The following is a 115343-nucleotide window of genomic DNA, read 5'->3' as shown; positions in this document are numbered from 1 at the left end:
CTTTGATCGGGATCTACTGTGTAGAAAGACCAGTCAAGGTAACTATCGCCCGCTACATCTGCATCGTCTTTGTAAGAACGACCGAGAGCTGACCACTCTTCCCAGTTCATCTGGTTTTCAAGGTGAATGTCGATAATCCAGCTTTTATTACCGTTAGCAACATCGTAGACCTGACCGGTGATATGGGCTGTTCCGGTTTGCGGATCACGCTCGAGCAAACCACCTTCTTCAGCAAACACAAAGTATTCGCTCATTCCTTCAACGCCAGGCAGAAGCAGTGCAACTTCGTTAGAAAGCGTTACCGCATTTCCAAGTTCACAGTTATCACTTTCTGTATCTCCACTAATAGTTTCTTCAAGCTGGATATCAACGTTTTCATTTCCGCATCCTTCATCGACTATTAATTCTGGTACCTCGGGTACATTGTGACAATCTGCGATTGTATCTTCAGGTAAATTTGTGATTACAGGAGCAGTGTTGTCCACTACAGAAATTTCCTGGGCAACACTAGCCTGATTTCCACAGTTGTCGGTAGCCGTCCATATTCTGAAAAGTTCATACTCTGAAGAGCATTCGGTTTCAGTCACCAGTTCTTCCAGCGTAATCGTCACATTTCCGCAATCGTCCCATACAGGTATGGAATCAAAAGCCGGAACTTCTGAGCACTCCACCGTTAGCGGTTGAGGCTGGTATTCAAACTGAGGGCTGGCATTGTCTTCCAAGGTGATTACCTGAGTGTGCATTGTTGAATTGTCGCAATCATCTGACGCTGTCCAGGTTCTGATTAATGTTTTGCCGCAATCTTCAATCACGGTCTCTTCTGAGAAAATAATTTCAACTACAGAGCAATTGTCTACTGCCGTCACCTCGGCAGGACCTGGCACTTCACCACAATTTACGGTAGTGTCTTGCGGAAGCTCTGAAGTAAACTCAGGTGCCTGAGTGTCGTGAACAAAAATGCTTTGAACTGCCATACTCATATTTCCGCATTCATCAAAGGCGCGGAAAATTCGCTGAACTTCGTACGGACATTCCCCGGGAATAACTTCCTGAATCACGGTAATTTCAACCTGATCAGTACAGTTGTCAGTAGCATCAGGATACTCAATTGCAGGAAGACTTCCACATTCGGCAATGGTGTTTGACGGTACGTTTGTCATCACCGGAGCCGTAGTGTCAGTTCTGTTTACTACCTGAGTGAATGTACTTGTGTTTCCACAATCATCCGTGGCAGTCCAGATTCTGGTTATGATCTCACCTCCACATTCTACTGATTCAGAGAATGTCATGTAATTGACTGTTGGGTTTTCAGTGCAGTTGTCTGTAACAGTTGGCTCGCCTAATTCTGGCATTACTTCGTCACAGTCAACGTTTACCTCGGGTTCCAAACCAGAGAAGACCGGAGCCGACTCGTCACTTACGTGAACGAGTGTGGTAATCGAAATTCCGTTTCCGCAATCGTCTTCTGCGTAATATGTTCTGCTGATCACGTATTCGCAACCTTCACCAAAGGTTTCCTCTGTGAGAGTTACCTCCAAATCTTGTGAGCAGGCATCAACTGCAGTCACCTCTGCAGGTTCTGGAATGTTGTTGCAGTCCACATAAGCATTCGCGGGGATACCCTGTAAAAATGGTGCTGAATTGTCGACTACCGTGATGATCTGATCTTCAGTAGCGGTGTTTCCACAATCGTCCATGGCAGTAAACGTCCTTAGAATTTGGTACTCACATCCCGATCCAAGTACTTCATCCTCGTGAGTTACCTGAATGTTTCCGGCACAGTCATCAACCACCTCTGGGTAAGTCGGTGCGAGGTCGCTACTACACTCTACAGTAATGTCTTCTGGAGACTCTGCAAAAACAGGTGCTTCAGTGTCGTTTACAGTTACCGACTGACTGCGAACAGTTGAGTTTCCGCAAGCATCTGATGCAATCCATGTGCGGATGATGGTGTATTGACAACCGCTTCCAATAATGCTTTGAGTGGCGGTCACAACTACATTCTCATCGCAATTATCGACAGCATCCGGATCTGGCATTTCTGGTAAGCTGTTACAGTCTACTTCGATGTCATCCGGGAAGTCCACAAAAGTAGGAGCTTCAGTATCGGTAATAAATACATTTTGAATTACTGAAGTAGCATTTCCACAAGCGTCAGTAGCCGTCCAGATTCGTTGAATATTCGGGCATCCTCCAGTAGGCGATTCTGTGTCGAATTCGATGGTCACTTCTCCCCCACAGTTGTCTGTGGCATTGAGAGTTGAAACTTCTGGAATTGATCCACAAGCTACTTCCACATCTTCAGGGACAAACTCAAAAACCGGAGCTACATCGTCAATCACTTCGATCGTCTGCGATTCCACTGAACTGTTACCGCAGTCGTCAGTGGCTGTCCATGTTCTTTCAATGGTGTAAGTGCTACCGCACAGCTGGGTCATTTCCTCAAAGAAAACCACCTCCACTACACCTGAACAATTATCAGTAGCTGTCAAATCAACAGCTGCTGGCACTTCTTCTTCACAAGAAAGTTCGAGGTCGCTTACTGAAGCTGAGAAAGTCGGTCCTTGATTGTCGATAAAATTGATCACCTGAGTAGCCTCTGAAGAGTTACCACAGGCATCAGTTGCAATCCAGGTGCGAATCATTTGCTGATTGCATCCTTCACCAGTGATTTCTTCAGAGAATTCAATTTCAATATCCGAGCAGTTGTCTACAACTTCAGGCGACTCCAAAAGTGGTGAAACACCACAAGGTACAGACTTGGTTATTGGTACGTACACAAATTCAGGTGCAGATTCATCAACTACATTAATCGTCTGTTCGAAAACCGCTGTGTTTCCACATACGTCTATTGCTGTCCATGTTCTCACAAAGGAGTAACTGCAAACTCCATCAATCACAGAATCGCTGTAGCTGACATCAAGTTGTTCCGCACAATCGTCTGAAACGTTGATATTTGCTTCTGTCGGGATAGAGTTGCACTCCACAGAAATCTCTGAAGGTGCATCAAAAACAGGCTCTTCGTTATCAGTTTGTGTAATCGTTTGCGTTGCCACGGCAGTGTTACCACAACCATCTGTGGCTATCCACGTTCTGGTAGTAATCACTGCACAATCCGCAGCTGTAGATTCTTCTTCATAAACCACTTCAAGTGAAGTCGGGCAATTATCTGTAGCTGTGGGCTCTAAAAACTCTACTGGATCACCACAAGCCGCAGTGATATCTTCTGGAACATCGGTAAAAACCGGTGCTTCATTATCAATCTGAACTATTGTTTGAGTAGCGAAAGAGCTGTTTCCACAAGCATCAGTAGCTGTCCAGGTGCGAACAATTTCGTTGCAATTTTCTGTTTCGGGATAGCTAACCGTAAGCGAAATTTCCACTTCACTGCAGTTGTCAATTACGATTGGATCATTGATCTGGGGAACTGCACCACAGAGGGTCTCGACATCAGCAGGAACTGAAATGAACTGTGGAGGAGCCTGATCGATTACCTCAATAATTTGGGTAACGACAGTCGTATTTCCGCAATTATCCGTTGCGGTGTAAACTCTTGAGATTAATTGTGCGCATCCATCTTCCTCCACTTCATCTTCAAAAGTAACAGACGCAATTTCGCTGCAGTCGTCACTGAATGACAGCTCTGGAGCTTCCTCCAGACTACCGCACTCTACAGTCAATTCTTCCACTCCAGCCTCGGCTACAGGGCCTGTGGTATCAACCACAATTATCTGACGCGAAACTGAGCTGGTGTTTGAACAATTGTCAATAGCGGTCCATGTTTGAGTGATGACTTGCTGGCAATTAGAAGTCTGAATCTCCTCAGAAAACTCGACAGGCAAGTCTTCCAAACAGTTGTCTGTTACAGTTGGCTCAAAAGATGGGATTTCCTCGCCACACAGAATGGTCAGGTTTTCAGGTTCATTCTGAAAAACAGGAGCTTCCTCATCAATTTGCTGGATGTACTGCACATGAGTGGTTACGTTTCCACAAGCATCCGTGGCAGTGAATGTCCTTTGAATGGTGTTCAGACAAGCGCCAGACACTAGCTCATCGGCAACTTCAACAACCACTTCTGCAGAGGAACAGTTATCCTCTATCTCGTAAATCGGCTCTGGGATCTCTCCACACGGAACTGAAATGTCATCTGGAGCGGAAACAAACACAGGGGCCTCGTCATCTGAAATAGTCAGTTGAAAAATTTCGTCAAGCGTGTTCCCGCATTCGTCAGTGGCATAAACCTGGACGTTCACGAGCTGAACACACTCTCCCTCGAGATCGCAATCGAGGTAACCATTACTTTGGGTACCATCCACAAAGTTTTCGTTTATTGAAGTGATTGCCGTGTTAAGTTGAGTAATTGAGTATTCAGATTCACATCCTCCAAGAACGTTGTTCGCCTCCTGAAGCAATTCTGAAACCGAAACACCAGCAAGATCTCCACTGGCAACTTCAAGGTCGAGAATTGTGATTGGAGCATCCCCAAAATCTTCAATAGCCTGATCAAAACCAGCGCTAATTGAAAGAGCAAGCACCTGGCCGGCAAACACATTGTTGTAGCTACCACCAGGGTTGGTCATGTTGCCCTCTGGTAGTGGAGACGGAGAAGACCCACTCGGCAAGAAATCTCGAATTGCCTGAGCCGAAGTAAAGGTGATCGTGTTTTCACACCCAATTGTAATCCCGTTGGGGAAAGCCGCGTCAAAGTTATTTTCAAGATAAACACCGGGGTTATTTCCATTTGGGTTCGCTCCCCATCCGCCCATAGTTTGGGTTCTAAACATTCCAGGATCGCAAAAGTCTCCGCTGGTTGATTCACTTTCCAGAACCTGCACTTCCACGGTCGGGTTTTCGTCACAATTATCTACTACGGCAGCAGCAATAGCTTCCGAATTTATAGAACATCCTGAGGCATTGAGCAAACTCATATCGACAACTGGAGCCTCTGTGTCTTCTACAGTGATGTGCTGTTCGCAAACAACCTCTTCAGAGCTGACAACGTGTGTAGCTGTCCAAACTCGAATGATGGTATAGCCACAATCTGTTTCAACGATTTGATCCTCGTAAGTCAAAGTGTAGCTCTCGGGACAGTTGAGCTCCGGTTCACCGGTGAAGTCAGGAGCGGTGTCCTGGTCGCACTCGATAGAAACATCATCTACACAATCCAAAACAGGTAGATTTTCGCAACCTCCTTCGAGGTTTGCATCCCCGTGGCCAATGATATATTCGCCATCTACCTGACCTGAGTAATCAAACCAAACCGACATTCCAGGTTCGGCATTTTTGTCGTTGGCTGCTTCGCCAATTTGAAGACCGTAGTGGTAATTTGAAGGTCTGTGCGTGAGGCTGATGTAAGAACCATCCAAAGCATTAATCCCGATCAACTCATTGGCTGAATCAGGATCCATGATGAAATAATCCCAGGTTTGGTAAAGGTTACCGACAATGTCTGGATTACCTTTCCAGCCTCGACCGAGGTCAGACCATTCTTCCCAGTTCATTCGGTTCTTAAACCAAACGCTCATTTCGAAAGCATAGTCCGGATCTTCCATGTTCACCACGGTACCAGAGAGATGGGCTGTCCCGTTCGGGAAGGTCTCGAAGCTACCGCCATTTTCATCGAACATGAAATCTTCGTGAATCCCATTGGGTAAATCGGTTAGCCAAATAGCTCGTTCAGACTCACCATAACCGGAAACATAACAATCTTCGTTATCGCATAACTGATCGTCAAACCCGAAAAGAGGAGGTGCAGTTCCAAGAGCCTTGTTGGCATAGAAACCTGAAAGTAAAAGAATGGATACAAAAAGAGTAGAAATGTTCTTCATCACACAGGTTTTTTGGTTTAATCAAATCGCGAAGTAATCCGCGGTTATCAGTAAAGTTCCGGGTGAAGAACAAAATCTGGCCTTGCAGGGATTCAAAGGGTAATGTGCGTTTTTTACGATATCCCTTCCTGTGAGGTTACGATTGGTTGGTGCACTCAATCGGTTTATTGGCGCATAAAAAAGGCCTAGAAACCACTTTCACAGCGGTTTAGGCCATTTTAAATTTTGTGAGTTTTTTCTTACAAACCCTCTTCTACCTCACAACTCGGAGAACTTCAAAAGTGCTTCCTGTATGTAGCTGAATGATGTACATTCCGTTGTCAAGGTCAAGCTGATTCACGGAGTTTCCAGACACAGTCTTTTTCATTACGAGCTGACCAGTAGTTGAGTAGACAAAGAGCTCGGCTCTGGCAACGTTGTCGGAGAAATGGACTGTTCCTTCACTCCACCACATGTCGAAGTCATTGTCAGCAGCTTCCTCCACTCCAATCGGCTCGCCCCAAATCAAATCGACAAACTCAGGGTCATCGATAAACGGGTTGCGGTTATTCTGAATGTCGTAAACTGCATTATTGCGGTCGATCTCTTTTTGTGAAACAGGATCCTCTTCGTGCCACTCCATCAGCATTGTGAGCGCCCAGGCAGAAAAATCGTCATCCTGCAACATGAAGCTGCTCCATCCGTCAACCTGATCCATATACCTCGTGAGCATGTAAAAATACGTGCGGGCAAAATCTCCTTTGTATTCATCAATCGGCTCAAAGACAGTTCCGACAAAGCCGGTCACACTGCTCGTGCCTCTCTTGCTGCCATTTTCAGAAGTATAAGTGGGGGAATCAGTTTCTCCATATGGATGGTTGCTGCGTATTCCATTAGTGTAACCATCAGTTGGGTAGAGATGAAAGAGATCTGTGTTCATCGGACTTTGATCACCAAACCAGCTCTTGGGAAATGAATGCTCACGGTTGTAGCAGTCGCCTTCACCACCGTAGTTTCCACACTGGTCGCTTCCAAACTGAAAAACGAATGGTTCCGGTCCGTCTGGATTGTCAGAATACATGTCCCACACCTCACCGTTTGGCTTTTGGTCAGTCGACTGAAAATGTGTCCACAAACTGCTGTAGGATTGAGAGCTGTGATCTTCGATAATTTCCTGCAGCGCGCTGCGAAGAGCATCTCCATTGAGACCTTCAGCATCATCGTAGTATCCAGATGGGATTTGAGAAAAGCCCTGAAAAGCTGTAAATAAAATTGAGAGGAGTATGAATTTCTTCATTGAATGTTTTTAAAAAAATTAGGGTGCAAAGATAGAAGTCCATTATAGAACTGACCCGACAGAAACATTCTTAAATTGAAATCCAGTCTAGATTAGTCGATACAACTTTGACCGACAACCTAAGAAACTACTCAACCACGAACTTCAGCTCCTTTGTTTCATCTTGGTTTGTCAATCGAAGGATATAAGTACCCTTTGAAAGCGTGCCTCTTTCGAGTGTCAAGTTTCCTGATTCAATGGTTATGAATTCAGAGCGCTGCAGTTTTCCCATGACATCAAAGACCTCCAAATGGATCTCACCATTTAGTTTACCCAGGTCTACCATCGCGGAGGTTGTCATAGGGTTTGGGAAGAGGGTGATTTCATTTTCCTCCCATTCCTCGATAGAGTTTACAACGAAGGTAGAGCTACTGATACCTGAACAAGGGAAGTCGATATCCACTTGCACAGAGTAGTCTCCGTTCACCAGAGCGGTGTATTCCTGCTCTGTTTCACCTTCGATGGGTTCTCCGTCCAGGAACCACTGGTAGTGGTCGCCTTCGCTGGCTGTGAGCAATGCGCCATCATCGGTAAAGCTCACATCGAAGAGCGAGCAATCGTAGATCGTGCTCCAGGTGGTGTTGGTGATGATGGGCGGGTTGTTGTCAAAAAAGATTGCCGCAGTGTTATTCAGCTCGGTTAAAAGTGGCAATTCAGGTTCAGGACGAACGGTGAAAGAGACAAACCCGTGGCTCTCCGGTTCGTTATTGACCGAATCGGGCAGCATGATGTCCTGAAAGTAAAACTCCACTTCACGAGTAGAAGGATCGACAGTCGTGTAAACAGGATGCGAATTAGCCACGAGTTGAAAAGACGAGAGATTCAGATTCTCATCTAGAGTGTCACGCACAATCACATCGATGGCCGGGGCATTACCGGTATTCTGGAATCGAACCAGGTATTCTAAAATCGTATCGTTGGCGATGTAGTGCTCCTCGCTGTAGCCCTCCGGAAAAACCTGCTTGTCATTGGGATCATAGGCACAGGTTAATTCTTCTGCAAGCGAATCTACTCCAAATGCAACTTCTACACCATCGAAAAATGCCTGAACTTCAATTGAAGTTTCTAAAAACTCACCGATGAAATCCACAGTAGGGCTGAGTAATTCAACCTGTGTGCAAACCTGTTCAAATGGAGCTACGTCTGTGAAATTTAGATAAGCTACATTTTCTCCCAATGAATCGATTAGTGGATTTTGAGTGATGTCCTGGAAGAGACTATCATAGTGGAATTCAAGTTGGACATCGATTAAAACATTACTGGTATTACGAAAGCAAAGAATGTATGCTCTCTCATCATCACAGGGGAAACCGTTTATCGCTGAATACATATGAGCTTCCAGGTCGAAGGCCGGTAATTCATTACTTACACCAAAGAAGAGTGTGTCTTGATTCCAATTTTCTTGAGTGGCATCAAAAGTGAAGGACTCTGGCGTAGTGAAGAATGGGAAATCAGAGTTGCCAGTCAGGGTGAACGTATATTCTTCTGAACCAAAAATATTTACAAAGAATTGACCTTCGCCATTGGTGATTAAAGTCAGATCATTAGGTAGAAGTTCCATTTCCTGAAGTGACAGGCCATTTTCTTCCTCATCCATCACGCCATTTTCGTTCTCATCAAAGAAAACAATCCCGAGGACCTGGAAATCACAAGATCCGTCATCAAAACAAGCAAGTGGGTCATAGTTCTCAGCACCAGGCACCGTACATCCGCATTCATAGCAGCAGCTGTTGTTTTCTATCCAAGCATCAGGGTCGTAGTTACAGGCACTGGGATCTGTACAAGCTTCACCGGTGAGATTCTCATACCACGCAATCTTTTGATCCCCCGTGGAAGCCGAGAGCACATCCATATCGCCATCGTCATCCATGTCGGCTGAGAAGACATATCTAGGTAGTATAACTTGAGTAGAGATAATCTGCTCATCACCGAAGAGGCCTCCACCTTCATTTTCATACCAGGCGATTTTAAGGCCTAATTCAGAAGCAGAGAGAATATCATTGTCGCCATCACCATCCAGATCGGCTACGTAGAAGAAGATTTCACCATCAAATTGATCAGATATAACCTGCTTCTCACCGAAAGATCCTCCGCCTTGATTCTCATACCAATCGATCGTGTAATCATACCAGGAAGCAGAAAGAACATCTAGGTCACCATCCCCATCAAGGTCGGCTGTATGTACGCAAGAGGGAGTTTCCGTTTGTATAGAGATGATTTGCTGATCATCGAAGAGGCCATTTCCTAGGTTTTCATACCAGGCGACCTTATTATCAAACTGAGAAGCGGAGAGAACATCCATGTCGCCATCACTATCCAGATCAGCAGAATGTACAGAGTAGGCTAAATCAGCTTGCACAGAAATAATCTGCTGAGCACTGAAAAGGCCTCCGCCTTGATTCTCATACCAGGCGATCTTGTCGTCATATTGAGAAGCAGAGAGGACATCCCAGTCACCATCGCCATCCAGATCGGCTGTATAAACGGAAGATGGAGCATTGGTTTGCGTAGAGATGATTTGCTGTTCACCGAAAAGGCCTCCGCCTTGATTCTCATACCAGGCTATGTTATCGATAAATTGAGAAGCAGTGATGATATCCAAGTCACCATCGTCATCCAGGTCGGCCACATGAAAGGTGGTTGTACCATCAAATTGAGCAGATATAACCTGCTGCTCACCGTAGAGGCCTCCTCCTTGATTCTCATGCCAGGCAAGTAGGTCGCCCCAATAGGTAATATAGAGTATGTCATTGTCGCCATCACCATCCAGATCGGTAGAATAGATAGATTTGGCCGCATCAGTTGGAGTAGAAATGATCTGCTGTTCACCGAAAAGCTGGGCAAAAGCGCTTTGAGAAATAAGAAGTGTAAAAATGAAAAAGACAAATCGATAAGTCATGTTAAGGATGTTTTGGTTTGTGGTTAAATGTTCTCAAAAAAGTTGATCAATATCTTGATGCAAGACAAAGTAGTTTCGTTGTCCCGTTGTAAAGCATTATTGATCAAAAAGAAAACTACTCAACCACAAACTTCAACTCCCTGGTCTCATTTTCACTTGTCAGTCTTAGGATGTAGGTCCCTCGTGAAAGGTCGCCCCTGTCAATAGTTAGATTTCCTGAATCAAGATTAATGAACTCAGAGCGCTGTAGTTTACCCATAACATCATAGATCTCTAGTTGGATTGGTCCGTTGAGGTCTCCCAGGTCCAACATGGCGGAGGTTGTCATGGGATTTGGAAAGAGAGTGATTTTGCTTTCCTCCCATTCTTCGATAGAAGTTACTATGAAAGTAGAGCCACTGTTATCCGAACAAGGAAAGTCGATATCGACCTGCACTGAGTAATCACCATTCTCCAAGGCTGTGTATTCCTGCTCGGTTGCATCTTCTATGGGTTCTCCATCCAGGAACCACTGGTAGTGGTCTCCTTCGCTAGCAGTGAGTAGCGCTCCATCATCGGTAAAGCTCACATCGAATAGCGAGCAATCGTAGATCGTGCTCCAGGTGGTGTTAGTAATGATGGGTGGGTTGTTGTCGAAATAGATTGCCGCAGTATTGTTTAGTTCGGTCAGGAGTGGCAGCTCAGATTCAGGGCGGACTGTGAAAGAGACAAATCCATGGCTCTCTGGCTCGTTGTTGACCGAGTCGGGCAGCATGATATTCTGAAAGTAGAATTCCACCTCGCGCGTTGCCGGATCGACAGTCGTGTAGACTGGATGCGAATTAGCTACTAGTTGGAAGGATGAGAGATTGAGATTCTCGTCTAGAGTATCGCGCACAACCACATCGGTGGCTGGGGCATTTCCGGTGTTTTGGAATCGAACGAGATATTCCAATAATGTGTCATTGGCGATGTAGTGCTCTTCGCTATAGCCTTCCGGGAAGACTTGTTTGTCGTTTGGATCATAGGCACAGGTTAGTTCTTCTGAGAGTGAGTCGATTCCGAAGGCAACTTCCTCTCCATCGTAAAAAGCCTGTACTTCAAAGGACGTCTCTAAATATTCTCCGATGAATTCCACGGTAGGACTGAGTAACTCCACCTCTGTACAAACCAGCTCGTATGGAGCCACATCATTGAAACTCAAGTAAGCGATATTCTCTCCAATTGAGTCTATGTTAGAGCTTTCTATTATGCTCTGAAAGAGGCTATCGTATTGAAATTCGAGTTGGACATCGATTGAAACATTGCTGGTGTTGCGAAAGCAAAGGTAATATCCTCTTTCGTCATTGCAGGGGAAGCCGTTTATCACTGAATACATGTTAGCTTCAAGATCAAAGGATGGTAATTCGTTGCTTACTCCAAAAAATAGTGTGTCTTGATTCCAGTTTTCTTGAGTGGCATCGAAGGTCAGGGTCTGAGGCGTAGTAAAAAAGGGAAAGAGCGGGTTCTCTTCCACTTGGAATGTAAACTCATCACTACCCCCAGAAGTATTGACAAAGAAATTGCCCTGGTCGTTGGTGGTGAGCGCTAAATTATTAGGGAAAAGACCGACTTCCTGAAAAGGAAGCCTATATTCAGATTCATCCAAGAGGCCATTTTCATTTTCATCGAAGAATACGGTACCGATGACCTGAAACCGGCAAGAGCCATTATCACAGGTGGCAGTGGGGGCAAAGTTCACTGCTCCAGGTGTTGTACACCCGCAATCAGAAAAGCAGCATGAACCATCTTCTATCCACATATCGGGCTCATAATTACATGCATTCGAATCTGTACAACCCTCACCTATAACATTCTCATACCAGGCAATCTTGTCATCCCAATGGGAGGCAGAAAGTACATCCATATCGCCATCGCCATCCAGGTCGGCTGTATAGACAGCCCTGGCACTAAGGACTTCTGTAGTGATGATCTGCTGATCACCAAAAGCACCTCCACCCTGATTTTCATACCACGCAATCTTGCTTTCACTCTGCGATGCAGAGAGTACATCCATATCGCCATCGCCATCTAGGTCTGCGGAATCTACAGACCGGGCACCCTCAGCTTGAGTGGAAATGATCTGTTGACCACCAAAGGTCCCTGCGCCTTGATTCTCGTACCACGCAACTTTGTTGTCAGACATGGAAGAGGAGAGCACATCAAAATCGCCATCACCATCCAGATCGGACGTTCGAACAGAGCTAGCACCCTCAGCTTCAATAGAGATGATTTGCTGATCACCGAAGGTCCCTCCGCCTTGATTCTCATACCAGGCTATCTTGTTATCAATGCCAGAAGCCGATAGTACATCTATATCGCCATCACCATCCATATCTGCCGAATAGACAGACCAAGCAGCGTTTGCCTCAGTAGAGATGATTTGCTGATCACCGAAGGTCCCTCCACCTTGATTCTCATACCAGGCGATTTTGTCGTCTAGACTAGAAGCCGAGAGTACATCCATGTCACCATCGTCATCCAGGTCGGCTGCATGAACAGACCATGGACTATCATTTTGTATAGAGATGATCAGCTGATCACCGAAGATGCCTGCACCTTGATTCTCATACCACGCAATCTTTCCATCCTCCGCAGAAGCCGAGAGCACATCCAGATCGCCATCACCATCCAGGTCGGCTGTATAAACTGAGATGGGGAGATCAACTTGAGTAGAAATGATCTGCTGATAACCGAAAAGTCCACCACCTTGATTCTCATACCAGGCAATCTTGTCGTAATCATTAGTAGCAGAAAGCACATCCATGTCACCATCGCCATCCAGGTCGGCTGAATAGACAAATGCGGCTTCAAAAGCAGAAGTAGAGATAATCTGTTGATCTCCGAAAAGCTGGGCAGTGGCCGACTGAGTAATGAGAATAGCAGCAATAAAAAAGGCAAATCGAAAGTGCATGTTAAGAGAGTTTTGGTTTGGAGCTAAAATAGTGAAGATTTTTGAAGCTTTTATTTTAACAAGTTCAGTGTGAGGTGCTCTTGGCCATGAACTTCGGAGTACGCTTGGTCAAAAAGTTGACAACCTCTTTGAAACTCACTCTGGTCTAATAACTACAGCTTTGCCCAAAATTCGAGAGGAAAATCAAAACATCATTCGTGTTGACATTGCCGTTGAGGTCGAGATCTGCACCTCCGCAGTTTTGCTGGCAGCTGGTGAATGAGATTAGAATCAGAAGATCACTCGTGTCGATCATCTCATCTCCGTTGATGTCGGGTGCACACGGACAATAGAGCGTCACCACACAACTACCATCATCTAGTTGAGCTTCCGGCTCGTAATTGCAGGCATTAGGGTTCGTGCATCCTTCTATCACTCCGCACTCGCAGTTTTCGTCAAGCACTGAAGTCTCTCCAGTTCCCGTTTGGCAAGTATCGCCAGGATAAAAACAAGAGTCGTCATTGAGTTCGGCTTCTGAATCGTAATTACAGGCATTTTCATCTATACAACCATAACAAGAGTAGTCGCACTCGTCAGTCGCAATGTCGGCTGTTGAATTGTAGTTACAGGCTGTTTCGTCTAGGCATCCACAATCGTAAAAAAGGCAAGCTGGTTCTCCCCAGATAAGCTCAATAAAATCGGGATTATCGATGAACGGGTTTCGGTTTTCCTGAATAGCAAAAACCGCGTTGTTTCTGTCAATTTCCTTCTGGCTAACAGGGTCAAAAGCTGCCCACTCAAGCAGAAGGTCTACTGCCCAGTCGCTAAAGCCATCGCCATTGAGCATAGGTGAATTCCAGTTGTCAACCTGATCGAAATACCTCGTGACCATGTAAAAATAACTGCGGGCAAAATCTCCTTTGTACTCGTCTATCGGCTCGAAAACAATTCCGTTGTAACCGGGATAAATGCAAGTTCCGCGGAGCGAGCCGTTTTCAGAAACGTAGTTGGCGCTTCCTACTTCTCCAAATGGATAGTTTCCGCGAATCCCATTCACGTAGCCGTCTGTGGGGTAAAGGTGAAAAAGATCGGAATTCATCGGGCTCTGATCGCCAAACCAGCTCTTTGGAAACGAGTGCTCCCGGTTGTAGCAATCCCCTTCCCCACCGTAGTTTCCGCATTGGTCGTCTCCAAACTCAAAAACGAACGGCTCCGGACCTTGAGGATTATCGGAGTACATGTCCCACACTTCTCCGTTTGGCTTTTGATCTGTCGACTGAAAATGGATCCATAAACTTCCGTAAGACTGCACATCGTGATTGTCGATGATCGATTGGAGTTCCGCTCTCAACGCTTCTCCAGATAAGCCATTGGCAGAGCTGTAATACCCATCAGGAGCCTGAGCAAAAACGCTGATCGAAAAACAAAGAAGTGTGAGAGTTGAGAAGAACTTCATGATTTGATAGTGGTGATACGTAAAATGCTACACGAAAATAGAGAAATCCTCTGAAGCTCTCATTGCGGTAGAAGAAAAGCCATAAGCAAAAATGACCGATAAATCATAAAAAAAGCAGTACTTTTGCAGCCTCAAAAAAAAACAGTAAGTCTTTGATTTCAACAAACAACATATCGCTACAGTACGGAAAGCGAGTGCTTTTCGATGAAGTAAATATTTCCTTTTCAGGCAACAATTGCTACGGTGTAATTGGAGCCAATGGAGCGGGTAAATCTACCTTCCTGAAAATTCTTTCGGGCGACATCGATCCCAACTCTGGGTCTGTTCACATCGAGCCGGGCAAAAGAATGGCCGTACTCAAGCAGAACCACTTTGAATTTGACGAAAGTCGCGTAATCGATACAGTCATTATGGGCCACAAAAAACTGTGGGAAATAATGACAAAAAAAGACGCTCTTTATACCAAGCCTGATTTTAGCGAAGAAGACGGAATAAAAGCATCTGAGCTTGAAGCCGAATTTGCAGAAATGGACGGTTGGAATGCTGAGTCTGATGCGGCTTCGATGCTAAGCGGATTGGGGATTGACGAGAGCAAGCATGGCATTCTGATGAAAGAGCTTAACGGAACTGAGAAAGTTCGTGTGCTTTTGGCTCAGGCGCTTTTCGGAAATCCAGACATACTGATTCTCGATGAGCCTACCAATGATTTGGATCTAAAAACCATTATGTGGCTCGAGGATTTTTTGTTGAATTTTAAAAATACGGTGATCGTTGTTTCTCACGACCGTCACTTCCTCGATACGGTTTGTACTCACATTGCCGATATCGACTACAGCAAGATTCAGCTCTTTACCGGTAATTACACTTTCTGGTACGAATCGAGCCAACTGGCTTCTCGCCAAAGAGCTTCAGCCAATAAGAAAGCCGAAGAAAAGAAAAAGGAACTTCAGGAGTTCATCGCTCGATTCTCAGCGAACGCATCCAAATCGAAGCAAGCTACAAGCCGTAAGAAATTGTTAGAGAAGATTAATGTTGACGATATCAAGCCGTCTTCGAGACGCTATCCAGCAATTATCTTCGATCAAAATCGCGAAGCCGGAGATCAGATTCTCAACATCGAGAATATGAGCAAGTCCTCTGATGGTAAAACGCTGTTTAAAGGACTCGATCTAAATGTTCGCAAAGGAGATAAAATTGCTTTCCTGAGTGAAGACGGCATGGCAACCACTTCTCTATTTAAGATTTTGATGGGTGAAGAGAAAGCAGACACGGGTGAGTTCCAGTTTGGTCAAACGATTACTCCAGCTTATTTGCCAAACGAAAACGACCACTACTTCACCGGAGAAAACAATCTCATCGACTGGTTACGTCAATATTCTGAGGAAAAAGATGAAGTCTACATTCGTGGATTCCTCGGGAAAATGCTCTTTTCGGGTGAGGAAACATTCAAAATGTCGAATGTGCTTTCAGGAGGTGAAAAGGTGCGCTGCATGATTTCCCGAATGATGCTTAAAGGCGGTAATGTTCTCATCCTTGATGAACCAACTAACCACCTCGACCTCGAATCGATTACCGCTTTCAACAACGCGCTGAAGGATTTCCCTGGAACTGTACTTTTCACTTCGCATGACCACGCTTTCACTCAGTCTGTGGCCAATAGAATTGTAGAGCTTACGCCAAATGGAATCATCGACAAACTGATGACTTTTGATGAATACATTGAGAGTGACCGCGTAGGTGAACAAAAACAAGAAATGCTAGCATCTGCCTAACTCTATTGAGTTAGCAATTTATTAGTTGACTTCTACAAAAGCCGGATAGATACTGAATCAAGTTCAGCATGACATCCGGCTTTTTGTATTCAGATCCTTCGACACCTCTATCCCATTATCAAATTTTGGATTGACTTAGATCAATCTTTTTCCTCTGCTCTGAATTTAGATTTGTGTCATAGTAAAACGCGAAACACAAAAAATTCAGAACAATGATCTTGATAGATAAAATAAACTCAATAATTGATAAGGAGCAGAGCAATTACTACGGAATAATGACCCTGGCCATCACAGCAGGCAGCTGTTTGGCAGGTGTTGCAGCTATGTTCATTCTTCAGAGCGGTGCACCGGTTTGGCAACTTGCAACAGTGGCTGCAACAGCGATGGGATCCAATGCAATGGCTATTGGTCAGGCTCCGTTCAAAACTTTTGCGTGGTCATTCATTGTAAGTGCTGTGGTAAGCGCAGTGTTTATCGCCATCAATGTTTTTTAAGACGTTGTCTAAAGTGATGGAGTAAGTACACTAAAACTACACTCCCTAAGAACGGTCGGCTTGTTGGTCCGGCCGTTTTTTTGTGCGCTCCACTATTAAATAGACAACAGAGATTACGAGCATCACCCAGGGTGCTCCATGCATAAAGGTATCCCACCAGTCAATGAGCTTCATCCCTTCTGCCCCACCGGCTATCCATTTTAATTTTCCCCAGAGATGAGGCTCTGGAGTAAAAGGTGCCAGACCAAGAGTCAAACTGGCCAGCAGCCAGAGCTTCCAGTCGAGAAGTGTCTTTTTCATTTTTCTTCTTTAATGTGGATGAGCTGACCTCCGAGCGTTTTAGGGAATTTCTCTTCACCTTCAAACCCGATCTCAATGTCTCTACCATCTGAAGGTATATGAGCGGTTCCAAATAGATAATCCCAAATGCTGAGGCTGATCCCAAAATTCACCCCGTATTTGTTGGGCATTTTTTTGGCGTGATGCCAAATGTGCATTTTAGGGTTGTTGAGAATGTAACGAAATGGGCCGTAATCGATGCCCAGGTTGGCATGGTTCAAGTGACCAATTAATAAAGCAATGATGTGTACGAAAAAGAAATCGAGCAGTCCGTAGCCAATCATCGCCAGTGGAATATATTGAATGGTGTTGTATACGATTTTCTCCATCCAGTGAAAGCGGAGGTGTGCAGCAAAACCCATTTCCTTTACCGAATGGTGAACCTTGTGAAATTCCCACAACCACGGCACACGGTGAAGCATGATATGCACGCTCCATTGGATAAAATCCGCCAGGACAAAAAGCAATAGAAGCTGCAGCCATTTGGGCCACGATGAGATCTCAATTGCGACCAGGTTTTCAAATCCCAGCCAGTTCAAAAAATCGTTGAAGAGCTCCACCCCTACATTAGAGATAGAATTGTAGGCAATGAGGGAGAAAAGAAAGAAATTGAAAAACATATAGAAAGCATCCATCCAGAAATCTTTCCTGAATACCTTCTGGTTTTTCCTCCAGGGGATGATGATCTCGAGCGACCAAACTACGAGTGAAACAAGAATGAGCCAGTAAAAGTAGTTCTCGTACCACGGCTTGTAGCTGTAACTAAAAAGCAACTCGTCTTTCAGATAATTCCAGTATTCACCGAAAGACTTCAGAAAAATGTCAATGTACTTTTCCATTGTTAGTTTCACTCATGTTTTACCCAGGCACCGTAACCGCCTTTTAGGTTGAGCACTTTTTCGAAGCCTTTGCTTTTCATCATGTTCATGGCTCTGGCACTTCTGCCACCAGAGGCGCAATAAACCAGAACAGGCTTGTCTTTATCGAGCTTCTCCAACTGCTGATCAAAATCAGAATCTCCAATGTTGATGTTTTCGGCACCTTCAATTACGCCATTGGCACATTCACCAGGAGTGCGCACGTCAACCAATTGCACTTCTCCTTCATTAAGAGCGGCCTCAAATGCCGCAACATCCACGGTTCTGTAAACGCCTTTTTGATCCTGAACAGACTCCGTAGTGGACTGGTTGCTGTTCTCCCCTGTTCCCTGAGAGCACCCACTGGCCACGAAAGCCAGGGAGCTCAAAAGCATGATCACTAATCTCATTTATTTTGAATTTTACTATTTACGCTTGTCCATGCGCCACCATTGATGCAGTCAAGGCCTTCTTTTTTCATTCTCGAAGTAGCCTGTCCACTTCTGTTTCCAGAGGCACAGCAAAAAATCACTGGCTTGTTCATAGACAAGATTTTATCTTTATTGGAACCTAACCGATCCAAAGGGATGTTTATTGCTCCTTTTGGGTGACCTTGCTTAAACTCCATTTCGGAGCGAACATCAATCACTTTGGCTCCTTTTTCCAAATATGCTGGTACTTCCTTTCCTACCGTGAATAAATCTTTTAAAAATGACATAGTTTCTTGTTTTTAATTATGACTAAATCAATTGGAACATCCAATGAATGAGTACAAAATTAACGAGGAACCGATGAAAAGAAGGTGACGTGAGTTACAGATGCGAGATCAGCGTTTTTCCCAAAATGAGTCTGCGAAATACTGTCGCTTGTCTGTGATGACGTCCGCTACAGTGAATCCGGTTTTCTCAGCGAGTTCATTCAGTTCGTTGTAACTGTATTTTTTGCTGATCTCTGTGTGAATCATTTCCCATTTATCAAAGTGAAAAGTCTCACCAATGACTCCTATAGTCACATCCTGCTCACGGGTGCTGATGATGTAGCTCCTGGCTTCGCCCGTTTCAGGGTCGTACATGGGATAATGCTCAAAGTGGTCCAGATCAAAATTGGCATCCAACTCCCGATTGATTCTCTTGAGCAAGTTCATGTTAAAAGCCCTTGTAATGCCTTGTTTATCATCGTATGCATCGATGATTATTCGCGGGTGCTTTCTTAGATCTGTTCCGAGCAAAAGCAGATCTCCCGGGTCGAGTCTGTCGTTGACAGCTTTTAGAAATGATGTTGCATTCTCTCTGGGAAAGTTACCGAGATTTGATCCCAAAAAGAGAATAACCTTTTTAGAGTTCGACATTCTGATCTGCTCCAGCCCATCGAAATACTCCGCAACAATCCCAGAAATTTTTAGCTCCGGAAGCTGCTCAAGTAGTGTCTTCGAAATTTGATTAATGGCCTCTTCCGAAATGTCAATTGGTAAGTAACTAAAAGGACTGCCGTGCTTGTCAATTTCTTTCAACAGCTCTATGGTTTTCAAGCCGTCACCTGCCCCTAGCTCAATAATCTCTACCGGTCGGTCTTCTTCGGAGAAAATGTTTTTGCACATCTCCTCAGCCTTTTCCTTGAATATCTCAAGTTCACAATCGAATAGATAGTATTCGGGCATGTGCATGATTTGCTGAAAAAGCCTGCTGCCTTCGTCATCGTAAAAATAGAGCGATGGAAAATGCTTTGGTTTATCTTGTAAGCCGTCTTTAACATCGGCTGCAAACTGACCGAGATGGTCGCCAGCCGGCTCAGGAGGATGATCTGTCATTTTTGGTGAACGATTTATTTCAGAAGGTTGAGTATGTGATTGAAATCAATTAGTTGGATCAGGTTCGAAAATGAACCAACCAGTATCTCGGGCAATATCTGAATTTTGAATTGAATTTGCCAGTTTCTCAAAGTGTTCTGGCCAGGCGGATTCCGGTGTACTGCCATCGCTTGTCGGTGTGCCAGAAGTTGCGATAGGTAGGCCTGGCGTGACCTTTTGCTGTGGCCACAGATCCACCACGAAGTACTTTCTGGTTAACCATGAACTTTCCATTGTACTCTCCAGTAGCACCTTCCGGAATCTCATAACGCGGATAAGGCAGGTAGGCGCTGCCAGTCCATTCCCAGAGTTGACCGTAATTGAGGTGGTTGTGCACAGACTCCCATTCAAACTCCGTTGGGAGTCGCCAGCCTTTCCATCTTGCAAAAGCATCCGCTTCAAAAAAACTGATGTGTTTTACCGGTTCGTTTGGGTCAACCTTTTTCACTCCAGATAGTGTGTAATGAAACCATTCTCCGTTTTCTTCAAACCAGTAAAGTGGTGCACTCAGAGATTTATTTTTTACAAACTCCCAGCCTTCGTCAAGCCAAAGTCTGAAATCCTTGTAGCCACCTGCTTTCATGAACTCCATGAATTCGCCATTGGTCACCAGATCTTTGGCAATCTCAAAAGGCTCAAGAAAAACACGATGTCTACCGTGCTCATTGTCATAGCTAAAGCCGGACCCCTCGAAACCGATTTCTACTACTCCACCCTCGCTATGGTGGGTCTCAAGATTTCGGTTGGAGAATCTAAAGGTGTCATCAATCGAATCACTTTTGTATGTCAACTTCAATGGATTATCACCAAGGATAAACTTTATATCGGTGATCAATAATTCCTGGTGTTGCTGCTCATGGTTGATTCCCAGCTCCAGAAGATCTATGATTTCATCTCTTTTTGGGTGTTGATCGATTCCTTCGAGAAGCCTGTCCATACCTTCATTGACATGTCTTCTGAAGTCGAAAATATCTTCGACAGATGGACGTGACAAGTTCCCTCTTTTAGTTTTTTCAACTCGCTCGCCAGCAGCTCTGTAGTAGCTATTAAAAACGTAGCTAAAATCTGCGTGATACTCCTTGTAGTCAGCTAAAAAACCATTGAGAATAAATGCCTCGAAAAACCAGGTGGTGTGAGCCAGATGCCACTTTGGTGGACTTACATCTCCTATGGGCTGCGGTACAAAATCCTCTGTCTTCAGCGGAGCACAAATCTCTTCAGTGTGCTGGCGGGTTGTAGTAAACAATTCCGATACTGCTGTTACTCTTTTATTTTTTTCAAGGGTAGCATCCATAAAACTGGTCATTGATTATTTAGTGATTCAAGCGATTGTCCATTGCTATGAAAATAACCATTCTTAGTCAAAATGGTTTATCCTAGAGTTTTTTAACGATTCACAGTAAGGCAACGCCAGTATGCCCGGAGGTTTCTAAACTACTGTTTATCACTTATAAAAAAGCCACTTCTGACTTGCAGAAGTGGCTCAATCTTTTGCGGCATCTGAGTTCAAAAACCATCGATGCCTCCTAAACGATCAAGTTTCTCAGGAGCTGACAACCTTTCCGTTTTTCACCTGACCGATATAAACTACATCTTTGGTTTTCTTGTAGCGCTCGATGGCGATATCGATCTCCTTTTTAGTATCTCTTCTTATTTTCACACCACTTTTTTCACCGGTATTTTTTAATTCAATGTAATACCCGTCTTTCAACTTGGTGGGTTTGGTCGATGGCCTTCCCATATTCAATTATATTTTATTCGGGACGAATCCCGATGAGTTAGACAAAAGTTCTTATTCTTTATCGAAAAGAACGTTGTTGAAATTGTTTTCCGTTACCTTCTCTGTTATGAGCTTCTTTCACAATGAGTCTGTTTCCATTGAGCTCATAACTATTTAATTTTTCAATGGCTACTCCTGCTTCTGTTTCGTCATCCATTTCTACAAAACCAAAACCTTTTGAGGTTCCTGTCTCCCGATCGTAGATAACTCTTGCTGAAGCCACTGTGCCGTGCTTTTCAAACAATTCTCTCAAATCATCGTCATTGACCAGAGAGTTAAGCTTTGCTACAAATATGTTCATTTAAATAAATTTAAGTAAAATCATTGGAATTGACTACCGGACCGAAGCTTCAGCCTTTCAGAACTAGAAAACTGGTTAAACAAATTTTTCGACATTCAGCCTGAGTTGGCAGACATGCAATTTTGAAAGTTATTCTGTGATTAACCATTAACCTGTGAAGTGTGTAATAAGTTCTGATGCAATTAATCAGAAATGATTTGCAGGAGTAACTGCTTCCAAATGTAAGATAACAAAGAAAGAATAATTTTTTAAAATCCCCTTGTTTTGGGGGTAAATAGTCGCTACTAATTTTTGTTAACCTTCGAATCCAATAATGTCATCCAATTTGTACGCACAAATGGAAATCATCTCGAGGCAAATTGAAATTAGTTTAGCTTCTTTGCGTTACCAATTAAGCATTTATGACGTTGTGGAGCTACAGGTCATTTTGATCTGCCACAATGGGTAAATTACTTCAACTAAGCCCTTCGATTTTTTCGAGGGGCTTTTCTTTTTTCCCTCTGAAATGATGAACTTTCGAAAAACGAAATGAGTTGACCATAATAAATACTATTCCTCATGAAACGGACTCAATTTGCTGTCATTCTTCTCTTGTTTATTATTCCTTTAAGCTGCGGCTCTGGAAAGAGCTCATCTGGTCAAAAGCCTGTTCAATTGCCTGAAAAATTCGGGGACTACTGGTTTCAGGGGAAAGCAGAGATTACAAGCTACAATCTAAAACAAGCTCGATATGGCGAAATGAGAGAAGGGTCGGCTACCCTGATTTTTGTCACAGAACCTTTTTCAAGATCGAAGCAAGTGAAGCTCGACAACCCGGATGCGACTGGTGACGACAGGGTTGATGTCATGAAGCTAAACTTCACAAAGAAATTCACCACTGGAATTTACCCCTATTCCATGATGACCTCTGTATTTGGTTCGCTCGAAGGAGATCATGAAGCTCTCAAGGTTACTACAACCTCTCAGGAATGGTGTGGACATACATTTTCGCAACTCAACCTTAAAGCCGGTCAATATTTTTTTCTTGAAAGATCTTATTTCGAAAGTGAGGGAGATTATCAAAAAAAGATTGACAATGTTTGGGTCGAAGATGAGTTGTGGACATTGATCCGACTCAACCCGGATAAACTACCCTCTGGCGAAATCTCTGTTATTCCTGGCCAAATGTATCACCGACTGTCTCACAATGACTACAAACCGATGAAGGCAACAGCCAGTATTGAGAAAGATGGCAACTACTCTACCTTCAATCTAAACTATGACGATGGAGAAAGAATTCTTGAGATAACTTTCGTCAACAAGTTTCCATATGAAATTGAATCATGGCAGGATACTCACAAATCGGGATTTGGCCCTAATGCCAAAATGATGACTACGACTGCCACAATGAAAAGAAGGCTTCTACTCGATTACTGGAACAAGAATAGCAACGAGGACAGTAAGTATCGTAAACAACTCGGGCTTCCCGAATAGTTTCAAGAAGCCCGAATCAAAGATATTTACAAAATCTTTTTTGCTAAGCCGCAGGTTTCATTCTACCCAGCTTGTAAAGCATTTTTCCATGCGACCATAGTGCATGTGCAAAAGTTTTTTTCTGGTGGTAAGGGAGACCATATTCATGGCTTGTTTCCTTTACAATTTTAGAGATTTTGCGGTAGTGTACGTGACAAATGTTGGGGAACAAGTGGTGCTCAATTTGGTGGTTGAGTCCTCCTACTAGCCAACCGAAAACACGGCTGTTGTTTGCAAAATTCGCAGTGGTTTGCAATTGGTGGATGGCAAAGTTACTTTCGATGTTACCTTCTCCGTCTGGAAGTGGATAACTGGTATCCTCAAGAACGTGAGCCGGCTGAAAGATGAGAGCGAGGCTAAGCCCGGCAATGTATTGCATCACCACAAAACCTAGCAGCCACTGCCAAAAGGTGATTTCCATAGTGAGCATCGGCACCACCAGAATGACACTGTAGTAAAGCACCTTAGAAACCAAAATAATCCTAAGCTCTTTCCAGAATGTAGTGTTTTGAGACTCGAGCAAACCTTTCTTCTTAAAGGTAATCAACTGAGTGAAGTCTTTGCTAATGCTCCACATAATTGTCATTAACCCGTAAAAGAACCACGCGTATAGCCATTGCAATTTGTGAACTTTCATTAGACGTGTATGAGGCGAAAACCTTAAGATCGGAACTGACTCAATGTCCTCGTCCATTCCCTGAATGTTTGTGAAAGTGTGGTGAAGCACGTTATGCTGAACTCGCCAATTGAATGTGTTGCCACCAAGACCATTGAGCGTATAGCTCATGATATTATTAACACGTCTGTTCTTGGAATAAGACCCGTGGTTGGCATCGTGCATTACTGTAAGGCCAACACCAGCCTCTCCGAGTCCCATGAGCACAGTCATTGAAAGCATGAGCCAGGGGCTGGAAATCACACCTGTAACCATAAGTAAGTATGGAACGGTGTATAAAGAGATCATGAAAACTGTCTTGAGATACATCTCGGTGTTGCCGAATTTTGAGATGTTGTTTTCTTTGAAGTAGTTGTTTACGCGTTTGCGCAGAGTGGAGTAAAATTCTTTCCCTTCTCTCGGGTTGAATTTGACACTTGGATGATTTGTCATCTATAAAAATTCTAAATGAGTTAGGTTATACAAATAAGCGTATTCTCATTTTGTTCGTGCAAAGGTAACCACAAAATGGAGAACTTAGTTCCCCGCACGGCCAAAAAATGTCAACACATACAGTTGTGAACAAAAAAAGAGACCGCACACAAGGTGCAGTCTCTTCCTACCAAATTTTCCTAAACTACTATAATTTCCATCTTTGTTTCTATCCAAAGACTTGGGTCAAATATCTGATGATTTAGCTACCCTGGTGTCAGAACATGGCGCAAGCTTCTTGTAGGCATATTCTTACTTTGCTTAGAATCTAAATCTGGCGAATCCCATGGCGAGTGAAAGAGTCGGCTGGTTGTCGGTGAAAAAGGTGATCATATCGCGGCTGGCCACTCCGGCTTCGTAAACTCCGCCAGGGGCTCTAAAGACAATCCCCGCAGGAATTTTAAAATCGTATCCACCACCGGTCATGAAGCCTGTAGATAGCTCTAGCCATTTGAGTGGGCGGATTCTGCCTCCCACAGAAAGGAGTGCCTCACGATAGTTTCCTGGAGATTCATTGGCAGGAATCAGCGCATCAACTCCAACGTCAATTTTTTCTCCAAGTTTCAATGATGCTCCAGCTCGAATATTTGTCGGAAGGTCGCGGGTAATTTTGCGCTCCCCCTCCCACTTCAAAATGCCATCTTCGCCTATAAAAGCATCGAGCTGGTCTACCAGCGACAAGTTTGTCACACCCGGACTACTCAACTCTGTTAGCTTCAGGTCTTCCACACTAAAAACATTTCCATCCCAGGTCACCGACCCAATGTCGTTCACAGCAGCAGATAGTGTGAGTTTATCTTTGATGATGATGCTCGCTCCGATGTCAATCCCGAAGCCTTCACCAGCTGGTTTGAGGGGATTGTTGGAAGATTGCAACGAACTGGGGTTTTGCCCGGAAACCGGTTCTGCTCCAAAATCAAAAACTGGTGCGTAGGAAACTACCCCCACTCCTTCTCCGTTTTCAAATTGCAGATCCATTAGGTACATCCCCATCATGTACTTCAGACCCACACCACCGTAAATGCCTATGTTTTCAGTCGTCAGGATTTTGCGACCATAAGAAACATTGATCTCCCTCAACCACTGACCATTCAACTCAGTGCCTTCCAACAACTCAGATAAGGGCAGCGCCTGGTTTTCGCTGGTAAAACCCTGCACCACGAGATCGTAGATCTCAGGATCAAGATCTGGGCTATTGGCAATAGTAGACCCATCATTAAGCAATAGCGAATCGAAATAAGTGCTTTGATACCCCAGAAAGAGTAATTCTGAAGCTAGCGGACCCAGCTCAGAATAATAACTAGCTCTTTCACTAATGTTCAATGCAATCCCTCCAAAATTTTCGGTGGCAAATGAAAAGCCAATTGACATGACGTCTGCATTGAGGGCAAGCGGAGAATTCACAAAATCCTGAGCGTAACTCAGCTTTTCGTCTCGTGATAAATCTCCAAAATCGTTTCCATAGACGTTTCCTCGAAGGTCTTCCCTCGATAAAATTTCGGAATAAATGCTGTACGCTCCTTCTGTAAAGCCAAGGCTAAATCGCTTTTCGCTTTCTTTGAAAGTCCAGCCGAGGTTAGCCGGGTTGATGCCAGCAGATTGATAATCCGTAGCGAACGGTGTGGCTACTCCACTTCCGGTGAGTGTAAATGCCGAGTTTTCATTTTGCGCTTGTGTAACTGACACTAAGACTGTCAATAAGGCTGCAAAAAACAGTTTCGGGGAATTCATATTTTCGGTTTTGATGTATTGAAGCCGAAGATAAATAATCCCACCGGTCTAAGCTGTAGGCATTTTCCTATTCCTCCATGGAAAGTTTTTCACTGTACAGAAATTTCTTCTGAATACTTCCAAAAGGTCGGTAGGTGTAGTATACTTTTCCCGATTGCACTTTAATGTTTTCCGGGTAGCGATGGTGGAGCTTAAATGAAGAAATTGTGCTACCTGAAACCTGATCAATCAACCTTAGATAGATGTAACCGTGTTTTTCGTAGACTGCATAAATCTTTTGTGAGGCCTTATCCTGAAGCAAATTTCGCTGCCAATTCTGTCCTCCCTTTTGGTGATGATCGATCTCAACAGAGTCAGCCAGAGAAAGCTGCTTATCGGCTTTGTAAAGCAAATTGGAGCAGTAATCAAAAATGAAAACCGTGTCTGCTGCCACAATCAACGGAGCGTAAGTTTCTTCATGATAAATTGACTGATGATGACCAGCCATAAACCCTCCGACTATCTCTTTATCGATGCCGGTTTCCAGTTCGGTCCTGAAGGCCTTTAGCTTGTCTCGGCCCTTTAAATCACGATAGCTCGCCCGATGCATTTTCATTTGCAGTTCGTCTTCTACATTGAGTAAATGGTGGTGAGTTGTGTCTCGCATATCCACAGCAAAGTAATCGAAGGAAGGGAAATCACTCGTCCAGTTTGAGTAGAACCAATACGGACCAAGAGAAGCCACTATAGGTTCTATAAATTCCTGATAATCTGATTCATCAACCGATAAAAGATCAATTTTTTCAGAGTTAGATATGGAGATTCTGTACATCTTATTTCTGCAGAAAAGATACGGCTCACTGTTAAAATCTGTCTTTAGCTCCAAAGTAAGACTCGAGATCCCATAGGAATCGAGAAGTTCGCCATCCTTGTCGATCAACAAAAGACGACAGCCTTCATAAATATCGAGATCCCTTTCACTACTACTTTTTAAATAGTGTTGTGAACTGTAGGTCAATAAAAGTAACTCTCCATCTGCTGTAAACTCGAAGTCTGCCACATGCAGACTGTCAGTCCCAAAGACAGTGTCGGGTTTCTGCTCTTGTACAACAGCTTCGGGAACCTGATAGCTCATGGAATTGAGCTTAACGGTGACTTCAACTTCATTCTTCTCTTCAAATGAAACTGTCAATGTAGTGTCACGATGCGAAACATGTGTGAAACGCAATTGCACACTCTCACCGAATTTGCCTGTAATCACAAATGCCCCGTTGAAGTCGGTTACATCCTGATTTTGTTCTCCAACAACAGATACAAGCACATTCTCAATCTCACTCCCGGAATTTGAGTCTACCGTCATACCAGAAACGGTTTGCAGCTCTTGCTGAGCAATTGCCAGCAGGGAGAAAAGTAATGCAGAAATAAAAAGCGTTGCCTTTTTCATATTTTGAAGATGCACTGATAAAGCACTTTCCATAAAAAATAAAAAGGCAAGCGATCCATCACTTGCCTTTCAATTCTTTAAGTTCGATTTATCTACTGATCAAAACTTCATATTCCAGTTGTGGATATCCTCTCCGTTTCCTCGTTTCAGAGCTTCCAACTCTTTGAATGCTCTTGGAGCAAACTCCCAGCTGTCGTAAGAACTCAATTCAAAATCCTTGTCGTCAAATCCAATGGTTTTGATTGGAGCAATCGTGGCAGCAGTTCCTGCACCAAATGCCTCGTCCAAATTATTGTTTTCAAGTAGCTCGCGAAGTTCATCGAGGCTCACTCTTCTTTCATTCACCTCGTAGCCCCAGTCTCTGGCAAGTTGCAAAACACTGTCGCGGGTAATTCCAGCAAGAATCGTTTCGCTCGGCTTGGGTGAAAAGATTTCATTTCCAGACCTGAAAACGATGTTCATCGTTCCGGATTCTTCTATGTATTTATGCTCAATGGCATCGGTCCAGATCAGTTGGTCGTAACCTTTGGCTTTGGCCTGTTGAGCTGGGTAAAGTGCACCGGCATAATTTCCAGCAGCCTTGGCAAAACCAGTTCCCCCAGGAGTAGATCTGGTGTAGTGTCTTTCTACTTTTACTTTCACAGCTCCTGAATAGTACGAACCAACCGGGCAGGTGAAAATCATGAAGCGATAAGATTCTGAAGGCTTAACTCCGATGTACTCGTCAGTGGCAAACATGAACGGGCGAATGTAAAGTGAAGCAGAATCACTTTTGGGAATCCAGCCTCTGTCCAGGTCGAGTAATTTTACGAGGGCTTCTTCAAAAACATTTTCGGGAATCTGCGGCATACACATTCTTTCGGCAGAGACATTAAATCGCTTGATGTTCATTTCCGGGCGAAAGAGATATACTTCGTCCTTTTCATTCCTGTATGCCTTCATCCCTTCAAAGATCGACTGCCCATAATGAATAACTGAAACTGCAGGATTCATTGTGAGATTTTGAAATGGTACTATTCGGGCGTCATTCCACTCACCGTCCTTGTAGTCCATTACAAACATGTGATCGGAGAATTCTCTTCCAAATTTGATGTTGTCAAAGTCTACCTGAGACACCCTTGACTGAGCAATTTTCTCAACTCTGATCTCTGTATCTTCTGCTATCATTTTCTTCATTTTTTTGGTCAATTAACTGGCGATCATAAATAAGGAACTTCTGCACTTCCAAATTCGTCAGCGCGCTCCTGAAACCGCTGGTAAAAATACCTTTTCAGAAGCCATTTTTCAAAACTAAATTGCCAAGAATAATTAATCTATAGACATTCCAGATGTGCCATCCGCCTTATAATCTACGAAAAAAAGCAATCGGTTTTAATTAACCGGTGAGAACAAAAACTTGTTCGGACTTACCAGCTCTGTCTTTACTGCGTACATAACAATTGCTGCAGTATTGTTTACACCTAACTTGTGCATCACATTCCTTCTGTGGGTGCTCACAGTGTGGCTGCTTAAAAAAAGCTTTTCGGCAATTTGGCCATTGGTATACCCTTCAGCTATCAATTTGATCACCTCAAGTTCTCTATCGGTGAGTAAAACAGGCTCACAAGAGTATTCAGCTAAATCGAGGCTATTAGTATCGATTGACTCTCTTCTGATGGTGTCGAGAATCTTTCCGCAGAAAAACTTACCTCCTCTGCCCGTTTCCCTGACAGCATCCACAATTTCATTTATATCGCAGTCTTTTTTGATGTAGCTCGTGATTCCCGCTCTCAGCGCATTAATAATGGTTAACCCGCTTTGCTCACCGGTAATTGCTACAAACTGAGCCCTGGAATTGATTTCCTGAATTGAAGGTATTGTGTCAATTGAAAATCCTGGAGCTGCAAAATCGATTGTTATGACATCGAATTCAGCCTCTCTGGCGAACCTTACCAGATCCGTCTCATTTTCTGCTTCACCAACAACTGAGAATGTTGAGTCATTTTGAAAAATTGACCTAAGCCCCTGACGGATGAGCTGGTTGCTGTCTGCTATAATTACTTTGATTGGCTCCAATGCGATAATCTAAAACGATTCTAAATAATGACAAATGTAAGGGCAAAGTGTTTCCCGAACAAGTAATTTTTCGAACACCTCACTGAGGGACGGTCACGGTTAGTCCATCACTGGCGAGAATTACGTTCTCAAATTCCTCTTTTGCCTCTTCTAAAAAACCATCGAGCTGTCTGTAGCGCGATGAAAAGTGGCCCAAAATTAATTGCTTAACCTTAGCTGACTGGGCAATTTTTCCTGCTTGCCTGGCAGTGGAATGGAACGTCTCCTTAGCTCTATCCTTTTTGTCGTCCAAAAAAGTAGATTCGTGGTAGAGCAAATTGCATTCTGAAATGAAGTCCACAACTCTCTCCCAATATTTAGTATCAGAGCAGTATCCGTATCCTCTTGGCTCTGGAGCGGGATTTGTCAACTCCTCAAACTTCAACCAGGTAGAGTCCTCGCGCTGGACGTCCTGGCCATTTTTTAAAGCGACAATTTCTTTCACGGACAAGTCAAAATCGGCTATAGTCTTCTTGTCAATCTTGGGCTTCCGCTTTTTTTCTCTAAACAAAAAGCCATTGCAAGTAATCCTGTGTTTGAGTGGAAAGGCAAAGACTTCCAGGGATTTATCGTCAAATAAAAAAGTTTTCTCTTTAAGATCGAGTTCAATGATTTCGCATTCGAAATTTAGAACTGTTTGAGAAAGCTTCAGGTTAACTTCTACAATCTCCCTAATTCCCGGAGGACCGTAAATGGTGAGCTTTCTATTGCGTCCCAATAAGTGCATTGAAGAGATCAAACCTACTAATCCCAGGTAGTGATCGCCATGAAGATGGCTGATAAAGATGTGGTTTATCTTTTGAAATTTGAGTTTGTTTTTGCGCATTGCCACCTGAGTTCCCTCTCCACAGTCAACAAGGAAGAACTTGTCGTGCAAGTTCACCAATTGCGCAGTTGGATTTCTTTTTAGAGTGGGTGTTGCCGCTCCACAACCGAGTATGTTTACTTCAAATTTCAAAACAAAAAAACCGTCCGATATTCGGACGGTTGTAAATTTTTTATGTGTGAAAAGTTGCTATTTACTTACAACCATTCTTCTGGTCGTGCTTTGTCCATTTGCTTCTACCGTATACATGTAGATACCAGGCTCCAATTGATCAGCTGTGAGTTTCACAGTGTTCACTCCTCTGCGGCCTTCAAGGCTGCGAGTCATCACTTTTTCACCGATAAGGTTCATCACCGAAACACTCACAGTAGAGGCGTTCTGCAACTCGACTCTAATTTCAGTTTGATCTCCAAAAGGGTTAGGGTAGTTTTGGCTCACTTCCATTTGGTCAAGCCTCGCTTCAGCTACGCTGTTAGACATTTCAATAACGATAGAGTAGCCATCGTAATTCAATGGAACCGCCTGAGCCATTTCTCCAACTGTCGTGTAAAAAATGAGACCAACGTTGATCATCAAAGTATCCGCCACATTGGGAGTTCCTTCTAAAGTTGCGCAACCTTGTTGTCCCCCCATAAATGTGCATGCATTCGGACTGACATTATCATTATTGCAGTTTATCGAAAACCCAAAGTTTGATGCAGCAACAAAAGAACCTCCATCTGACATTTCAAGAAAGTCAATTTTCACAGAATCCACCGGAAGCCCTGTAAACGCACTGTTTACTGCTCCAGCGTCTGAGGGAACTTTCAAATGAAAAACATCGGAATATGCTTCACCTTCTACTCCGTCTACAAAGCTTTCACCTTGTTGCGGATCGGGATATACCCCAAATTCTTCGCCTCCAAAATCATGATCTGCCACGCACTGGGCAGAGAGGGCAATAGAACTTAGTGCGCAAAAAAGAGTGAGTAGTTGTTTTTTCATATTAGCTGAAATTACTTGTTGTCAATATCGCGCTCTACCTCGTCCATGTAAACGAGATCTATCGCTTCGTTTAATGTCGGTGTAATTTTCAAAACTGAGTTCAATTGTGAGATATTAATCAGTTTTTCCACCGAGTCTTGTAGTCCACAAAGTACAAACGTACCGTTGTTTTCCCTACACAGACGATTGGCAACAAGCACGGCACTGAGGCCAGAGGAATCGCAGTAACGGGTTTCACTCATGTCAATGATCATATTCTTCGTCCCGTTTTTATTCATCATCACCATTTCAGACTTTAGTTCTGGTGCGTGAATAGCATCGAGCTTCTCGACTTTGGTCTTGACAATTACTACTTTATCCTTGTTTTCTATTTCAAATTTCATACGAGTATCGCGTTTCAACAAATATATAAACAAAAATCAATTTCTTTCTATGGCTGAGGCAAGTAGATAAAGTACGGCCATCCTAATAGCCACACCGTTTTCGACTTGCTCCAAAATAATGGAGTGTGACGAATCTGCCACCTCACTTGTGATTTCTACACCGCGATTAATTGGTCCTGGGTGCATGATCACAATTTCCTTCTTCAGCTGGTCTAACATAGGCAAAGTAAGACCGTATTGCAAGGTATATTCTCTGAGAGAAGGAAAGTATTTGACATTTTGCTTTCCACCCTGCCTTTCCAGTTGAATTCTGAGCATATTGGCCACATCACACCATTCGAGAGCTTTCTGAAGATCGTGTTCAACTCTCACATTCAATTTTTCAATATGCTTTGGAATGAGCGTTGTGGGACCGCAAACCATAACTTCTGCTCCCATCTTTTGCAGACAGTAGATGTTAGACAAGGCTACTCTTGAATGCTTGATATCCCCGACAATTACCACCTTCTTCCCTGCCACGTCTCCCAGCTTCTGTTGTAGCGAGAAAACATCGAGCAGCGCCTGAGTTGGATGCTCGTGAGTTCCATCTCCGGCATTTACAATTGTGGTGTCCACATTTCGGGAAAGGAAGGCTGCCGCTCCAGGATTTGGATGGCGCATGACCACAAGATCTACCTTCATCGACAAGATGTTATTCACAGTATCGATGAGTGTTTCGCCTTTACTTACAGAGGATGATCCAGAAGAGAAGTTCACCACATCTGCAGAAAGTCGTTTTTCAGCCAGCTCAAACGAAAGCTTTGTTCTGGTGGAGTTTTCGAAGAAAAGATTGGCGATGGTGATATCTCTCAAAGAAGGAACCTTCTTTATTGGCCGGTTGATCACTTCTTTGAAATTGAGTGCAGTTGAAAAGATCAGCCTGATGTCTTCTTCGGTCAGGTCTGCAATTCCCAAAAGGTGTTTTACACTCAAACTACTCATCTGCCAATTCTGTATTAAACAACAACACGCGGTCGTTGGATGTGTTTTTTGCAAATTCCACTTTCACTCTCTGAGAGTCTATGCTATCTACGCTCTTTCCAATGTAAGTAGGGTCTATCGGTAGCTCTCTGCTAAACCTGCGGTCTACCAGAACGAGCAGCTCTACAGCCGATGGTCTTCCGTAGGACAACATGGCGTCCAGTCCTGCTCTGATTGTTCTGCCGGTGTAAAGAACATCATCGATTAAAATAACCTTTTTGTCTTCGATGATGAAGTCAATTTGTGTGGAGTTGGCTTTGATTGGTTCTTCTCTCCTTCTGAAATCGTCCCGGAAGAAAGTGATATCAAGACTACCCAGATGAATTTGGGCCTGGGGCATAATTTCCTTAAGCCTGTCATGAATTCTCTCTGCAAGTTGCACTCCTCTGGGTTGAAGACCTAAAAGCACAGCATCCGAAAAGTCATCGTGGTTTTCGATAAGCTGATAAGCCAGGCGGTTTATGATCAGCCCGAGCTGCTTTTTATCTATGAGGGTAACTGGCTTCATAAAATTATTGCTGCTGGCAAATATATAATTTCCACTGCTTAAAGTAAGGGTAAAAAAAAGTCCCTTTCGATATACTCGAAAGGGACTTCATTTTATCTGAAGAAGTTAGATTTACTTCTCTTCCTTCTTGTCTTCGTCATCCGACTTTTCTTCTTTTTTCTCGGCCTTAGGCTCTTTAGCTTTATCGTCCTTCTTTTTGTCGTCAGACTCTTCTTTCTTTTCTTCCTTGGCTGCTTTTTCAGCGGCAGCTTCGGCTTGCTTGTCAGGCTCTGGCTCTTGCTTTACCTTGTCAGCCTTAGATGTTTTTGCTTCAGCGTTGTTTTTATCCTCTTCTGCTTTTTCATCTTTCTTTTCAGCTTTCTCAGCTTCTTTGGCTTTTCCGGCAGCATCGCCTTTTTCCATCTCGTTTTTCAGGTTACCCAATACTCCGAGGTCACCGAGAGTTGTTTTCTCAGCTTGTGGGGTAGTTGATTTTCCTGATCCGCCACCACCAGATTTCTTAGGTGATTTTTTAGGAGCTGGATCTTCGCCTTCTTCGTGGCTACGAAGGTGAGACACTACAATGCGCTTTGCGTTTTTGTTGAACTCCAACACTTTGAAATCAAGCGTTTCGTCCATTTCCGCCTGGCTACCATCTTCCTTCTTAAGGTGCTTGGCAGTAGCGTAACCTTCTACTCCGTAAGGAAGGCTAACTACAAACTGGTTGCCTTCTTTGCGGATGATTGTACCCTGGTGAACTGATCCTTCAGCAAAAACAGTTTCGAATACATCCCATGGGTTTTCTTCGAGTTGTTTGTGACCGAGGCTCAATCTGCGGTTTTCGCGGTCTACTTCTAGTACCACTACTTCGAGCTCATCGCCAACATTGCAGAATTCAGATGGGTGCTTGATCTTTTTAGACCACGAGAGGTCTGAGATATGAATCAATCCATCTACACCTTCTTCTAGCTCAACAAATACACCGAAGTTGGTGAAGTTGCGAACTTTCGCCTTGTGCTTAGAATCAACTGGGTATTTGGTTTGAATATCTTCCCATGGATCATCCATGAGTTGCTTCATACCAAGTGACATTTTGCGGTCTTCGCGATCGAGTGTCAAGATAACTGCTTCGATCTCGTCTCCTACTTTCAAGAAATCCTGAGCGCTGCGCAAGTGCTGCGACCATGACATTTCAGAAACGTGAACCAATCCTTCTACTCCTGGAGCGATCTCAACGAAAGCACCGTAATCGGCAAGGACTACGACTTTACCTTTCACTTTGTCGCCAACATCGAGTTTTTCATCGAGGCTGTCCCATGGATGAGAAGTAAGTTGTTTCAGACCGAGAGCAATTCTCTTCTTGTCATCATCGAAGTCGAGAATAACCACATTGATTTTCTGGTCGAGTTCAACAACCTCTTCAGGGTGATTGATACGACCCCAGGATAGATCCGTGATGTGAACAAGTCCGTCCACTCCACCAAGGTCGATAAACACACCGTAAGAAGTGATATTTTTGACAGTTCCCTCGAGAACCTGACCTTTTTCAAGCCCTTGAATAATTTGTTTTTTCTGCTCTTCGAGCTCTGCTTCGATGAGCGCTTTGTGTGAAACCACAACGTTTTTGAATTCGTGATTGATTTTAACCACTTTGAATTCCATGCGTTTTCCAACGTACATGTCGTAGTCGCGGATAGGCTTCACATCTATTTGTGAACCAGGCAAGAATGCTTCGATTCCGAATACATCTACAATCAAACCACCTTTGGTACGGCATTTCACCTCACCCATAATGATTTGCTCCTTGTCGAGTGCTTCGTTTACATTCTCCCAGGCACTGTGTACACGTGCTGTCTTGTGAGAAATCACAAGCTGACCGTTTTTGTCTTCTTGCTGCTCAACGTAAACCGGCACTTCATCGCCAGCTTTCAAGTCTGGGTTGTAACGGAATTCAGAAGCCTGAATAACACCTTCTGATTTGTATCCGATGTTTACAACAACTTCTTTCTTCCCAACAGAAACAACTTTACCAGTTGTTACTTCTTTTTCGGCAATAAAAGTAAGAGTGTCGCCATACACGTCATCGAGCTTTTCGCGCTCGTCTGGAGTGTAGTCGTCTACAGATTGATCTGATCCTGCCCAGTCAAACTTTTCTTCCGGCTCGCGGAATTGAAGTTCACCGTTTTTAACAGTTTCTGGACCGTGATCAAATTTGTTTCCTCCTTTGTCAGAGTCATCTGTAGAATCAGCTTTAACATCGCTAGACGATTCAGCCTCTACATCTACTTTGGTTGCTTTTTTCTTCTCTTTGTCTGTCTTCTTGCTGTCGTCAGCTTTGCCTTCAGGAGCAGTTACTTTCTCTGCTTCGTCCTTTGTAGCACTGGCTTTAGCCTGAGTTTTTTGAGAAGTTTTTTCTGGAGTGTCACCTGATTTAGATCCTTTGTCTTCTGCGCTGTCAGCTTCTGCTGCTGCTTTTGCTTCCGACTTTGCTTCAGGTTTTTTTAAGGTCTCCTTCTGATCGGTTACCTCTTGTTTCTTTTCTTCAGTATTCTCTACTGAATCCTTTTTTTCTTCAGCCATGTTGGCATTGTTAATTTGTATCTCGTCCCAATTTCTGGATTGACATCAACGAGAGAAATTTGCAAAAAGCCCGTGTCAACTTGCAGGCTCACTTTTTCAAAATGAGGTGCAAAAGTAGTGATTTTATCAGGTCTGCGAAATTTCTACAAATCTTTTTAGTAAAGAGGCTCTTGAAGGTCATTGGGTTACAACCAATCGCGCTACCTGTCCGCTGTCGTTTTTGACAAAATAAACTCCTGCTTTCAGAGCTGATACGTCCGTAGAGTTCTGATTGCGAATAGTTTTAACGAGACTACCTGATGCAGAAAAAATTTGAATTTCTTTTTCGATTCGGCCAAAATATAAAACCCCGGATTGGTTGGGGTTGGGATAAATCTCGAACCTCAGCTCTTCCTGTCCGGGTTCTTTGACAGACACCGTACCGCCTTCGTTGCTGGCATCTGGAGTGGTACCAATAAAAGTAACCCAGTTGGGACCACCATCCGTGAGCCTTCCCAGAGACTCGTCTGTAGCCAGGTCCACAAAGTTTATTTCATCTGCCAGTGAAAAACCATCAGGACCGTAGAGCGCCAGCTCTTCTCCAGCATTGTTGAGTCGGAAGTTGACGTGGTTGACACCTTGCTCCTGATCTTCATCAGCGTAAAAAAGCATCCAGTCACCGGGTTGGATGGTCGTGCTGTCTGTGTTGTTCGTTGTAATTTGAAATTTTGTTGGGTTCTCCTGATCATCCGTTAGATAATACCCTGCAAGATTTACCGGGTATGGATTGGGGTTATACAATTCAAACCAATCTTCAAATTCACCAACATTATCGGCAATATCTGTCATATTCGCAGCGAGAAGTTCATTGATGTAAATCTCTTCAGGCTCGATTATAATTAGAGTATTTGTTACTCTCGGAGTTGGAATATCGAACAGGATAGAGTTCAAACCTCCGTCCGTAGATCTACCGTAGGAAACATCTGAGTCGAGGTCGGGAAAAGAATACTCGTCAACTATTGACGAACCGTCTAACCCGTAAAGCACGAGGTCACCATCTCCCGAAGAAATTTCAAATTCAGTGTGATTAGCTCCCTGTCCCAGATCACCATCGGCCCAAAAGACAATGAAGTCGTTGCCCTCAACAGTAGTTCTCACCGGATCGTTAGAAGGAATTTGAAACAATTCTGAACCATTGTAGGAAACGTAGTAACCGGCCAAATTCACTTGTTGGGCATTTGGATTGTAAATCTCAAACCAGGGCTCGTGTTCGTTAGCCTGGTCATCGATATTATTCTGATTTACCGACAGCACTTCATTGATAAATAAAAGCTGTGTTTCTTGCGGTGCTTCCTGATTTGTTTCTTCTGGTGTAGGAGAATTGAAGAAAATCCAGTTTTCGGCACCGTCAGATTCTCTTCCGTAAGAAATGTCGGTTTGCTGTTGACCGAAGTCCACCTGATCGATTATGGTTGTACCATCTGGATCAGTGAGAATAATGGTCTCTCCATCTCCACCAGAAAGTCTGAAGTTTGTGTGGTCTGGTCCCTGAGTAATGTCATTGTCTGTCCAAATCAGAATGTGATTTCCCTGAGTGACAAAAAGAGAAGCATCAGTTGGAATTTGATACTGCGTGAGGTTTTGTGCATCATCAGAAAGGTAATAACCCGCCAGGTTTACTGGTACACTTCCGCCATTGTAGATCTCAATCCAGTCATCGTATTCATCAAAATTATCGGCAATGGTCGTTGAGTTGGAAGCCATGATTTCATTAATGTAAAGCTGGGCAAAAGAAAATTGGCTCCCGAGTAGTATGGTGAGAAAAGTTAGGGTTATACGCATGTTTTGATAGTTGATTTTCGAGGGCTAAAATTAAATAAAATGGATTGCACTTAACAATTCCTTAACCTGACTTTCTTGAAATGCAAAACGTTGCGCTACTCCACAGGTACCGTTTCGCCATCCACTTTCTTGAACCCTCTCACATCTTCTGCTTCATCATATTCAAAAGAGTCGATGGTGAGGACTTCGCCCTTCTCATCTTTTATGAAAATTGCCACCCATTCGCCATCCTCATCAAGCTTGAAGTTTGTGTGAATTTCATTACCGTGCATATCCTGGCCATCGCACCAGACCTTGATCTTTTCTCCCGAGTCAATAAAAAGTTCTGGTAGCGGAAATCTAAAAGGTCTGTCTGTTCCTTTATCAGTAATGAACCACTCTCCAGATTTAATATGGATTTCGCGATCCGTGGTGTTGAGAATCTCAATAAAGTCACTCTCTTCTCCGTATTCTGTGACAGTTTTGGAGTCTTCAACTATCACTTTTACGATTTTAAGATCTCCAGGAGATAGTTTGGTTTGAGGTTCTTCGGACACTCCAAAGTAAACAGCTACCGCTGCGAGACCTACCAGGAGAAGAAAAACCGCGACTTTAACATTTCGATGTTTGAGCATAACTGGTCAAATTGCACTGGCTCAAAGTTTACATTTTTAGTTTACAAATCGCCCGATACTGTTCTTATTTCTGTGTTTTCAACATCAAACTCTCTGAAAGCAGCCTGAATTCTTTCGGCTTCCATCCTGCTGTTTACTGGTTTTGTAAAATAGTCGGTGTAATCGGACTTGTTTTCCTGCACCACTCCGTAACGGCCTTCGAGCATCAGCATCGCCCTGGCTACATCAGAAGGAACCTGATTTTCGAATCGTCCAATAAACACGATGAATTGCTCTTTCGGTTCTTCTCTTTCGGGTTGTGCATTTTCGGAGGCAAGCTGTCTTGCTCTGTCTACGGAAATTCGCTCTCCGTTGTAGTAAGCTGTGACGAATGCATCGGAAATTCCGGAGTTTCGGACTTCGGCTTTGCGCTGATCGGCACTGTTGTAATCATTAAAAACCCCCGTTGTGTAGCGAGTCAGTCCAGATGCGGTTTTGTCTCTATTCAAAGGTGTGATATCCAACTCAGACTTTTTCACTGGCTTGCTAAACACTCCAATTTGAACGGTGAAGAAAACACCGTTGATTTCGGAGACGGAGGTAGACTCTACTACCCTTTCATCTTCCGCATTCCCTGAAGTATTTTCAGCAATTGGGGATTCTTCTAGTCGTGTCTCTTCCGATCGGGCTTCTGCCAAAGGTGCATCTTCAGCACCTCTAGCTTCGTCAGTTGAGATGCGCTCCCCATTTCGATAGGCCACCACAAATGCATCGGAGTAGCCAAGTTCTCGAACTTGATCGCGGACTCCCTGCGCTACATCAAACTGATTGAAGAGACCCACGGTGTAGCGTGTAATTCCGTTATTGAGATTGTGCGCCATCACTGGTGCAAACTCCCTGAAGTGATCCTGTGGAATGGGGTTTCTGAAGGCTCCAACCTGAACCTGGTAAACAATCCCATCCGGCATTTCAGTGACTTCCGGAATCGGGTTTTCTTCAGAATAAACTGAACTCTGCGATCTGGCAAAGAGGTTTTCATTTAGGGTTTTTGGCATCTCAAGTCGAGCCAGGTCTGCTGCAGTAGCGTTTTCGAACTTTCTGCTCGGTCGACTTTTAATTCCGGTAATCAGAGCTTTAAAATCAGTTTCGGCTTCTACAATCGCTGCATCGAGCATCGTGGCCTGCTGACGGGTTTTCTCTCTGGCCTCGCGAACTTCTTTGTACTTCACTTCTGCCTTAACTCTCAACCGTGTAATTTCATCCTCAATTTTCTGCTTCTCTTCAGGCTCTGAAGTGGCAGCAAGCTCTTTTTCGAGCGATTCTATCTGAGTGTTGACTTCCGCGTAAGCTCTTTTCTTTTGCTGGAGGTCGCTAATTGTTTCACCGAGATTTTTCTGCTGCTCTTTTATTTCCTCAACCTGCTGGTTGTACTCTGCAAACTGGTCATCCGACTCTAGCTCCTCAAGTTGATTGGGCGATAGTTCTTTCTCAAATGCTTCGCGCTGATTTACCTGAGCCACAACCATTTTTCGAGCTTCTTGCTCTTCGTTACCTTTTGTGTTTTCGTCAAACCTTGACGCAGGCTCTTCATTTCTTGTGGTTTCATTCAATGTAAGAGTCGACTCATCTTCGTTTGTAATTTGTTCAGGAGATTCCTCTGCTACTGGCAAAGCGCTATCTTCTGTGTTGCTGGCAACTTCTTCGGATGAATCATCCTGACTCACTTGCTCCGAAACCACATTAGATTCTGTGGTCTCTTGCTGACCTCCTCCGGGCATTTCAGCCGTTTCGGCCATTTCATTATTGGTGCTCTTTGGATTTGCCGAAGACCTGGCTACCAAATCTTCGTTCCAACTACCATCTTCGTAAACCTTTGCAATCGCTTTTTTACTTTCAATAGCTCTTGACTCGTAAACGTATGCCTTCTTGAAAAGCAAGTTTTGATCAACTGGATTGCTCTCATTCATGGCAACGCCACGAAGCGAATCCGCTTTGGTCATGTTTCGTTGAACAGCAGACTCCAGGAGTTCGACATACTCCATTTCCTGAGCTGTCAGATCATCTCCTGAAATTCTTCTTTGAGTGCCAATCACATCATCGTAATCCTCGAGGGTTTGTTCAACCATTCTACGCACCTTGGTGCCGTTTCTGGCTTCTTCTTCAGCCAGATCGAGAATTGCGTTGTCCAGCTTTCTGATTGTACGCGAAGACTCATCGCCATTGTCAACTTGTGATTGAAGCTCAGAAATTTCAGTTTTTAGTTCTGAGATGTCATCTTCATTTCTGAATCGCAAGTTCACACCCGCCTGAGCAGAATACATTTCCTCAAACGTCTCTGAATCATAAGCCGCATCCATCTCTACTTCTGAGGGCTCATCAAGATTGGCCTTGAGTCTCAGCTCCACCGGTTCGGAAGCAATTACTTCAGCTGTTTCTTCGCTTACAGACTCTTCTTCTAAATCCTGTGATAAAGAGTTTTCCGTAGCACTTACTTCGGTGAGCTCAGAACTTGTGTCTTCAGCTGATACACCTTGAGGTTGTGTGTTTTCAGATGGTGTTTCTTCTGTGGCATTCTCAGCCAGGAGGTTTGGGTTGGCTTCCTGACCGGTCTCCAATTCCGTGCGCAGGCCATTCATTCTGGTCATGGCCTTGTACTTTCTGTTTTCGAGTTCCTGATTCATTTTCTGAGCAGAAAAAGGAACTTCCTCCTCACGAGATTTGTATGATTCTAACTGGAATTTTTTCTTATCGATAAGTTGTGCAAACTTTCTGTTGAGTTCAATCTCTTGCTTCGATTTGGTTTGCTCTGAGGTATTCTTGTCGTTGATCTCATTGAGCTCGTCAACGTAGATTTTGTCCAGAGTTTTCAGATCAAATTGAGCTTTTTTGACATCATCTCTGGCCGCCTCCAGTGAATCGATTTTTGAAGGATCTGTCTCCTCCTCAATTTCCTCTCTCAGCTGATTATCAAGTTGGATAAGTTGCTGTGATTGAGCATCGTACTCAGTGAGTGAGTTCACCTGTGGTAGTGACTCAGCCAGCGACTTTACTTCCTCGTTCTCAACATCTGTTACACTCGGAATCTCTTCTTTATTGAGCTCTGCTGCAAGTGCCTCACTCTCATTCTGTCCCGCAGAAACCTCCTCTGATTGCTCTGTGAATTCAACAGCATCCTCTTCGCCATCGGTTGTTCCAGTGCCGCTTTCGTCCAATTCCACTTGCGAGGTGGCAACATCATCAGCATTTTCCTGAGTATTATTTCTGTCTATGGCGTCTTCACCTGAATCTGCATTCTCCTGGCTGGAAGCTGAACTCGATGATGCATCAGCTACATCCTTCTGAGTAGTAGAAGCATTTTGAGCCACGTCTTGCTGAGATGCTTGATCAATAATATCCAACTGAGACTTCAGTCGATTCATCTCCTCAATTTCTCTTCGAATGGTTTGCCGGTCTGACTCGCTGGCCTGAGCCAATTCCTTGTTCCAAAATTCGAGATGCTCTTCAATTTGAGATGTGAGTTCGGCTGAAGTTCTTTCGACCTCTTGTGGCGAAATTTCTTCTGTATAAAACTTCGAAGAGAATGCGTCTACAGACTCCTGCAATTGATCTGATTTTTTCAGCTCAATAGGTGAACGGTCCTGATAATTTTCAACAAGAGCCACCGATTTTATGTCATTCCTGGTGAACTTCATTTCATCGCTGGCGAGCACCATCGACTCTTCATCGTTGAAATCAAGTTCCGCAGTTCGCTTTTCAATTGATGTGAGTTCAGTGGTGAGTTCCGTGCGTTTTTGTTCCAGAGGCTCACCCTTTAACTCTTCCGATTGACCAACGCTTTCATCTTTGGTGTTGTAGAGAAATACCTGAGCACCGGCCAGGTTTGCCACATCAACAGCCTCGTTAGCTTGTTCACGCTTGCGATCAATGTCAGACTTTAAAATTTCATATTCCGACTCAAGTTGGTTAACACGCATTTGCACCTCTTCTTTGTCTTTGCGGTCGGCTGTGGCCGCCAGGCGTTCGCGCATTACCTGAAGGTCCCGCATGACCGAGCGAGCATCTGATTTCAGATCTTCTACATCTTCGTACAATTCACGGCTTTCCTTCTCCTTTTCAGCTTTGGTTCTAGCCGCAATTTCACCTGGCGATTTCGTTTCTTCTTTCTGAATTCTTTGATCATCGTGCTCAGCTTTCAAGGCTTCAAACAACTCTTCTTCGCGTCCTGCAGTGAGCGCTTCCTGGGCTGAATTCTTTCTGCTGACAACGGCCTCTTTTTTCTCCTCCAAATCAGCTGAAAACTCTTCGGAACGTTCAGACAATTTGAGAGCAGCGGCTACTTCTACGTTTAGCTTCTTCACTTCGCTCATCAGATCGCTAAGCTGGGCCAGATCCTCAAGATATTTTTCTTTATCAGTTTTATCAAGCTGTGACCTCAGATCACTAATTTCCTTGAGCAGGCTGTCCGCTCGCGATTGCTTTCTTTCTGCGAGTGCTACAAACGAAGACGACTTTCTCGACTCTTTTTTCTCGGCTTCAGAAAGTTCTGTGATCTTCTCATCCATTTGAGCAATTACATCTTCAGATGTTGTGCCTTCAGAAAAGCCTGCACGAACAGCAGGGTTAGCATCCTGATCTGAGTTGCTTTCGGTATCCGCCAAAAGTGGGTCATCGGCATTGACGTCAAGACCTGCTTTTTGACGAATAACATCAAGCGACACATCGGCAAGATCGAGGTCCTGAGGATTGTCGAAAAGATTGTCAACGATCAACTTTTCTGCTCCGTCTTCTTTCACGAGTCGCATTTTCTGCTGAACTAAAACCGGCCTGTCAAACTCAGGGATTCTGAGGTTAGCTTCGTGTATGTATGCACTTCCCTCCACCTCTACTTCCAGAGTGTAGTTTCCAGGTCGATCAAAAGTCAGGGCGTAGTCTCCAGTTATGTCGTCAGAATTTTCAGTGCTGATCAGCCTTTTGTCGGCTCCAGCCATCACTCTGATTGTCGCGTTCTTTTGAGATGGATTGATTTCAGAAATGAAGTCGCCTTCGATGGCAACCACATTGAGAGGTATGGTTTTCACCTTCACTTTGTAAACGTGCATCTTGTTTTGCGAGCTCGTTCTATCCGATGAAAAATATGCTGTTTCCTTTTTCTTATCTACCACATAGAAGATATCGTCTGCAGGTGTATTCACCGCAAAATCCATATTTTCAGGTGGTCCAAAACTACCATCTGATTCGTTGTACTGACTTTTGAAAATATCGAAGCCACCCATACTGTTGTGGCCTTCTGATGCGAAGTAGAGTGTTTTACTCTCGTTGTGATAAAAGGCAAAATCTTCGTTTTGCTGAGTATTCACAAAACCTTCAACTTTTTCAGGATCGCTCCACTTACCGTCAGGCAAAAGGTAGGCGCGGTAGATATCCGTACCTGTTTCTTCGTCCTTTCCATAGCTGGGGAAATAAACTTCAGTTTCAACACCCCCGTAGTGAATGGTACTCTGGTAATCCTTTTTCTTATCAATTCTGGAAAGAAGCTCCTCGGGTGTGGTTAGCATTCTTCCACCGATGTTGTCGAGATTGTAATATCGAAAGTAATCATTGATCGATGCTTCTGTTTTTTCCAGCACTACCACCTCTTTTATGCTCGACAAGAGGCTCTTCCCAAATTCACATTGTTCAATAAGAGACTCTACTTCAAACTCCTCAAGCTGATCTTTATCAGCTTTTTGCCTAAACTTTTCATAGGAGTCGATGGCCTCCTCGAACTCGTAATTCAGGTGGTAAGCGCGACCAAGGAAATAGTGAGCCAGTGGATTTTTTACTCCTTTTTGGATTGCAAAATTGAGGTGCTTTATGGATGTGGTTTGCCCTTCTCCAGTGTAAACTGCACAGGCACCAAACTTGAAGTTTAGAACTGGACTCTGCGGGTGCAAACTCACTAGCTGTGAATACACAGGAAAAGCTTCCGCATACTTTTGCTCGGCAAATAAACCATCAGCGCGCTCCATTAGTTTATCCTCAGACTGCTGAGAAAAAACTGAAAAAGCTGCTGCGGTCAATAGGGTGAAAACCAATAGCTTCTTCAACATAGTTCTGTAGAGAATTGACCGAGAGATTCATGTGGTGAAAATCTCGATTTCTCCGCTAAGTTATTCTAAATTAAACTCAAAACTAATGACTTAAGTCATTTCAGAAAATGCCTACAAAGCACTTCTAAAAATTCTGAGTTCGATCATTCCGATTTTCTTTCAGAGTATTAAAAAATCATTCTTCTCAAAAAGTAGTTCAGGGCCAAATTTGAAAAATTTCCGGTAGTCTTAATCTACTCAATTCAATAAATAATCAAAAAGTTATCCTCATAATCAGCGACTTGCCCCTGCTCTTTCCGTCTGGTTGATCTACCCTGGTCCTGAAGTTGAGTTGATGACAAAAAAATAGCCCAAATCGCGAGATCTGGACTATTTATTTTTGCGCGGCTGTATCCTAAACCACTAGCAATTTTTTTATTGAAGTTCGATGTCGAGGTCGATTTTCACGTTGGACAGAGCTTTTGAAATCGGGCAACCTTCTTTGGCGTTATTTGCCAGTTTCTCAAATTCCTCTTTAGAAATTCCAGGAACTTTTCCTTTGAGCTTAAGCTGAATGTGGTTGATTTCAAAATCTTGCGAGCCCTCAACCTGTTCGATTGTCACTACCGAATCGGTATTCAGTTCATCAGGCGTGTAACCATTGCCACCGAGTTGAAAACTCAAAGCCATGTTGAAACATCCGGCATGTGCCGCTGCAATCAGCTCTTCCGGATTGGTTCCCATTTTGCCATCCTCATTCTCAAAACGCATTTTGGTTGAGTATGGCTGTTTGTCAAATGCTTTGCTTTGTGTAGTTAGCGATCCTGATCCTTCTTGTCCTGATCCTTTCCAAATAGAGTTTGCTCTTCTTTTCATTTTGTTTGTTTTGAATGGGTTTGTTTCTAGAATACAATTGAAAAGTGATTCTGTTTAGCACAACGGATTCCAATTGAAATTATCTCTTCGATCCAGTCTTCATCATTACCCAGATAAGACCGATTGTGACTGTAATAATGAGGAATAAGGCTGGCAATCCACCGAGGTTCGAAAGCATCTTAATCCCATCAATTCCTGCAAGCTTCACCATCAAAAATGCGACAGTACCGATGGTTAGTCCCCAAACGATTTTGATCAACACTGGCGGAGAAGGCGACTCTGGAGAGATCCCTGTAGAACTAATACCTCCCATGGCTTCGGTGTTGGAATCTGCTGCAGTAACGTAGCTCAGAAAAGCCGTAAACAGAAAAATAGCTGCCAAAATCTTGCTCAGCGGAAGCGCTTCAAACAAGGCGTAAATCACTCCTTCGGGATTGTCGCTGGCAGTGAGGTCAGCGAGATCTGTACCTGAGAGCTGAAGGTGTAGAGCTGTTCCACTGAAAACTGACATCCAAAAAATGCCGAACAACGAAGGCAGGATCCAATTAAAGGTGAGAAACTGACGAACGGTGTAGCCATAGCCCAAGCGACCTAAAAACAATGAAGTGATCGGTGCCCATGCTAGCCAGTTGGCCCAGTAAAAGGTCGTCCAGCTTTTTGGCCATGGATCATCGGGCTGCAGCATGGAAACTACGCTGTCCTCGGGCAGATGGATAAAGTAATCCCAAAGTGCGCTTGCAGCCCCGGAAATAATTTCCACGGTTGGCCCCGCGAAAAACACAAACAAGGCCAGGGCGAAAAAAACACGGATGTTGATGTCGGAGAGAATGCGGATTCCGCGCATGAGCCCAGTGATAGCAGAGATTACAAACGCACTTACAACCAGTAGGGTGATTAATAAGAGCCACCGCCCCCCATCAAATTCGAAAACACTATTGAGCCCGCCAGACAGGGTCAAAATGCCGGCTCCCAGCGAGGCAGCCATTCCTGCGACCAGTGCAAACAAACAAATACTGTCAATGACTGTGGCCAGCCAGTTGGCTTTCCCTTCTTTTACGAAAGGGTAAAGAGTAGACTTTAAGCTAAACGAACGCTTGTTGTTGTAAAAAGCCAGAGCGAACATCACTGCCGGAACTGAATAAATGGCGTATGGAGTGAAGCTCCAGTGAAGGTACATTGTCGACAGCGCATTGTTGGCGGCTTCAGCAGAGTTAGGCTCCAGCCCCTTGAATGAAGGTGGATTTGTGAGGTGATAGATGGGCTCAGCCGTTCCCCAGAAAATAATTCCTGTAGCGACTGTCGTGCAAAGCACTATCGAAAACCATCGCCAGCGGTTGAGAAATGGCTCCGCATCCGCACCGCCAATTTTCTGCTTTCCAATCGGATGAAAATACGCAACGATGCAAACCAAAAGCATCAATGCTGTGCCGGCACTAAAGAGCCAGCCAAACTTTTCGAGTACAAAGTCGTTGAGCACGTTGGCCTTCTCCAGGAAATTTTCAGCGTCCATCAAACTAAAGATGAGCGTGCCAACGAGCAGCAAAAATGGTGGCCAAAACACCTGATGCCTGAATAGCTTCATGAAATCGCCCGATCTCTTTCGAATATCTTTGATAGCTCCTGGTTTTGGTTGAAAGATAGAAAAGAATTCTTCTCTGATGATCTTCCTCACCTCTCCCGCATTTTCACCTACATTTGAAAAATGGGATCGCTTTTGTTTTTATCACTCGTGTCTGTGATTGGTGTTATGATGAGCTTTGCTTTCAGAGGCATCTTTCACAAAGTGATCACTATTGGATTGGCGGTTTCCGTACTGGCCTTCTTTGTCCCTTCCGTGATTGCAATCGATATCAGTTTTTGGCTTCTGTTGGCGATGGCACTCTGCACGCTAATCTATGGCATTTCTATGAAGGACATTACTGGAATTGAAAAAGCATTTATTAGCTCACTCGGCTTCCTTTTTACTGCCTATCAGGTGATGCAGTACTTTCACGCACCTGGCACTTCCTGGATCCTGGCTCTGATGATTGTTCCTCTCTTTCTATTCGCAATCATTCTTTTTCGTCATCACGAAAACCTCAATCGTTGGATTAGTTTTATGGTCATCTGGGTAGCCTTTGTCCTGGTCGATCTGGTGAATCTAATCATCGGTTAAGTAAAGTATCGGCTTTTTTGCCGAAATCCAATATTATCGTCTTATACAACGATACTTGCGTTTATCGCTTATTTAATCGATATTTGACGATATCGTATCCTCAAACGATAATCAAAAAAAATATGATCGCAGTTATCACAGGAGATATCATCAACTCTCAGAAAGCCAACCCAAATGAATGGTCTGAAGCACTTAACGATGCACTAAACCGCTACGGTACATCACCTCAAAACTGGGAAATCTATCGGGGCGATAGTTTTCAGCTAGAGCTCGAACCAGCTGAAGCTCTAACGTGCGCTTTCTATCTGAAAGCTGTGATCAAACAGTTCAAGCATCTCGACATTCGCATGGCCATTGGCGTTGGACAGAAAAGTCACAAGGCCAATCACATCACCGAATCAAACGGAACTGCATTTGTGCATTCAGGGCAATGCTTTGAGGAACTGAAGAAGAAGACACTTGCATTTCGATCTGAAAATAAAGCCACTAATGAAGAAATCAATTTGTATTTTCAGCTAGCTCTTCTAACGATCGACCGATGGCCAAACGCAGCTTGCCACGTTATGCAGGTAGTGCTCGAAAACCCGGAGTTGACGCAAACTGCACTTTCAGAAAAAATGAAAAAATCGCAGAGTACCATCAGTGAAAGCCTGAAAAGACTCGGATACGATGAGATGATGCTACTTAATGACCGATTTCAAAAACTCGTTGAAAAATTATGATTGCTCTACTTCTCAAGTTACTTCTGGCTCATGTTCTAGGCGATTTCGTGCTGCAGCCTGATAAGTGGGTTGAGAAAAAGAAAGATCGCAAAACCAGGTTTCCTTACCTTCTGCTCCACGGACTGGTGCACCTTGCTCTGTTGCTGGTCCTGCTCAAATTCAGTCTTGAGTATGCAATTGGAATTGCTGTGATCGTAGTTTCGCACTTGCTCATCGATTGGCTCAAACTGGAGTTGCAACGTTTCAATGGACGCTGGTTGTTTTTTGCAGATCAAGTCGCTCACATTGCGGTGATTCTGCTCGTAATCAGCTACTATTTCCAATTTTCTATTCCCTATCAAAACTTCTTGAACCCACAAACATTGCTGTTGACCCTGGCTCTTCTCACAGTCACTTTTGCCTCAGGAGTGGTAATGAGAGTTCTGACATCCCGGTGGATGATCTCTGAAGAGCAGGAAGGCGAATCGCTACCTGATGCCGGCAAATACATCGGTATGTTGGAGCGACTCTTTGTCTTCGGTTTCGTGGCGATGAATTACTGGGCAGGAATTGGATTTTTGTTGGCGGCTAAATCCATTTTTCGCTTTGGAGACCTCACTCGGGCAAAGGACAGAAAGCTAACAGAGTACATTCTTATCGGAACCTTACTGAGTTTTGGTATAGCTATTTTTATCGGTCTTGTTTACAACAAGTTAAAACTGATCATTTCAATAATAGCTTAAACATAAAATTACCAGTTCCACTTACCGTTTTCATCTACAATCGGTAGTGTGATTTTGTAGCGATGTGTTATGTGTCGAACCACAAAAACAAAGATGATCGACAGCGGTACGTAGATTCCTTTTGGCACATCCAGATAGTACAATGAAAAATACAAACCACCACCGGCTGCGCTCGCAATGGCGTAAATTTCTTTCCTCGTGAGGAGCATGGGTTTTTCTCCGGTGATGATGTCTCGAATCAAACCTCCAAAAGTTGCAGAAATAGTTCCCAAAGCGATACAAATAAAAATATTCAGATCGTAGCTCATGCCTTTTTCTATACCGGCTACCGTAAAAAGTCCCAAACCTGCAGCATCAAAAAGATAAACGAAGTAATTCATTTTATTCATGGCGGTGTTGAACAGTAAACTTAAAAGCGCACCTGTCACAATGGTAATGATCAAAATGCTGTTGTCCATCCAGTCGACTGGAGTGCTGCCAATTAGCGCATCTCTCACCGTACCACCACCAATCGCTGTAACAAAAGCAAGCACAAAAACACCAAAGATGTCGAACTTCTTCTTGATCGCCAAAGTAGCTCCCGACACGGCAAAAGCCAGAGTTCCTAAAATATCCAGGACACTAAAGACAGTGATTTCTATTTCCATGGGGCAAAATTAGAGGAAGATTGGAGATCCAGTAAATAATAAAACTGGAACTTCTGAATTGCCTAGCTGATTAATAAAATTCCAAATCTCAAATAGCAAATTCCAAATCAACAGAGCCGGAAGCACTTTGTCGAATGCTATTCTTTCATTTCCGTATTTCTAATTATTGCAGAAAGAATATTCTTCAGTTCATTGGCTTCCTGCATCAATCTGGAAATTTCCACATGGTGTTTTTCATTTCCTTCGAGAAGTAGCCTTAAAAAGAATATGCATTCCTTTGCTTCCTTCCTGGAAATCTTCGCCCTCATCAAAAAATCTTTCTGGCCTAACTTTTCATTCGCTTCAATGTAATTAGCTCCAACACTTCCTGATGCCCGAACTAACTGTTTTCCATCTTCAAAATTTACGGTGTTTCCTGGCAGTGAACGAACAAGACACCTCACGTCTTTGGCAAACAGAAAGGTTCGCTCTTCCAGATCATACTTTTTGCTCATAGAGTTAGTGTTTAGTGAGTTAAGAACTCTTAAAAGTAATGATCTTCAGCAAGATACCCCCCCCCACGAAAAGCTCTTAGAGTTTAACATTTCAAATATGGCGCTTGAAATTTGCTATTTGGTGCTTGTTATTTGGGATTTGGGTGCTTGTTGCTTGTTTTTTGGAGTTTGGTGCTTGGAATTTATCCCTTCAGCTTTTCCACCAAAGGAATCAACTTCTCTATCGTAACATGTGGCATCAGTACCACCTTGTACCAATTAGGCTTGTTGTGATCGTCCGGTACCAGACCGAACTCATCGGCAATCTCGGGAGTCACAAACTCAGAGCGAATTGTAACGATATTTGAGCACGGGTTTCTGTAATAGCGGATTTTAGCTTCATCCAGTTGCTCAACGAGCCACGAAGTTCTTTTCATCAAAACCAGCATTTTCTCTTCCCAACCATAGCGACCGTAGGTCATCAGAATCATCCAGACTGCAATGGCGTTAGCTCCAGAGCGACTCCCAATCATGGTGTAATCCTCACCCGCCACATAACTTGCTTCTTTGGTGTTGGCGTATTTCATCCAGTCTTTTCTAATCAAGAAAATTCCTGTTCCATAAGGCGCCTGAACCATTTTGTGAGCGTCAAGCGTCACCGAAGTCACGTGTGGATTTCTAAAGTCCAATTCATTGTCGGGGTTGGTAAATGGATAAACAAATCCTCCATAGGCTCCATCAACGTGGAGTTTAAACTCGCAACCTGTAGCTTGCAGAGCATCGATGTAAATCTGCGGATTGTCAACAGATCCAAACATTGTGGTCATCATGTTAGCCACCACGATGAAATATTTTTTCCCTTCTTGCTTCTTGTTTTCAATGACCTGGTCGAGATCATCGCGAAGCAGTTTCCTTTCATCATCAGACACTTTCACGCTTGCCATCCCAATTCCGAGAATATCGGCAGCCTTACTCATGGAGTAGTGAAAATCGTGCGAGCATAGAATGCAAATTTCTTCGTGCTTTGCATTTTTCTCTTCTCTAAAAAAGTTTCGGTAAATCCAGATGGCCTGCATGTTGGCTTCGGTTCCTCCAGAGGCAACGTAGCCGTCAAACTGTCCTTCATCGCCATTCAAAATATTTTCGGAGCAAAGGGCTATGAGCTCGCGTTCAATCTCCTGTGTTCCGCTGAAAAAAGATTCGGATTTTCCCAGGGTGTGGCAGCCGATGTGGTTTGGGTTGTGAATGAGTGTGGAGAGGAATGGAGCGTCTTTTAGGAATGGTGCATCCTGATAAAAAACCTGATTATCGAGGTGCGAACCTGGAATTCCCAGTGGGTTTTCGTCAAAAAAGTCTACGTTCTTGTCAAGGGCTTCAAAAACGCGTTTGTTGATCTCATCTTTACTCAGCTTTTTCCACTTACTCATTGTGCTACAATTTTATTTTTTGCAAAAGTAGCGGGTTGAGTTGAGGTAAAAAGAATTGAATCAGGATTTATTGGCTTTTCCTACTTTGGACAGAAACCCTTAGCCCTGGTCAATTTAAAAATATAAGTTGCCTTGAAGTTTCGACAGACACTTCGTAAAAAAGAAAAACCGGCCCTGGAACTAAATCCAAGGCCGGTTTTCTGTCATTCATTCATCTCTTTTTTTCGAGTGAAGCTGAGATATGAAATTTTTTAGCAAGGCTTGCGAAGATCAGCAAAGCGCAGTTTACCTTAGTAAATGAGCATTAGCTGATCGAGTGTAACGCAGCTAGAGGATTTCATAGCCAGCTTTTAAGAACATTTGCTGTGCCCGCAGCTCTTACAGTTCAGACACCCCTCTTCATAAACCAACGACTCTTCACCACACTGTGGGCAGGTTGAGCCTTCTACTTTAGTTCCCGTTGGGATGTATTTTTTCAAAGCTCTGATCACACCGTTTTTCCACGTGTTCAGCGACTCGTCATTCAGGTGCAGGTTGTCGACCATGTGAACCACGTCCAACAATGGCATTCCGTGACGAAGTACACCGCTGATCAGTTTCGCGTAGTTCCAGAAAACCGGATCGAACGAGCGCGAAAGACCTTCGATAGTCACACAGTAGCCGTCTTTGTCCTGGTAGCGGAAGTCGTAGCGGCTCTTGCCTGTTTCTTCATCGCGGTTCTTGATCACGTATCCTTCTTTCACTGAGCTCGGCAAGTGGAAAGAGTCTTCTGCTCTACCCGTGAATACTTCGTAAGGACGATCATTGAGCAATCCAACCACGGCAATCCACTTCTCCGAATTGTTATTAAAACGAACCACGTCAGAAGCCAATGACTTAGGACGCTCAGGAGCTTTTGTTTCTACTACAGTTCCTTCTTCATCCACGTCTTTCTTTTGGTCAGAAACCAAAACTCCAGAACGGGAACCTTCGCGGTACACGGTGATTCCTTTACATCCACTTTCCCATCCAGTTTGGTAGATCTCACCTACTTTTTCTTCGGTGATATCTTCCGGGATGTTCACAGTTACACTAATTGAGTGATCTACCCATTTTTGAACAGTTCCCTGAAGGCGAACCTTGTTTACCCAATCAACATCACGAGCTGTAGCTCCATGATAGGGAGATTTTTCAATGAGTTCGTTCAGCTTTTCTTCTGGCCAGTGGCGAACTTCATCGAGCTCGTAGCCTTTGCTTTCCAGCCATTTTGCAAACTGGTGGTGGAACACAGCAAATTCTTGCCAGTGATCACCCACTTCGTCAACGAAGTCAGTTCTCACGTTTTTGTCGTTCGGGTTGATCTTCTTTCTGCGCTTGTAAGACACCATAAAAACAGGCTCAATTCCCGAAGTCGTTTGCGTCATCAAGCTGGTGGTTCCCGTTGGCGCGATGGTGAGTGCGGCAATATTTCTACGACCGTACTTTTTCATGTCGTCAAGCAAACCAGGCTCTGCATCGTCCAGACGCTGAAGGAATGGATTATCAACTTCTTTTTTCCAATCGAATACTCCAAATGCACCTCTGTCTTTAGCGAGGTTAACTGATCCGCGGTAAACTGAAACAGCTAGTGTTTTGTGAACTTTCTCTGCAAACTCGATAGACTCCTCAGACCCGTAGCGAATTCCGAGTGCAGCCATCATATCTCCTTCACCAGTGATACCAATTCCGGTTCTGCGACCGTTGATGCACATTTTGCGAATCTTGTTCCAGAGGTCGAGCTCAGTTCTTTTGATTTCTTCAGTTTCTGGGTCTTTTTCGATTTTATTAATGATCGCATCGATTTTCTCAAGTTCGAGGTCGATGATGTCATCGGCAATTCGCTGCGCAAGACGCGAGTGCTCTTTGAACTTCTCAAAGTCGAACACTGCATTTTCAGTAAACGGATCTTCAACATAGCTCAAAAGGTTGATCGCGAGAAGACGGCATGAGTCGTAAGGGCAAAGTGGAATCTCACCGCATGGGTTAGTCGACATCGTTGTGAAACCTTCATCAGCGTAGCAATCCGGAATAGACTCACGAACGATGGTGTCCCAGAAGAGGATTCCTGGCTCTGCAGAAGACCAGGCGTTGTGAACGATTTTCTCCCAAAGTCTGCGAGCGTCTACTTCGTTTTCATAAGTAGGATTGTCAGAATTAATCGGGAAACGCTGTTTGTATTTTTCGCCTTTCATGGCGGCTCTCATAAACTCATCATCGATTCGCACAGAAACATTGGCACCGGTTACTTTAGTACCGTCCATTTTAGCATCGATAAAACGTTCGGCATCCGGATGTTTCACAGAGATGCTGAGCATCAGTGCACCTCTTCTTCCATCCTGAGCTACTTCGCGAGTGGAGTTGCTAAAACGCTCCATAAAAGGAACAACTCCGGTTGCAGTGAGCGCAGAGTTCATAACAGGAGAACCAGCAGGACGGATATGAGACAAATCGTGACCTACTCCTCCTCTTCTTTTCATCAACTGCACCTGTTCTTCATCTGTCTTCATGATTCCACCGTAAGAATCACTCTGTCCGTCATTCCCAATTACGAAACAATTCGAAAGCGAAGCCACCTGAAATTTGTTTCCAATTCCGGTCATCGGGCCACCCTGTGGAATGATGTATTTGAATTTTTCGAGAAGGCTAAAAATATCCTCTTCAGAAAGTGGCTGAGGATACTTACTCTCAATTCTTGCAATTTCTTTTGCCATGCGTTTGTGCATGTCATCTGGAGTGCGCTCGTAAATATTCCCGTGAGAATCTTTAAGTGCGTACTTGTTTAGCCACACGCCAGCAGCGAGTTCGTCACCTTTAAAGTATTCCGTGCTCGCTTTCAATGCTTCTTCATAAGAAGTTATATCACTCTGTGTCTTAGTGTTCACCGTGTTTTCCAATGTTCCTGTGCTCATAATATTCCGATTTTTAAGTGCGTTTTGGGAGGGTTAAATCTATCACATAAGTTCCGACTAAACACCATCGAAAAATGGCTGGAAGACGTAAAACATTCCACAAATTTCTGTTAATATCGTCTACAGGTTAACTCCCATCTGAGGTTCAGAATTTAGACGAATGGTTTCAAAATGGGCCATATTTTTATCAACGTAGGTGTTGATTATTTTCTGTCTTGAATCAGTTGGATTTTTCGGTTCCAATGTTTATTAAAAGAGTAACTATTTCGGCTACTCCTTTCTACTCCTCAAATTTTGAAGTGAGAAAATCGATCTTTTGGTTTTTATGAAAATTCTGACGCTCCCCAACAGGGATTCTCATTAACTCTCCTTCTTTATATTTGCTGGCTATGGTAGTTTACGATCCACGCTCCTGGTTTGGACTGATTTTTCAGTTTCACAAGGCCGACACTTTCCGCACACTCTTTTGGGTAATGGTCGCCATTGGCGCTTACACCCTCGCAGTTATTTATGTCGAACTCGAAGTTCTCAAAATTGAGTTCCGGTCAACCACCATTGTACACTCCCTCCTGGGGTTCGTCATCTCTCTGCTTTTGGTTTTTAGAACCAACACTGCTTACGATCGCTGGTGGGAAGGTCGCAAGCAATGGGGTGCTTTAGTAAACGTAAGCCGAAATATCGCTTTTAAGATTGATCGATTCATTTCAGACGAAAACGCAAAAGAAAAAACAGAGCTCGGTCAAATGGTGGGCGCCTACCCTTCCGTTTTAAAAGATCACCTGAGGTTCGAAAGTCACTCTACGCTCACCTCCCATCTGCCCAGTTTTATGAGCGCTCCCAGACAGGGGACTCACGTGCCCAATTATCTGGCAAACGAAATGCAAAAGCGCGTGAGAAGAATTCAAAAGAAAAACGAAATAAGTGAAGCGGAACACCTCGCACTACTGAATGACCTCGGTAAGTTCACCGATATTTTGGGCGCTTGTGAGCGAATATTGAAAACGCCCATTCCATATACGTATAACATCTTCATCAAAAAATTCATCTTCGTCTACATCATCACACTTCCATTTGGATTCGTAACGGACTTTGGCTATTGGACTATCCTGATAACCGTTTTCATTTTCTACACCTTCGCCAGCCTGGAGCTGATTGCAGAAGAAATTGAAAATCCATTTGGACTCGACTCTAATGATCTTCCAACTGATGATTTGGCTGTAACTATCTCCAAGAATGTAAGTGAGATCTTAAGACCGGATGATGAAATTGTAGGCTAGATCAAGCTGATTATAGCAATCACAGCAAGAGCAAAAGAAATGTACAACAGCCAAAAAGGTTGAAGGTGCTCTGGATCGCTGCCAAAAGCAAACTTGCTTAGTTTCAAAAAGAAAGGTCGATTCTTGGTGACCATTCTGTAGGAGCGATCCATCAGCTTTTTAAACCAGGACTTTTGTTCGTACCACTTATCTAACCACGGATGCTTGCCTGCGTGTTTCAAGCTTCTAAAGGCAGACTTAGGGCCTCCGTGTACGCTGCCATCCGGTTCTATCCAGCGTGAAGCTAACATAAATGCGCGCCTGGGAATATCAGGGAATTCATCAGCCGACTTCTGAAAGGTTTTAAACTCTGCCTTATCACCAAGATTTTTCTTCCAGTTCGCAATCCAGTAAGCACAAAAGCCGCATTGCCCATCCCAGACCATTACTGGTTTCTCCTTAGGTGGGTGATCTGTGTGATTGGGTTCTTGATACATAGAACAAAAAAAGGGCTGCAAGAGCCCTTTAGAAATTATTGATTAAATGAGCGCCTAACTCATTTTAATAAGATTCGCATCGATGTTGTGAGCTGTGATCAGCTCTCTGGTAAATTTCATTTGTCCGTAAGGGACCAAAATGTGAAATGAACCATTTTTGATTTTGCTCATCATGCTGAGAAGCTTCCATTTGCTGATGAGCTTATCTTCCTCATCTGTTTTTTTAGCAATCTCAAAATAAAATTTACGATCGTTTTTTGTGGCAGTGATGTCTGGAGTGTATGAAGTCTCTGATTCTTGTTGCTGAAAAGCAGCAGGAGTTTCATAGCCTTCGCAATCGGCTTTTATGTCATCAAATCCCTTAGCCTTCACAATATCCAAAGCTTTGCTAAGAGCTTCATCATACTTCTCATCTGTCCTGGTTTCCTTGAGCATATCAAATTTATTCGTCAAAAATTAATGAAGTAAATATATTAATTAAACTGTTATTTAAACGAAATGGTTCATACGAAAATTGTCTGAAGGCCGTTCAGAAAGGTTGTCGCACTGCGTTTAACTCCTTGATTAAGCGTGAGTAAAAACAATGTAAACGCATTCCGCCTACTTTTTCAAAATTAAGTTGTCGATGGAGTATTTTCCCGGTCCGACCAGGTAAAGAAAGAAGTAAGGAACGAGATACAGAAGTCCGACTTCTTGTTTTGAAAACGGGTCATCTCCATGGACAAGTAGCACGGCTACGAGCATCGTTGCTATTAGAAAGATGAGAGCAGTTCTTGTCAGTAATCCAACAGCGAGTAGGAATGAGCAAAAGACTTCTGCAAAGATCGCGAGAATCAAGGTTACCGAACTATCCATCCCAAATATTTCTGGAAAAGAATCCTTTCGTTGCGCGAATGAATTGAGTTTCGGCATTCCGTGACCAAAAGCCATCATGGCACCAAGTGCCAGCCTCACAATTAGAAGGGGAAAGTCAAGTGAGAGTCTGCGCGAGGAGATGAAATATTTTTGCATTACACGTTGCGGTTTCAGATGATTCTTCAAAGATCTGATTTCTATACGGCCCTTGTAGCAGTAGGTTAATTAGTTTCGAAGATAGTTTTAAACACCCTCTCTCTTGGCACAGTTTCAAAGATCTAAGTGTTAGGATTTTCTGCGGCTCTGTTACCTTTGGCACAAATTTTATTGCATCTTCACCCAAACGAAAAATTGAGCACCATGAAAAAATTCACCTCAACCATTCCCCTTTTGGTATTATTCGCCCTGGCTACTGTTTTTGCTGCATGCTCGAACAACAGCCAATTTGGGCAGAAAGTAAAAGAACCATTTTCGGGAAGTAAATACGAATCAAACAATCGCTTCTTCAGAGCTGTGGGAAAAGGTGACAGCCGAGATGAAAACGTGGCCAAAAACAAGGCCGACTTGCAGGCTAAAGCCGAACTGGCAAAACAGGTTAACACAAATGTAAAAGCTGTGGCCGATCAATACCTTATGGAAACCGAAGTAGATAATGCCTCCGAAATCAACGACAAGTTTCAGAGCCTCACCCGCGAGGTGACAAACACTTCTATTTCGGACCTCAGAAAAATTGGTGAAGAAAAGTATTACGATGCCGAGAAAGATAAATACACCGTTTACATCGCTTACGAAATCAAGAAAAATGCAATGTTTCGTTTCTTGAAAAAGCAAGCCAGGACTGACAAACGCATCAGTGAAGCTGAACGAAAAACCATCGAAGAAATCATCGACAGAGAATTGGAAAAACTGGAAGACTAATCCTCTGCGACTCTTTAAAACTAAAAAGCCGGACCTCAATCGAGATCCGGCTTATTTATTCAAAAGTATTTTATTCTACTCTTCTTCTTTTCTGGCCTGACCGTCACCAATCATGTTGGTCATCATCTCATCGAGCTGCTCTGTGCTGAGTTGTTTTGCAATAATCTTTTTGTCTTTGTCGATCAGGTAAATCTTTGGAGTGCTTTGCACATCAAAAGTTGAACGGAAGTTGAGACTCTTTATGTTCGTTATCCCCGAACGAATCAAAACCATTGCGCTGTCGCGCTCATTAATCTCTGGATTATCACTTACGTTAACCCACTCTGTGAGCCCCTTCTTCCGGATAAATTTCATCCAGTCTTCGTTCTCAAAATCGTTACCTATGGCATAAACCTCTACTCCCTTATCCTTCCACTTCTCATAGAACTCGGCCAGTTTCGGCATTTCCTTTTTACAGTGTCCACAGCTCGACTCCCAAATTACAATGGCTGTGTAGTCTGCATCGAGATCGTAGAGCGAAACCCAGTTTTGTCCGGTAGTATCTGGAAGAATAATGTTTGGAACCACCTCACCACAAAGCGTATTCTCTTTGCTTTCAGCAGACTCAATGATTTCGGCAAGCTTGTCTTCTTTCATCCACGTTGCCTCGCCTGTCTTGTAGTACTGATTCACCATGCACACAAAAGCTTTGTCCATGCACATGATTTTTGAAGATCCGGCATTAAAAGTTATGAAGTGCACTACATATTTAAACATCTCATCATTTCCTCGTACCCGCTCAACCAATGCCGGACCTCTTTGGCAAATTGTATCCGGATTTTGTGGAAGCACTTTATTAAAGTATTTATCGAGCAGCGTATGGAACTGCTGATCGCGAACCAATCTCGGATCGTCCAGATCAGTATTGTCCCAATAATGATTCTTGTAGTAATCGTACTGCCATTGCTTTTTATCTTCTACTCCTTCGGGAACATCATCAGGCACGCGGATATCCTGAGTCATGTTGAGCATCTTGCCAACGAGCTTGTCACCGTGATTATCGATCAACTCTTTTTGGTAAGAAATCACTTCATTATTTAAGTCAGCAAATGCCTTTTCAGCTTTTCTTTTCTGCGATTTTGTAAGCGTTGAATCATTGAGTACTGTCTCCAGCGGACCGCGCTCTTGTTGCTTTTCTCTGATGAAATTGATGTACTCGTAAAAGATGCGGTTGTTTACAGACTGCACTACCTCCATATCTCCAATCATGTCGGTGGTTGATGTGTGCATTTCCAGTGGTTTACCGGTCACCAGGATGTCAAAATATTTTGGTCCTGGCAGCACTACGGCATACTTCCCGCCATCTTCATAAGACTTACCTTCAAAAGAGAAGTTACCTTCTGCATCAGCATAGGTTGTATCGTTGTAATAGAGTTTGTTTCCAAGGTAATTGGCGAGGTAAATTGTGTCTTTCGACACTCCATCAACCTGAAACTTCAATTGGTAATCGCTGCTCTGAGCAAAAACTGAGTTTGCTGCACAAACCATCAAGAAGCCGAAAACCAATTTTTGCAATCTCATTGTCATATTATCATTTTTTATTCATTCACTGAAAATCACCCGGGTTGCCCAAATAGCTTGCCAGATGACCGTGAAAGTAAAGTATAAGTTGTACTGCGAAATTAAAATTAACAAATATTTAAGCCCTGTTTTGAGCATGATGTTCTGCACAACTTTTCTTCAAAAACATGCATAGGAATTTTGGTGTTGTACCTTTCGATCGATATGAATATCTCTTTACCGAAATACTGTTCTGTTTGTGGAAGCTCCGAAGTGATCCCAGAGGTACCTGAGGACGACAATCGAAAAAGAGCGGTTTGTCAAAACTGCTCCACGATTCACTACGAGAACCCAAAAATCGTGGTCGGATGCCTGGCCACCTGGAAAGATAAAGTACTAATGGCGAAACGAGCCATTGAACCTCGAAAAGGCCTTTGGAATCTTCCTGCCGGATTCCTCGAGCTGGGCGAATCTGTGGAGGAAGGAGCAGCACGTGAAGTTCTCGAAGAAACCGAGGCAGAAGTGGAAATCAAACAACTGCATACCATTTATAACCTGGTACACGTCAGTCAGGTCTACATGCATTTTTTGGCTGAAGTAAAAGACGGAAAATTTGGCTGCGGCCCTGAAAGTTCTGAGGTAGAGCTCATGACCCGGGCGGAAATTCCCTGGGATGAAATTGCTTTCAGCTCAACTGCCTACGCTTTAAAGAAGTTTTTTGACGATCCCGATTACAAAGGAGTCCACATCGGAGGGTGGATCGAAGGCCATGAAGATTAGATTAGAAACACTGGTAGATTGCCCTTTTGAAAAAGTGAAGGACAACTTTGGAGAAGACCTTTTTAACTACCTCGCCCCTCCTCCATTTATTGCATCGAGCGAAGCCTACGAAGGAGACAACATTGGTGATCAAATCATCATGAAGTTTCACTTACCTTTCCCCGGAAAATGGATCTCTGAAATCACAAGCAGAGACGAAACTAAAGATCGATATCAGTTTGAAGATCTAGGTGTTAAGCTACCTTTAGGATTGGCCTCCTGGCATCACAAACATATCGTGGAAAAAGTGAACGAGAGACAAACAAAAATTGTAGACGACATGAATTTCACAGTGAAAAACTGGATTTTGAAAATCCCTGTTTACCTGGGACTCTACTCAGGGTTCGCACCACGGAAATTCAAGTATCGATCCTACTTTAAAAAGCTTAAGAATGAATAAAACAATTACGATAATCGGTTGTGGCTGGCTCGGATTGGAGCTGGGAAAAGCACTTGTGAAAAAGAATTTCAAGGTGAAAGGAACTACAACGAACAAGGAGAAGCTAGAAACTTTAGGGTCTCACGGAATAAAAGGCAGTGTGCTAAGTCTGGGGCACAAATTTGATGGTAACTGGGGCGACTTGCTCCAGACAGATGTGGTTGTGGTCGATATTCCACCGAGTATTTCTCCACAAAACCCAGAACTTCCACTGCGACAAATTCGCGATGCCATCAGTCATTCGAAATGCCAGCGAGTGATTTACACCAGTGCCACCTCCGTTTACCCTTCACACAACTCTACCGTCACTGAAAAAGACGCGAAGTACATCGAAAGCCCTCATTCGGGAACTGTCATGCTTGATCTCGAGGATGTGTTTACAGACAGCGATGGTTTTGACACGACAGTTTTGCGACTGGCTGGACTTGTCGGTGGAGATCGGTTGCCCGGAAAAAGCAGAGCTGGAAAATCCGTGAAGAATGGCGGAGCTCCAATGAATCTGGTTCACAGAAGCGATGTGATAAACGCGATTGAAGCAGTCATCAATCAGGATTACTTTGGTGATGTGTTCAATGTTTGTGCTGACGCTCACCCTACAAGAAAGGAGTTTTACACAACCGTTGCTCAAAAGCTCAACCTCGAACTTCCAGTTTTCGAGGACAACGAAAAAGGCGATTTTAAGATCGTGAGCAACGAGAAAATCAAAAAAGAAATCGGTGTGAAATTCGGTGAGATTTTGAGAGAAAGCGACTTCAAAGAGACTGCCTAGCTTTTTAAAGGAAGACGGTTATGGAATTTTTCAGCGGATTTCATCCTATTGATAAAAACGCATGAGGCACTTCCTTAAAATCTGGTTATTGGCTATCACTGCCTTGCTGTCGCTCTCGGGCTGCTACCGCTTTGGAAGGCAAATTCACACAAAAGATGGGTACTCTAAAGTGCCGCAACAACAAGGAAAACTGGCTGTAGATTTACTCGTGGAAAAGGTCGGGCAAAATACTTTTCAGATTTACTGGGAAGACACTCTTGACCAAAGTGAATACGAGTTGAATGTTTTCCCTCTCGGGCCGAACTACGAAAGGGCCTGTGCCGGCAATTCTGAAAACGTGAATTCAATCATCGTACAATCTGATAAGGCTGAGATAGAACTTATCATTAGATCAGCACCAAAAGTTCCTTTACCTCAGACGGAACACTCTGACAATAAACTAGTCGCTATTGATATTCAGAAAGTGGGAAACGCCTACAGACACCGCACAATAAATCAAATCGAGTACGAACCTATTGTGTTAAAACTCGAAGACGGACTAAAGGCCTCATATGAATTGGAGTCTAGTAGAGATGTGTTTCTGATTCATCATGCTCCGATGAATGAAGGACCTTTTATGCCTAGGTTAGGTCCTTCTGACGATCTTCGAATTTTTCGAAATGACAATTACTACATCGATGTGAACACCGGCAAAATCAGAACTGGGAAGGCCTGGCTTCACCTACTAGGCTTAAAGAAATTCATGGGTCGATCATTGAGGGTGGTACATCCTTACCATCAATACCTAGCGAAAGATGGAAAGAAAGTCTTGGGGAAAACCTTAATTGAAGATAAGTTCGCAGATATGACTCAGTTCAATTACTCACTTTTTAATATTACTGCGTATGAATTTCCGTACTAGCCAACTTTTTTTGATCCTGGCTTCATTGAGCTTTTTTGCTTGCCAAAACAATAGTCAGCTCGAGATTGAAAAGGTGGAAGAAACTTTTGTGAGCCGCGAAGGAGCAAAAGTCTACTTCTCTTATCCGAGAATTGAATCTGGGCCAGCTGACAGCATAAAAGTGGTGCTCAACGAGTGGATGAAAAACATTGCAGAGTTAAGAGAAAAGAAAGTTGCAGAAAAAGAATTCACCAAGTCTGAAGCAGACATCGTCTACGAGTACTCCATACTTTTTCAAAACGATTCTCTTTTGAGCCTCGAAAACCGAACAATTTATCAGGCTTCAACAGATCAAAACGTACCGATTGTTTATCGGCCAATCATAATGAATCATCAAAATGGAAATGGTTACATCGCTCCAGAATCCTTGTGGCCAAATTTTGAACGATCGAAACTCATTCCCTACCTGGAAAAAACGATGTCGAGCTTTCACTACAAACCGAACATGAATGCTTACAAGGAAGGATCCGGGTACCTTTTTTCTTTTGCGATGACGGAAGACTCACTAATTGTTTACCCCGGAAATGAAGGAGAATTCTTTAGTTACGACAGGCTGCCAATTGCCTTTTCCGAACTTCAAATGGACACAAATTAAGTTAGTTGCGAATGCAGTCTTCGATGGAATCGAAGTATTGAATATCGAGTTTGTCAAACGGAAAGTTGGGGTGTGACTTTTCAATTGATGCTCTACCCGCCTCTACAGCTTTTTTGAACCAGCCTTCTTCAGGCAAAATTTTTCGGTGAACAGTTAGTCCAAATTCCATCAGTTTTTGTTTCCATTCTACAAAATACCACTCCATAGTGGGCTGATGAAAAGCTCTTAGAGAGCGCTTGTCAAAAATGAATTTATTGATCTTGTGCTCCTTGATTACAGGAGTCATCTTTTCAAAGAAATCTACGAATTCCTCTACAGGAAGGTAGGTTGCTCGTGTTTCGCAAATCAGAAATTTGTTTTCGTCATCGCGAAAGCACTTAAAATATTCATTTTGCATTTCCAGATGCATTTTAAAAGTTGATGTTGTTTCGTTCGTTTTCATAAGGTCAAGCCAGTTCGAAGCCAATTAATAGGATATCATCTGTTTGTTCCTCACCTTCCATCCATTGATCCAGACTTTGAAGAATTTCCTCTTTCTGCTCCCTCAGATTTAGTTTTCGGGTTTTAAAAAGCAACTCTCTTAGTCTCCGAGCCAAAAACTTTTTATTTCGCGGACCTCCAAATTGGTCCACAATGCCATCGGAAAATAAAAAATATCTATGACTCTTACCAAGCGGCACGCTGACTGAAGATTTCAACGAAAGGTTCTTGTTTCCTATATAAGCAGAGTCACCTCGCAACGAATGAACTCCATCGGTGTCAGTATAAATCAATGACTGCCGGGTCCCATTAAAGCTGAGTGTCTTTTTTACTTTGTCATGTATGATTACACCAATGTCCAGACCGTGATGCAAGTCCTTCTTTTCCACTTCATGCCTTTTGAAGTAAGAACAGAATTGATTGTTGAAATCAGTCAGTAACTCTTTAGGATCGGAATATTCGGACCCGTCTATTACTGCATCCATACTAAAGCTGGCTACCATAGACAATAAAGCTCCCGGAACGCCATGTCCAGTGCAATCCATTGAGGCGAGGTAAGTATACTTTTCAGTTTCTCGCAACCACACGAGGTCTCCTCCAATTACATCTCGAGGTTTGTTAATTAAGATAGCATCTTTGAAGGCATTCCTGATCTTAGTTTCGGCAGGCTGAATGGAACTTTGAATGATGGAAGCAAAACTCAAGCTTCGATTGAACTGCTTGTTGTAGGTTTCTAACCGTTCCTTTTTATCCTTCAGATCAGACTCTACTTCAGACATATAAGAGGTGGTCATCTCGAGCATCTGCTCCAGTGAAGCGACCTTTTGTTCTAAAGCAGTTTGATCTTTAAATTGGGTGGGCATCCGAAATATTAGAGTTAGCTGTTAAGTTCGATTTAACGGGAGAAACTGGAGAAAGTTATCAGATATTCGGAGGAGATTTTAAACAGCTGATAGTCAAACTATTTTAAAATTTCATATAGGCAGAACCAAACTATTTCGTTTCATTCCTTTTTATTTGACCTGAGAAAAATAAAACTCATGAAGTACATTCGGCTGGTCATCCTTTTCATATGCTTTGTTCCGCTCTTTTCAAATGCTCAAACCGAAGCACTACGTGCCGGACCTATGCTCACTTTTACAGAAATGCGAGAAGTTGGTGTTTGGCTCCAAACTCGTGAGCCTTCTACCGTGATGATTGAATACTCCAACCCCGTTGCAGAAAGTTCGTTTACAACTCGCACCAAAGAGATTGTAACGACAGATGAAAACTTCGGGATTGCAAAATTCGAGATCGGTTTGCTGGAACCGGGAACAACTTACAGCTACACGATCTATCTAAATGGTTCTCCAATAGCTTCTGAATCTCCTCTGACTTTTACCACTCAACCTCTTTGGCAGCAACGTACAGGCCCGCCCAACTTTTCATTGGCTATTGGCAGTTGCGCATATGTGAACGAAAAGAAATACGAGTGGCCAGGAAAGCTCTATGGGAGTGGCTATGAGATTTTCGAATCGATTTATGAAAAGAGACCCGATGCTATGCTCTGGCTCGGAGACAATGTTTATCTCAGGGAGCCTGACTGGTACTCGAGAAGTGGAATTTTTCATCGTTACTCCCACACAAGGAGTCTGCCTGAGTTACAACCGCTTTTGGCTTCTTGTCCACACTACGCCATTTGGGACGACCACGATTTTGGTCCGGATGACTCAAACGGAAGCTTTGTGCAAAAAGACCTCACCAAAGAAGCGTTCAATGCCTTTTGGTCTGACGACTACATGATTTTTCCAGATGGCGGAATCACGCAGCAATTTCGATTTGGCGACATGGATTTTTTTCTGCTCGACAACCGCTGGTGGAGAACGGATCCAGATCTGGCTGAAGGCAAAAAACAAATGCTTGGAAAAGAGCAAATCGACTGGTTGATCCTCGCTTTGAAATCGAGCAGCGCACCATTCAAATTTGTAGCCGTTGGCGGACAGGTTCTCAACGACCATGTGGTTTACGAAAACTACTCGAACTTCGCAAAAGAGCGAGAAGAGCTTTTGAAAAGGATTGATGAAAACAACATTCAAAATGTCATTTTTCTTACCGGAGATCGACACAAAACAGAGTTGAGTAAATTGGAAATGGAAAATGTGACACTCTACGATTTCACTTGCTCTCCACTCACTTCCAAAGCTTATGATTTTAACAACGAAAAGAATTCGCTGAGTCTGGAAAGAACTCAGGTTGCGCAACGCAACTTCGGAATTCTCGAGTTTTCAGGAACAGAGGAAAACCGCAAAACAACGATTAGAGTTTTCGACTCAGAAGGTGAAGAGCTCTGGTCAGAAGAAATATTTACCGTTCGACAGTAATTTCTTCCGCTAACCATTTTATTGAAAAGCTCTTCGAGAAAACGAAGCTAAAACTGAACGGGTCTGTAAATTTGACGGCAAACAAACACCGTCAACCAATCATGAAAAGTTATCTGGGAAGAACCATCATCCTGGTTCACGACTATCAGGAAGCTTTTAACTTCTATCGTAAGTGCTTTGGTTTCAATGCCATTTTCGACTACACCACCACAGATGGCAATCGCTACTTACATATCGGGACAGATCCTCAGGACTCTTGTGGAATTTGGTTTCTCAAAGCTCAGTCCGAAGAACAGAAAGCCAGAGTGGGCAATCAAACCGCTGGAATGCCCCTAATGGTGATTTACACGACAGACCTCGATGAGCTCTACGAAAAGCTAAAGAAATACAACGTGGAAATTGTAGATGATCCTAAAGAACAGGCTCAGTTCAAATACTTTCACTGCCTCGACCTCTATGGCAACGAACTGATTCTAACTGAGCTCAAGGATTGAGTTGTTTTGAGGTGCTACTCGTATACGATTTCTGTGATTTTCAATTTTTCTTCATCACCACCAAATCGGAATGTGACGATATCACCTTCATTCTTTCCATTTAGAACTTTGGCAATAGGAGCTACGAAAGCAATCTTTCCTTCTTTCACGTTGGCTTCGTCAACGCCAACAATCTTGAAAATTCGCTCATCACCGTTTTCAGTGTTTTCCAGTTTTACGGTTGCGCCAAAGCGCACTTCGTCCCTGGGTTGTTCAGAAGGTTGGATCACACGAGCACTGGAGATTCGCGCATTAAGCTGTTCTAGCTTGCCATTCACAATCTGCAATTCTCTCCTGCTTTCACCGTCATCTTTGGCTGAAAGTTGGCCGCGTTCTTTATCCAATTCTTCGCGTTCTTTCTTTAGCTCTTGCAATCCAGTTGGGGTGACATAATTTGTGACACCGGGAGGCAGTGCTGCGCGATTCGGAATTATTGGCGGTTCTCCACTATCATCTTCTTTTACAAATGCTCTGCTCATGATCTTATCAATTTCGTTCTCTAAAGCATGCTGACAAAATGCGAGTCGAATTGTTTTGTTCAACCCTATATTTCGCACACTTTGCTTTGGGCCAGCAGCGAATTTACGAAACTCACAGGCATTTAATTGAGTAATTCACATGTTATAACTCTTGCTAAAACAGTTCAAAACCAAAGTTCGATTCGTTTTCGAAAAGTAAAAATTATAGTAGTTTCACCGCTTAATTTTCGAAGTGTGTGAAAGCTTAGCCGATGAGGTCTATTTTTGCCATCCTTATTCTGTTTCTTTTCTCTGGAAGCACTGTCAGCGGCCAGTCCTGGGGGAATTCTGTTCAAGAAATTTTGCAAGCACAGTATTCTCAAAACAACTTCGAAGGATTAGTTTTGCTGGCTGTAGACCACCAACCGAAACTGGAATGGTCTTGTGGGTTTGCCAATAGAGACTCCGGAAAGGTACTCGACATAAACACCAGGTTTGCACTGGGTGAAATCACACAATATCTTACAGCATTAGAAATTTTGATTTTGGTCGAAGAGGAAAGAATTTCGCTTTCCGACACAATCTCAACTTTGTTGCCGCATCTTAGCCTTCCTCGCGGGAACCTTACAACCGTAGAGCATTTATTGAGACACACCAGTGGCTATCCTCAGGAGCTTGAAGCCAGCTACGCTATGCGAAACAGTCCCAGAATAATTATCGAGCGGGCACTGGAAGATAAAAAGCGAATAGCCAAACTTGGAACCTACACAAAGAGCAACCTTAACTATCTCCTGCTCGGAATGATCATCGAGGAAACTACAGCTCAATCCTGGAAGGATGCCATGAGCGAAGATATCATCGGCAAGCTGTCACTCGAAAATACCGGCTTTTTGAAATGGGATGAATATCCCGAAAACTGGGCTGATGGTCACACTCACACTGATTCATCTGGATGGAGTTCAATAAACCTCAGTCATATCGAAAACTACTTCTCTGCTGGCGCCATGTATTCCACTGTAAAAGATCTTTTGTTGATAGACAAGGCTATTCAATCGGGAAAGCTACCAAACCCAATGGATCTATGGACAAGAGGAATCTCTACAAAATACCCGAAGGAAGACCTGGCGGGTTTTCGAGCTTTCAATTATCCTTTTTCGATCGACAATCCGCTACTGATTGAGCGCTACAGCAATTTTAGCGGAACTCAGGTCGCCTGGATTTACATTCCATCATCGGGTTCCACAATCGTGATCATGTCCAACGTGCCTCATACAGATTTGCATTCTTACGGCAATCTGGCCAACATCAAAGAACAACTCATTCTAAAAATGACCTCTTGCGGTGACTATCATATCGAGCCGTGTGAGGATCAAATACGCTAGGACCTGTCTCCTATTCTATTTCTTCTCTGATTCCGCTTGCAATATCTCTCTGGTAAGCCTTAATGATTTGCTTAAGCTCACTGAGAAAAAGGGATTGATCTGCTGAGATCAAAAAATCAGCTGAACGGGCCAGACCAAGAAACTCTGCTGAGGATTTATTGTCCTTCGTCCTTTCAATTTCTTTTGACCACTGGTCACTTCCCCAGGCGTTCTCTTTGTAGTAAACTTCATTAAATGCACCATTGGGTGTAATCAACTGTACCTGAACAGCAACAGACAGAACCGGCTCCGTTTCGAGCTTAATATCCTTGTAGCCGCGTCCTCCATCGAAATTCGCAAACGTTACGTAAAAGTGAATATTCAGAAGGTTATAATCCTCTTTGCCGGCAAGCTTCATGTAAAAGTTACCTGCTTTCAGTAAGCTACTGGTATAGTAGATAATCTTGTTTTCGGGTCTGAAGCTCAAATCTGTGGTAACAGCAACAGCAGCGTAGCCCGGCATTGTACCTTCAGTAATCTTTTTCTCCCCTTCCCAGGAAGTGTCTACTCCGATGTTTCCGATTGATTCATTGCTCTTGTTCTTCTGAGCTCGCTTTTGTGCATAGTCTGAATTGACTACTTCTTCACCGTTAGTTATCTCGAGTCCAGCTTGCTCCAGTTCGGTTATCAGATGCTGATACATCTCATTGACCATTTCCTGATAGGGCTCGTTTTCCAGTCCACCTAGTGTCACTTCAGAAAAAACTGCAGTTTCAGCAGTGCTTTCGGAGCCTTTCATTTTTGTGGCCTGCGAAATGGTGTAATCGTTGACAAAGGTTTTATTCTTCTTCAATGATTTTGCGGACGAGTTTTTGATTTTAAACTTCCCTTTGAGCTCTTCGCTGAGATCAACTGTTTCCCAATCTGTTTGAGAAGTTGCAATGAGCGCAAACGAAAAGCTGAGTAGTGCTGTGAAAATGATTCTCATGACGTTATTTTGTTTGGTTTAAATCTTTTCACAAAGCTCTTGACGGCTGACTTTTTTATCAATGGGGTAATCACCGTAGACCCCTGGATAAATCACACCATATTTATTAACCCTCTAGCTCAGCTCGGATAGCTATTCTCCAAAAAATATTTCTATTTTCAACCATTGGAAAACCACCACAGAAATGAGAATAATTTTCGCTTTTTACTTCTTTGTATTCTTTGTGACATCTGCTCTGGCGCAATTCGAAAGTGTGATTTCTCCAAAAGACACCGTCAGGATGTATGGAGAATGGGAAAATGGAGAGCGCACCGGAGAATGGGTTGCCCAGCACGAGAATGAAAACATCCGTTGGATAGGCAGTTTTGTGGAAGGAAAGGCAAACGGTGAGTGGCGATATTTTTACGAGTCTGGGCTGCCCGACAAAGTTTGCCAGTTCGACAGCGGAAGGTTGGAAAGTCTCACTCGCTATCCCAATCTTTCGAAAGAATTGACAAAAGTTGAAATCGATATCGAATCGCCCATCGATGCGCGATTGAGTGCAGAGTTTCTTTATCACGACAGAGTTCTTGGTCAGGTCATGCATCAAATGCTTGCAAGAGATCTGGGTGGAGAAAATATTGACGAAGATGTCAAGACACTCCAGGAATACATCGGACCTTCACTGATCTACTACGGCCCTGACGCGTTGATGAATTACTCAGATTATCGCTTCGAAAAAGCTGTGCAAACAATAGATTCTCTGAGAACTACTTACAGTGTTGACTATTGGCTAAACCGATCACTGGATTTCTCCTATCTCTCTTTTGATAAATTGGATCGGAAGGTTGAAAAGATGGTCATTGACCCTGAAGGACGACTGAGATACACTACCTGGACTTATTACACCGATGATCCTCAAAAAATTTATGAGAAGCTGGTTTACGTGGACGGCATTCTCAGGGAAGCTTACTACAGCTACCGCGATGAAGGTAACTATCAGGCGGACTTCTATTGGAAAAACGGAGAGGTGCACCACACCGGCCGCTACAAGGAGGGAAAAAAGCACGGCAGATGGGAATACTACGACATGAATGGAAAATTGATTAAGGTAGAGCACTATCGCATGGGTAGGTTCAACGACTAGTAAATCTTTTCCTGAACCCCATTCTCATTTTTCACAACCACTAAAAACGTATGACATGGATAACTACACAAAAACAGTTTTGACAATTATCGCAGCCTGTTTGGTGTTGCTCACTTTAAACCAGGTAAACCTAATCCCTCAGGCCAGGGCAAGCTCTGAAATCAGTGAATCTACTTTGAAGAATTACGGCCTGGTGCCACTCAATGAAAAAGGCGAGGTTGCCGTGAGTATCTCAAATCTCGAAGAAGTGAAAGTAGATATCGTAGGCATTAGCTCATACGATGAATTGAAAGTAGACATCGCTGAAATAGGTGGTGGATTCGTTTCTAGTGGAGGACCACTGGAAGTTAAAGTCGAGTAATTGCTTGCGGCTCCCTGGTTTCCAAGTGCTGGTAAACCCCAACTGATTTTGTGAAAAAATCATCCTATTTTCACGTCCTGAGTTATTAGTGAAATCAAATAAAACCTCCTACTTCATTAGGCCATAAAAATGGAAATCCCTCTTTTAAAAGATATCGTGATTTTGCTCGGTTTATCCATAGCCGTGATCTTCATTTTCCAGAAGCTCAAGCTGCCAAGCATTCTTGGTTTCCTGGCCACAGGAGTTCTATTTGGTCCCAGTGCGCTGGGCTTCATAGAAGCAACTCACGAGATTGAGATACTTTCTGAAATAGGGATAATCTTGCTTCTTTTCATTATCGGTCTTGAGTTTTCACTAGCAGAACTTTCGCGAATCAAAAAGGTCGTTTTTCTGGGTGGTGCCAGCCAGGTGTTGCTCACCACAGGTCTTGTCTATCTGGTGATGCTGGCCCTCGACATGAATCACAATCAGGCTGTTTTCTACGGCTTTTTGGTGTCGATGAGTAGTACGGCTATCGTTCTCAGCATCTTGCAAAAGCAGGGAATGATGAACAGCCCACACGGGAAAATCGCTCTTGGTATTCTCATTTTCCAGGATATCATAGTAGTTCCCATGATGCTTCTGACTCCGATGCTTGCTGGCGAAAGTGGTAACCTGTGGAAAGAAGTAGGAATTCTCGCAGTAAAAGTTGTGGCTGTAATTGCCATCACTCTCATTTCATCGCGCTACCTCGTTCCCCGGCTGCTCAAAGCCATAGTCGGAACAAAGAGTCGTGAGCTGTTTATTATTTCCATCGTTGTGATTTGTTTTGCCGTGGCCTGGGGAACTTCACAAATCGGCCTGTCGCTTTCCCTGGGTGCCTTTTTGGCCGGTTTGATTATTTCTGAATCCGAATACAGCCATCAGGCCACCGGCTTGATCATTCCTTTCCGAGAGATTTTCAGCAGTTTCTTTTTTGTCTCTATCGGGATGCTGCTGGATGTGACTTTTTTCGTTGAAAACATTGCCTGGGTACTGTTGCTCACTATTGGTGTTTTTGTACTGAAGTTTGTTATCTTATTCATTTCCAGTGGTATTCTAAAATTCCCAATTAGAACCAACCTCATGAATGGTTTCACACTTTTCCAGGTTGGTGAATTTGCCTTTATCCTGGCTGCAGTAGGGATGAATTACGATCTACTCGGTGACGAACCCTATCAATACTTTTTATCGATGTCTATTCTGACCATGGCCTTGACTCCATTCGTGATAAACTTTTCTGACAAGGCCACGAACAAGATGCTGACCAGAGGAATTTTGAAAAATGGCAGGAAGGCCTCTCCTTCAGCTGCAAAAGTTGCCGATGAGAAAGATGATCATGAGGAGCTTACCGACCATTTGTTGATTATCGGCTATGGACTAAATGGCCAGCACCTGGCGGACATTGCCAAGGAGGCTGAAATTCCTTGTGCGATAGTGGATATCAATAGTCAGAACGTGGAAGTAGGAAGACAAAAAGGTCACAAGGTATTTTTTGGAGATGCCTCAAACCCTTACATCCTTGACCAACTGCACATCCACAGAGCGCGTGTGGCAGTAGTAGCTATTTCTGATCCTCCCGCCACCAAGAAGGTGATTACTTCAATGCGTACCATCTGCAATACGGTTCACATTCTGGTCAGGAGTCGTTTCCTCAGCGAGACTGAAACATTCCTAAAATTGGGTGCGAGTGAAGTGATCAGCGAGGAGTTCGAAACTTCTGTAGAGATTTTCACACGAGTATTGCATCAATTTTTAGTGCCCGAAGAAAACGTCCACAACTACGTCCAGGCAGTACGAAAAGAGAATTATAAAATGCTCCGCCCCTATTTTGCTCAAAACGTAAACCTGGGACTCCCCTCCTGGCAGGATCTGAAAGTCGTATCTCTTAAAATTGAAACCTCAGACGAATCAATCGTTGGCTTACCTCTGAGTGAAGCAAAACTTCGCAATCGTTTTGGGATTAGTGTAATGGCTATCTACAGAGATGAAGAGGCTCACACGATAGTTGACCCCACCTTCGAGTTAAGAACACATGACCTTGTATACATCTTCGGTTCACCGGAGTCTGTTCAGGAATTTGGCAATGCTGTCAAGGACTAGATTTGTTCGTCAACCGATTTAATCTCATTTTTTATAGTGGCTACAGTTGTGCATTGATCGAGGCTAATTAGGAGTTCATTTATTTTTTATAAATTGCTCTCAACTTTACATCAATCAAATACTTATCACTATGAAAATTTCAGCCAAAGGCTTGAGCTATGCCTTCCTTATTAGCTTTTTATTTCTTCTAATTGCATGTGGAAAAGACGGAGAAGATGGAAGCGCCTACATCAACTATTCGTGGGACATCTATGTCGACAGTTATTCAGATGACAACCCTGATACTCCAGAAAAAATCTTTTTGGATCAGGAGTACCGTGTTTCTCCGGGCACATATAACTTCGATTACCAATGCTCTGATGGACTGGGAAACTACTGGGAGTATTCGGGTACCTATAAGATTTCAATCGTGAAGGGCAAAGAAGGTGAAGGTTTCAAAGACGGTGCAGACGGACGGGACCGGCTTTATGAAATGACCTTGACTGGGACCGGGTACTTCTCGTCTTACGGACCGAGGTCTGCAGATAGTGTCAAGGAAAAAATCACTAAATTGGAACCTTCGAATTTGCCAGAAAATGCTATACGAAGACCCGTGGGTCGTGAGCAAACTGAAGTCTATCAGAATGGCAAAATTGAAGTAGTTGTAACAGCCCAATGCTATGAAATTATAACTAAATAATGTATCAATGAAACACTTATCAGTACTCACCTTACTTTTCATGTCTTTCGTTTTACTCTCTTGTTCGAAAGACGAAGACAATAACTCTTCACCTTCTGAATCGGGACCTACTGATGAAGTAATAGTATCAGGCATTTACGCAACTGTGAATGGCGAGCAAGTTGGAGGCATTCATCCTTGTCCGGGAGAGGACAACCTGACAAATTGCAATATTAGAATAGAAAGTACCGGTCTGGTACGAATGAAAGTCACTACCTCAGAGGTGGATCAAACCGGTTATAACATTGAATTTTTTATCGATGACCTTGAGGATGCCACCTTCCCTTTGGAAATTGAGCAAATGGATGGTAGTGATGACGACATTCCTCTGACTTTTAGATACTACGATGGCAGTTGGTCTGGAGGAAATGAGTATCGTTATCAGAACTTTCCCGGAAGTGACGGAAACCTAAGCTTCACAATCCTCAACTATGACGGAACCAACATTTCAGGAAAATTCAGCGGTGAAGTGCACAAGCTAAGCAGCGCTGGAGAGATTGCAGTTATAGAAGACGGAGTGTTTGATCTGGAGCTACATCCCCAGTAAATTACCCTGCAAACCGATGAACAAAGTGAAGCCATTTTTAATCATTTTCGGACTATTTCTTTTTTGTAATTCTGTTTTCTCGCAATCAGATGGTCAGGCGTGTGTTATTCTTAGTGCTGCAGAATTAACTATAAATGGTGAAACCAATGTGAATTCATATAGCTGTGCACTGAGAAAGACTCAGATTAACGACACTTTGGAATTGACCACAGATTCGGAAAATTCCTTCAATACTTTCGAAGGACTCGAGATTGTTTTTCTAGTGAAAGACTTCGCCTGTGGAATGGATATGATGACTGAGGACTTCAGAGAATTGCTAAAAGTTGAGGAGCACCCTCGAATTGTTGTCACAATAGACAGAATTGAATTACCTCAGGATGGCGGGAAAAACTACAGCGGACCTGTTAAAGCCCGTATTAGACTCCATTTAGCAAATGCCGAAAGGCAGCAAGTCATTGAAAATGCAAGCATCCATCAAATCCGTCAAAAAACGATTTTTACAGGTAGCTATGAAACGCTTATCACCTCTTACAATCTTGTACCGCCATCGAGGATGTTCGGAGCTATTCAGGCTGAAGACACTATAGAAGTCCAGTTCGCCATTCAAATGAAGAAATCATAAACTAAAAAAGCGCGGCTCCTTTGAGCCGCGCTTTTCTGTTAGTTTTAGTGCTAACTTTTGTTGGTGAGGGTTAAATCACCGTATCGAGATCTTTTAGAAGCTGATTACTGCCTCAACTACTACTCCGCTAAATTCACCTTCATCGAAGCGAGTTCCTGCCCATCCGTCTCCGCTGTAGGTTTGCATTACGTATTCAGCTTTAGCGAGAATGTTTTTGGTCATGAACCAACCGGCTCCGGCATTAATTCTATCGATGGTTTTTTCCATTGCATCTTCAGTGTCCTTACCTGTCACGTTGTTGTAGCGACCACCAATGTAGAAATCTTCTTTCTCACCGATTCTGTAGATAAGCTCTGCCCCAATTTGTGTGAACTCACCTCCATCTTTGGCATCACTCACATTTTCGTAGATTCCGAAGAACTCCAGTCCGTGGAATTTCACGAAAGGGTTTACCTGGATGGCAGTCATTTGCCTGAACCTCGGGTTGAAGCGTCCGTCAAAATCACTACCTCCATCATTGATGTCTTCCATCACGTGGTAGTAACGTGATCCGGCACGGTCACCACCGTAGAGCCAGAATCCTGTTGTTTCACCCTGATTGGCGTAAACAGATCCAGTGAGTCGCACACGAAGGTCTTCTGTTACCTGATCATCGTATCCGAGTTTACCATAGAGAGATGGCTGATTATCGCTGTTGTCGTTCACCACTACATTTTGGTTTAGCTTGCCGTTGGTAGCACCAACTACAGCGAGAAATCCACTCTTTTGAATTGTGATCTCACCGAAAGGCTCAGTTGAGAAAGAGTCCATAATGTAGTTACCTACAAAAGGGTTGTAAATCGCGTTCGCGTTGTCAGACCTGCGGAAAACTGCGTCTCCGTAGCTGAATTGATCAAGACCGAACTTGATAGTGGCCATGTCCATAAATCCGCTAGCAAACCCTTCTTTGATGAAATCAAGCTTATCGATTTGAAGGTAACCACCCTTTACCCATGCTTCTGCGTGGTGACGTGAAGAGAGATAAGTTCTAAGGTGCATTCTCACGCCATCGTAAAGCTGTACATCGAGGTTTAGGTTGGCTGTTGGCAGGTTAAAATCCTGGCCGAGTTCTACCAAACTGTCTTCGGCATTTGACTGAGACAAAGCCTGGAACTGGATAGCAAAGTCACCTCCCACTCTTACTGCTACTCCATTAAAAGGTACCGTGTCTGTTTTAGGAGTTTCAAACACGTTGAGTCCGCGCTGGTCGTTGTATCTGTAAAATTGCATTTCAGATCTCACCTGCGCCTGTAGCCCGGTGGTGAACATCACCGCCAGAGCGATAAATGATATGATTTTTGAAAATTTCATGAGACTTAATTTTTTCGGTTTATTACTGATATAGAGTTATTTCGAATTTGATTGTAACTTCATTTCCTGTCTTGATGGTACCCCACATGGCTGTAGGAGGGTCAATGCCGTATTCCGTCATTTTAAGGGTGTATTCCCCTTTTACAGAAAGGCTATTGGCTTGCCATTTTTCCATAATTAGATTCATCCTGATGTTTTGGGATTCACCAGCGATTGTCAGCACTCCGTTTACAACCAGGTTGTTTCCACTTTTTTGGACTTTGTTTGACTTAAAAGTGATTTGCTTGTGGTCTTCAGCATTCAGAGCTTCATAAGTGTTTTCGTCCATCGATCCAGTTCCGCTTTTAATGGATTTCACTTTTGCAGAAAAAGTGGCACTTTCAATCTCTTCTCCTTCAATTACGCACAATGCAGTAAAATCCTCAACATCGGATTCCCAATCATGGAGTGTAGATGTTCCGCTCACGGTCATTGAACTTTCTGTAAGCTTGGAGCTGTAAGTTTGACCGATCGCCAGTTGACTCGCAAAAACTATTGCGATTGCTACTACTAAATTTTTCATGATATCGGTTTTTAAAATTGTTGTCTTCATCTCGGGATTATTACCCTTTGGTTCACATTGCAAATCACGTCAGAGAATGACAGAGTGCACATGACTTGCATCAGGTCGCAACAACAATTACCTCATCTCATAAAGTGACCGAATGCCACATTTCTTTAGCCGCAAGAAGCCAGGTCACGTTAAACATTGCTTACCAATCACTTACAGTTGTACCAATCCTTCCAATGGGGCGAATGGCCCTTATTTAAAGTCCACCTTTGTTGCCATGCTGATAGCGGAAAATGACCGATTCAGTCTATTTTTATTTGTTGTTTTAAAAAATGAAAAGCTTATGAATTTCAAATGTTACTTTTTGCCTCTTGCTCTATTGATTGTGAGTGGAACAGTGAATGCCCAAACTCTGGAATGGGGCGGTCGATTTGGAGGTGTTGGAGAAGATGTGATCAGAGCCATGCACGTAGATCAGGAAGGTAACACTTATGCCACTGGGTATTTTACCGACCAGGCAGATTTCAATATTGGTGAAGACACATACGAAATCGCTGCCGTTGATTTCTACGATGTTTTCGTAGTAAAAACAGATCCCGAAGGCAACTTCCTCTGGGCAAAAGGATTTGGTTCAGAAATGTTTGATTACGGGCAGGGAATCACTACAAATGCTGCCGGTGACGTTTTCATCACAGGAGTTTACTCTGGAGAAACGGATTTTGATCCAGGTTTGGGTCAGGAAATTCGCAACACCAATGGAGGTGAAGACATCTTTGTTCTTAAACTGAATGCACTTGGTGAATTTGCCTGGGTACAAACATTCGGTGGCGACATGTTTGACGAGTCCACTGGAATAGGCGTAGATGAGAATGACAATGTTTATGTGAGCGGATTTTTCAATGGCTCGGTTGACTTTGATCCTGGAATGGGAGAAACCATACTGACAAGCGTAGGTGGTAATGACAACTTTATTCTAAAAATCAATCCATTAGGAGGCCTGGAATGGGCCAGTCGCTATGGTACTGAAGACTTTGATGTGGCAATTGACATGCATGTTTCCAGTAATGGAAATAGCTACATCACCGGTTCATACGAAGGAACCATGGAGCTCGACTTCGGTGGAGAAATTGTGGAAATCTCTACTGAAAGTGAATTCTCTAGAGGTGTTTTCATGATTCAACTCAACACTGATGGACTTCTTGAAAATGTTATTTCTGTAAGCGGGGATCAAAACATGACTGGATATGCCGTTTCTGCCGATGATGAAGGAAATATCTACCTGGGTGGTGAATTCTACGGGGAAGCTGATTTCGATCAGGGACTAGGTGAAACTATCCTCTCTTCTCAAGGCTTTTCAGATGCGTATATCGCAAAGTACAATAGCAACGCTGAATTGTTATGGGCAAAGTCATTCCAGAGCTCCGAGGCAATTCTCAACTATGCCATTGACACTGACAATCAGGGTAATGTTCTCACATCGGGATACTTTGAAACAGCAACAGATTTCGACCCGGATCCTGAAAACGAGTTTATCCTCAACGAGAGTCCAGCAAACGCAACTGGAGCTTTTGTAAGCATTCTAGACTCTGAAGGAAATTTTGTGAAAGCTCTTGGCTTTGGAGGTGTAAACTTTCTCGACTATCACGGAGTTGGAGCAGATCAATTTGGAAACATCTACACAGCTGGTGCTTTCGAAAACACAGTTGATATTAACCCCGATGATGAAATTGAAGAAGAGCTATCAAGTGCTGCTTTCAGAGATAATTACATCTTAAAGTTTTCTCCAGTTCCTACTGGTATTGAAGAAATGGCTGAAACGAACGTCAGTCTTGAAGTTTACCCTAACCCAGCAGCTGACAAATTGTACTTGAATTCCGGATCTTTTCTCGTAGATGAAGAATATAGAGTGTATAGTATGCAAGGAAAGCTCGTTGAGTCTGGACGCATTTCTGGAGCCAGCTCGAGCATTAATCTCAACGATTTGGAAAGTGGGCTCTATTTATTGAAGCTCTCAAATGGGTCTACGGTGAAATTTGTGAAAGAGTAACATCGATTTCTTTAGGTGAATAGATAAATAAGGAGAAGGCAGGAGTAATCCTGTCTTTTTCTTTTTCGTCCCCATTCAAACCATCCAAAAATTCTTAAAAGCCCAAGAATATGCTCATTTATGCAACCAATCCATTTGCAAAGGGAAGATTTTACGAGCATTTTTACAACATGGAAAACTGGACCATGTTGGCGAGCTTCTTATTGGTGATGGGCATGACGCTCACTCTGCTAATCATTGGCTTTTTGCTTAGAGCCAGAAAAACATTCAACCAGCGCTTACTGGCTGCGGTTTTCGGGGCGTGCTTCTTCTACCTGCTTTACTATTATAGCTTTCTGTACAAAAGCTACTTTTTGGCAGGAATCTCAGTAGCTTTTGGCAACGGTTTGGGTTTTCTCATTGGACCGTTGCTCTACTTCTACGTGAAGTCTCTGGTAGTACCTAAAAAGTATGTAGCAAAGCCTCTGCTACTTCACCTTTCGCCCTGGTTCATCAACACTCTCTTGATTTCCTTTCCTGTGGCTATTAATATTTGGTTTGGCGATCCTTTTCAAACCATTCACGACTGGTACGCTGGTGTTGCAGACTACTACATCATAGTTGAAAACACCTTCATGTTAGGATATGCCTTTTTTACGCTCAGATTGATTAGTCGTCTTAAGAAACTGTTCAAATCGAGCTATTCTTCATTAGACGAAAAAAACCTAGAGTGGTGTCACCACCTGATTATTGGCCTTTCTGCAATTGTCATGATCGACATTCTTTACTCCGTTTACGAGCTTAACTTCACTCCACTGGCCTGGAATATTGGCAATCTAACCGCCTTTTCTTTTGTTGGTCTTTTCTCCTATCTGGGTTACAAGGGTATGTTGCAATCTCAAATTTTGATCCCTGAATTTCTATTGAAGTCGGAAACCACCAATGATTCACCTCTCATTCCTACAGAAAAAGATGAAGAAGTAAAACAGATTTCACAACTGGCTACTTTCTCTGACAGCGAAATTGAAACGCTGAAAAAACGCGTGGTACAAACCTTTGAGGTGGATCAACTCTACCTGGATGAAAATTTAAAGCTGCAAGATCTTGCGGATCGGGTGGAACTCTCATCCAGACAGCTTTCGGAATTGCTCAATCAGCACTTAAACATCACCTTTTACGATCTGGTAAACGACTACCGTGTAGAAGCCGTTAAAGAAAAACTGCATTCCGGAGAAGCACAAAACCTCACTTTACTTGCCATTGCTTATGACTCCGGCTTTAAGTCCAAAACCAGCTTCAACAGGGTCTTTAAAGCAAAGACGAACTACTCCCCTTCTCAGTACAAACGACAGGTAGAGCGCCAGGTAGTAGTCGGGTGAATTGATTAATAGCTCACATCAAAAAACAAACTTGATCAATAGTCCGATGGCGAGCCATCCATAAGCCAAGATTGACAGCCAAAAGAGCAGTTTTTCAACCCATCCTTTATCCGCCATTTGATGATCCATCGAAGATTTTTTTATTCGGCTGAGCCAAATCATCAGTCCCGAAACGAGCAGAAAACCAATGTTTAGGTAGAAGGAGTAATCTAGCTTAAAAAACTCTCTGTCACTTGCACTTTTGCCGCTACCTCCTTGCGGAACCATTTCAAAAAAGTGAAATCCGTAGTGCAAAATGAGCGAAGTAGAAACAAGGGCGATAAATAAAACAAGGAGGATGTAAAGTGACATCCGCCAGCTGTAGTACTTAGCATTGATTCTCAATACGGGAAATACAACGAGATCACTAAATATGAAAGCCATTATCCCGGCAACACTCACTCCATTTTCGTAAAGCAAACTGGCCAGAGGAATATTCCCCATCGATCCAATAAAGGTCATGAAAGCAGCTACTGGTCCTATCACAGTATGCTCAAGAACCTGAAAGAACGAAAGGTCAGCGTTCGATCCTCCAGCATCTGTTCCAATGAAAAGCCATTCGTAGGCCGATGGTGGCACAAAAGCGGCAATCACTCCGGCAATGGTAAACCCGACAGTGATGTCTTTCCACACCATTCGCCATTCCCCAATGTATTTTTTTCCGACCATGCTCCAGCCGGCTTTCGAACGAATCAGTTCTTTCCAGCTTGTGTCCTCGCCATGTTCGTGTTCCTCGCCTTCATTTTCGAGCTTCTTTCGAACCTTTTTAATTAGCTTCTTCGGATTCGTGATTTTTACGATTAGCCACATGGCCAGAATGAGCAAAATTCCTCCGATGTATTCTCCAACGATGAAATGCCAGCTCATGAAAACCGCGATCACCAGTCCAAGCTCGATTACCAAATTGGTAGAAGCCAGTAAAAAAGCCATAGCAGGAATAAACCCTGCTCCTTTTTTAAATAGCGAACGAGTTGTGGCCAGCGCTGCAAAACTGCAAGAACTCGAAATAAACCCGAAAAACGTTCCCAGTGCCACACTGCGAGCTCCACTTTTACCCATGGTTTGCTGCATTTTTTTCCGTGACACAAAAACCTGAATAGCACTGCTGACCACATAACCAAGTACAAAAGCCCACAGTGCCATCCAAAAGAATCCTGCTGTAGTGTAGGCTGCCTCTCCCCACTTTTCAATAAAACTCATAAACCATCTTTATTACATTGAAAATCTTTCGGTTGAGATGCCAGGTTTACTACTGTCATTGATGCAGGTTAATTGAACTGCACCAGATCATATTGACAATATTAGTGTTTTAAAAAGCTCACATCAAATTATTACCTTTGCCCTTCGAAAACCGGGGATTTCACCTCGATAAATAGCGCCCGGAATTCGATAAAAATTTGCGATAAACATGTTTGAGAATCTACAGGATAAATTTGACAGAGCCTTTAAAGTCCTTAAAGGACAGGGGCAGATTACAGAAGTAAACGTTGCTGAAACGTTGAAGGAAGTGCGCAGGGCATTGCTCGATGCCGATGTCAATTTTAAAACAGCCAAGGAGTTCACCAACACTGTGAAAGAAAAGGCGCTCGGTAGAGACGTTCTTTCGGCTGTAAAACCAGGCCAATTGATGGTCAAAATCACTCAGGAAGAGTTGGCAAAGCTCATGGGTGGTGAAGAGGAAGAGATCAATGTTCAGGGAAATCCTGGAATTGTGTTGATGAGTGGTCTGCAGGGTTCTGGTAAAACTACCTTCTCGGGTAAGCTCGCCAACTACCTCAAAAACAAAAAAGGAAAAAAGCCACTTTTGGTGGCCTGTGATATTTATCGTCCTGCCGCGATCGATCAATTGCACGTGGTAGGTGAGTCTATCGGTGTTGAAGTTTATTCTGAAAAGGAAAACAAAAACGCTGTTGACATTGCCGAAAACGCTATCAAACACGCCAAGAGCAACGGTTTCAACGTTGTGATTATCGATACCGCTGGTCGTCTAGCCATCGATGAACAAATGATGGAAGAGATCTCTAGCGTGAAAGCTGCAGTGAAGCCGACTGAAACGCTGTTCGTGGTTGATGCCATGACCGGTCAGGATGCGGTGAACACAGCCAAGACCTTTAACGAACGCCTCGACTTTGATGGTGTAATTCTCACCAAGCTCGATGGTGATACCCGCGGTGGTGCTGCTATTTCGATCAAATCCGTTGTCAACAAGCCAATCAAATTTATCGGTACCGGTGAAAAGATGGATGCCATGGACGTCTTCTACCCTAAGAGGATGGCCGACAGGATCCTCGGAATGGGTGACGTTGTTTCACTTGTAGAGCGCGCCCAGGATCAGTACGATGCCGAGAAAGCCAGAAAGCTCCAGAAGAAAATCGCCAAGAACAAGTTCGATTTTGACGATTTCATGGATCAGATTGGGCAAATCAAGAAGATGGGTAACGTGAAAGACCTGATGGGAATGATCCCCGGTATGGGAAAAGCCCTGAAAAATGTCGACATCGATGACGATGCTTTTGCAGAAATCGAATCCATCATTCACTCCATGACTCCGGAAGAACGCGCCAATCCTGACGTGATAAATGGAAGTCGCAGAAAGAGAATCGCCAGGGGAAGCGGCCATAACATCGAGGAGGTGAACAAACTTATGAAGCAGTTTGACGAAACCCGCAAAATGATGAAAATGATGGGCAACCGCAAGAACATGATGAACATGATGAAGCAGATGAAGGGCATGCCCAAAATGTAAAACACCACCCCATGAACCTACTGAGTGGTAGAGATACCTCAGCCAAAATCAAAGAAGAACTGGCCGAAAAGGTCGAGAAGCTCATCAGCGAAGGAAAAAAGCGCCCACATCTGGCGGCAGTGCTCGTGGGCGAGGATGGCGGAAGCGTAACTTACGTGAACGCCAAAGTGAAAGCGTGCGAGAAGATTGGCTACAAAAGCACGCTCGTGAAACTTCCCGATACAGTCACTCAGCAGCATTTACTCAAAGAAATCAACAAGCTCAATGAAGATCCGGATATTGACGGTTTTATCGTTCAGCTTCCTCTCCCCGATCACATCGATGAGCAGGTAGTAATCGAAGCAGTAAACCCCGAAAAAGATGTCGATGGCTTCCACCCTTCAAATGTTGGAAAGATGGTTCTGAACCTGCCGACTTTCGTTTCTGCGACACCACAGGGAATTGTGGAATTGCTGAAGAGGAACAAAGTTGAAACAGAAGGAAAACACTGTGTTGTAATCGGAAGAAGTAATATCGTTGGAACACCAGTAAGTATTTTGCTTTCGAGAAATACCAATCCCGGAAACTGCACAGTAACTCTTGCACACAGCAGAACACAAAACCTGAAAGAGCTCACTCTCCAGGCCGATATCGTGATCGTTGCACTTGGTAAACCCGGTTTTTTAACCGGAGACATGGTAAAAGATGGTGCAGTGGTAATCGATGTTGGAACTACGCGAATCAAAGACGACTCAAAGAAAAAAGGTTTCAGACTTCAGGGTGATGTCAACTTCGAAGAGGTGAGCCCCAAAGCCTCCTTCATCACACCTGTTCCCGGAGGTGTTGGACCAATGACAATTGTGTCTCTTTTAATGAACACTTTGAAAGCAGCCGAAGGCAAAAAAGAGCTAACTTAAAAGCCTGATGGCTACCCACGAGAAATACATGCAGCGCTGCCTTCAACTGGCAGAAAAAGGATTGGGTTCGGTAAGTCCAAACCCGATGGTTGGTGCTGTTATCGTTCACAACGACAAGATTATTGGTGAAGGTTTTCACCGGAAATTTGGAGAAGCTCACGCAGAGGTGAATGCGATCAACAACGTTGAAGACCACGAACTGCTCAAAGAAGCTACACTTTACGTAAATCTGGAACCGTGTTCTCACTACGGTAAAACTCCACCCTGCTCCGACCTGATCATCGAAAAGAAAATTCCAAAAGTGGTTATCGCCAACCTCGACCCTTATGACCAGGTGAATGGCTCTGGAGTTGAAAAACTAAAGCAAGCCGGAGTTGAAGTGATTACGGGAGTTGAAGCAGAAAAAGGAGCTCACCTAAACAGACGGTTTTTTATTTTCCACCAAAAGCAACGTCCTTACATTGTGCTAAAATGGGCCGAAAGCCGCGATGGATTAATGGACGTTGAGCGAAGTGAAGGTGATAAAGGAGTCTACTGGATCTCGCATCCCAACACCAAAAAGCTCGTCCATAAATGGCGAAGCGAAGAGGCGGCTGTGATGGTCGGTGCAAATACTGCCCAAAATGACAACTCTGCACTTACCGTTCGTGAAATTACCGGTCGACAGCCACTCAGAATTTTAATCGATCCGAATGAACGAGTGAGCCACGAAAACAGAATTTTTGATGGCTCCGTTCCCACAATCATTTTCGGTAAAGCAAACAGAACTCACGGAAACACTGAGTGGATTACCATCAACGATAAGTCCTCGCTCGTTCCTGAAATGCTTAGAACATTGCACAAGCGAGGAGTACAAAGTATCCTGGTGGAAGGCGGTGCAATAACTCTCACTGAGTTCATCCGCGCTGGCTGCTGGGACGAGGCTCGAAAAATCACTGGAGATGTACACCTCCTTAAGGGAAAGAAAGCTCCACATCCTGGAGTGAAACCGACAGAAAGCTATAATTTTGGCACCGATTTAATTGAAATCTTTTACCGCCAGTGATATTTCTGCTTCTGAGCATCGCCTGCTCTACCTTCATTTTTATCCTATTCAAGTCTTTTACCCGCTACAGAATCCAAACCTTTCAGGCGATTGTAGCCAACTACCTGGTGGCCTTTGCATTTGGCTGGTCCATGACCGAAGGCGACCCTACACTGGCAACCATTCCTCAAAAAGAGTGGTTCTCCTGGGCCATTGGACTGGGAACTCTTTTTATCACACTCTTTTATTTGATGGCTTTCTCCGCCCAGAATGTGAGCATCGCTGTGACCAGTGTCGCTTCTAAAATGGCACTGGTCATTCCTGTTATCATATTTGTAGTTATCGACTCTGAGGAAACTCTGGGTGTGCCAAAAATTGCAGGGCTTGTGCTCGCCATCACCGGGATTTTCCTATCGACACCTCCAGACCGAAAACACGGCTTCGACTGGAAAATGGTTCTGCTTCCGGTAATCATTTTCTTGGGCAGTGGTCTCATCGATTTTATTTTGGGCTACACTCAGGACACCTTCCTTTCTACCCGACAGGACGAACAACTCTTTGCCACAATTCCATTTCTCTGGGCATTTTTCCTGGGGATTCTTTTGCTTGTTTTTCGATTGATAACCAAAAGAGCACACTTTAGTCCACGCAGCTGGCTCGCTGGTCTGGTGTTGGGCATCGTCAACTACGGAAGCATCTATTTCCTCATCCGAACCTTCGGATCTGAACTAATGCAAAAATCTTCGGTAATCCCCGTGAACAACATGAGCATTGTGGTTCTTTCTGCTGTGATGGCAGCCATCATCTTCGGAGAGAAACCTTCTCGAAGAAACATCATCGGCCTGGTGGTCTCGCTGGCTTCCATTGCAATTATTGGCTGGTGGGTTTAGTTCGTTTGGGAAAACGGCCAATTGTGGTTTGTTAATTTTTTGTTAGCACACCGCCCTTGAAATAGAGCCATTAATTGAAGACTTTTGCCCGAATTTTAAGACACGAAAAGATAAACTGAAAAATATATGATGAATCCATGGCATGATGTGAGTGCCGGTGAGAATACTCCCGAACACGTAAATGCGATAATCGAAATCCCAAAAGGCTCTCGTGCCAAATACGAGCTCGATAAAGAAAGCGGAATGCTGAAGCTTGATCGAGTGCTCTACTCCTCTGTTTATTATCCCCACAACTACGGTTTTATTCCTCAATCTTACGGTGACGACAATGATCCGCTAGATATTCTGGTGCTTTCGCAGATTGATGTGCAGCCACTTTGCCTGGTGCCGGCCAAAGTGATTGGCGTAATGCAAATGATCGACAACGGAGAAGCTGATGACAAAGTGATTGCCATTGCCGACAACGACATGAGTGTGACCCACATTCAGGACATTGGCGATCTACCCGAACACTTCATTCGCGAGCTGCGCAGCTTTTTTGAAGACTACAAAAAACTCGAAAACAAAGAAGTGATCGTAGAAGAGTTTCAGAGCAAAGAGAAAGCCCTGGAAATCGTGAAAAAAAGCTTTGAGGATTACCGTAAAAAATTCGGTTAGTCTCTCAGCCATAGCATTCAAGAAAATCACCCGAAATTGAAAGAAATGGACATGCAGCTACTCGAAGAGCTTTGTGCAGTACACGCCACTTCAGGGGATGAAAGTGCAATGACCGAATTCATCCTCCAGCACGTGAAAAAAGAACAGAAGAACTGGAAAGAACAGCCACAGGTTTTTTCCGGTGATGAATTTCAGGATGCTGTGGTACTGGTTTTCGGGAAGCCAAGAACGGCTGTTTTTGCTCACCTCGACTCTATCGGCTACTGCGCTTCTTACAGCAACACACTCGTGAAAATAGGCGGCCCTAAAGCCAAAACAGGCACATCACTGGTTGGTAGAGATTCCCACGGTCCTGTAGAGTGCACTCTTGAAGTGAAAAAGGAAGACAAAAAAGACAAGGACGGAGAAAAGCAGAGTGGCAAAGAAGAAAAGTACTACTACAAGTTTCACCGCGACATCGACAGGGGTACTCCCCTGAGCTACAAGCCCGAGTGGCGCGAAGAAGACGATTTTGTGCAGTGCTGCTACATCGACAACAGACTGGGCGTTTGGAACGCTTTGCAGCAATGCAAAACAGCTGAAAATGCCGCCATTGTTTTTTCCACTTACGAAGAACACGGTGGTGGATCGGCTCAGTTTTTAGGTCGATTTCTTCAAGAGAAATTTGGAGTGCGACAAGCACTGATTTCGGACATTTCGTTGATTTCTGATGGGATCAAACACAAAAACGGAGTTGCAATTTCCATGCGCGACCGCGGAATTCCGCGCCAGTCGTATGTCAGAAGAATAGTTGAACTTGCCAGGGCGCATGACATCCCACACCAATTGGAAGTCGAAAGTGCCGGAGGAAGCGATGGAAATGCCATTCAGGGATCTTCTTATCCGTGGGACTGGTGCTTTGTTGGCGCTGCTGAAGCCAACTACCACACCCCTAATGAGAAAGTTTACAAATCGGATATCAAAGCGATGGTGGATCTTTATGAGGTTTTGCTGAAGGAGTTGTAAACAATTATTCTGTAGGGTGACTTTAATTGGGGTATGTCAAAAAAACGATTAGCCCTCATTCCCGGTCACTGTCTCTTTCCTGACCACTCTGCTTTGTCTCCAGATATGGAAACGGTGTTTTTCATGGCAGAAGATTTTGGCCTGTGCACGCACTTCAAGTATCACAAGCAAAAACTCATTCTTTTCCTCAGTGCGATGCGGTCGCATGCCGAAGAAATTGAAAAGGATTTCAAACTGGTTTATCACCAACTAAACGCTAAAAACAAGAGCGATTCATACGAGGATAAACTACTGAAAACCATTAATAAAGAGGGCGTTAACTCAATCGTTACTTACGATCTTGAAGATCACTTCTTTGATCGCAGAGTCCAGACGTTTTGTAAAGAAAATGAGCTTGATTTGGAAGTGGTCAACTCCCCTGCTTTCATCACTTCAAAAAGCCAGTTTGAGGAATATCTGGGCGATGTCAAAAAGCCATTCATGCACACTTTTTATCAGCGGCAGAGGAAAGACTTAAACCTATTGATGAACGATGAGGGGGCTCCATTTGGCGGCAAGTGGAGTTTTGATGCCGAAAACAGAAAGGCGTTGCCTGAGGGAATAGAATTGCCAGAACGAGTTACTTTTTCCGATACGGACCATACTGAAAATGTGAAAGAATTGGTGGATGAGCTCTTTGCTGATCACCCTGGAAATACTGATAATTTTAACTGGGCCACAACGCGCAGACAGGCGCTCAGCGCACTTGATAAATTCTTGAAACAGCGATTTGAAAAATTTGGACCCTACGAAGACGCCATCAAAAGCGATGAAGCGTTTCTGTTTCACTCAACACTTTCCCCCTATCTCAACCTGGGTTTGATCACACCATCTGAGGTTTTGGATAAAGCAATTGAGTTTTACGAAAACGAAGAAACTCACTTTCCGAGTGTGGAAGGCTTTGTGAGGCAAATTGCAGGCTGGCGGGAATTTATCAGAGGTATTTATCACAACTACGATCTCAACAAGAACTTCCTCAATCACAATCGGAAACTGAAGTCGTGCTGGTACGATGCTACAACAGGCATCGAACCGCTTGACGACAGCATTTCGAAAGCTTTAAAATACGGCTACACACATCACATCGAACGGCTCATGGTGATTGGGAACATCATGCTCCTTTGCCGACTCAATCCGGAAGAGGTCTACAAATGGTTCATGGAAATGTATGTCGATAGCAGCGACTGGGTGATGGCACCAAACGTTTATGGCATGAGTCAGTTTGCAGATGGAGGTATTTTCGCCACAAAGCCCTACATTGGAGGATCCAATTACATCAGCAAAATGAGCGACTACAAACGCCAACCTCCATGGTCCGAGATTGTAGACGGACTTTACTGGAAGTTTATTCACGATCACAGAGAACTTATCTCTAAAAATCCACGCATGAAAGTGATGCTCGGTTCTTTGAATAAAATGAAAGATTCGAAAAAGGAATTTTTGTTCGAAAAGGCTGATTCGTTCATTGAAAAAGTAACTTCGGCAAAATGAACCTGAGACTGGTTTTAGCATCTCTTTTTTTATCATGGTCGGCTTTTGCTTCCGCCCAAAAGATCAATGGCGTTAGCCTGGTTGGTCACCCCACTCCTGTAGAACAAAGCTGTTTTGATCAAATTGAAGAGACCAATGCCAATTGGGTAGCCCTAATGCCTTATGCTTTTGTGAGGCAAAACAGTGGTGATTTGATTTACAACACCGACCGTCAGTGGTGGGGTGAAAAAGCTGAAGGGGTTCAAAAGTGCGTAGAGATGGCCAAATCAAACAACATGAAGGTGATGATTAAACCTCACCTTTGGATTGGTCACGGAGCTTACACAGGCGACCTTGAATTTGAGACTGAAGAGGATTGGATCACCTGGGAATCGAATTACAGAGAATACATTTTGCTTTACGCTCGCATGAGCGAAGAATATCAACTCGACCTTTTTTGTATCGGAACAGAACTCGAGACATTTGTAACCGAGAGATTAGAATTCTGGTCAGCGCTAATCCGTGATGTACGACAAGTGTTTTCAGGTAAGCTTGTTTATGCTGCCAACTGGGACGAATATCAAAGGTTCCCTTTTTGGAAAGAGCTAGACTATATCGGAGTAGACGCTTATTTTCCCCTCGATGAAAACCAGACTCCAATAACAAGTGACATCATCAAATCCTGGCAGCCGCACTACCAGGAGCTAAAGGCATTCAGCATGTCAAAGAGCCTTCAAGTCTTATTCACAGAATTCGGCTATCGCAGCGTTGATTTCACAACCAGGCGCCCCTGGGAAAGCCATCGCAATGAATCATTAAATTTAGAAGCTCAAACAAATGCGCTCGATGCTATTTTCAACGTATTTTGGCCGGAGCACTGGTTTGCCGGTGGATTTCTGTGGAAATGGCATGCAGAAGACGAAAAAATTGATCCTAACCAAAACAACCGGTTTACACCACAAAACAAGCCTGCCGAGGAGGTTGTGCGAAAGTGGTTCGCCTGGAAATAATAGATGAAAGAAAAATTCACCAAACACATTTGGATTTGGCTCGGACTGGGCGCCCTACTCCTGAGGCTCTTGTTTTCTATCTTTCCACCCCTTGGCGAATGGCTCTACAGGACTCTTGTTTTCCCTCTCGTAAGAGTGATTCTGGACAATACGCTTGGGTTACTGCCTATCTCAGGGTTTTGGGTATTGTTGATCTTACTTGTCCTATTCTTGCTCAAGTATTTTTTGAAAGATCGCAAACCAAAACCCTCAATTAAAAAGAGAATCACCAACGGACTGAGCGTGATTGGTTTCGTTGTTTTTTGGTTTTTAACGCTTTGGGGTTTTCACTACCCTTTGTCCGACTATCAAGAATTGGCCGGCCTGGAACAAAGCGAATCGCCCGACCTAATCTCGTTTTATCGCTCAACACTGGTAGAAGCAGAAATCAACCGTGACTACATTCAGGGAGGCGCAATGAGTGACTCGAAGCTCCCCGACAACACAGTGAAAAAAATTCGTGCACAGGTAAAGGATGCTATTTCTGCCGCTGGACTCCCCGCCTACACCAATGTGACGTGCCGAGAAACCGGCAGCGGTTTTATCAGAAGATTGAGTATCCACGGATTTTATCTTCCCTTCTCTGGCGAAGGAATGGTGGACGGGAGTCTCACCACAATCCCGAGAGTTTTTACCATCGCCCACGAAATGGCACATGGATATGGAATTACAGATGAAGGTGAAGCGAACTTCGTGGCTTACATCGCATTGAAGAACACTACCGAACCTTCCTTGAATTATATTGCGGACTTTGTATTGTTTCGTCATTTACTCATGGCGATCTCCAGAGCTCATCCTGAAGAGTTTCATCAGCTTTATCAGGAGATTCCTGATAACATTCTGGCCGACATAGATCTGATATCCAGGGATGTATCGAAGTACGAAGACTTTTTCCCTCAGCTTTCGGCTCAGGTCAACAATGCTTACCTAAAGGCCCAGGGCGTGGAAAAAGGCATCGACAGCTACGATGATCTAATCATGCTCGCGCACAGCTGGAATTTGAATGATAGACAAATTGGCAATCAGAAGGAAAAGTAGACTGATCTTTAAAACCGACTTTTGCTTAAATCAGATTTAGTCGCTTGATCAGGTCATCCTTGTAAGTGCGGCTTATAGGGATTTCGCGATCTCCAAGCTTGAGCTGATAATTGAATGTATCGATGTCCTCGATTTTATCTACGTTCACTACAAAGTTTCTGCTGATTCTGAGAAACTGCTTTTCGGGAAGCTTTTGAAGAAAATCCTTGAGCGAAATCTTCACATTGATTCTTCTGTTGTTTACCACTACGGAGCAGTACTTTCCTTCTACTTCAATGTAATCGATGTCCTCGAGTTTGATCTTCTTGAGCTTATTTCCAATCTTGGTAAAGAAGCAATCTTTAAGCATCACATCTTCACTCCATTCATCTTCTTCGCTCTGATCATCCGTGTCGGCAAATTTGCCGGCATTCTGAAAAGCCAATTCGATGCTTCTTTCCAGAAGGTCTCTCTGAATCGGTTTTGTGATAAATGCATAAGGATTGGCGCTTTTAGCCTTTTCGAATACTGATTTTTCATCGATTGACGTGATGAACAAAACAGGGACTTTTTCTATCTCGTTGATGGACTTAATCAATTCGATCCCGTCCACATCGCCATTGATATTAATATCACTGATGATTAAATCGGGGCGTACCTCTGAAAACAACTTTAGTGCATCAGCTGCATTATCAACAACACCAGTAAGTTCGTGGTTTTCTTCTTTGAGTAAAATCTCCAGATTGGTTCGGACAACCTGATCATCCTCCACAACCATTATTCGAATTCTCTCTTCCATATCAAAGGGTTATCTCATAGGTAATTTTCAACGTCACAAGAGTACTGTTGGTTCCAATCCTTTTGCGATGTTAAAAAGCGCTGGTCAAATATATCAAAAGTCGATGCAATAGCTAGTGTATGGATCACTCTTTAAAGCAGAGCTTTTGAACAAATCAAAGTTCTTATTTCTTTAAATTTGCAAAAGAGATGAAAAAACAAATGAATCAAATAATTTCAGGAGGCCAAACAGAGACTGAAGAGCTCATTTTGGAAAAAACCAAAACGGGCGATCAAAAAGGATTAATTCTTTACGATGACAACGTGAACACATTTGATTTTGTCATCGAGTCGCTTATAAAAATTTGTGGACACGATGTGCTTCAGGCTGAGCAGTGCACGCTGCTTGTTCACTACAAAGGCCGATGCAAGGTGAAAGAGGGCCCGATTGAAAAGTTGGAGCCGATGTGCCACGGATTGCTCGACCGCGGATTGACTGCTGAAATCAACTAACCACCCAAAATGAAGAAAATATTTATCTATTTGCTGCTCACCGCCATGGTAGTGGCATGCGCTCGAGTTCCGATCACTGGCAGAAAACAAGTGAACCTACTTCCCGAAAGCCAGATGCTCTCCATGAGCTACACTTCTTATGATCAATTCCTGGATTCGAGCAATGTGGTTTCAAGCTCCGACAGCCGTGCTCAAAATATCAAATCGATTGGAAATAAGATTGCTGCTTCAGTCGAGAAATACATGAAGGACAACAAACTGACAGACCGTATTGAAGGGTTTGAGTGGGAGTTTAATTTAGTGCAAGACAACATGGTAAACGCCTGGTGCATGCCCGGTGGGAAAGTCGTTTTTTACACTGGAATACTTCCAATCTGCGAGACAGATGAAGGCATTGCTGTGGTAATGGGGCACGAGATTGCTCACGCTATCGCCCGACATGGTAATGAAAGAATGAGTCAGCAACTGGCTATTCAGGCAGGTGGAATCGCGCTCTCAGTGCTGATGGACGAAAAGCCAGAGCAGGCTCAGAACCTATTTTTGCTTTCTTACGGTGTTGGTTCACAATTGGGCCAGCTTGCCTTTAGTCGCCAACACGAATCCGAAGCAGATAAAATGGGATTGATATTTATGGCAATGGCCGGCTACGATCCCAGAGAAGCGGTGGATTTTTGGCAAAGGATGAGCGAACAATCTGGCGGTCAGCAGCCACCGGAGTTTTTAAGTACTCACCCCAGTCACGATACTCGCATTAGCGACCTGCAGGCATTTCTGCCAGAAGCGCTAGAATATTACAATCCTTAAAAAATTGCTTTTTGTAGCAAGGTAAACTGGTACTCTTTTCTCTCCCCCGTTTGCCTATTTAGTTCTGTTGCCGATACAACCCCGCGTTTGTTCATTGTAATAACGGTGGAAACCCGCGTACCATAGTCAGGAGTGACAATACATGTTGCAGAAACTTCTTTTTCCATTTCTTCTGAAAGTCCGGTGTCTGGCAAATTTTCTGTGAATTTCTCTCTACTCGACAGATGGTCCAACAGTTCGTCAACATTTAGATGCTCGCTTCGAAGTGAGGACCTGAGGCGACTTTTTAACAGTTCCACTTTCGGCCATTTATCGTTGAGATAGGCATTACTGATGCCGTGCACTCCAGAGGCAAGGTTACGATCCAGTCTGTTGTAATTCGTGTAGTAGTTTAGATCGTGAAGCGTTCCAAAAAGCAGGTTAAAGCCGTTGTACTGATTTCCTGTTTTTTCAAGTTTCTCCATAAATTCCTCTGGTGAAACAGCCGATTGCAAAAACTCATTAACGAGAGCTCCTCGTGATGGGGCATTCTCTTTCAAATTATCCAGGTCTCTGAAATTGGTGATTGCCGCAAACTTACCCGTGGCTGTCAGTCCCATCCACGTTCCGCCAGCATCGAGATCCTTGCCTGCCAGCATGTCTTTCGGCCCACTTGGCTGACGCCTGTCACCATTCCACCAGTGCATTGGTTCAGTGGGGCGCCTGTAAAATTCATCTCGATTACCAATCAATACGAAAGGATATTCCTGATTCTCTCTGAGTGTAAAAGCGATTGTGCACATATTCTAACAAAGGTCTCAATTTGGCAGAATGTTCGCTGAAGAGTTTTAGTGAAAGTAGTAATTTGAGTTGCTATCTTCGCCTCATGCGGTATTCGATAATTGTTTGGTTGCTATTCATGCCTCTGGTAGTTTTTGCTCAAAAAGCTTCCACCTGGATAGAATCTGGAGATCAGGCAATGGAAAGAGGTGAGTACTACACTGCAACTCAGCGCTACCACGAGGCCTGGCTCCTCGATTCCACTAGCTTCGACCTCACTGTAAAATATGCAGAAGCACTGAGGCTCAGCAAGCAATATCAGGAAGCCGAGCGACTTTACGACAAGGCATACCACAAAGACCGCGGAAGAATTTTTGAAAAAGGACTCTTCTATTTGGCTGCGATGCAAAAACTGAATGGCAACTACCGCGAATCTTTGAGGAACTTCAAACGCTACCACCGACAGGTACGAAGAGAAGAGGAGACTTACGAATTCAAGAAAACCGAGCAGGAAATAGAATCCCTTCTATTTGCAATGAACGCCAGGTTAGATTCGGGTGAAGTTGAAATCAGGCACATCTCAAGTTCAGTCAACACAGTGAATGCCGAGCTAGCTCCCTTTCCAGGACCCGATAGCACCCTTTACTTCGCTCGGCTAAAGACGGGAGCAGTCGATTCTGAGTCGTTGCCAACGGCAAAAATTTACGCCAGTCAAATGGCCTTTGACAGGTTCGGAGAGCCACTTCTACTCGACTCTAGCATCAATCGCAACGGATACCACCAGGCAAATCTCACTTTCACACCTGACGGGAAGCGAGTTTATTTTTCGAGATGTGAAGGCCAATCGAACTGCCAGATTTTTACAGCTCAGAAAAATGGTGATAGCTGGACAAACATCCATTTGCTGGAAAGTGTGAATGCTGAAGGATACAACTCGACAATGCCTCACTTTTCTATGATCGGAGAAAATGGTGTTCTCTTTTTCGCATCAGATCGCCCCGGTGGAGAAGGTAAAATGGACATTTGGTACAGTCAAGGTGAAGGCACAGATTTTTCTAAACCGAAAAATGTTGGACCAGTTTTAAACTCCATCGACAGTGAAGTCGCGCCATTTTATCTGGATAATAAACTCTACTTCAGTAGCGACTGGCACGAAGGGTTTGGCGGATTCGACTTATTCTTCTCCGAGGGAAGGCCCGATAAGTTTCAGCAGCCAATCAATCTCGGTGAGCCACTAAATTCGAGAGTTAACGATCTTTACTACACTTATTCAAAAGAGTGGAACGCAGGATTTTTGGTAAGCAACAGACCTGGGTCACTCCACGACAAGGGAGAGACTTGTTGCACAGATCTCTATGCTTTTTCTTACACCGACTCTACCGAAATCGACACAAGCGAATACGCCAGCCTGGAAGAGCTCAACGACTACCTTCCTGTTACACTCTACTTTCACAACGACCGGCCAAATCCTGCAACCCTGGACACAACCACAGAACTGACTTATCTTCAGACTTACGAAGATTACCTTTCACGAAGAGAAAACTATATCAATCGCGTTTCTAAAGGCCTAAGCGCTGAGGCGAAAGAGGAAAAGGTGCACGAGATGGAAGAGTTTTTCTCCCTCTTCGTGGAGAAAGGAATGGACGATTTGAATACGTTTATTTCGCTGCTGGAAAAGGAACTTGAAGATGGAAAAGAGGTGGAACTCGCCATTCGTGGTTTTGCCAGCCCCAGAGCCAAATCTGACTACAACGAGCACCTGGCGAAAAGAAGAATCAACAGCCTTGTAAACTACCTTCGGGAATACGAATCTGGGAAGCTCCTGCCCTATTTTGCTGATTCCGCAGCTTCTGGTGGTAGTCTGGAAATCATTGAAATCCCATTTGGTGAAACCAAGGCCGCTGCAGATGTCAGCGATGAACTGCAAGATGAAGATCAATCCATCTACAGTGTTGCCGCCTCTCTCGAGAGGAAAATCGAAATCATGAGCGTTCAACGCGACACAAACAAGGTTGAAATTTCCGAAATTGATCTCGGTGACGTGCCTCCAGAAATGGCCATCCCATTTACCTATTCGCTATCAAATAGTTTTGTAGACACCATGTCCATCGATTCGGTGATCGTCTCCTGCGATTGCATAAGCGGTTCTCTCCCTGGCGAATACATTTCTCCTGGCGATACCCTGGAGTTTGAGTTTTCTTTCAACTCTGAAGGTTACAGGGGTGAAGTATGGCGCAGAGTACTTTTTTATGTAAATAATCAACCAGAACCAAGAGTTTTGGAAATTCGCGCTTTCGTGAGAAGAGAAGATTAGCAGCATTAAGCATTTCTTTTAGATCAATAGTGAACTCTTCGTGCTGGAATTCGCGCAAAAGATGCGATCAATTGGGGTAATCTTATTTACTTTGCTCCACGAAAAAGCATAATCACACAAACTCATGAGCAATCCGAATACGGGATCGAAAAACTTCATCGAACTGCGAATAGAAAAAGACCTCGCAGAAGGCAAACACGAAACCATAAAAACGCGTTTCCCGCCTGAGCCGAATGGCTTCCTGCACATTGGTCACGCGAAAAGTATTGTCCTCAATTTCACATTGGGCCAGCAATACAACGGTTCCACAAATTTGCGATTTGATGACACTAACCCCGTGAAGGAAGAGTCTCGTTATGTTGAGTCGATAAAGCGCGACATCAAATGGCTCGGTTACGACTGGGGCGAAAATGAGTTTTATGCATCCGATTATTTCGACAAGCTTTACGATTATGCTGTAGAGTTGATAAAGAAAGGAAAGGCCTACGTTGACGACCAAAGCGTTGAGGAGATAAGCGCTACGCGCGGAACTCCAACTCAGCCCGGAACTGAAAGTCCTTACCGCAATCGATCTGTAGAAGAAAACCTCGACCTGTTTGCACGAATGAAAGAAGGTGAATTCCCGGACGGATCGAAAGTCGTACGGGCCAAAATCGATATGTCATCGCCAAACATGCACATGCGCGATCCGGCAATGTACCGGATCAAAAATCACCCACATCACCGAACAGGCAACAAGTGGCACATCTACCCGATGTATGATTTTGCTCACGGTCTTTCCGATTCTATCGAAGGCATCACGCATTCACTCTGTTCGCTTGAGTTTGAGGTGCACCGACCGCTCTATGATTGGTTTTTGCGAGAGTTGAACACCTTCCCATCGCAACAGATTGAATTTGCCAGATTGAACCTTAGCTACACGATCATGAGCAAGCGAAAATTGCTCAAGCTCGTGGAAGAAGGAGTTGTAGAAGATTGGGACGACCCGAGGATGCCAACCATCAGCGGATTGAGAAGACGAGGCTACTCCCCTGCTTCTATCCGAAATTTTGCTCAGCGAATCGGTGTGGCCAAGAGAAACAACGTGATTGATGTTTCGATGCTTGAGCACAGCGTTCGCGAAGACCTGAATAAAACAGCGCCAAGAGTTATGGCCGTTCTCGATCCGCTCAAGGTTGTGATCACCAACTATCCGGAAGGCAAAACCGAAGAGCTGGAAGTTGAAAACAACCCAGAGGATGAGTCTGCTGGATCGCGTATGATGCCATTTAGTCGAGAGATTTACATCGAGCAAGACGACTTTATGGAAGATCCACCAAAAAAGTTTTTCCGCCTCGGCCCTGGCAGGATGTCTCGTCTTAAAGGCGCATACATCATCGAATGCGAAGACTACGTGAAGGATGAAAAAACCGGCAAAATCACTGAGCTCCACTGCAAGTATTTCCCCGAATCGAAAAGTGGCGAAGACACCAGCGGACTTAAGGTGAAAGGAACCTTGCACTGGGTTTCTGCCGAGCATGCGATAGATGCTGAAGTGCGACTTTACGACCGACTTTTCACAGAAGAAGATCCAGAAGCAGACAAGACTAAAACCTTTATGGATTTTCTGAATCCAGACTCATTGCAGGTTTTGAAGAACTGCAAGGTTGAACCGAGCCTCAAAGCCGCTAATCCGGAAGACCGCTTTCAGTTTCAGCGACTGGGCTACTTCTGTGCAGATCGTGACATGAAAGATGAAAATCTCATTTTCAATCGAACTGTGACGCTAAGAGATACGTGGGCTAAGAAGTCAGGAAAATAGATTTTGAAGAGAATTTAATCCCACCCATTTAAAGCCCGACCGTTGTCGGGCTTCTTTTTGTTCGGTCGGTCGAAAAGTTGAACAAAACTCTATGTGGCGAGAGTTATCTATCTTTGAGGTTGAAAAACAAAAGAATTAAGCATGAAGACGTTGTTAAATTTTTTGGGAGCCGCTGCATTGATCGTGGCTTTTGCGGGATGCGAAGAAGATGAAGTTTTGGACAAAATGGTGATCAATGGAATCACGACAACCGAACTTCCAGATACCAATGACGATGGCGAACCTTGGGACAGCGATGGCACCGAGCCAGATTTTTTCCTGATTATCAAATCGAACGGTACCAATCTGGAAACTACCGAAATCATGAAAGATACACTTGCCTCTTCTGAACTCAACTTCACAGAAGGGTTTCCTATCTCCATCAGCAACACCCGTGATGTTGTGGACATCGACATTTGGGAAAGCGATGCTGGCGAAGAAGACGATGAAGACAGCGACTTTGTAGGAAGAGTTAGCTTTATCCCCGACTTCTACACCGATCAGCCAACCATCGTTCAGGCAAAAGATCTGGAGGATATTCGCGTTGTCGTTTCTACAAGCTGGGAATACAAATAAAAAAGCGACCTAAAAATCCTTTTAGATCGCCTTCCAATATTTTTAATCTCAGAAATTGTCAGGAAGGCAATTCCTGAGGAATGAAGGAAGCAATGTTTTGCAGCAGGGGATCGAAAACAAATCGCTGCACCACTACAATTTCTCTTCCCTTAATGTGACCGTACATCCGATCGAGATCGTACTCGGCAAGTTCGCCATTTGGCAAGTACTGCTCTTTTACACTCGGCTTGTTGTACAGATCAATTTTCTTGGCCTGTCCACTTTTGTCTGTTACTCTCACCGTGTAGGCAGGCACAGTATTCAAAAGTGAATCTTCCTGCGCTTCGGAAAGGTAATTCATGAAAGACTCAGCGTGCACTTTTTTGTAGAGCAACATGTAATTCTTTACTGCTGATGTATCAAAGTTTTCTACGTACTGATCGCTCATGGTGTGGTAAAGCTTAATGTCGTTACCAGATCCATAGTCAATTCTAAATGACTGAGCTGGGCGCTCGTGATTTCTCACGTCAATTTTGCTGATGTTTAAGTCTGGATAGTTGAATACCCCAGTGAATCGCCAGTCCATTTCATCTGTGAAAAAACGAGAGGCCAGGTGACCGCTAAAGCCTTCCATGTGAGTGATAAAGGGTTCTGGACTTCTTCCTTCTCCGGGAATTTCTAAAATCATGTAAGTACCAAAGTGATCTGGAGTAGCAGAACCGACATAGTAAATCTTTGAAGGCTCCTCCTCATAATTCTGATAGATCTCTACCTTTTTTCCCGAACCAGAAATAATTTTCAGTACAGTTTCTTTTGCCGGCTCTGGTACTGGGCTTTTCACTTTGATTCGATCAAATGTTTTGAGCAGTAAAGTTGTGGCATCTTCTCTGGCGAGATATTTTCCATTGAGATCCCAAAGCACATCGCCTTTTTCTCTTTCAAGAGTTACAGAAGCACCTGACTTGTCGGTGATAAAAATCTTAGTCACCGTTGAAGTGTCTTCGATGGCGAAATCAGTGAGAGGATTGCTGGAGAGAGTGCTGCTTCCTGAATCGGAAAGCCAGTAGGCCACTCCAGAAAGCGCAGCCAACAACACCAAAATACCGAGAAGTAGTAAATTCTTTTTCATATAAAATCTATGTAAATCTTCTTTTTCTTATCACAAACTGGACTACGCCAAAAATAACAACCAGCAAAATCGGTACAACCATATTGATCGTTTGCCACATTGTTTCTTCTGCTATGATTTGCTCCTGGTCGAGGTTTCGCAACTCAATTGAGCGAGAACGAACCGCAATCAACGACTCGTCATTGAGCATGTGGTTGAGGCAGTTCATCAAAAACTCGCTGTTGTCGTAAATCACTCGTTTGGCGTATTCATCGTAGCCCAACGGCTGAATCATGAGTCCCTCGCGTGTTCTCTTCACCCCATTTCTAATCACGTCTCCATCGGATATCACAACCATTTTCGAGTATTTCGAACTGTCTCTGAATGCAATGTCAGGATCGTTCAAAAGCGTGTCGGGCAAGCGATTGGTGAAGTTTGAAGTAAACTTTCCTTCCATCAAAACTCCCATCAACTGGTGAGGGTTGTTGTTTTCTCTGAAGTTGGGGTTGATCCCAACAATGTTAGTGCTGATTCGCACCGGTGCTTTCATCGTTCTCGAATAGTAAGAGCTCGCTAGCAACGGAGTCTTCTTGATCAACGGAGAGGCATTCACAGTATCAAGGCTACTTGCGAAAGTCAGTTTTATGGGGTCCAGGTTATTGACGATCGGGTGAGCAGTGTCGTGTGGAATGACAAGCGGACTGTAAAACCAATCGTAGAGCTGGACATTTCTCATGTTTCCTTTTGGACCACCATCGAGAGCAATCATGGCGCAGCTTCGGTCGATAACAATATCTCTATTGAGCCTGGCTCCGTAGTGGAAAAGTTGATCTTCCAGTCGGGTGTCGTTTGTGGTTCCCAGGAAATTCATTTTTTGCCTCAAGCTGTCCATGTCAGCATTGATCGGATCTACGAGCCACATCACGTTTCCTCCATTCATGATGTACTGATCGAGAATCAATTTGTCTTTATCGCTAAATGCGGAGTCTGGCTTGGCAATGATGATTGCTTCGTAGTTGAGAATACGATCGGGGATGCCATCCACTTTCTTTGTGAGAGCATTGATATCACCGTCAATTGTCGTTCGCTTTACTGCATAAAACTCTTCGACAGCACGAGTGAAGTCTTCTACCTCTGGCTCAGGCAACTCGCCATGACCTTCGATAAAAGCCACCCGCGGTTGTTTCTTTCTTTTCACCCGACTGATGGCACTCGTGAGCTCATACTCGATGTTATTCACCGAGGCATTGATCATTTCATTTGTCGGATCGGGATTTTGACTTTTGAGAAACTGTACTGCTGTTTCTTCGCCTTTGTAAGTGAGCAAAGCTCCTGGCCAAATTTTAAAAGCTTCTTGTACGCCCTGACCTTCGTTGTAGAGCATTGTAAACGACAAGCCTCTTTCGTACAGAAGTTGCTCGACATCGCTTATGGTTTTTCGATCGCCACTTTCGTAAGGGTCAATGAACTCGTACTGCACATTTCCTTCGCTGACATCGTGAAACTCATCCAGCTTTTCTCGCACTGAACGCTCGAGTCTTTTGTACTTTGCCGGGAAGTCGCCTTCCAGGTAGACTTTAACAAACACGACATCTTCCAGCTCTTTGAGAGTTTCTTTAGTGGCATCGGTGAGCGTGTGTCTGTTTTCTTCGGTGAGGTCGAACTTGGTGTAGGCAAAAGAACTTAGAAACACCACTACAGCCGCAATCCCCAAAATTAGGATGGCCTGGATAATGTCGTCTCGTTTCGTTTTGGTCATAATCTGCTTTGGGAATTCTACTCTTCTTTTCGCTTCAGAACGCTAATCACAGCGCATTATTGACCCGCTAATGTAGGTCAAAAGATCGTAATGAAAATGGGGGCTTTTGCCAAATTCTGTTGTTGTTTTCAAATCTATAAAGATGCGGGCTTTAATCTATTGAATCTCAGTCTAGCATTTCTATAAAATCATCTTCCGAAATGATGGACACACCCAGCTTTTCGGCTTTCTCCTTTTTGCTAGGTCCCATGTTTTCCCCGGCTATGAGAAAATCTGTGCTTCCTGATATCGAACCTGTGTTTTTACCTCCGTTGTCTTCAATGGCTTTCTTTAGTTCGTTTCGTGAAAACTTTTCGAACACACCACTAATCACGAATTTCTTTCCCCCTAGCTTATCACTTGCCGACTCGAGCTCCTTTTCGTCAATTTCGAAATTTAGACCGTATTCCTCCAATCGTTCGATCATTTTTACATTCGACTTGTCTTCAAAAAAGTCGATGATGCTCTGGCTGATGCGCTCGCCAATTTCATCCACCGCATTTAATTCCTCGAAAGAAGCCTTTCGCAAATAGCTAAGCGACTTGAAGTGTCGCGCCAATTTCTTCGACACCGTTTCCCCGACATAGCGAATGCCCAGAGCGTAGAGCACTTTTTCAAATGGCTGCTTCTTTGACTCCTCGAGGCCTTTCATAAGATTGTCGACCGATTTCTCAGCGAACCGCTCCAGCTTTAGCAAGTCCTCACGATCCAAAATGTAGAGGTCGGCTGCGTTTCCAATTAGATCCTTTTCAAAAAGAACTTCGATGGTTTCTTCGCCCAGTCCATCAATATTCATCGCTTTCCTGCTGATGAAGTGCTCCATCTTTCCCTTGATTTGAGGAGGACAACCGTACTCATTGGGACAGTAGTGCAGCGCTTCACCTTCATTTCTTTTGAGCGCTGTACCACACTCAGGGCAGTTTTTTATGTATTCAAAAGGTTTGCTCTTCGGATCTCTTTTGGAGAAATCCACGCCAACAATTTTCGGAATGATCTCTCCTCCTTTTTCTACAAAAACCTGGTCGCCTTCACGAATGTCAAGCTTTTCAATCTGATCGGCATTGTGCAGCGAAGCTCTTTTTACTGTAGTGCCTGCAAGTTGAACCGGCTCGAGATTTGCCACCGGAGTAATGGCTCCTGTCCTCCCCACCTGGAATGTGATTTTCTCCAGCTTAGTGCTTCCCTGCTCTGCCTGAAATTTGTAGGCGATGGCCCAGCGTGGGGATTTCGCTGTCATTCCGAGCTCGTCCTGCATGCGGTAGTCGTTGACCTTAACAACGATTCCGTCAATTTCAAAAGGAAGTTCGTGGCGCTTCTCAGCCCAATAGTCGATGAACTCCTGAATGCCTTTGATGTCCTTCACAAGAGCGATGTAGTTCTCTTCCTTCGGAGGGACTTTAAAACCCCAATCTCTGGCGTTAAGGATGCTTTGAAAGTGGTTGTCGAACTTTAGATTTTCACCGTAAAGTCCGTAAAGAAAGCAGTCTAATTCGCGATGTGCAACAACTGATGAATCCTGTAGCTTGAGCGTTCCGGAAGCTGTGTTTCTGGGGTTGGCGTAAGCCTCTTTGCCGGCCTCAGTTTGTTCTTTGTTCAGCTTCGCAAACTTCTCCAGAGGAAAGAAAATCTCTCCGCGAATTTCAAAAGAATCCGGGTGATCTCCAGTGATCCGAAGTGGGACCGTTTTGATGGTTCGCACGTTGGTAGTCACGTCCTCACCTTGCGATCCGTCCCCTCGCGTGACGGCTTGTTTCAGCTCACCGTTTTCGTAGCGGATGCCGATTGCCACTCCATCGTACTTCAGTTCGCAAACGTATTCAACTTTTCCACTCACGTTTTTCTTCACGCGGTTTTCCCAGTCTACAATTTCCTCCTGGCTGTAGGTATTGCTCAGGCTCAACATCGGATATTGATGCTCGACTTTCTCGAATTTATCGGTGATATCTCCACCTACTCTTTTTGTAGGCGAGTTTGGATCAGCCAAATCGGGAAACTCTTCTTCGAGCTTCTCGAGTTCTTTCAACTTCATATCGAAGTCGTAGTCCGAAATCTCCGGATCGTTGGCTACGTAGTAGAGATGGTTATGGTGATGGAGCTCTTTGGTGAGTGACTTTATCTTTTCCTTTGCTTCGCTAGTATTCATGTTTTACATCTTTATCGAAAATGCTGCGGGCTAATTTACCAACTCTCACTTTCAATTTCACCATGTAAAACTCACCTGTAAAAGCAGGCTCCACTGCTTCAGGCGTTTGCGGCATCAATCTGTAACCCACTCCTCCTCCGGCAGAGAACCACCAGAAAACATTGTAGAAACCGGTGAAAGCTCCCTCAACAGGAGTCACCCAAATTTGATCAACTGGCTCGTATTCCGTGCGTTCGTTTTCTCGCATTTCCACATCGATGTTTCCAGAACCAAGGTGAACCGCTCCTGCAAACTCCCATTTGGGTGAGAAAAATATAACGCGCTCGTAGTAGGCCGTACCATAGTTGAGACGGTACTTTGAATCTCCGTCAAACTGCTCGCTTGTGAGAAGCTCAATAGAAAACCAGGGGTTGGTCATTCCGTAAACTCCAATCCCAAAGCGATGGACTCTTCTGTATTCGAGTCCTGCACGAAAACCAAAAATTCTGGAGTTTCCGCCTCCGTCAAAAGAGTTTCTGGCATCCAGATCAAAATCGAATCGCCACTTCCTAAAGTACTGGTTGAGTGGCTGCTGCCCAGCAATAGTCCACACGGTGTCCCAATTTTGGGCAGATGCAGAGCTGGCAAAAGCGACTAGCAGAAGTGATACAAAGGCGATCTTCTTGATCATAAGATGTGCAAAATTACTGCAAAAGATTTGACTGTGAGTAGTTTCAAACGGGTTTAACACCCATTATCATACGTGGTTTTTCCTGCATATCCAATTTTAGTTCCACATTTTCAAATCCTGCAGATTGCATGATACTTTCTACTGCCTTGTCATTCGATTCGTGGATTTCAAAAAATAACATCCCGCCTGGTTTTAAGTTGACCAGAGCGTGATTCACAATCCGGTAGTAAAAGATGAGTTCGTCCTGATCGTCTACAAACAACGCAACGTTTGGTTCGTTGTCGTAAACCAAAGTCGACATTTCCTCTTTGTCGCGCAGTGGAATGTAAGGCGGGTTCGATACAATCACATCAACTGGCTGCCCGATATCCGCTGTCTTCAGTGCATCCTGCAGCACAAACTCAACTTCTAATTCATTTGCAGCTGCATTTTCACGTGCTACTTTCAGTGCTTCTTCAGAAATGTCGGCTCCGTAGACTTTGGCCTTCGGGATGAGCCTCTTAAGACCGAGGGCGATGCATCCACTACCAGTGCCCACATCGAGAATCACTGGACTTTGGTCTTTCAGCGAAGCACCAATCCAGTGAACGAGCTCTTCGGTCTCTGGCCTTGGGATAAGCACATCGCGATTGACTTTTATTTTGAGGTCCATGAAATCAGTAACTCCCAAAACGTACTGCACTGGCTCCAGCTTCAGCAGCTTTTTTAGGGCAAAATGAACTTTCAGGATGTCGCTCTCGCTGAGCCTTTCATCGGCTTTTACCGTGAGATCTGCTCTCGAAAAGCCCAGAAGTTCAGAGAAGACCAGCGCAGTGATCTGTTGTACTTCACGGTCTACGTAGAGGTTCTTTAGAGACTCTCTAAAGTATTTCGCTAAAGTTCCGAGTGAGTTGTCTGGCAATTTGGTATTCATAAATCGCTCAGCATTCCTTTAAAAACCATCCTCGCACTGGCGGGATTCGTGCAGAGCGCAACATCGTAGACATCGCAAACTCGCATCAGCATATTTATGTCTGGTTCGTGAGGGTGCTTGTCTAGAGGATCTCTAAAGAAAAGAACGAGCTGCACTTCTCCTTCGGCTACTCGTGCGGCAATTTGGGCGTCACCTCCGAGCGGTCCGGATTTTAAGCATTCAACTTCGAGTCCTGCGTTTTTGGCGTGCTGTCCGGTGTTTCCAGTTGCAATGATGTCGATGTCCTTGCGCTTAAACAAATCGATCTGATCCATCAGGAACTTCACCATTTCGGCCTTTTTGCCATCGTGGGCAATAACTGCGATTTTCATGCGGACAAAAGTAGTAAAACCTCAAGAGGGATTTTATGACCCTTATTTTACAAAAACCTGATATCCGTAAGGAGGTAGCTTCACATCACCCTCAGTGAAAATGCTGAGCATTTCGTTGTTAAAAATAGATTGATAGGTGCCATCGAGCGATTGCTCAAAATCCACATCTGCAGGTTGGTCGGAAAAGTTCAGGATGACCACCACTTTGTTTTCGCCTTTGGATCTGGAAAAAGCAAAAAGCGCCTGATCTTCAGCTGTAGTGAGGCGCTCGTATCTCCCTCCTTTCAAACCACTCCAAAGAGCGCGATTCTCGTGATGCGCTTTGATGAGTTGGCTGTAAAATTCTGAATAAAGTGCGTTGTTGAAATCAATCGAGTCTGACTCAAAAGGCGGACCTTCGATCTCGGCACTAACTTCCTGCCCTGTAAACATCACTGGCATTCCCGGAAGAGTAAACATTAAAATCCCAACGAGTTTGTGAGCTCTGCCAAATTGATCTTCGAGACTTCCTTTTCTCGTTCTAATTACATCATTTGTAGCATACAGCTCACGATAAGCATTTAGAGGAAAATCTCGTTCGTGCTGCTGGATAAAAAGGTCGATTGCCTCGGGAGGAAAATTACCGCTGCACACTTCAAGTAAAGTTTCGTGCAGCCTTGGAGTAGCTGTCATGTCGAAAGCTTCGCCATGAAAAGCAGGGTCGGAACGATCAGTTGCCATAAAAAACTGTTTTTCATCAGCTCCAATAGTCGCTCTCAATTTCTCCCAGAAAGTCAGCGGAGCCAATTCGGAAGCTGTACAATAAAACCCATCAACACCAAAGTTTTCCAGCCAATAGCTCCAGGTGTCAGAAATCAGCTGAAGCGTTGTGTCGTTCGTAAAATCGGTGTTCACCACCCCACTCCAAAACCTCGTCTCAATTTTTCTTGCAAGTGAATCGTTGAAGAGCTGAGGATAGTCTTCTGCCCAAACACTTTCAGAGCTTACTTGTCCAGAAGGCCATGTCAGTAAAATTCGAATTCCACGACTGTGACATTCTACCGAAAGGTTCTGAAAGTCAACGTCTGTTCCAAATGCCTCGTCAATTTTTCGAAAGTCGGTGAAAGCTTTAAAATCGTGAAGGATTGTATCGGTGATCAACTTTGATTCAAAAATCGGAGGTAAAACCAGGTAGTCAATTCCGAGTTCTTTTAGCCTCGGAAGATCTTCTACCAAACCATTTAGATCTGCTGTGGTACTTTGATCGTAGAGGTCAACCCGGTAACCAACAGCATTGTGTGTCCAATCTGCATGTTGCATCACCTGCGACTCCACCGTAGGGCCAACTTTTCGCACTACCGAAGTGTATTCTTTCGGACCTTCTCCATCGCAAGCTGTCAGCAAACAGATTGTCGAAATGAAAAGAGCTATGAGTGAAAAGTATTTCATTCCATTACTCGTCAAAGAGTGTGGGCTGACTAGAATCATTGTTCTTGTTCCTCTTTACTCCCGAGTGTTTTTCTTTCTTCGGGTTTGTATCTACATCCAGCTCAATGGGTTTTGAAACCTTATCTGGAGCTCCCAACTCTTGTTTCGAATCATCATCTTCTTTCCTTTTCTCAACGGACGAGGAACTGTTGTTTTCATCTTCATCAGAATCTTCAGACTCGTCTTCGCTCTCGCTCTCATCCGCTGGTTGAAGGTGTTCTTCCTTAAACTCCTCCCAGGCTTTCTCTTCGCGCTCTTCGTCTGCCTCTTCGAGCGTAACTTCCGTAACCGGCAGGTTGGTGAGGCGATTTCCCTGAGCTTTCAGGCCTTTCACCGAAATAAACTCTGCGAGATCTACCAATTCATCGTCCTTGTCGCGGGTGATCTTAAACTTCTTGTTGTACCGAACACGTGCAATTGGATGGAAAAGTGTAGATACCACATCCAGCTCTGAATCTTCATGATCTGAAATGAAGGAAACAGCCTTTGTAGCCGGCTCAGCAAGGAAACGTTTTACAAAATGTTGCTCCTTTTCACCATCGTAGTAGACTGCGCTGATCGGCTTTTCTGGAATCCATTTTTCCAGATGAATCATATGATCCTCAAAGTGAGTGGAAAGATCGAATCCAATGATTTTGTATTCTCCAGAATCGAGTAGAACGATAATCTTATCGTCCGGCTGGAAGTCACCCAGAAAACGTCCTCGTCCATCTGAGTTCAATCTTCGAATGGCTTCATCGTACCAAATCTTTCTCGCTCCGAGAGTTGAAACGCCTTCTTCCTTCAGTTCAACTTTTCTCACCGGATGCTTGGTCACCAGGTTTCCTTTTGCACCTCGACCTTTGATGGCCAACTCGGCAAAGTCGACTTCCAGTTTCAGTTTCTTCAGTCGCTGGATGTGCTTTAAGAACACGGTCACCACTTCGGCTTCTCCGTTCGGGTTGGCTGTGAAGTAAAGAACCTGTGTTTTGGCGTCTCCTTTGGCTATTCGGTATTCCTTGTCGCGTGTGATAGACGTCACCGGGAAGCGCTTCATGAAAGTTTTTTTGGACTTCCCATCGGTGTAAATCATGTTGTAGATCGTGCGCTTGTCGCCTCTTTTCCAAACCTGAGCGTGGATAATTCCCTTGCCGACAAAAGCCTTCGGGCTCACTTTGGTCACCTGCATGATTCCATTTTCGCGGAACACGATGATGTCATCGAGATCAGAGCAGTTGCAAACGAACTCCGATTCGGTTCTTTTCATGTTCGTGCCGATGAAACCTTCGCTGGCGTTCATGTACAATTTAGTGTTGCGCACTGCCACCTTAGCTGCATCGATGTTGTCGAAAAGCTTGATTTCCGTTTTTCTCTCGCGGCCTTTACCAAATTTGTCTTTTAATCGCTTAAACCAGGCAATCGCATAATCCGTGAGATTGGCCAAATCGTGTTTGATCTGCTCCATCTCTCCCTCGAGAGCAGCAATTTTTTCATCTGCTTTGAAGCTGTCGAATTTTGAAATCCGCTTGATTCGAATCTCAGTCAGTCGAGTCACATCTTCATCTGTGACCTCTCTCACCAGGTGTTTGATATGCGGTTTCAATCCTTTGTGGATCGCCTTTAGGATTTCATCCCAGGTTTCACACTCCTCAATATCGCGATAGATTCTGTTTTCGATAAAAATCTTTTCGAGCGATGCAAAGTGCCACTGCTCTTCCAACTCGCCTTTTCTGATTTCAAGCTCCTGCTTGAGTAAATCTTTAGTGCGGTCGGTAGACCTTCTGAGCATCTCATTTACACCGAGAAACTGTGGCTTGTCTTCATCGATAACCGTGGCGTTGGGAGCGATCGACACTTCGCAATCGGTGAAGGCGTAAAGTGCATCAATCGTTTTGTCGGGAGAAACAGCGTTGGGCAAGTGGATCATGATTTCCACGTGCTCTGCGGTGTTATCTTCAATCTTTTTTACCTTGATCTTCCCTTTGTCGTTGGCCTTTAGGATAGAATCTATCAGCCCAGAAGTTGTTGTTCCAAAAGGAATTTCGTTGATCACAAGAGTCTTCTTGTCCTCTTTGCGAATCTTGGCTCTCACTTTAATCCGGCTTCCTCTCAGCCCTTCGTTGTACTGAGAAAAATCAGCCATCCCACCTGATGGGAAATCAGGAAGAATATTGGTTTTTTTCCCTTTTAGAAGGTCGATTGAACCATCGAGAAGCTCGTTGAAATTGTGCGGTAAGATTTTGCATGCGAGTCCAACAGCAATTCCCTCACCGCCCTGCGCGAGCAAAAGCGGAAATTTCATGGGAAGCGTAAAAGGCTCTTTTCCACGTCCATCGTAGGAGGCGAGCCACTCAGTAGTTTTCGGATTAAAAGCTACCTCGTTGGCGAACTTGCTCAATCTAACCTCAATGTAACGGGGAGCTGCTGCGCGGTCGCCAGTAGCCTGATTCCCCCAGTTACCCTGGCAATCGAGGAGCAAATCTTTTTGGCCGAGCTGCACCATGGCATCACCAATAGAGGCATCACCATGTGGGTGATATTTCATGGTGTTTCCGATGACGTTCGCCACTTTGTGAAAGCGCCCGTCATCCATTTCCTTTAAAGAATGGAGAATCCTACGCTGAACGGGCTTCAATCCATCGTACACGTGGGGAACTGCACGTTCCAAAATTACATACGAAGCGTAATCGAGAAACCATTCGTTGTACATTCCCGAAACCTGAATTACATTTCCCAGGTCATCGGGTGTACCCGTGTCATTCACTTCCTCATTATTTTCAAGCTGGTCATCGTCCTTCTCTTCTTCTGCCATGGATCGATTAAAATAAAATTAGTCATTCATAGAAAGTCGAACTTAGCTCCCTTATGAAGCTACAAGCTCTTCCTGCTCTTCGAGCGAATCTACTTCAATTTTCAAGTTGTTAATGATAAACTCCTGACGGTCGGGCGTGTTTTTACCCATGTAGAATCTGAGCAATTCACTGATCTTAGATTCTTTCCCGATCACCACAGGGTCGAGGCGAATGTGCTCACCAATGAAATGCTGAAATTCGTCTGGTGAAATCTCACCCAGTCCCTTGAATCGCGTGATTTCTGGTTTTCCCTTGAGCTTGTCTATCGCTCTCAGTTTTTCTTCCTGAGAGTAACAATAAATCGTTTCCTTCTTGTTTCTCACTCTGAAGAGTGGGGTTTGCAAAACATACACGTGCTCTGCTTTTACCAACTCAGGGAAAAACTGCAGGAAGAAAGTGATGAGCAATAGACGGATGTGCATTCCATCGACATCGGCATCAGTAGCAATCACGATCTTGTTGTAGCGCAGTCCTTCCAAGCCATCTTCGATGTTTAGAGCTGATTGCAGTAGATTGAATTCCTCGTTTTCATAAACCACTTTTTTCGTCAGTCCGTAGCTGTTGAGAGGCTTACCTTTTAAACTAAAAACCGCTTGTGTAGCCACATCTCTGGCCTTGGTGATCGATCCCGAAGCCGAATCACCCTCAGTGATAAAAAGAGTAGTTTCTTCAGAGCGCTCGTCTTTTTTCTTGTCGAGATGGATTCTGCAGTCGCGCAGTTTTTTGTTGTGCAAGCTGGCTTTCTTAGCTCTTTCTCTCGCAAGCTTTTTGATGCCTGCCAGATCTTTCCTTTCTCTTTCGCTTTGCAGGATTTTCTTTTGAAGCGCATCAGCAACTTCCTGGTTTTTGTGCAGAAAGTTATCGAGTTCTCTTTTCAGGAAGTCGTAGATGAAAGCACGAATCGATTGCCCATCGGGCGCAATCTCTGTTGATCCGAGTTTTGTCTTTGTCTGTGACTCAAAAACCGGCTCCATCACTTTCACGGAAATTGCAGCAGTAATCCCCTGCCTCACATCCTGTACATCGTAGTCTTTCTGGAAAAAGTCGCGAACCACTCGAACATATGCTTCGCGAAAAGCACCCTGGTGTGTTCCACCCTGAGTGGTGTACTGTCCGTTCACAAACGAGTAGTACTCCTCTCCGTAGTGCGGTGCATGCGTGATAGCCACTTCAATATCTTCTCCTTCGAGATGAATTATCGGGTAAATTGGCTCGGTAGACATGTTGTCCTGCAACAGGTCCTGAAGTCCGTTTTCCGAAAAGTATTTATTACCGTTGAAATGGATTGTCAGGCCTCTGTTCAAATAAACGTAGTTCCAGATGAGGCGTTCAACGTGTTGAATCTTGTACTGATAGATCGGGAAAATCTCCGGGTCAGGAGTGAAAACTACTTTGGTTCCCTTTCTCCTCGAAGTTTCTTCAATCGGTGCATCAGTGGTTTTTTCTCCTCTTTCAAACTCTGCTAGTTTAATCTGCCCGTCCCTCACCGACTCTACGGCAAATTTCGATGAAAGAGCGTTTACAGCTTTGGTACCCACACCGTTGAGACCGACCGATTTTTTGAATGCTCTGGTGTCGTATTTTCCACCGGTATTGATTTTGGAAACACAGTCAACCACCTTCCCGAGCGGAATTCCACGACCGTAGTCGCGAACTTTCACAACATCGTCTTTAATATTAACTTCAATGGTCTTGCCATGACCCATCACAAACTCATCGATGCAATTGTCCATAACCTCTTTCAGCAATACGTAGATTCCATCATCAGCAGAATTCCCGTCACCGAGTTTACCGATGTACATTCCAGGTCGCATTCGAATGTGTTCTTTCCAATCGAGCGAGCGGATATTATCTTCCGTATAATTCACTTCCTCTGCCATAAACTATTGATTTTGTTACCCTCTGAGAGCAATGCCGAGTGGATCTCAACTATTCATAGAGTTGATTCGACCCGCTAAAATTAGAAATTAACAGGCATTTGATTGGCGCTGGTGAAGGTCATTTATTAACAATGCTATCAACGATCTCAAAACCAGCACAGCTCCCAATTGATGCAGAAGGTGGTGCAGTTCCCGATAATTCGCCAGTTGCAAATTGAGGATAAAAATCCAATCCAGAGGCGAAATGACTGTGGCTGAGTGAACTCTATTCCCTATCTTTGAAGATGAGAGTGTCGTTATTTCTCGACACTCTTTTTTAGTCTAAGAACCGATTATTACTTACTAACTAACCTTTTATGCGATTTTTGACTTCCGCATTCGTGTGGATAATTCTGTTTTCTATAAGCCATTTTTCAGCTCAGGCTCAAATCAGCAGCGGTGGATTACCGCTCTCATTTACATCTGAACTGCCCGGTAAACAAAGCATTCCGACTGAAAGGATGCCAGATTTCGATTTGGAAAAACTCAAGGCTGAAGACGAAGTTCGGGAGCAACACAAAGACATTCCTTTCCGCTTTGCGTTTCTGCACGAAGTAGAGTTTTCATTATCAAGTCACGGTGAGTGGACTTCACTTGAAAACGGAATTGACGTTTGGAGAATTCGCATCATTTCTGGAGGAGCACATTCGCTCAATTTCACCTACAAAAATTTTAACCTTCCGAAAGGATCGAAACTCTTCGTTTTAAATCCGCAGACCAGGCAGTACATCGGTGCTTTTACTGAGAAGAACAACAAGTTTGACGGGATCTTCTCAACCACCCCGGTTGCAGGTGATGACATAATTCTTGAGCTTCAGGTTCCCAGCCATCTGAAAAGTGAGGCTTCGATGACGATAGCCACTGTCGCCCATGATTACAAAGGTATCTTCAAACTCGCTGCGGGATTCGGAGATTCTGGTGCATGCAACAACAACGTGGTTTGTCCGCTTTGGAACCCATGGGATGACCAGATTCGCTCAGTGGCACTGATCACTACAAACTTTGGTTCTGCCATTTGTTCCGGTTCTTTAATCAACAACACGGCAAATGATGGCACACCTTATTTCCTGACTGCCAATCATTGTCTGGTTGGGAACCCTTCAACCTGGAATTTTATTTTCAATTACGAAAGCCCCAATTGTAACCCTTCTTCTAATGGTTCTTTCAGTAACTCAATATCAAATGCTACGTTGCTTGCCTCTGGCGGGTCAGCTGATTATGCCCTAATGCAATTGAGTTCTACTCCTCCCTCCTCCTACAATGTTTTTTACGCAGGCTGGGACGCCACGGGGAACACTCCTCAGGAGCAAGTCGGAATTCACCACCCGAGTGGAGATGTGAAGAAGATTTCTCTTGATGATGACAGTGGGTTGAGTGCTGTTTGGGGCGGTGCACAAACCTGGCGTGTTCAAAACTGGGAAGATGGCACCACAGAAGGTGGCTCCTCGGGATCACCGCTTTTCGATCAAAACAAAAGAATTGTAGGTCAGCTCTATGGCGGCCAGGCTGCTTGTAACTTCAACTTCAACGACTACTATGGCAAGTTCAGCGTGACTTATCCGAATGTTTGTCAGTGGTTGGCTCCAGGTTGCAACACTTTAGTTTTAGATGGTTACGATCCCGACCCAGACGATCCTGATGATGGCGGTGGCGACAACGGAAGCGGCAACCTACTTGACCTGGGAGTAGCTGAAGTTGTTGAGCCAATTGGCAACACTTGCATAAATGAAATTGAACCTCAAGTTGTTATTGAAAACTTCGGTGATGTCACAATTACTGAAGCGGATATTGTCTACAGCTTTGATGGAGGTAACGATCAGGTGTTGGCCTGGACAGGTTCTCTGGAGGCAGGAGAAACAGAATTGGTCACACTTCCAACTATAGTTGTGAATGCTGGAGGCCATACATTTTCTGTAGATGCTTTAAATCCAAACGGATTTGTAGATCAAATTCCATCCAACAATGGTGAAGACACTGATTTTACAGTAGGTTCCGTGGAATACACTATGGAAATTATTACCGACCAATTTGGTAGTGAAACGTCATGGGAGCTTAGAAATATTCAAGGCCAAGTAGTCGCTCAAGGTGGACCTTATGAAGATCAGGCAAGTCCTGGTGAGTATCCACAGCCGATTGAGACAGTTTGTCTAAGTACAAGTTGTTATGGTCTTTATGTTTTTGATCAAGGTGGAAACGGGATGTGCTGTAGTGCTGGAAATGGTTCTTATACTTTTACTGACAATCAAGGAAATGTTGTTGAATCAGGCAGTAATTTCGGACCTTCTGACGTAAACACCATTTGCCCAGATGGACCTATTCCCGGTTGCACTGATGCCTCCGCTTGCAACTTTGACCCCGATGCTACTGAAGACGATGGTTCGTGCATTTTGATAGGTGATAGTTGCGATGATGGCCTCGCCTCTACCTCGAATGACACGATCAATGAAGATTGCGTTTGCGAGGGGACAGAGGCCGTTCTCGGTTGTACGGATTCGAACGCCTGTAACTACGACCCCAACGCTGAAGAAGATGACGGTTCATGTTTATTTACAGGAGACTCTTGTGATGATGGAGATGCCACCACGGGGAATGATATCATCACAGAAAACTGCGAGTGCGAGGGTGAAACGGTTCCAGGCTGCACTAATTCGAATGCATGCAACTACGACCCGAATGCTACAGTCGATGATGGTTCTTGTCTGATTCAGGGAGAGTCCTGTGATGACGGAGATCCGACTACGGTTGGTGATTTGATCAATTTCGATTGTGAATGTGAAGGAATCGTGGTTCCTGGATGTACCGATTCAAACGCTTGCAATTACAATCCGACCGCCTCTGTTGATGATGGCTCTTGCCTTTTCACGGGAGATTCTTGTGACGATGGAAACCCAGAAACGGTGGACGACACCATCGATGAAAACTGTCAGTGCGGTGGCAACACCGTTCCTGGATGTACCGATTCAAACGCTTGTAATTACGATCCGAACGCAACTGTAAATGATGGTTCTTGCCTTTTCACAGGCGATTCCTGTGATGACGGCAATGCTACGACAATCAACGATGTGATCACCGAAAACTGCGATTGTGAAGGCGAAACAGTTCCAGGATGTACTAACATCAACGCCTGTAACTACAATCCTAACGCTACGGTGAACGATGGCTCTTGTCTGATCGTTGGTGAAACTTGCGATGACGGAGATCCTTCTACTGTCAACGATGTGATCACAGCAGACTGCAATTGTGAAGGTGAAACCATTCCGGGCTGTACTAACATCAACGCCTGTAACTACAATCCTAACGCTACGGTGAACGATGGCTCTTGCCTTTTCACGGGAGACTCCTGTGACGATGGAGATCCTGAAACGGTTGACGACACCATTGATGAAAACTGTCAGTGCGGTGGAAACACGATTCCTGGATGTACCGATTCGAACGCTTGTAATTACAATCCTAACGCTACAGTCGATGACGGTTCCTGCCTGATCGTTGGTGTAACTTGCGATGACGGCAACGCTTCGACAATCAACGATGTAATCACCGAAAACTGCGAGTGCGAAGGTGAAACGGTTCCGGGCTGTACTAACATCAACGCTTGTAACTACGATCCGGATGCTACGGTGAACGATGGCTCTTGCCTTTTCACTGGAGACTCTTGTGACGATGGAGATCCTGAAACTGTGAACGACACCATCGATGAAAACTGTCA

The 115343-nt window shown here is 44.0% G+C and carries 94 protein-coding genes (1 of these 94 running past the window's edge); 39 read left to right on the top strand and 55 right to left on the bottom strand.

What is annotated here, in order from left to right; all coding sequences use genetic code 11:
- From ABHV44_RS05550 to ABHV44_RS05530, 5 genes are all read right to left on the bottom strand, one after another.
- Positions 1 to 5828 carry the 5' portion of an HYR-like domain-containing protein gene (locus ABHV44_RS05550; protein ID WP_459073671.1) on the bottom strand. Its footprint begins 595 nt before the window's first position, so the window shows 5828 of its 6423 coding nt (coding positions 1–5828); the start codon lies at positions 5826 to 5828; its stop codon lies off the left edge, out of view.
- Positions 5829 to 6081: 253 nt separating this feature from the next.
- Positions 6082 to 7104, bottom strand: coding sequence for an endonuclease (locus tag ABHV44_RS05545; RefSeq protein ID WP_459073670.1), 1023 nt, complete (start codon positions 7102 to 7104; stop codon positions 6082 to 6084).
- Between the two features lie 127 nt (positions 7105 to 7231).
- Entirely contained in the window at positions 7232 to 10042 is a 2811-nt protein-coding gene (locus ABHV44_RS05540) for an FG-GAP-like repeat-containing protein (RefSeq protein ID WP_459073669.1), read from the bottom strand.
- A 115-nt stretch (positions 10043 to 10157) separates the two neighbouring features.
- Entirely contained in the window at positions 10158 to 12974 is a 2817-nt protein-coding gene (locus tag ABHV44_RS05535) for an FG-GAP-like repeat-containing protein (protein ID WP_459073668.1), read from the bottom strand.
- 145 nt (positions 12975 to 13119) lie between these two features.
- Positions 13120 to 14409, bottom strand: coding sequence for an endonuclease (locus ABHV44_RS05530; protein ID WP_459073667.1), 1290 nt, complete (start codon positions 14407 to 14409; stop codon positions 13120 to 13122).
- 152 nt (positions 14410 to 14561) lie between these two features.
- On the opposite strand from ABHV44_RS05530, the gene ABHV44_RS05525 reads away from it, so the two are divergent.
- Together ABHV44_RS05525 and ABHV44_RS05520 are read left to right on the top strand one after the other, a co-directional pair.
- Positions 14562 to 16181: an ABC-F family ATP-binding cassette domain-containing protein gene (locus ABHV44_RS05525; protein WP_459073666.1), complete on the top strand. Its 1620-nt coding sequence runs from the start codon at positions 14562 to 14564 to the stop codon at positions 16179 to 16181.
- Between the two features lie 212 nt (positions 16182 to 16393).
- Complete coding sequence (locus ABHV44_RS05520; RefSeq protein WP_459073665.1) at positions 16394 to 16675, top strand: hypothetical protein; 282 nt, start codon at positions 16394 to 16396, stop codon at positions 16673 to 16675.
- 45 nt (positions 16676 to 16720) lie between these two features.
- Here ABHV44_RS05520 and ABHV44_RS05515 read toward each other — a convergent pair whose 3' ends face one another.
- From ABHV44_RS05515 to ABHV44_RS05480, 8 genes are all read right to left on the bottom strand, one after another.
- On the bottom strand, positions 16721 to 16975 hold the full coding sequence (locus tag ABHV44_RS05515; RefSeq protein ID WP_459073664.1) for a hypothetical protein: 255 nt from the start codon (positions 16973 to 16975) through the stop codon (positions 16721 to 16723).
- On the bottom strand, positions 16972 to 17853 hold the full coding sequence (locus ABHV44_RS05510) for a sterol desaturase family protein (RefSeq protein ID WP_459073663.1): 882 nt from the start codon (positions 17851 to 17853) through the stop codon (positions 16972 to 16974). The genes ABHV44_RS05515 and ABHV44_RS05510 overlap by 4 nt, the downstream gene beginning before the upstream one ends.
- An 8-nt stretch (positions 17854 to 17861) precedes the next feature.
- On the bottom strand, positions 17862 to 18281 hold the full coding sequence (locus ABHV44_RS05505) for a rhodanese-like domain-containing protein (protein ID WP_459073662.1): 420 nt from the start codon (positions 18279 to 18281) through the stop codon (positions 17862 to 17864).
- On the bottom strand, positions 18278 to 18589 hold the full coding sequence (locus ABHV44_RS05500; protein WP_459073661.1) for a rhodanese-like domain-containing protein: 312 nt from the start codon (positions 18587 to 18589) through the stop codon (positions 18278 to 18280). Before ABHV44_RS05500 ends, ABHV44_RS05505 begins: the two co-directional genes overlap by 4 nt.
- Before the next feature lie 108 nt (positions 18590 to 18697).
- Positions 18698 to 19678, bottom strand: coding sequence for an L-histidine N(alpha)-methyltransferase (egtD, locus tag ABHV44_RS05495; protein ID WP_459073660.1), 981 nt, complete (start codon positions 19676 to 19678; stop codon positions 18698 to 18700).
- A gap of 127 nt (positions 19679 to 19805) precedes the next feature.
- A complete protein-coding gene (gene egtB / locus ABHV44_RS05490) occupies positions 19806 to 21011 on the bottom strand; it encodes an ergothioneine biosynthesis protein EgtB (protein ID WP_459073659.1) in 1206 nt (401 codons plus the stop codon).
- A gap of 249 nt (positions 21012 to 21260) precedes the next feature.
- Positions 21261 to 21458, bottom strand: a complete 198-nt coding sequence (locus ABHV44_RS05485; protein ID WP_459073658.1) for a hypothetical protein — start codon at positions 21456 to 21458, stop codon at positions 21261 to 21263.
- A gap of 58 nt (positions 21459 to 21516) precedes the next feature.
- A complete protein-coding gene (locus ABHV44_RS05480) occupies positions 21517 to 21798 on the bottom strand; it encodes an RNA recognition motif domain-containing protein (RefSeq protein ID WP_459073657.1) in 282 nt (93 codons plus the stop codon).
- Between the two features lie 558 nt (positions 21799 to 22356).
- Between ABHV44_RS05480 and ABHV44_RS05475 the strand changes: the two genes are divergently transcribed.
- Complete coding sequence (locus ABHV44_RS05475; protein WP_459073656.1) at positions 22357 to 23271, top strand: septum formation inhibitor Maf; 915 nt, start codon at positions 22357 to 22359, stop codon at positions 23269 to 23271.
- Positions 23272 to 23314: 43 nt separating this feature from the next.
- Here ABHV44_RS05475 and ABHV44_RS05470 read toward each other — a convergent pair whose 3' ends face one another.
- The 16 genes from ABHV44_RS05470 to ABHV44_RS05395 form a co-directional block, all read right to left on the bottom strand.
- Complete coding sequence (locus ABHV44_RS05470; RefSeq protein WP_459073655.1) at positions 23315 to 24418, bottom strand: fatty acid desaturase family protein; 1104 nt, start codon at positions 24416 to 24418, stop codon at positions 23315 to 23317.
- 300 nt (positions 24419 to 24718) lie between these two features.
- Positions 24719 to 26188, bottom strand: coding sequence for a DUF5723 family protein (locus ABHV44_RS05465; protein ID WP_459073654.1), 1470 nt, complete (start codon positions 26186 to 26188; stop codon positions 24719 to 24721).
- A gap of 67 nt (positions 26189 to 26255) precedes the next feature.
- Complete coding sequence (locus ABHV44_RS05460) at positions 26256 to 27611, bottom strand: carboxypeptidase-like regulatory domain-containing protein (RefSeq protein ID WP_459073653.1); 1356 nt, start codon at positions 27609 to 27611, stop codon at positions 26256 to 26258.
- Between the two features lie 99 nt (positions 27612 to 27710).
- Positions 27711 to 28778, bottom strand: a complete 1068-nt coding sequence (locus tag ABHV44_RS05455) for a branched-chain amino acid aminotransferase (RefSeq protein WP_459073652.1) — start codon at positions 28776 to 28778, stop codon at positions 27711 to 27713.
- A gap of 204 nt (positions 28779 to 28982) precedes the next feature.
- Complete coding sequence (locus tag ABHV44_RS05450; RefSeq protein ID WP_459073651.1) at positions 28983 to 29666, bottom strand: response regulator transcription factor; 684 nt, start codon at positions 29664 to 29666, stop codon at positions 28983 to 28985.
- A 79-nt stretch (positions 29667 to 29745) separates the two neighbouring features.
- Positions 29746 to 30663, bottom strand: coding sequence for a ribonuclease Z (locus tag ABHV44_RS05445; protein WP_459073650.1), 918 nt, complete (start codon positions 30661 to 30663; stop codon positions 29746 to 29748).
- 57 nt (positions 30664 to 30720) lie between these two features.
- The gene (locus ABHV44_RS05440; protein ID WP_459073649.1) at positions 30721 to 31515 is read right to left on the bottom strand and encodes a T9SS type A sorting domain-containing protein; all 795 of its coding nucleotides are present in this window, start codon (positions 31513 to 31515) and stop codon (positions 30721 to 30723) included.
- Between the two features lie 11 nt (positions 31516 to 31526).
- Positions 31527 to 31898: an STAS domain-containing protein gene (locus tag ABHV44_RS05435; RefSeq protein WP_459073648.1), complete on the bottom strand. Its 372-nt coding sequence runs from the start codon at positions 31896 to 31898 to the stop codon at positions 31527 to 31529.
- Between the two features lie 36 nt (positions 31899 to 31934).
- Positions 31935 to 32879, bottom strand: a complete 945-nt coding sequence (locus ABHV44_RS05430; protein WP_459073647.1) for an aspartate carbamoyltransferase catalytic subunit — start codon at positions 32877 to 32879, stop codon at positions 31935 to 31937.
- The gene (pyrR, locus tag ABHV44_RS05425) at positions 32872 to 33426 is read right to left on the bottom strand and encodes a bifunctional pyr operon transcriptional regulator/uracil phosphoribosyltransferase PyrR (RefSeq protein ID WP_459073646.1); all 555 of its coding nucleotides are present in this window, start codon (positions 33424 to 33426) and stop codon (positions 32872 to 32874) included. The genes ABHV44_RS05430 and pyrR overlap by 8 nt, the downstream gene beginning before the upstream one ends.
- 111 nt (positions 33427 to 33537) lie before the next feature.
- Positions 33538 to 35985, bottom strand: a complete 2448-nt coding sequence (gene rpsA, locus ABHV44_RS05420) for a 30S ribosomal protein S1 (protein WP_459073645.1) — start codon at positions 35983 to 35985, stop codon at positions 33538 to 33540.
- A 177-nt stretch (positions 35986 to 36162) separates the two neighbouring features.
- The gene (locus tag ABHV44_RS05415) at positions 36163 to 37806 is read right to left on the bottom strand and encodes a lamin tail domain-containing protein (protein WP_459073644.1); all 1644 of its coding nucleotides are present in this window, start codon (positions 37804 to 37806) and stop codon (positions 36163 to 36165) included.
- Positions 37807 to 37901: 95 nt separating this feature from the next.
- Positions 37902 to 38420 (bottom strand): lamin tail domain-containing protein, encoded by a 519-nt coding sequence (locus tag ABHV44_RS05410; RefSeq protein ID WP_459073643.1) that lies wholly within the window; start codon positions 38418 to 38420, stop codon positions 37902 to 37904.
- Positions 38421 to 38461: 41 nt separating this feature from the next.
- Positions 38462 to 44488, bottom strand: coding sequence for a hypothetical protein (locus ABHV44_RS05405; protein WP_459073642.1), 6027 nt, complete (start codon positions 44486 to 44488; stop codon positions 38462 to 38464).
- Between the two features lie 414 nt (positions 44489 to 44902).
- Entirely contained in the window at positions 44903 to 45343 is a 441-nt protein-coding gene (locus ABHV44_RS05400) for an OsmC family protein (protein WP_459073641.1), read from the bottom strand.
- Positions 45344 to 45422: 79 nt separating this feature from the next.
- Positions 45423 to 47015, bottom strand: a complete 1593-nt coding sequence (locus ABHV44_RS05395; protein WP_459073640.1) for a BCCT family transporter — start codon at positions 47013 to 47015, stop codon at positions 45423 to 45425.
- A 30-nt stretch (positions 47016 to 47045) separates the two neighbouring features.
- Here ABHV44_RS05395 and ABHV44_RS05390 point away from each other — a divergent pair, with 30 nt between their 5' ends.
- The 3 genes from ABHV44_RS05390 to ABHV44_RS05380 all read left to right on the top strand — a co-directional run bounded on the left by ABHV44_RS05390 (position 47046) and on the right by ABHV44_RS05380 (position 48942).
- A complete protein-coding gene (locus ABHV44_RS05390) occupies positions 47046 to 47498 on the top strand; it encodes a hypothetical protein (RefSeq protein ID WP_459073639.1) in 453 nt (150 codons plus the stop codon).
- A gap of 122 nt (positions 47499 to 47620) precedes the next feature.
- Positions 47621 to 48220: a SatD family protein gene (locus tag ABHV44_RS05385; RefSeq protein WP_459073638.1), complete on the top strand. Its 600-nt coding sequence runs from the start codon at positions 47621 to 47623 to the stop codon at positions 48218 to 48220.
- Positions 48217 to 48942, top strand: coding sequence for a DUF3307 domain-containing protein (locus ABHV44_RS05380; RefSeq protein WP_459073637.1), 726 nt, complete (start codon positions 48217 to 48219; stop codon positions 48940 to 48942). Before ABHV44_RS05385 ends, ABHV44_RS05380 begins: the two co-directional genes overlap by 4 nt.
- 8 nt (positions 48943 to 48950) lie before the next feature.
- Here ABHV44_RS05380 and ABHV44_RS05375 read toward each other — a convergent pair whose 3' ends face one another.
- From ABHV44_RS05375 to ABHV44_RS05360, 4 genes are all read right to left on the bottom strand, one after another.
- Positions 48951 to 49589 carry a trimeric intracellular cation channel family protein gene (locus tag ABHV44_RS05375; RefSeq protein WP_459073636.1) on the bottom strand — a complete coding sequence of 213 codons (639 nt, stop codon included), beginning with the start codon at positions 49587 to 49589 and terminating at the stop codon, positions 48951 to 48953.
- 137 nt (positions 49590 to 49726) lie between these two features.
- Positions 49727 to 50083: a four helix bundle protein gene (locus ABHV44_RS05370; protein ID WP_459073635.1), complete on the bottom strand. Its 357-nt coding sequence runs from the start codon at positions 50081 to 50083 to the stop codon at positions 49727 to 49729.
- 182 nt (positions 50084 to 50265) lie between these two features.
- Entirely contained in the window at positions 50266 to 51489 is a 1224-nt protein-coding gene (locus ABHV44_RS05365; RefSeq protein ID WP_459073634.1) for a pyridoxal phosphate-dependent decarboxylase family protein, read from the bottom strand.
- 350 nt (positions 51490 to 51839) lie between these two features.
- Complete coding sequence (locus ABHV44_RS05360) at positions 51840 to 54416, bottom strand: adenosylcobalamin-dependent ribonucleoside-diphosphate reductase (protein ID WP_459073633.1); 2577 nt, start codon at positions 54414 to 54416, stop codon at positions 51840 to 51842.
- Positions 54417 to 54805: 389 nt separating this feature from the next.
- On the opposite strand from ABHV44_RS05360, the gene ABHV44_RS05355 reads away from it, so the two are divergent.
- Positions 54806 to 55693, top strand: coding sequence for a bestrophin family protein (locus ABHV44_RS05355; RefSeq protein ID WP_459073632.1), 888 nt, complete (start codon positions 54806 to 54808; stop codon positions 55691 to 55693).
- Here ABHV44_RS05355 and ABHV44_RS05350 read toward each other — a convergent pair.
- The 3 genes from ABHV44_RS05350 to ABHV44_RS05340 form a co-directional block, all read right to left on the bottom strand.
- A complete protein-coding gene (locus ABHV44_RS05350; protein WP_459073631.1) occupies positions 55690 to 56190 on the bottom strand; it encodes a thiol-disulfide oxidoreductase DCC family protein in 501 nt (166 codons plus the stop codon). The genes ABHV44_RS05355 and ABHV44_RS05350 overlap by 4 nt on opposite strands.
- A gap of 33 nt (positions 56191 to 56223) precedes the next feature.
- Positions 56224 to 56604: a hypothetical protein gene (locus tag ABHV44_RS05345; protein ID WP_459073630.1), complete on the bottom strand. Its 381-nt coding sequence runs from the start codon at positions 56602 to 56604 to the stop codon at positions 56224 to 56226.
- 165 nt (positions 56605 to 56769) lie between these two features.
- Positions 56770 to 57180, bottom strand: coding sequence for a DoxX family protein (locus tag ABHV44_RS05340; RefSeq protein ID WP_459073629.1), 411 nt, complete (start codon positions 57178 to 57180; stop codon positions 56770 to 56772).
- A gap of 204 nt (positions 57181 to 57384) precedes the next feature.
- Between ABHV44_RS05340 and ABHV44_RS05335 the strand changes: the two genes are divergently transcribed.
- Positions 57385 to 57942 (top strand): hypothetical protein, encoded by a 558-nt coding sequence (locus ABHV44_RS05335; RefSeq protein ID WP_459073628.1) that lies wholly within the window; start codon positions 57385 to 57387, stop codon positions 57940 to 57942.
- Positions 57943 to 58017: 75 nt separating this feature from the next.
- On the opposite strand, the gene ABHV44_RS05330 is transcribed toward ABHV44_RS05335, so the two are convergent.
- Positions 58018 to 59502 (bottom strand): redoxin domain-containing protein, encoded by a 1485-nt coding sequence (locus ABHV44_RS05330; protein WP_459073627.1) that lies wholly within the window; start codon positions 59500 to 59502, stop codon positions 58018 to 58020.
- Between the two features lie 204 nt (positions 59503 to 59706).
- Here ABHV44_RS05330 and ABHV44_RS05325 point away from each other — a divergent pair, with 204 nt between their 5' ends.
- The 5 genes from ABHV44_RS05325 (at position 59707) to ABHV44_RS05305 (ending at position 63043) form a co-directional block, all read left to right on the top strand.
- Positions 59707 to 60261, top strand: a complete 555-nt coding sequence (locus ABHV44_RS05325; RefSeq protein ID WP_459073626.1) for an NUDIX hydrolase — start codon at positions 59707 to 59709, stop codon at positions 60259 to 60261.
- Positions 60251 to 60700, top strand: coding sequence for a hypothetical protein (locus tag ABHV44_RS05320; RefSeq protein WP_459073625.1), 450 nt, complete (start codon positions 60251 to 60253; stop codon positions 60698 to 60700). The genes ABHV44_RS05325 and ABHV44_RS05320 overlap by 11 nt, the downstream gene beginning before the upstream one ends.
- A complete protein-coding gene (locus ABHV44_RS05315) occupies positions 60693 to 61508 on the top strand; it encodes an SDR family oxidoreductase (protein WP_459073624.1) in 816 nt (271 codons plus the stop codon). Before ABHV44_RS05320 ends, ABHV44_RS05315 begins: the two co-directional genes overlap by 8 nt.
- A gap of 61 nt (positions 61509 to 61569) precedes the next feature.
- Entirely contained in the window at positions 61570 to 62409 is an 840-nt protein-coding gene (locus tag ABHV44_RS05310; RefSeq protein ID WP_459073623.1) for a hypothetical protein, read from the top strand.
- Entirely contained in the window at positions 62393 to 63043 is a 651-nt protein-coding gene (locus ABHV44_RS05305) for a hypothetical protein (protein WP_459073622.1), read from the top strand. Before ABHV44_RS05310 ends, ABHV44_RS05305 begins: the two co-directional genes overlap by 17 nt.
- Position 63044: 1 nt before the next feature.
- Here ABHV44_RS05305 and ABHV44_RS05300 read toward each other — a convergent pair whose 3' ends face one another.
- Positions 63045 to 63485 carry a hypothetical protein gene (locus ABHV44_RS05300; protein ID WP_459073621.1) on the bottom strand — a complete coding sequence of 147 codons (441 nt, stop codon included), beginning with the start codon at positions 63483 to 63485 and terminating at the stop codon, positions 63045 to 63047.
- A 4-nt stretch (positions 63486 to 63489) separates the two neighbouring features.
- Entirely contained in the window at positions 63490 to 64386 is an 897-nt protein-coding gene (locus ABHV44_RS05295; RefSeq protein ID WP_459073620.1) for a SpoIIE family protein phosphatase, read from the bottom strand.
- Positions 64387 to 64563: 177 nt separating this feature from the next.
- On the opposite strand from ABHV44_RS05295, the gene ABHV44_RS05290 reads away from it, so the two are divergent.
- Together ABHV44_RS05290 and ABHV44_RS05285 are read left to right on the top strand one after the other, a co-directional pair.
- Entirely contained in the window at positions 64564 to 65883 is a 1320-nt protein-coding gene (locus ABHV44_RS05290; RefSeq protein ID WP_459073619.1) for an alkaline phosphatase D family protein, read from the top strand.
- Between the two features lie 101 nt (positions 65884 to 65984).
- A complete protein-coding gene (locus tag ABHV44_RS05285; protein ID WP_459073618.1) occupies positions 65985 to 66377 on the top strand; it encodes a VOC family protein in 393 nt (130 codons plus the stop codon).
- Positions 66378 to 66391: 14 nt separating this feature from the next.
- Here the strand turns inward: ABHV44_RS05285 and ABHV44_RS05280 are convergent, their stop codons facing one another.
- Complete coding sequence (locus ABHV44_RS05280) at positions 66392 to 66895, bottom strand: GreA/GreB family elongation factor (protein ID WP_459073617.1); 504 nt, start codon at positions 66893 to 66895, stop codon at positions 66392 to 66394.
- Between the two features lie 251 nt (positions 66896 to 67146).
- Between ABHV44_RS05280 and ABHV44_RS05275 the strand changes: the two genes are divergently transcribed.
- Positions 67147 to 68256 (top strand): serine hydrolase domain-containing protein, encoded by a 1110-nt coding sequence (locus tag ABHV44_RS05275; protein WP_459073616.1) that lies wholly within the window; start codon positions 67147 to 67149, stop codon positions 68254 to 68256.
- A 10-nt stretch (positions 68257 to 68266) separates the two neighbouring features.
- Here ABHV44_RS05275 and ABHV44_RS05270 read toward each other — a convergent pair whose 3' ends face one another.
- Positions 68267 to 69223, bottom strand: a complete 957-nt coding sequence (locus tag ABHV44_RS05270; RefSeq protein WP_459073615.1) for a hypothetical protein — start codon at positions 69221 to 69223, stop codon at positions 68267 to 68269.
- Between the two features lie 184 nt (positions 69224 to 69407).
- On the opposite strand from ABHV44_RS05270, the gene ABHV44_RS05265 reads away from it, so the two are divergent.
- The 6 genes from ABHV44_RS05265 to ABHV44_RS05240 all read left to right on the top strand — a co-directional run bounded on the left by ABHV44_RS05265 (position 69408) and on the right by ABHV44_RS05240 (position 74718).
- Positions 69408 to 70349, top strand: coding sequence for a toxin-antitoxin system YwqK family antitoxin (locus tag ABHV44_RS05265; RefSeq protein WP_459073614.1), 942 nt, complete (start codon positions 69408 to 69410; stop codon positions 70347 to 70349).
- Positions 70350 to 70404: 55 nt separating this feature from the next.
- A complete protein-coding gene (locus ABHV44_RS05260; protein WP_459073613.1) occupies positions 70405 to 70710 on the top strand; it encodes a hypothetical protein in 306 nt (101 codons plus the stop codon).
- Positions 70711 to 70839: 129 nt separating this feature from the next.
- Complete coding sequence (locus tag ABHV44_RS05255) at positions 70840 to 72831, top strand: cation:proton antiporter domain-containing protein (protein WP_459073612.1); 1992 nt, start codon at positions 70840 to 70842, stop codon at positions 72829 to 72831.
- Positions 72832 to 72961: 130 nt separating this feature from the next.
- Complete coding sequence (locus tag ABHV44_RS05250; protein ID WP_459073611.1) at positions 72962 to 73510, top strand: hypothetical protein; 549 nt, start codon at positions 72962 to 72964, stop codon at positions 73508 to 73510.
- A 7-nt stretch (positions 73511 to 73517) separates the two neighbouring features.
- Positions 73518 to 74096 carry a hypothetical protein gene (locus ABHV44_RS05245; RefSeq protein WP_459073610.1) on the top strand — a complete coding sequence of 193 codons (579 nt, stop codon included), beginning with the start codon at positions 73518 to 73520 and terminating at the stop codon, positions 74094 to 74096.
- Between the two features lie 16 nt (positions 74097 to 74112).
- On the top strand, positions 74113 to 74718 hold the full coding sequence (locus ABHV44_RS05240) for a hypothetical protein (RefSeq protein ID WP_459073609.1): 606 nt from the start codon (positions 74113 to 74115) through the stop codon (positions 74716 to 74718).
- A gap of 93 nt (positions 74719 to 74811) precedes the next feature.
- On the opposite strand, the gene ABHV44_RS05235 is transcribed toward ABHV44_RS05240, so the two are convergent.
- On the bottom strand, positions 74812 to 76068 hold the full coding sequence (locus ABHV44_RS05235; RefSeq protein ID WP_459073608.1) for a hypothetical protein: 1257 nt from the start codon (positions 76066 to 76068) through the stop codon (positions 74812 to 74814).
- A gap of 22 nt (positions 76069 to 76090) precedes the next feature.
- On the bottom strand, positions 76091 to 76630 hold the full coding sequence (locus ABHV44_RS05230) for a YceI family protein (protein ID WP_459073607.1): 540 nt from the start codon (positions 76628 to 76630) through the stop codon (positions 76091 to 76093).
- Positions 76631 to 76961: 331 nt separating this feature from the next.
- Between ABHV44_RS05230 and ABHV44_RS05225 the strand changes: the two genes are divergently transcribed.
- Positions 76962 to 78665: a T9SS type A sorting domain-containing protein gene (locus ABHV44_RS05225; protein ID WP_459073606.1), complete on the top strand. Its 1704-nt coding sequence runs from the start codon at positions 76962 to 76964 to the stop codon at positions 78663 to 78665.
- A gap of 110 nt (positions 78666 to 78775) precedes the next feature.
- Positions 78776 to 80023, top strand: coding sequence for a helix-turn-helix domain-containing protein (locus ABHV44_RS05220; RefSeq protein ID WP_459073605.1), 1248 nt, complete (start codon positions 78776 to 78778; stop codon positions 80021 to 80023).
- An 18-nt stretch (positions 80024 to 80041) separates the two neighbouring features.
- On the opposite strand, the gene ABHV44_RS05215 is transcribed toward ABHV44_RS05220, so the two are convergent.
- The gene (locus ABHV44_RS05215; protein ID WP_459073604.1) at positions 80042 to 81262 is read right to left on the bottom strand and encodes a permease; all 1221 of its coding nucleotides are present in this window, start codon (positions 81260 to 81262) and stop codon (positions 80042 to 80044) included.
- Between the two features lie 208 nt (positions 81263 to 81470).
- Here ABHV44_RS05215 and ffh point away from each other — a divergent pair, with 208 nt between their 5' ends.
- The 9 genes from ffh to ABHV44_RS05170 all read left to right on the top strand — a co-directional run bounded on the left by ffh (position 81471) and on the right by ABHV44_RS05170 (position 90876).
- Complete coding sequence (ffh, locus tag ABHV44_RS05210; RefSeq protein ID WP_459073603.1) at positions 81471 to 82808, top strand: signal recognition particle protein; 1338 nt, start codon at positions 81471 to 81473, stop codon at positions 82806 to 82808.
- 11 nt (positions 82809 to 82819) lie between these two features.
- Positions 82820 to 83704, top strand: coding sequence for a bifunctional 5,10-methylenetetrahydrofolate dehydrogenase/5,10-methenyltetrahydrofolate cyclohydrolase (locus ABHV44_RS05205; protein WP_459073602.1), 885 nt, complete (start codon positions 82820 to 82822; stop codon positions 83702 to 83704).
- Between the two features lie 7 nt (positions 83705 to 83711).
- Positions 83712 to 84749 carry a bifunctional diaminohydroxyphosphoribosylaminopyrimidine deaminase/5-amino-6-(5-phosphoribosylamino)uracil reductase RibD gene (gene ribD, locus ABHV44_RS05200; RefSeq protein ID WP_459073601.1) on the top strand — a complete coding sequence of 346 codons (1038 nt, stop codon included), beginning with the start codon at positions 83712 to 83714 and terminating at the stop codon, positions 84747 to 84749.
- Entirely contained in the window at positions 84746 to 85618 is an 873-nt protein-coding gene (locus ABHV44_RS05195; protein WP_459073600.1) for an EamA family transporter, read from the top strand. The genes ribD and ABHV44_RS05195 overlap by 4 nt, the downstream gene beginning before the upstream one ends.
- 126 nt (positions 85619 to 85744) lie before the next feature.
- Positions 85745 to 86275, top strand: coding sequence for an inorganic diphosphatase (locus tag ABHV44_RS05190; protein WP_459073599.1), 531 nt, complete (start codon positions 85745 to 85747; stop codon positions 86273 to 86275).
- Positions 86276 to 86320: 45 nt separating this feature from the next.
- Positions 86321 to 87280 carry a M20/M25/M40 family metallo-hydrolase gene (locus tag ABHV44_RS05185; protein WP_459073784.1) on the top strand — a complete coding sequence of 320 codons (960 nt, stop codon included), beginning with the start codon at positions 86321 to 86323 and terminating at the stop codon, positions 87278 to 87280.
- 33 nt (positions 87281 to 87313) lie between these two features.
- A complete protein-coding gene (locus ABHV44_RS05180) occupies positions 87314 to 88810 on the top strand; it encodes a cryptochrome/photolyase family protein (protein WP_459073598.1) in 1497 nt (498 codons plus the stop codon).
- Entirely contained in the window at positions 88807 to 89799 is a 993-nt protein-coding gene (locus ABHV44_RS05175) for a glycoside hydrolase family 113 (RefSeq protein ID WP_459073597.1), read from the top strand. Before ABHV44_RS05180 ends, ABHV44_RS05175 begins: the two co-directional genes overlap by 4 nt.
- A gap of 3 nt (positions 89800 to 89802) precedes the next feature.
- Positions 89803 to 90876 (top strand): DUF3810 family protein, encoded by a 1074-nt coding sequence (locus ABHV44_RS05170; RefSeq protein WP_459073596.1) that lies wholly within the window; start codon positions 89803 to 89805, stop codon positions 90874 to 90876.
- A 25-nt stretch (positions 90877 to 90901) separates the two neighbouring features.
- Here the strand turns inward: ABHV44_RS05170 and ABHV44_RS05165 are convergent, their stop codons facing one another.
- On the bottom strand, positions 90902 to 91654 hold the full coding sequence (locus ABHV44_RS05165; protein WP_459073595.1) for a LytR/AlgR family response regulator transcription factor: 753 nt from the start codon (positions 91652 to 91654) through the stop codon (positions 90902 to 90904).
- Between the two features lie 200 nt (positions 91655 to 91854).
- Between ABHV44_RS05165 and ABHV44_RS05160 the strand changes: the two genes are divergently transcribed.
- Both ABHV44_RS05160 and ABHV44_RS05155 read left to right on the top strand, forming a co-directional pair.
- On the top strand, positions 91855 to 92145 hold the full coding sequence (locus tag ABHV44_RS05160) for an ATP-dependent Clp protease adaptor ClpS (RefSeq protein ID WP_459073594.1): 291 nt from the start codon (positions 91855 to 91857) through the stop codon (positions 92143 to 92145).
- A gap of 9 nt (positions 92146 to 92154) precedes the next feature.
- Complete coding sequence (locus ABHV44_RS05155; RefSeq protein ID WP_459073593.1) at positions 92155 to 92949, top strand: M48 family metallopeptidase; 795 nt, start codon at positions 92155 to 92157, stop codon at positions 92947 to 92949.
- On the opposite strand, the gene ABHV44_RS05150 is transcribed toward ABHV44_RS05155, so the two are convergent.
- On the bottom strand, positions 92946 to 93731 hold the full coding sequence (locus ABHV44_RS05150) for an NRDE family protein (RefSeq protein WP_459073592.1): 786 nt from the start codon (positions 93729 to 93731) through the stop codon (positions 92946 to 92948). The two genes, ABHV44_RS05155 and ABHV44_RS05150, sit on opposite strands and share 4 nt — an antisense overlap.
- Before the next feature lie 83 nt (positions 93732 to 93814).
- Here ABHV44_RS05150 and ABHV44_RS05145 point away from each other — a divergent pair, with 83 nt between their 5' ends.
- The 3 genes from ABHV44_RS05145 (at position 93815) to ABHV44_RS05135 (ending at position 98438) form a co-directional block, all read left to right on the top strand.
- Positions 93815 to 96022 carry a DUF1573 domain-containing protein gene (locus ABHV44_RS05145; protein ID WP_459073591.1) on the top strand — a complete coding sequence of 736 codons (2208 nt, stop codon included), beginning with the start codon at positions 93815 to 93817 and terminating at the stop codon, positions 96020 to 96022.
- Positions 96023 to 96146: 124 nt separating this feature from the next.
- A complete protein-coding gene (locus ABHV44_RS05140) occupies positions 96147 to 97823 on the top strand; it encodes a glutamine--tRNA ligase/YqeY domain fusion protein (protein WP_459073590.1) in 1677 nt (558 codons plus the stop codon).
- 141 nt (positions 97824 to 97964) lie between these two features.
- Positions 97965 to 98438, top strand: a complete 474-nt coding sequence (locus tag ABHV44_RS05135) for a hypothetical protein (protein WP_459073589.1) — start codon at positions 97965 to 97967, stop codon at positions 98436 to 98438.
- A 58-nt stretch (positions 98439 to 98496) separates the two neighbouring features.
- On the opposite strand, the gene ABHV44_RS05130 is transcribed toward ABHV44_RS05135, so the two are convergent.
- The 9 genes from ABHV44_RS05130 to ABHV44_RS05090 form a co-directional block, all read right to left on the bottom strand.
- On the bottom strand, positions 98497 to 99546 hold the full coding sequence (locus tag ABHV44_RS05130; protein ID WP_459073588.1) for a hypothetical protein: 1050 nt from the start codon (positions 99544 to 99546) through the stop codon (positions 98497 to 98499).
- A gap of 7 nt (positions 99547 to 99553) precedes the next feature.
- Entirely contained in the window at positions 99554 to 101284 is a 1731-nt protein-coding gene (gene gldG, locus ABHV44_RS05125) for a gliding motility-associated ABC transporter substrate-binding protein GldG (RefSeq protein ID WP_459073587.1), read from the bottom strand.
- Between the two features lie 166 nt (positions 101285 to 101450).
- Positions 101451 to 103466 carry an NAD-dependent DNA ligase LigA gene (ligA, locus tag ABHV44_RS05120; RefSeq protein WP_459073586.1) on the bottom strand — a complete coding sequence of 672 codons (2016 nt, stop codon included), beginning with the start codon at positions 103464 to 103466 and terminating at the stop codon, positions 101451 to 101453.
- Positions 103456 to 104136, bottom strand: a complete 681-nt coding sequence (locus ABHV44_RS05115) for a hypothetical protein (RefSeq protein ID WP_459073585.1) — start codon at positions 104134 to 104136, stop codon at positions 103456 to 103458. Before ABHV44_RS05115 ends, ligA begins: the two co-directional genes overlap by 11 nt.
- Positions 104137 to 104179: 43 nt before the next feature.
- On the bottom strand, positions 104180 to 105049 hold the full coding sequence (prmC, locus tag ABHV44_RS05110; RefSeq protein ID WP_459073584.1) for a peptide chain release factor N(5)-glutamine methyltransferase: 870 nt from the start codon (positions 105047 to 105049) through the stop codon (positions 104180 to 104182).
- On the bottom strand, positions 105046 to 105420 hold the full coding sequence (locus ABHV44_RS05105) for a methylglyoxal synthase (RefSeq protein ID WP_459073583.1): 375 nt from the start codon (positions 105418 to 105420) through the stop codon (positions 105046 to 105048). Before ABHV44_RS05105 ends, prmC begins: the two co-directional genes overlap by 4 nt.
- Positions 105421 to 105462: 42 nt before the next feature.
- On the bottom strand, positions 105463 to 106848 hold the full coding sequence (locus tag ABHV44_RS05100; RefSeq protein ID WP_459073582.1) for an alpha-amylase family glycosyl hydrolase: 1386 nt from the start codon (positions 106846 to 106848) through the stop codon (positions 105463 to 105465).
- A gap of 4 nt (positions 106849 to 106852) precedes the next feature.
- Positions 106853 to 109678: a DNA gyrase/topoisomerase IV subunit A gene (locus tag ABHV44_RS05095; RefSeq protein WP_459073581.1), complete on the bottom strand. Its 2826-nt coding sequence runs from the start codon at positions 109676 to 109678 to the stop codon at positions 106853 to 106855.
- Between the two features lie 51 nt (positions 109679 to 109729).
- Positions 109730 to 111598 (bottom strand): DNA topoisomerase IV subunit B, encoded by a 1869-nt coding sequence (locus tag ABHV44_RS05090; RefSeq protein ID WP_459073580.1) that lies wholly within the window; start codon positions 111596 to 111598, stop codon positions 109730 to 109732.
- Positions 111599 to 111954: 356 nt separating this feature from the next.
- Here ABHV44_RS05090 and ABHV44_RS05085 point away from each other — a divergent pair.
- On the top strand, positions 111955 to 115343 hold a 3389-nt coding region (locus ABHV44_RS05085), incomplete at its 3' end, for a trypsin-like serine peptidase (protein WP_459073579.1).

Origin of the sequence: Halocola ammonii (assembly GCF_049334165.1) — a bacterium.
Taxonomy (GTDB): domain Bacteria; phylum Bacteroidota; class Bacteroidia; order Flavobacteriales_D; family Sanyastnellaceae; genus JBEGHD01.
The sequence above is the reverse complement of the archived record's forward strand: the minus strand, read 5'-3'. Positions and strand labels throughout refer to the sequence as shown.

Excerpts from the sequence above, each read along its gene's own strand:
- ABHV44_RS05235 (WP_459073608.1), bottom strand. The coding sequence starts at position 76,068 with ATGAAATTTTCAAAAATCATATCATTTATCGCTCTGGCGGTGATGTTC.
- ABHV44_RS05285 (WP_459073618.1), top strand. The coding sequence starts at position 65,985 with ATGAAAAGTTATCTGGGAAGAACCATCATCCTGGTTCACGACTATCAG.
- ABHV44_RS05265 (WP_459073614.1), top strand. The coding sequence starts at position 69,408 with ATGAGAATAATTTTCGCTTTTTACTTCTTTGTATTCTTTGTGACATCT.
- ABHV44_RS05245 (WP_459073610.1), top strand. The coding sequence starts at position 73,518 with ATGAAACACTTATCAGTACTCACCTTACTTTTCATGTCTTTCGTTTTA.
- ABHV44_RS05280 (WP_459073617.1), bottom strand. The coding sequence starts at position 66,895 with ATGAGCAGAGCATTTGTAAAAGAAGATGATAGTGGAGAACCGCCAATA.
- ABHV44_RS05185 (WP_459073784.1), top strand. The coding sequence starts at position 86,321 with ATGGACATGCAGCTACTCGAAGAGCTTTGTGCAGTACACGCCACTTCA.
- ABHV44_RS05170 (WP_459073596.1), top strand. The coding sequence starts at position 89,803 with ATGAAAGAAAAATTCACCAAACACATTTGGATTTGGCTCGGACTGGGC.
- ABHV44_RS05515 (WP_459073664.1), bottom strand. The coding sequence starts at position 16,975 with ATGAAAAAGACACTTCTCGACTGGAAGCTCTGGCTGCTGGCCAGTTTG.
- ABHV44_RS05510 (WP_459073663.1), bottom strand. The coding sequence starts at position 17,853 with ATGGAAAAGTACATTGACATTTTTCTGAAGTCTTTCGGTGAATACTGG.
- ABHV44_RS05165 (WP_459073595.1), bottom strand. The coding sequence starts at position 91,654 with ATGGAAGAGAGAATTCGAATAATGGTTGTGGAGGATGATCAGGTTGTC.
- ABHV44_RS05475 (WP_459073656.1), top strand. The coding sequence starts at position 22,357 with ATGAAACGGACTCAATTTGCTGTCATTCTTCTCTTGTTTATTATTCCT.
- ABHV44_RS05090 (WP_459073580.1), bottom strand. The coding sequence starts at position 111,598 with ATGGCAGAGGAAGTGAATTATACGGAAGATAATATCCGCTCGCTCGAT.
- ABHV44_RS05500 (WP_459073661.1), bottom strand. The coding sequence starts at position 18,589 with ATGTCATTTTTAAAAGATTTATTCACGGTAGGAAAGGAAGTACCAGCA.
- ABHV44_RS05375 (WP_459073636.1), bottom strand. The coding sequence starts at position 49,589 with ATGGAAATAGAAATCACTGTCTTTAGTGTCCTGGATATTTTAGGAACT.
- ABHV44_RS05335 (WP_459073628.1), top strand. The coding sequence starts at position 57,385 with ATGAAAAAATTCACCTCAACCATTCCCCTTTTGGTATTATTCGCCCTG.
- ABHV44_RS05095 (WP_459073581.1), bottom strand. The coding sequence starts at position 109,678 with ATGGCAGAAGAAGAGAAGGACGATGACCAGCTTGAAAATAATGAGGAA.
- ABHV44_RS05545 (WP_459073670.1), bottom strand. The coding sequence starts at position 7,104 with ATGAAGAAATTCATACTCCTCTCAATTTTATTTACAGCTTTTCAGGGC.
- ABHV44_RS05115 (WP_459073585.1), bottom strand. The coding sequence starts at position 104,136 with ATGATCAAGAAGATCGCCTTTGTATCACTTCTGCTAGTCGCTTTTGCC.
- ABHV44_RS05430 (WP_459073647.1), bottom strand. The coding sequence starts at position 32,879 with ATGAGTAGTTTGAGTGTAAAACACCTTTTGGGAATTGCAGACCTGACC.
- ABHV44_RS05105 (WP_459073583.1), bottom strand. The coding sequence starts at position 105,420 with ATGAAAATCGCAGTTATTGCCCACGATGGCAAAAAGGCCGAAATGGTG.
- ABHV44_RS05380 (WP_459073637.1), top strand. The coding sequence starts at position 48,217 with ATGATTGCTCTACTTCTCAAGTTACTTCTGGCTCATGTTCTAGGCGAT.
- ABHV44_RS05535 (WP_459073668.1), bottom strand. The coding sequence starts at position 12,974 with ATGCACTTTCGATTTGCCTTTTTTATTGCTGCTATTCTCATTACTCAG.
- ABHV44_RS05300 (WP_459073621.1), bottom strand. The coding sequence starts at position 63,485 with ATGAAAACGAACGAAACAACATCAACTTTTAAAATGCATCTGGAAATG.
- ABHV44_RS05255 (WP_459073612.1), top strand. The coding sequence starts at position 70,840 with ATGGAAATCCCTCTTTTAAAAGATATCGTGATTTTGCTCGGTTTATCC.
- ABHV44_RS05135 (WP_459073589.1), top strand. The coding sequence starts at position 97,965 with ATGAAGACGTTGTTAAATTTTTTGGGAGCCGCTGCATTGATCGTGGCT.
- ABHV44_RS05220 (WP_459073605.1), top strand. The coding sequence starts at position 78,776 with ATGCTCATTTATGCAACCAATCCATTTGCAAAGGGAAGATTTTACGAG.
- ABHV44_RS05205 (WP_459073602.1), top strand. The coding sequence starts at position 82,820 with ATGAACCTACTGAGTGGTAGAGATACCTCAGCCAAAATCAAAGAAGAA.
- ABHV44_RS05305 (WP_459073622.1), top strand. The coding sequence starts at position 62,393 with ATGAATTTCCGTACTAGCCAACTTTTTTTGATCCTGGCTTCATTGAGC.
- ABHV44_RS05240 (WP_459073609.1), top strand. The coding sequence starts at position 74,113 with ATGAACAAAGTGAAGCCATTTTTAATCATTTTCGGACTATTTCTTTTT.
- ABHV44_RS05505 (WP_459073662.1), bottom strand. The coding sequence starts at position 18,281 with ATGAGATTAGTGATCATGCTTTTGAGCTCCCTGGCTTTCGTGGCCAGT.
- ABHV44_RS05415 (WP_459073644.1), bottom strand. The coding sequence starts at position 37,806 with ATGCGTATAACCCTAACTTTTCTCACCATACTACTCGGGAGCCAATTT.
- ABHV44_RS05145 (WP_459073591.1), top strand. The coding sequence starts at position 93,815 with ATGCGGTATTCGATAATTGTTTGGTTGCTATTCATGCCTCTGGTAGTT.
- ABHV44_RS05215 (WP_459073604.1), bottom strand. The coding sequence starts at position 81,262 with ATGAGTTTTATTGAAAAGTGGGGAGAGGCAGCCTACACTACAGCAGGA.
- ABHV44_RS05290 (WP_459073619.1), top strand. The coding sequence starts at position 64,564 with ATGAAGTACATTCGGCTGGTCATCCTTTTCATATGCTTTGTTCCGCTC.
- ABHV44_RS05130 (WP_459073588.1), bottom strand. The coding sequence starts at position 99,546 with ATGAAAAAGAATTTACTACTTCTCGGTATTTTGGTGTTGTTGGCTGCG.
- ABHV44_RS05250 (WP_459073611.1), top strand. The coding sequence starts at position 72,962 with ATGAAAATTTCAGCCAAAGGCTTGAGCTATGCCTTCCTTATTAGCTTT.
- ABHV44_RS05295 (WP_459073620.1), bottom strand. The coding sequence starts at position 64,386 with ATGCCCACCCAATTTAAAGATCAAACTGCTTTAGAACAAAAGGTCGCT.
- ABHV44_RS05465 (WP_459073654.1), bottom strand. The coding sequence starts at position 26,188 with ATGAATTCCCCGAAACTGTTTTTTGCAGCCTTATTGACAGTCTTAGTG.
- ABHV44_RS05315 (WP_459073624.1), top strand. The coding sequence starts at position 60,693 with ATGAATAAAACAATTACGATAATCGGTTGTGGCTGGCTCGGATTGGAG.
- pyrR (WP_459073646.1), bottom strand. The coding sequence starts at position 33,426 with ATGAAGCCAGTTACCCTCATAGATAAAAAGCAGCTCGGGCTGATCATA.
- egtB (WP_459073659.1), bottom strand. The coding sequence starts at position 21,011 with ATGGATGCTACCCTTGAAAAAAATAAAAGAGTAACAGCAGTATCGGAA.
- ABHV44_RS05480 (WP_459073657.1), bottom strand. The coding sequence starts at position 21,798 with ATGAACATATTTGTAGCAAAGCTTAACTCTCTGGTCAATGACGATGAT.
- ABHV44_RS05460 (WP_459073653.1), bottom strand. The coding sequence starts at position 27,611 with ATGAAAAAGGCAACGCTTTTTATTTCTGCATTACTTTTCTCCCTGCTG.
- ABHV44_RS05325 (WP_459073626.1), top strand. The coding sequence starts at position 59,707 with ATGAATATCTCTTTACCGAAATACTGTTCTGTTTGTGGAAGCTCCGAA.
- ABHV44_RS05260 (WP_459073613.1), top strand. The coding sequence starts at position 70,405 with ATGGATAACTACACAAAAACAGTTTTGACAATTATCGCAGCCTGTTTG.
- ABHV44_RS05405 (WP_459073642.1), bottom strand. The coding sequence starts at position 44,488 with ATGTTGAAGAAGCTATTGGTTTTCACCCTATTGACCGCAGCAGCTTTT.
- ribD (WP_459073601.1), top strand. The coding sequence starts at position 83,712 with ATGGCTACCCACGAGAAATACATGCAGCGCTGCCTTCAACTGGCAGAA.
- ABHV44_RS05345 (WP_459073630.1), bottom strand. The coding sequence starts at position 56,604 with ATGCTCAAGGAAACCAGGACAGATGAGAAGTATGATGAAGCTCTTAGC.
- ABHV44_RS05190 (WP_459073599.1), top strand. The coding sequence starts at position 85,745 with ATGATGAATCCATGGCATGATGTGAGTGCCGGTGAGAATACTCCCGAA.
- ABHV44_RS05320 (WP_459073625.1), top strand. The coding sequence starts at position 60,251 with ATGAAGATTAGATTAGAAACACTGGTAGATTGCCCTTTTGAAAAAGTG.
- ABHV44_RS05365 (WP_459073634.1), bottom strand. The coding sequence starts at position 51,489 with ATGAGTAAGTGGAAAAAGCTGAGTAAAGATGAGATCAACAAACGCGTT.
- ABHV44_RS05370 (WP_459073635.1), bottom strand. The coding sequence starts at position 50,083 with ATGAGCAAAAAGTATGATCTGGAAGAGCGAACCTTTCTGTTTGCCAAA.
- ABHV44_RS05225 (WP_459073606.1), top strand. The coding sequence starts at position 76,962 with ATGAATTTCAAATGTTACTTTTTGCCTCTTGCTCTATTGATTGTGAGT.
- ABHV44_RS05530 (WP_459073667.1), bottom strand. The coding sequence starts at position 14,409 with ATGAAGTTCTTCTCAACTCTCACACTTCTTTGTTTTTCGATCAGCGTT.
- ABHV44_RS05470 (WP_459073655.1), bottom strand. The coding sequence starts at position 24,418 with ATGACAAATCATCCAAGTGTCAAATTCAACCCGAGAGAAGGGAAAGAA.
- ABHV44_RS05410 (WP_459073643.1), bottom strand. The coding sequence starts at position 38,420 with ATGCTCAAACATCGAAATGTTAAAGTCGCGGTTTTTCTTCTCCTGGTA.
- ABHV44_RS05275 (WP_459073616.1), top strand. The coding sequence starts at position 67,147 with ATGAGGTCTATTTTTGCCATCCTTATTCTGTTTCTTTTCTCTGGAAGC.
- ABHV44_RS05270 (WP_459073615.1), bottom strand. The coding sequence starts at position 69,223 with ATGAGAATCATTTTCACAGCACTACTCAGCTTTTCGTTTGCGCTCATT.
- ABHV44_RS05400 (WP_459073641.1), bottom strand. The coding sequence starts at position 45,343 with ATGAAAAGAAGAGCAAACTCTATTTGGAAAGGATCAGGACAAGAAGGA.
- ABHV44_RS05150 (WP_459073592.1), bottom strand. The coding sequence starts at position 93,731 with ATGTGCACAATCGCTTTTACACTCAGAGAGAATCAGGAATATCCTTTC.
- ligA (WP_459073586.1), bottom strand. The coding sequence starts at position 103,466 with ATGAATACTAGCGAAGCAAAGGAAAAGATAAAGTCACTCACCAAAGAG.
- ABHV44_RS05140 (WP_459073590.1), top strand. The coding sequence starts at position 96,147 with ATGAGCAATCCGAATACGGGATCGAAAAACTTCATCGAACTGCGAATA.
- rpsA (WP_459073645.1), bottom strand. The coding sequence starts at position 35,985 with ATGGCTGAAGAAAAAAAGGATTCAGTAGAGAATACTGAAGAAAAGAAA.
- ABHV44_RS05160 (WP_459073594.1), top strand. The coding sequence starts at position 91,855 with ATGAATCAAATAATTTCAGGAGGCCAAACAGAGACTGAAGAGCTCATT.
- ABHV44_RS05360 (WP_459073633.1), bottom strand. The coding sequence starts at position 54,416 with ATGAGCACAGGAACATTGGAAAACACGGTGAACACTAAGACACAGAGT.
- gldG (WP_459073587.1), bottom strand. The coding sequence starts at position 101,284 with ATGACCAAAACGAAACGAGACGACATTATCCAGGCCATCCTAATTTTG.
- ABHV44_RS05340 (WP_459073629.1), bottom strand. The coding sequence starts at position 57,180 with ATGCAAAAATATTTCATCTCCTCGCGCAGACTCTCACTTGACTTTCCC.
- egtD (WP_459073660.1), bottom strand. The coding sequence starts at position 19,678 with ATGACAGATCATCCTCCTGAGCCGGCTGGCGACCATCTCGGTCAGTTT.
- ABHV44_RS05230 (WP_459073607.1), bottom strand. The coding sequence starts at position 76,630 with ATGAAAAATTTAGTAGTAGCAATCGCAATAGTTTTTGCGAGTCAACTG.
- ABHV44_RS05330 (WP_459073627.1), bottom strand. The coding sequence starts at position 59,502 with ATGAGATTGCAAAAATTGGTTTTCGGCTTCTTGATGGTTTGTGCAGCA.
- ABHV44_RS05485 (WP_459073658.1), bottom strand. The coding sequence starts at position 21,458 with ATGGGAAGGCCATCGACCAAACCCACCAAGTTGAAAGACGGGTATTAC.
- prmC (WP_459073584.1), bottom strand. The coding sequence starts at position 105,049 with ATGAATACCAAATTGCCAGACAACTCACTCGGAACTTTAGCGAAATAC.
- ABHV44_RS05435 (WP_459073648.1), bottom strand. The coding sequence starts at position 31,898 with ATGAAATTTGAAATAGAAAACAAGGATAAAGTAGTAATTGTCAAGACC.
- ABHV44_RS05175 (WP_459073597.1), top strand. The coding sequence starts at position 88,807 with ATGAACCTGAGACTGGTTTTAGCATCTCTTTTTTTATCATGGTCGGCT.
- ABHV44_RS05310 (WP_459073623.1), top strand. The coding sequence starts at position 61,570 with ATGAGGCACTTCCTTAAAATCTGGTTATTGGCTATCACTGCCTTGCTG.
- ABHV44_RS05455 (WP_459073652.1), bottom strand. The coding sequence starts at position 28,778 with ATGATAGCAGAAGATACAGAGATCAGAGTTGAGAAAATTGCTCAGTCA.
- ABHV44_RS05155 (WP_459073593.1), top strand. The coding sequence starts at position 92,155 with ATGAAGAAAATATTTATCTATTTGCTGCTCACCGCCATGGTAGTGGCA.
- ABHV44_RS05100 (WP_459073582.1), bottom strand. The coding sequence starts at position 106,848 with ATGAAATACTTTTCACTCATAGCTCTTTTCATTTCGACAATCTGTTTG.
- ffh (WP_459073603.1), top strand. The coding sequence starts at position 81,471 with ATGTTTGAGAATCTACAGGATAAATTTGACAGAGCCTTTAAAGTCCTT.
- ABHV44_RS05540 (WP_459073669.1), bottom strand. The coding sequence starts at position 10,042 with ATGACTTATCGATTTGTCTTTTTCATTTTTACACTTCTTATTTCTCAA.
- ABHV44_RS05390 (WP_459073639.1), top strand. The coding sequence starts at position 47,046 with ATGGGATCGCTTTTGTTTTTATCACTCGTGTCTGTGATTGGTGTTATG.
- ABHV44_RS05355 (WP_459073632.1), top strand. The coding sequence starts at position 54,806 with ATGGTAGTTTACGATCCACGCTCCTGGTTTGGACTGATTTTTCAGTTT.
- ABHV44_RS05385 (WP_459073638.1), top strand. The coding sequence starts at position 47,621 with ATGATCGCAGTTATCACAGGAGATATCATCAACTCTCAGAAAGCCAAC.
- ABHV44_RS05520 (WP_459073665.1), top strand. The coding sequence starts at position 16,394 with ATGATCTTGATAGATAAAATAAACTCAATAATTGATAAGGAGCAGAGC.
- ABHV44_RS05440 (WP_459073649.1), bottom strand. The coding sequence starts at position 31,515 with ATGAAAAAACAACTACTCACTCTTTTTTGCGCACTAAGTTCTATTGCC.
- ABHV44_RS05180 (WP_459073598.1), top strand. The coding sequence starts at position 87,314 with ATGTCAAAAAAACGATTAGCCCTCATTCCCGGTCACTGTCTCTTTCCT.